Origin of the sequence: Azospirillum brasilense, assembly GCF_001315015.1 — a bacterium.
Taxonomy (GTDB): Bacteria; Pseudomonadota; Alphaproteobacteria; order Azospirillales; family Azospirillaceae; genus Azospirillum; species Azospirillum brasilense.
The window spans coordinates 1,575,838-1,686,903 of record NZ_CP012914.1 but is presented as its reverse complement, the minus strand read 5'-3'; the positions used below and the strand labels follow the sequence as shown (position 1 = coordinate 1,686,903).

Annotated in this window: 113 protein-coding genes, 4 tRNA genes and 1 pseudogene (1 of these 118 only partly in view); 52 read left to right on the top strand and 66 right to left on the bottom strand. The window is 67.1% G+C overall.

The window, feature by feature from the left end; all coding sequences use genetic code 11:
• From AMK58_RS07795 to AMK58_RS07775, 5 genes are all read right to left on the bottom strand, one after another.
• Window positions 1-988, bottom strand: the 5' portion of a protein-coding gene (locus AMK58_RS07795; protein WP_035673837.1) for a DNA polymerase III subunit delta'. It extends 131 nt beyond the left edge of the window; only the first 988 of its 1,119 coding nucleotides appear in the window; its start codon is at window positions 986-988; the stop codon falls past the left edge of the window.
• Window position 989: 1 nt separating this feature from the next.
• Entirely contained in the window at window positions 990-1,622 is a 633-nt protein-coding gene (tmk, locus tag AMK58_RS07790; RefSeq protein ID WP_035673836.1) for a dTMP kinase, read from the bottom strand.
• Window positions 1,623-1,692: 70 nt separating this feature from the next.
• Complete coding sequence (locus AMK58_RS07785) at window positions 1,693-2,859, bottom strand: D-alanyl-D-alanine carboxypeptidase family protein (RefSeq protein WP_059398787.1); 1,167 nt, start codon at window positions 2,857-2,859, stop codon at window positions 1,693-1,695.
• 89 nt (window positions 2,860-2,948) lie between these two features.
• Window positions 2,949-3,860: a septal ring lytic transglycosylase RlpA family protein gene (locus AMK58_RS07780; RefSeq protein WP_236778073.1), complete on the bottom strand. Its 912-nt coding sequence runs from the start codon at window positions 3,858-3,860 to the stop codon at window positions 2,949-2,951.
• A 105-nt stretch (window positions 3,861-3,965) separates the two neighbouring features.
• On the bottom strand, window positions 3,966-4,790 hold the full coding sequence (locus tag AMK58_RS07775) for a YdcF family protein (RefSeq protein WP_236778203.1): 825 nt from the start codon (window positions 4,788-4,790) through the stop codon (window positions 3,966-3,968).
• A 1,078-nt stretch (window positions 4,791-5,868) separates the two neighbouring features.
• Here AMK58_RS07775 and AMK58_RS32045 point away from each other — a divergent pair.
• Window positions 5,869-6,918, top strand: a pseudogene (locus AMK58_RS32045) (methyl-accepting chemotaxis protein); the annotation flags it as partial.
• Between the two features lie 92 nt (window positions 6,919-7,010).
• Here the strand turns inward: AMK58_RS32045 and AMK58_RS07765 are convergent.
• The 5 genes from AMK58_RS07765 to AMK58_RS07745 all read right to left on the bottom strand — a co-directional run bounded on the left by AMK58_RS07765 (window position 7,011) and on the right by AMK58_RS07745 (window position 13,023).
• Window positions 7,011-9,662, bottom strand: coding sequence for a valine--tRNA ligase (locus tag AMK58_RS07765; RefSeq protein WP_175424463.1), 2,652 nt, complete (start codon window positions 9,660-9,662; stop codon window positions 7,011-7,013).
• A gap of 56 nt (window positions 9,663-9,718) precedes the next feature.
• Window positions 9,719-10,393 carry a DUF2497 domain-containing protein gene (locus AMK58_RS07760; protein ID WP_059398785.1) on the bottom strand — a complete coding sequence of 225 codons (675 nt, stop codon included), beginning with the start codon at window positions 10,391-10,393 and terminating at the stop codon, window positions 9,719-9,721.
• A 141-nt stretch (window positions 10,394-10,534) separates the two neighbouring features.
• Window positions 10,535-11,893, bottom strand: a complete 1,359-nt coding sequence (locus tag AMK58_RS07755) for a TolC family outer membrane protein (RefSeq protein WP_236778072.1) — start codon at window positions 11,891-11,893, stop codon at window positions 10,535-10,537.
• Window positions 11,894-11,928: 35 nt separating this feature from the next.
• Window positions 11,929-12,255, bottom strand: a complete 327-nt coding sequence (locus tag AMK58_RS07750) for a rhodanese-like domain-containing protein (protein ID WP_079285609.1) — start codon at window positions 12,253-12,255, stop codon at window positions 11,929-11,931.
• Between the two features lie 111 nt (window positions 12,256-12,366).
• Window positions 12,367-13,023 carry a protein-L-isoaspartate O-methyltransferase family protein gene (locus AMK58_RS07745; protein ID WP_035673824.1) on the bottom strand — a complete coding sequence of 219 codons (657 nt, stop codon included), beginning with the start codon at window positions 13,021-13,023 and terminating at the stop codon, window positions 12,367-12,369.
• Window positions 13,024-13,241: 218 nt separating this feature from the next.
• Here AMK58_RS07745 and AMK58_RS07740 point away from each other — a divergent pair.
• The 3 genes from AMK58_RS07740 to AMK58_RS07730 all read left to right on the top strand — a co-directional run bounded on the left by AMK58_RS07740 (window position 13,242) and on the right by AMK58_RS07730 (window position 14,038).
• Window positions 13,242-13,315, top strand: a tRNA-Cys gene (locus AMK58_RS07740).
• Between the two features lie 221 nt (window positions 13,316-13,536).
• Window positions 13,537-13,612: transfer RNA gene (locus tag AMK58_RS07735), tRNA-Asn, on the top strand.
• A gap of 195 nt (window positions 13,613-13,807) precedes the next feature.
• Entirely contained in the window at window positions 13,808-14,038 is a 231-nt protein-coding gene (locus AMK58_RS07730; RefSeq protein WP_035673821.1) for a hypothetical protein, read from the top strand.
• 50 nt (window positions 14,039-14,088) lie between these two features.
• Here AMK58_RS07730 and AMK58_RS07725 read toward each other — a convergent pair whose 3' ends face one another.
• Together AMK58_RS07725 and AMK58_RS30825 are read right to left on the bottom strand one after the other, a co-directional pair.
• Entirely contained in the window at window positions 14,089-14,328 is a 240-nt protein-coding gene (locus tag AMK58_RS07725; RefSeq protein ID WP_035673819.1) for a hypothetical protein, read from the bottom strand.
• Between the two features lie 129 nt (window positions 14,329-14,457).
• Window positions 14,458-14,634, bottom strand: a complete 177-nt coding sequence (locus AMK58_RS30825; RefSeq protein ID WP_167555886.1) for a hypothetical protein — start codon at window positions 14,632-14,634, stop codon at window positions 14,458-14,460.
• Between the two features lie 189 nt (window positions 14,635-14,823).
• Here AMK58_RS30825 and AMK58_RS07720 point away from each other — a divergent pair, with 189 nt between their 5' ends.
• The 8 genes from AMK58_RS07720 to AMK58_RS07685 all read left to right on the top strand — a co-directional run bounded on the left by AMK58_RS07720 (window position 14,824) and on the right by AMK58_RS07685 (window position 21,351).
• Window positions 14,824-15,846 (top strand): S1C family serine protease, encoded by a 1,023-nt coding sequence (locus AMK58_RS07720; RefSeq protein ID WP_051140239.1) that lies wholly within the window; start codon window positions 14,824-14,826, stop codon window positions 15,844-15,846.
• Window positions 15,847-15,930: 84 nt separating this feature from the next.
• Window positions 15,931-16,539, top strand: a complete 609-nt coding sequence (locus tag AMK58_RS07715; RefSeq protein WP_035673817.1) for an NUDIX domain-containing protein — start codon at window positions 15,931-15,933, stop codon at window positions 16,537-16,539.
• A 111-nt stretch (window positions 16,540-16,650) separates the two neighbouring features.
• Complete coding sequence (locus AMK58_RS07710; RefSeq protein WP_035673815.1) at window positions 16,651-17,655, top strand: cysteine synthase A; 1,005 nt, start codon at window positions 16,651-16,653, stop codon at window positions 17,653-17,655.
• A 16-nt stretch (window positions 17,656-17,671) separates the two neighbouring features.
• Window positions 17,672-18,379, top strand: a complete 708-nt coding sequence (locus AMK58_RS07705; RefSeq protein WP_035673813.1) for an alanyl-tRNA editing protein — start codon at window positions 17,672-17,674, stop codon at window positions 18,377-18,379.
• A 15-nt stretch (window positions 18,380-18,394) separates the two neighbouring features.
• Window positions 18,395-19,297, top strand: a complete 903-nt coding sequence (locus AMK58_RS07700) for a sulfurtransferase (RefSeq protein WP_059398784.1) — start codon at window positions 18,395-18,397, stop codon at window positions 19,295-19,297.
• Window positions 19,294-19,728 (top strand): GNAT family acetyltransferase, encoded by a 435-nt coding sequence (locus AMK58_RS07695; RefSeq protein WP_051140238.1) that lies wholly within the window; start codon window positions 19,294-19,296, stop codon window positions 19,726-19,728. The genes AMK58_RS07700 and AMK58_RS07695 overlap by 4 nt, the downstream gene beginning before the upstream one ends.
• Window positions 19,704-20,345, top strand: coding sequence for a GNAT family N-acetyltransferase (locus AMK58_RS07690; protein WP_035673811.1), 642 nt, complete (start codon window positions 19,704-19,706; stop codon window positions 20,343-20,345). Before AMK58_RS07695 ends, AMK58_RS07690 begins: the two co-directional genes overlap by 25 nt.
• 52 nt (window positions 20,346-20,397) lie before the next feature.
• Entirely contained in the window at window positions 20,398-21,351 is a 954-nt protein-coding gene (locus tag AMK58_RS07685) for an EamA family transporter (RefSeq protein WP_035673808.1), read from the top strand.
• Here the strand turns inward: AMK58_RS07685 and AMK58_RS07680 are convergent.
• From AMK58_RS07680 to AMK58_RS07660, 5 genes are all read right to left on the bottom strand, one after another.
• A complete protein-coding gene (locus AMK58_RS07680; RefSeq protein ID WP_035673805.1) occupies window positions 21,287-22,372 on the bottom strand; it encodes a pyridoxal phosphate-dependent aminotransferase in 1,086 nt (361 codons plus the stop codon). The two genes, AMK58_RS07685 and AMK58_RS07680, sit on opposite strands and share 65 nt — an antisense overlap.
• Window positions 22,373-22,514: 142 nt before the next feature.
• Window positions 22,515-23,291, bottom strand: a complete 777-nt coding sequence (locus AMK58_RS07675) for an amino acid ABC transporter ATP-binding protein (protein ID WP_035673951.1) — start codon at window positions 23,289-23,291, stop codon at window positions 22,515-22,517.
• Window positions 23,292-23,313: 22 nt separating this feature from the next.
• Complete coding sequence (locus AMK58_RS07670) at window positions 23,314-24,432, bottom strand: amino acid ABC transporter permease (RefSeq protein WP_051140237.1); 1,119 nt, start codon at window positions 24,430-24,432, stop codon at window positions 23,314-23,316.
• 5 nt (window positions 24,433-24,437) lie between these two features.
• On the bottom strand, window positions 24,438-25,637 hold the full coding sequence (locus AMK58_RS07665; RefSeq protein WP_035673803.1) for an amino acid ABC transporter permease: 1,200 nt from the start codon (window positions 25,635-25,637) through the stop codon (window positions 24,438-24,440).
• Window positions 25,638-25,836: 199 nt separating this feature from the next.
• Complete coding sequence (locus AMK58_RS07660) at window positions 25,837-26,859, bottom strand: amino acid ABC transporter substrate-binding protein (protein WP_035673801.1); 1,023 nt, start codon at window positions 26,857-26,859, stop codon at window positions 25,837-25,839.
• 240 nt (window positions 26,860-27,099) lie between these two features.
• On the opposite strand from AMK58_RS07660, the gene metC reads away from it, so the two are divergent.
• The gene (gene metC, locus AMK58_RS07655; protein WP_035673799.1) at window positions 27,100-28,278 is read left to right on the top strand and encodes a cystathionine beta-lyase; all 1,179 of its coding nucleotides are present in this window, start codon (window positions 27,100-27,102) and stop codon (window positions 28,276-28,278) included.
• Between the two features lie 42 nt (window positions 28,279-28,320).
• Window positions 28,321-28,755 (top strand): phosphoribosyl-AMP cyclohydrolase, encoded by a 435-nt coding sequence (gene hisI, locus AMK58_RS07650; protein WP_035673796.1) that lies wholly within the window; start codon window positions 28,321-28,323, stop codon window positions 28,753-28,755.
• A gap of 332 nt (window positions 28,756-29,087) precedes the next feature.
• Here hisI and AMK58_RS07645 read toward each other — a convergent pair whose 3' ends face one another.
• The 4 genes from AMK58_RS07645 to AMK58_RS07630 form a co-directional block, all read right to left on the bottom strand.
• The gene (locus AMK58_RS07645) at window positions 29,088-29,330 is read right to left on the bottom strand and encodes a DUF6460 domain-containing protein (protein ID WP_236778071.1); all 243 of its coding nucleotides are present in this window, start codon (window positions 29,328-29,330) and stop codon (window positions 29,088-29,090) included.
• Window positions 29,331-29,775: 445 nt separating this feature from the next.
• A tRNA-Arg gene (locus AMK58_RS07640) sits at window positions 29,776-29,852 on the bottom strand.
• 10 nt (window positions 29,853-29,862) lie between these two features.
• Entirely contained in the window at window positions 29,863-30,159 is a 297-nt protein-coding gene (locus tag AMK58_RS07635) for an ETC complex I subunit (protein ID WP_014240426.1), read from the bottom strand.
• A gap of 49 nt (window positions 30,160-30,208) precedes the next feature.
• Window positions 30,209-30,286: transfer RNA gene (locus tag AMK58_RS07630), tRNA-Pro, on the bottom strand.
• Between the two features lie 117 nt (window positions 30,287-30,403).
• Between AMK58_RS07630 and AMK58_RS07625 the strand changes: the two genes are divergently transcribed.
• Entirely contained in the window at window positions 30,404-30,901 is a 498-nt protein-coding gene (locus AMK58_RS07625) for a hypothetical protein (RefSeq protein WP_137165095.1), read from the top strand.
• A gap of 13 nt (window positions 30,902-30,914) precedes the next feature.
• Here the strand turns inward: AMK58_RS07625 and AMK58_RS07620 are convergent, their stop codons facing one another.
• The 4 genes from AMK58_RS07620 to AMK58_RS07605 all read right to left on the bottom strand — a co-directional run bounded on the left by AMK58_RS07620 (window position 30,915) and on the right by AMK58_RS07605 (window position 33,919).
• Window positions 30,915-31,397: a DUF192 domain-containing protein gene (locus AMK58_RS07620; protein ID WP_059398783.1), complete on the bottom strand. Its 483-nt coding sequence runs from the start codon at window positions 31,395-31,397 to the stop codon at window positions 30,915-30,917.
• A gap of 99 nt (window positions 31,398-31,496) precedes the next feature.
• Complete coding sequence (locus tag AMK58_RS07615; RefSeq protein WP_035673790.1) at window positions 31,497-32,051, bottom strand: hypothetical protein; 555 nt, start codon at window positions 32,049-32,051, stop codon at window positions 31,497-31,499.
• Window positions 32,048-32,605 carry a hypothetical protein gene (locus AMK58_RS07610; protein WP_035673788.1) on the bottom strand — a complete coding sequence of 186 codons (558 nt, stop codon included), beginning with the start codon at window positions 32,603-32,605 and terminating at the stop codon, window positions 32,048-32,050. Before AMK58_RS07610 ends, AMK58_RS07615 begins: the two co-directional genes overlap by 4 nt.
• A gap of 150 nt (window positions 32,606-32,755) precedes the next feature.
• A complete protein-coding gene (locus AMK58_RS07605; protein WP_051140235.1) occupies window positions 32,756-33,919 on the bottom strand; it encodes an acetoin utilization protein AcuC in 1,164 nt (387 codons plus the stop codon).
• A gap of 125 nt (window positions 33,920-34,044) precedes the next feature.
• Between AMK58_RS07605 and AMK58_RS07600 the strand changes: the two genes are divergently transcribed.
• Window positions 34,045-34,803 carry a DUF1194 domain-containing protein gene (locus AMK58_RS07600; RefSeq protein ID WP_035673784.1) on the top strand — a complete coding sequence of 253 codons (759 nt, stop codon included), beginning with the start codon at window positions 34,045-34,047 and terminating at the stop codon, window positions 34,801-34,803.
• 79 nt (window positions 34,804-34,882) lie between these two features.
• Complete coding sequence (locus AMK58_RS07595) at window positions 34,883-35,707, top strand: universal stress protein (RefSeq protein ID WP_035673781.1); 825 nt, start codon at window positions 34,883-34,885, stop codon at window positions 35,705-35,707.
• Between the two features lie 57 nt (window positions 35,708-35,764).
• On the opposite strand, the gene AMK58_RS07590 is transcribed toward AMK58_RS07595, so the two are convergent.
• The 4 genes from AMK58_RS07590 to AMK58_RS07575 form a co-directional block, all read right to left on the bottom strand.
• On the bottom strand, window positions 35,765-37,237 hold the full coding sequence (locus tag AMK58_RS07590; RefSeq protein WP_079285611.1) for a sodium:proton antiporter: 1,473 nt from the start codon (window positions 37,235-37,237) through the stop codon (window positions 35,765-35,767).
• 114 nt (window positions 37,238-37,351) lie between these two features.
• Window positions 37,352-37,732, bottom strand: a complete 381-nt coding sequence (locus AMK58_RS07585; protein ID WP_035673778.1) for a DUF1850 domain-containing protein — start codon at window positions 37,730-37,732, stop codon at window positions 37,352-37,354.
• 10 nt (window positions 37,733-37,742) lie between these two features.
• Complete coding sequence (locus tag AMK58_RS07580; protein WP_059398782.1) at window positions 37,743-39,839, bottom strand: TRAP transporter permease; 2,097 nt, start codon at window positions 39,837-39,839, stop codon at window positions 37,743-37,745.
• Between the two features lie 31 nt (window positions 39,840-39,870).
• Complete coding sequence (locus tag AMK58_RS07575) at window positions 39,871-40,809, bottom strand: TAXI family TRAP transporter solute-binding subunit (protein WP_035673776.1); 939 nt, start codon at window positions 40,807-40,809, stop codon at window positions 39,871-39,873.
• Between the two features lie 318 nt (window positions 40,810-41,127).
• Here AMK58_RS07575 and AMK58_RS07570 point away from each other — a divergent pair, with 318 nt between their 5' ends.
• The 8 genes from AMK58_RS07570 (at window position 41,128) to AMK58_RS07535 (ending at window position 49,877) form a co-directional block, all read left to right on the top strand.
• The gene (locus tag AMK58_RS07570; protein ID WP_035673773.1) at window positions 41,128-41,625 is read left to right on the top strand and encodes a (2Fe-2S)-binding protein; all 498 of its coding nucleotides are present in this window, start codon (window positions 41,128-41,130) and stop codon (window positions 41,623-41,625) included.
• 35 nt (window positions 41,626-41,660) lie between these two features.
• Window positions 41,661-44,051 (top strand): xanthine dehydrogenase family protein molybdopterin-binding subunit, encoded by a 2,391-nt coding sequence (locus tag AMK58_RS07565; protein ID WP_035673771.1) that lies wholly within the window; start codon window positions 41,661-41,663, stop codon window positions 44,049-44,051.
• Window positions 44,052-44,066: 15 nt separating this feature from the next.
• Window positions 44,067-44,861: an FAD binding domain-containing protein gene (locus AMK58_RS07560; protein WP_035673770.1), complete on the top strand. Its 795-nt coding sequence runs from the start codon at window positions 44,067-44,069 to the stop codon at window positions 44,859-44,861.
• A gap of 236 nt (window positions 44,862-45,097) precedes the next feature.
• Window positions 45,098-46,021, top strand: a complete 924-nt coding sequence (locus tag AMK58_RS07555) for an AAA family ATPase (RefSeq protein WP_035673766.1) — start codon at window positions 45,098-45,100, stop codon at window positions 46,019-46,021.
• Between the two features lie 6 nt (window positions 46,022-46,027).
• Entirely contained in the window at window positions 46,028-47,227 is a 1,200-nt protein-coding gene (locus AMK58_RS07550) for a vWA domain-containing protein (RefSeq protein WP_059398781.1), read from the top strand.
• Entirely contained in the window at window positions 47,224-47,538 is a 315-nt protein-coding gene (locus AMK58_RS07545; protein WP_035673760.1) for an XdhC family protein, read from the top strand. Before AMK58_RS07550 ends, AMK58_RS07545 begins: the two co-directional genes overlap by 4 nt.
• On the top strand, window positions 47,535-48,251 hold the full coding sequence (locus AMK58_RS07540; protein WP_059398780.1) for an XdhC family protein: 717 nt from the start codon (window positions 47,535-47,537) through the stop codon (window positions 48,249-48,251). The genes AMK58_RS07545 and AMK58_RS07540 overlap by 4 nt, the downstream gene beginning before the upstream one ends.
• Window positions 48,252-48,266: 15 nt before the next feature.
• Complete coding sequence (locus tag AMK58_RS07535; RefSeq protein ID WP_035673753.1) at window positions 48,267-49,877, top strand: NTP transferase domain-containing protein; 1,611 nt, start codon at window positions 48,267-48,269, stop codon at window positions 49,875-49,877.
• 3 nt (window positions 49,878-49,880) lie between these two features.
• Here AMK58_RS07535 and AMK58_RS07530 read toward each other — a convergent pair whose 3' ends face one another.
• Window positions 49,881-50,594 (bottom strand): type 1 glutamine amidotransferase, encoded by a 714-nt coding sequence (locus AMK58_RS07530; protein WP_035673750.1) that lies wholly within the window; start codon window positions 50,592-50,594, stop codon window positions 49,881-49,883.
• Window positions 50,595-50,763: 169 nt separating this feature from the next.
• Between AMK58_RS07530 and AMK58_RS07525 the strand changes: the two genes are divergently transcribed.
• The gene (locus AMK58_RS07525) at window positions 50,764-52,299 is read left to right on the top strand and encodes a bifunctional metallophosphatase/5'-nucleotidase (protein ID WP_059398779.1); all 1,536 of its coding nucleotides are present in this window, start codon (window positions 50,764-50,766) and stop codon (window positions 52,297-52,299) included.
• A 79-nt stretch (window positions 52,300-52,378) separates the two neighbouring features.
• Here AMK58_RS07525 and AMK58_RS07520 read toward each other — a convergent pair whose 3' ends face one another.
• Window positions 52,379-52,945 (bottom strand): phasin family protein, encoded by a 567-nt coding sequence (locus AMK58_RS07520; protein ID WP_035673747.1) that lies wholly within the window; start codon window positions 52,943-52,945, stop codon window positions 52,379-52,381.
• Between the two features lie 365 nt (window positions 52,946-53,310).
• On the opposite strand from AMK58_RS07520, the gene ald reads away from it, so the two are divergent.
• A complete protein-coding gene (gene ald / locus AMK58_RS07515; protein ID WP_035673745.1) occupies window positions 53,311-54,429 on the top strand; it encodes an alanine dehydrogenase in 1,119 nt (372 codons plus the stop codon).
• A gap of 51 nt (window positions 54,430-54,480) precedes the next feature.
• Here ald and AMK58_RS07510 read toward each other — a convergent pair whose 3' ends face one another.
• The 8 genes from AMK58_RS07510 to AMK58_RS07475 form a co-directional block, all read right to left on the bottom strand.
• Window positions 54,481-55,158 carry an L-2-amino-thiazoline-4-carboxylic acid hydrolase gene (locus AMK58_RS07510; protein WP_035673743.1) on the bottom strand — a complete coding sequence of 226 codons (678 nt, stop codon included), beginning with the start codon at window positions 55,156-55,158 and terminating at the stop codon, window positions 54,481-54,483.
• A gap of 39 nt (window positions 55,159-55,197) precedes the next feature.
• On the bottom strand, window positions 55,198-56,118 hold the full coding sequence (locus AMK58_RS07505; RefSeq protein ID WP_051140243.1) for a branched-chain amino acid ABC transporter permease: 921 nt from the start codon (window positions 56,116-56,118) through the stop codon (window positions 55,198-55,200).
• 66 nt (window positions 56,119-56,184) lie between these two features.
• Window positions 56,185-57,072, bottom strand: a complete 888-nt coding sequence (locus AMK58_RS07500) for a branched-chain amino acid ABC transporter permease (RefSeq protein ID WP_059398778.1) — start codon at window positions 57,070-57,072, stop codon at window positions 56,185-56,187.
• A 104-nt stretch (window positions 57,073-57,176) separates the two neighbouring features.
• On the bottom strand, window positions 57,177-58,391 hold the full coding sequence (locus tag AMK58_RS07495; RefSeq protein ID WP_059398777.1) for an ABC transporter substrate-binding protein: 1,215 nt from the start codon (window positions 58,389-58,391) through the stop codon (window positions 57,177-57,179).
• 43 nt (window positions 58,392-58,434) lie between these two features.
• Window positions 58,435-59,157, bottom strand: a complete 723-nt coding sequence (locus AMK58_RS07490) for an ABC transporter ATP-binding protein (RefSeq protein ID WP_035673739.1) — start codon at window positions 59,155-59,157, stop codon at window positions 58,435-58,437.
• A complete protein-coding gene (locus AMK58_RS07485; protein WP_035673736.1) occupies window positions 59,150-59,905 on the bottom strand; it encodes an ABC transporter ATP-binding protein in 756 nt (251 codons plus the stop codon). The genes AMK58_RS07490 and AMK58_RS07485 overlap by 8 nt, the downstream gene beginning before the upstream one ends.
• Window positions 59,906-60,236: 331 nt before the next feature.
• Window positions 60,237-60,710 (bottom strand): MarR family winged helix-turn-helix transcriptional regulator, encoded by a 474-nt coding sequence (locus AMK58_RS07480; RefSeq protein ID WP_014240398.1) that lies wholly within the window; start codon window positions 60,708-60,710, stop codon window positions 60,237-60,239.
• Between the two features lie 409 nt (window positions 60,711-61,119).
• On the bottom strand, window positions 61,120-62,211 hold the full coding sequence (locus AMK58_RS07475; protein ID WP_035673936.1) for an enoyl-CoA hydratase/isomerase family protein: 1,092 nt from the start codon (window positions 62,209-62,211) through the stop codon (window positions 61,120-61,122).
• A 167-nt stretch (window positions 62,212-62,378) separates the two neighbouring features.
• Here AMK58_RS07475 and AMK58_RS07470 point away from each other — a divergent pair, with 167 nt between their 5' ends.
• From AMK58_RS07470 to AMK58_RS07450, 5 genes are all read left to right on the top strand, one after another.
• Window positions 62,379-63,347 carry a diacylglycerol/lipid kinase family protein gene (locus tag AMK58_RS07470; RefSeq protein ID WP_051140233.1) on the top strand — a complete coding sequence of 323 codons (969 nt, stop codon included), beginning with the start codon at window positions 62,379-62,381 and terminating at the stop codon, window positions 63,345-63,347.
• Between the two features lie 25 nt (window positions 63,348-63,372).
• Window positions 63,373-64,221: a metallophosphoesterase family protein gene (locus AMK58_RS07465; RefSeq protein ID WP_035673734.1), complete on the top strand. Its 849-nt coding sequence runs from the start codon at window positions 63,373-63,375 to the stop codon at window positions 64,219-64,221.
• Between the two features lie 62 nt (window positions 64,222-64,283).
• Window positions 64,284-65,297 (top strand): porphobilinogen synthase, encoded by a 1,014-nt coding sequence (gene hemB / locus AMK58_RS07460; RefSeq protein ID WP_035673731.1) that lies wholly within the window; start codon window positions 64,284-64,286, stop codon window positions 65,295-65,297.
• A gap of 61 nt (window positions 65,298-65,358) precedes the next feature.
• Complete coding sequence (locus tag AMK58_RS07455; RefSeq protein WP_417890648.1) at window positions 65,359-65,940, top strand: YbhB/YbcL family Raf kinase inhibitor-like protein; 582 nt, start codon at window positions 65,359-65,361, stop codon at window positions 65,938-65,940.
• 65 nt (window positions 65,941-66,005) lie between these two features.
• Complete coding sequence (locus AMK58_RS07450) at window positions 66,006-66,872, top strand: helix-turn-helix transcriptional regulator (protein WP_035673728.1); 867 nt, start codon at window positions 66,006-66,008, stop codon at window positions 66,870-66,872.
• On the opposite strand, the gene AMK58_RS07445 is transcribed toward AMK58_RS07450, so the two are convergent.
• The 3 genes from AMK58_RS07445 to dapA form a co-directional block, all read right to left on the bottom strand.
• Complete coding sequence (locus tag AMK58_RS07445; protein ID WP_059398776.1) at window positions 66,873-67,901, bottom strand: class I SAM-dependent methyltransferase; 1,029 nt, start codon at window positions 67,899-67,901, stop codon at window positions 66,873-66,875. It abuts the gene before it with no gap.
• A 28-nt stretch (window positions 67,902-67,929) separates the two neighbouring features.
• Window positions 67,930-68,376, bottom strand: a complete 447-nt coding sequence (gene smpB, locus AMK58_RS07440; RefSeq protein ID WP_035673712.1) for an SsrA-binding protein SmpB — start codon at window positions 68,374-68,376, stop codon at window positions 67,930-67,932.
• Between the two features lie 66 nt (window positions 68,377-68,442).
• Window positions 68,443-69,318 carry a 4-hydroxy-tetrahydrodipicolinate synthase gene (gene dapA, locus AMK58_RS07435; RefSeq protein WP_035673710.1) on the bottom strand — a complete coding sequence of 292 codons (876 nt, stop codon included), beginning with the start codon at window positions 69,316-69,318 and terminating at the stop codon, window positions 68,443-68,445.
• Between the two features lie 78 nt (window positions 69,319-69,396).
• Between dapA and AMK58_RS07430 the strand changes: the two genes are divergently transcribed.
• Both AMK58_RS07430 and AMK58_RS07425 read left to right on the top strand, forming a co-directional pair.
• Window positions 69,397-71,361, top strand: a complete 1,965-nt coding sequence (locus AMK58_RS07430) for a lytic transglycosylase domain-containing protein (protein ID WP_035673708.1) — start codon at window positions 69,397-69,399, stop codon at window positions 71,359-71,361.
• A 263-nt stretch (window positions 71,362-71,624) separates the two neighbouring features.
• A complete protein-coding gene (locus AMK58_RS07425) occupies window positions 71,625-71,852 on the top strand; it encodes a hypothetical protein (protein ID WP_035673707.1) in 228 nt (75 codons plus the stop codon).
• A gap of 49 nt (window positions 71,853-71,901) precedes the next feature.
• Here the strand turns inward: AMK58_RS07425 and mltG are convergent, their stop codons facing one another.
• The 5 genes from mltG to fabD form a co-directional block, all read right to left on the bottom strand.
• Window positions 71,902-72,903, bottom strand: coding sequence for an endolytic transglycosylase MltG (gene mltG, locus AMK58_RS07420; RefSeq protein WP_035673704.1), 1,002 nt, complete (start codon window positions 72,901-72,903; stop codon window positions 71,902-71,904).
• 26 nt (window positions 72,904-72,929) lie between these two features.
• Window positions 72,930-74,192: a beta-ketoacyl-ACP synthase II gene (fabF, locus tag AMK58_RS07415; protein ID WP_035673701.1), complete on the bottom strand. Its 1,263-nt coding sequence runs from the start codon at window positions 74,190-74,192 to the stop codon at window positions 72,930-72,932.
• An 87-nt stretch (window positions 74,193-74,279) separates the two neighbouring features.
• Window positions 74,280-74,519 carry an acyl carrier protein gene (locus AMK58_RS07410; RefSeq protein ID WP_014240383.1) on the bottom strand — a complete coding sequence of 80 codons (240 nt, stop codon included), beginning with the start codon at window positions 74,517-74,519 and terminating at the stop codon, window positions 74,280-74,282.
• A 169-nt stretch (window positions 74,520-74,688) separates the two neighbouring features.
• Window positions 74,689-75,426 (bottom strand): 3-oxoacyl-[acyl-carrier-protein] reductase, encoded by a 738-nt coding sequence (gene fabG / locus AMK58_RS07405; protein WP_014240382.1) that lies wholly within the window; start codon window positions 75,424-75,426, stop codon window positions 74,689-74,691.
• A gap of 8 nt (window positions 75,427-75,434) precedes the next feature.
• A complete protein-coding gene (gene fabD, locus AMK58_RS07400) occupies window positions 75,435-76,391 on the bottom strand; it encodes an ACP S-malonyltransferase (protein WP_035673614.1) in 957 nt (318 codons plus the stop codon).
• Between the two features lie 393 nt (window positions 76,392-76,784).
• Between fabD and rpsF the strand changes: the two genes are divergently transcribed.
• The 10 genes from rpsF to AMK58_RS07350 all read left to right on the top strand — a co-directional run bounded on the left by rpsF (window position 76,785) and on the right by AMK58_RS07350 (window position 85,284).
• The gene (gene rpsF, locus AMK58_RS07395; protein WP_035673612.1) at window positions 76,785-77,222 is read left to right on the top strand and encodes a 30S ribosomal protein S6; all 438 of its coding nucleotides are present in this window, start codon (window positions 76,785-76,787) and stop codon (window positions 77,220-77,222) included.
• On the top strand, window positions 77,223-77,495 hold the full coding sequence (rpsR, locus tag AMK58_RS07390; RefSeq protein ID WP_014240379.1) for a 30S ribosomal protein S18: 273 nt from the start codon (window positions 77,223-77,225) through the stop codon (window positions 77,493-77,495). It abuts the gene before it with no gap.
• Window positions 77,496-77,529: 34 nt separating this feature from the next.
• Window positions 77,530-78,486: a DUF2232 domain-containing protein gene (locus AMK58_RS07385; protein WP_035673610.1), complete on the top strand. Its 957-nt coding sequence runs from the start codon at window positions 77,530-77,532 to the stop codon at window positions 78,484-78,486.
• Window positions 78,486-79,052, top strand: a complete 567-nt coding sequence (rplI, locus tag AMK58_RS07380; RefSeq protein WP_035673606.1) for a 50S ribosomal protein L9 — start codon at window positions 78,486-78,488, stop codon at window positions 79,050-79,052. The genes AMK58_RS07385 and rplI overlap by 1 nt, the downstream gene beginning before the upstream one ends.
• Window positions 79,053-79,303: 251 nt before the next feature.
• The gene (locus tag AMK58_RS07375) at window positions 79,304-80,557 is read left to right on the top strand and encodes an SAM-dependent methyltransferase (RefSeq protein WP_051140227.1); all 1,254 of its coding nucleotides are present in this window, start codon (window positions 79,304-79,306) and stop codon (window positions 80,555-80,557) included.
• 182 nt (window positions 80,558-80,739) lie between these two features.
• The gene (locus tag AMK58_RS07370) at window positions 80,740-82,272 is read left to right on the top strand and encodes a replicative DNA helicase (protein WP_035673601.1); all 1,533 of its coding nucleotides are present in this window, start codon (window positions 80,740-80,742) and stop codon (window positions 82,270-82,272) included.
• On the top strand, window positions 82,250-83,386 hold the full coding sequence (gene alr, locus AMK58_RS07365; RefSeq protein ID WP_035673599.1) for an alanine racemase: 1,137 nt from the start codon (window positions 82,250-82,252) through the stop codon (window positions 83,384-83,386). Before AMK58_RS07370 ends, alr begins: the two co-directional genes overlap by 23 nt.
• A complete protein-coding gene (locus tag AMK58_RS07360) occupies window positions 83,386-84,162 on the top strand; it encodes an MlaE family ABC transporter permease (RefSeq protein WP_014240372.1) in 777 nt (258 codons plus the stop codon). The genes alr and AMK58_RS07360 overlap by 1 nt, the downstream gene beginning before the upstream one ends.
• 8 nt (window positions 84,163-84,170) lie before the next feature.
• Window positions 84,171-84,962 (top strand): ABC transporter ATP-binding protein, encoded by a 792-nt coding sequence (locus AMK58_RS07355; protein ID WP_035673597.1) that lies wholly within the window; start codon window positions 84,171-84,173, stop codon window positions 84,960-84,962.
• 103 nt (window positions 84,963-85,065) lie between these two features.
• A complete protein-coding gene (locus AMK58_RS07350; RefSeq protein ID WP_035673594.1) occupies window positions 85,066-85,284 on the top strand; it encodes a hypothetical protein in 219 nt (72 codons plus the stop codon).
• A gap of 3 nt (window positions 85,285-85,287) precedes the next feature.
• Here the strand turns inward: AMK58_RS07350 and AMK58_RS07345 are convergent, their stop codons facing one another.
• Both AMK58_RS07345 and map read right to left on the bottom strand, forming a co-directional pair.
• On the bottom strand, window positions 85,288-85,878 hold the full coding sequence (locus tag AMK58_RS07345; RefSeq protein WP_035673592.1) for an NUDIX hydrolase: 591 nt from the start codon (window positions 85,876-85,878) through the stop codon (window positions 85,288-85,290).
• On the bottom strand, window positions 85,875-86,702 hold the full coding sequence (gene map, locus AMK58_RS07340; RefSeq protein WP_035673589.1) for a type I methionyl aminopeptidase: 828 nt from the start codon (window positions 86,700-86,702) through the stop codon (window positions 85,875-85,877). Before map ends, AMK58_RS07345 begins: the two co-directional genes overlap by 4 nt.
• Before the next feature lie 168 nt (window positions 86,703-86,870).
• On the opposite strand from map, the gene radA reads away from it, so the two are divergent.
• From radA to AMK58_RS07315, 5 genes are all read left to right on the top strand, one after another.
• Window positions 86,871-88,271 (top strand): DNA repair protein RadA, encoded by a 1,401-nt coding sequence (gene radA, locus AMK58_RS07335; RefSeq protein WP_035673586.1) that lies wholly within the window; start codon window positions 86,871-86,873, stop codon window positions 88,269-88,271.
• A 56-nt stretch (window positions 88,272-88,327) separates the two neighbouring features.
• Complete coding sequence (locus AMK58_RS07330; RefSeq protein WP_035673585.1) at window positions 88,328-89,014, top strand: CvpA family protein; 687 nt, start codon at window positions 88,328-88,330, stop codon at window positions 89,012-89,014.
• A gap of 99 nt (window positions 89,015-89,113) precedes the next feature.
• Window positions 89,114-90,562 (top strand): amidophosphoribosyltransferase, encoded by a 1,449-nt coding sequence (gene purF / locus AMK58_RS07325; protein ID WP_035673654.1) that lies wholly within the window; start codon window positions 89,114-89,116, stop codon window positions 90,560-90,562.
• 90 nt (window positions 90,563-90,652) lie between these two features.
• Window positions 90,653-91,363: an SDR family NAD(P)-dependent oxidoreductase gene (locus AMK58_RS07320; protein WP_035673583.1), complete on the top strand. Its 711-nt coding sequence runs from the start codon at window positions 90,653-90,655 to the stop codon at window positions 91,361-91,363.
• Window positions 91,364-91,405: 42 nt separating this feature from the next.
• Entirely contained in the window at window positions 91,406-92,095 is a 690-nt protein-coding gene (locus AMK58_RS07315; protein ID WP_035673581.1) for an RluA family pseudouridine synthase, read from the top strand.
• A 19-nt stretch (window positions 92,096-92,114) separates the two neighbouring features.
• Here the strand turns inward: AMK58_RS07315 and AMK58_RS07310 are convergent, their stop codons facing one another.
• Window positions 92,115-92,555 (bottom strand): DUF4383 domain-containing protein, encoded by a 441-nt coding sequence (locus AMK58_RS07310; protein ID WP_035673579.1) that lies wholly within the window; start codon window positions 92,553-92,555, stop codon window positions 92,115-92,117.
• Between the two features lie 98 nt (window positions 92,556-92,653).
• The gene (locus tag AMK58_RS07305) at window positions 92,654-92,941 is read right to left on the bottom strand and encodes a 4Fe-4S dicluster domain-containing protein (RefSeq protein ID WP_051140226.1); all 288 of its coding nucleotides are present in this window, start codon (window positions 92,939-92,941) and stop codon (window positions 92,654-92,656) included.
• Between the two features lie 160 nt (window positions 92,942-93,101).
• On the opposite strand from AMK58_RS07305, the gene AMK58_RS07300 reads away from it, so the two are divergent.
• Window positions 93,102-94,565 (top strand): ATP-binding protein, encoded by a 1,464-nt coding sequence (locus tag AMK58_RS07300; RefSeq protein ID WP_035673577.1) that lies wholly within the window; start codon window positions 93,102-93,104, stop codon window positions 94,563-94,565.
• Here the strand turns inward: AMK58_RS07300 and AMK58_RS07295 are convergent.
• The 3 genes from AMK58_RS07295 to AMK58_RS07285 all read right to left on the bottom strand — a co-directional run bounded on the left by AMK58_RS07295 (window position 94,542) and on the right by AMK58_RS07285 (window position 97,143).
• Window positions 94,542-95,186, bottom strand: coding sequence for a response regulator transcription factor (locus tag AMK58_RS07295; RefSeq protein ID WP_035673575.1), 645 nt, complete (start codon window positions 95,184-95,186; stop codon window positions 94,542-94,544). The two genes, AMK58_RS07300 and AMK58_RS07295, sit on opposite strands and share 24 nt — an antisense overlap.
• A 278-nt stretch (window positions 95,187-95,464) precedes the next feature.
• Window positions 95,465-96,505 (bottom strand): OmpA family protein, encoded by a 1,041-nt coding sequence (locus AMK58_RS07290; protein ID WP_035673573.1) that lies wholly within the window; start codon window positions 96,503-96,505, stop codon window positions 95,465-95,467.
• Between the two features lie 422 nt (window positions 96,506-96,927).
• Window positions 96,928-97,143, bottom strand: coding sequence for a hypothetical protein (locus AMK58_RS07285; protein WP_035673571.1), 216 nt, complete (start codon window positions 97,141-97,143; stop codon window positions 96,928-96,930).
• Between the two features lie 196 nt (window positions 97,144-97,339).
• Here AMK58_RS07285 and AMK58_RS07280 point away from each other — a divergent pair, with 196 nt between their 5' ends.
• Complete coding sequence (locus tag AMK58_RS07280; protein WP_035673567.1) at window positions 97,340-97,591, top strand: hypothetical protein; 252 nt, start codon at window positions 97,340-97,342, stop codon at window positions 97,589-97,591.
• A gap of 114 nt (window positions 97,592-97,705) precedes the next feature.
• On the opposite strand, the gene AMK58_RS07275 is transcribed toward AMK58_RS07280, so the two are convergent.
• From AMK58_RS07275 to AMK58_RS07245, 7 genes are all read right to left on the bottom strand, one after another.
• Window positions 97,706-98,806, bottom strand: coding sequence for a branched-chain amino acid ABC transporter substrate-binding protein (locus AMK58_RS07275; protein WP_035673565.1), 1,101 nt, complete (start codon window positions 98,804-98,806; stop codon window positions 97,706-97,708).
• A gap of 173 nt (window positions 98,807-98,979) precedes the next feature.
• Window positions 98,980-99,339 (bottom strand): DUF6867 family protein, encoded by a 360-nt coding sequence (locus AMK58_RS07270; RefSeq protein ID WP_035673562.1) that lies wholly within the window; start codon window positions 99,337-99,339, stop codon window positions 98,980-98,982.
• On the bottom strand, window positions 99,339-100,049 hold the full coding sequence (locus AMK58_RS07265) for an ABC transporter ATP-binding protein (RefSeq protein WP_014240352.1): 711 nt from the start codon (window positions 100,047-100,049) through the stop codon (window positions 99,339-99,341). Before AMK58_RS07265 ends, AMK58_RS07270 begins: the two co-directional genes overlap by 1 nt.
• Window positions 100,050-100,052: 3 nt before the next feature.
• Window positions 100,053-100,937, bottom strand: coding sequence for an ABC transporter ATP-binding protein (locus AMK58_RS07260; protein WP_059398775.1), 885 nt, complete (start codon window positions 100,935-100,937; stop codon window positions 100,053-100,055).
• Window positions 100,937-102,454 (bottom strand): high-affinity branched-chain amino acid ABC transporter permease LivM, encoded by a 1,518-nt coding sequence (livM, locus tag AMK58_RS07255; protein WP_035673557.1) that lies wholly within the window; start codon window positions 102,452-102,454, stop codon window positions 100,937-100,939. The genes AMK58_RS07260 and livM overlap by 1 nt, the downstream gene beginning before the upstream one ends.
• Before the next feature lie 4 nt (window positions 102,455-102,458).
• The gene (locus AMK58_RS07250; protein ID WP_014240349.1) at window positions 102,459-103,364 is read right to left on the bottom strand and encodes a branched-chain amino acid ABC transporter permease; all 906 of its coding nucleotides are present in this window, start codon (window positions 103,362-103,364) and stop codon (window positions 102,459-102,461) included.
• A gap of 401 nt (window positions 103,365-103,765) precedes the next feature.
• Window positions 103,766-104,551 (bottom strand): hypothetical protein, encoded by a 786-nt coding sequence (locus AMK58_RS07245; RefSeq protein WP_035673554.1) that lies wholly within the window; start codon window positions 104,549-104,551, stop codon window positions 103,766-103,768.
• A 257-nt stretch (window positions 104,552-104,808) separates the two neighbouring features.
• Between AMK58_RS07245 and AMK58_RS07240 the strand changes: the two genes are divergently transcribed.
• On the top strand, window positions 104,809-105,777 hold the full coding sequence (locus AMK58_RS07240) for an ROK family protein (protein ID WP_059398774.1): 969 nt from the start codon (window positions 104,809-104,811) through the stop codon (window positions 105,775-105,777).
• Here the strand turns inward: AMK58_RS07240 and AMK58_RS07235 are convergent.
• From AMK58_RS07235 to AMK58_RS07215, 5 genes are all read right to left on the bottom strand, one after another.
• Window positions 105,749-106,144, bottom strand: a complete 396-nt coding sequence (locus AMK58_RS07235) for a hypothetical protein (protein WP_137165094.1) — start codon at window positions 106,142-106,144, stop codon at window positions 105,749-105,751. The genes AMK58_RS07240 and AMK58_RS07235 overlap by 29 nt on opposite strands.
• Window positions 106,145-106,287: 143 nt before the next feature.
• Window positions 106,288-107,961, bottom strand: coding sequence for an ArnT family glycosyltransferase (locus tag AMK58_RS07230; protein WP_035673552.1), 1,674 nt, complete (start codon window positions 107,959-107,961; stop codon window positions 106,288-106,290).
• Complete coding sequence (locus AMK58_RS07225) at window positions 107,958-108,281, bottom strand: lipid-A-disaccharide synthase N-terminal domain-containing protein (RefSeq protein ID WP_035673550.1); 324 nt, start codon at window positions 108,279-108,281, stop codon at window positions 107,958-107,960. Before AMK58_RS07225 ends, AMK58_RS07230 begins: the two co-directional genes overlap by 4 nt.
• Window positions 108,282-108,312: 31 nt before the next feature.
• Window positions 108,313-109,071 carry a glycosyltransferase family 2 protein gene (locus tag AMK58_RS07220; RefSeq protein ID WP_051140223.1) on the bottom strand — a complete coding sequence of 253 codons (759 nt, stop codon included), beginning with the start codon at window positions 109,069-109,071 and terminating at the stop codon, window positions 108,313-108,315.
• Between the two features lie 104 nt (window positions 109,072-109,175).
• Window positions 109,176-110,735, bottom strand: coding sequence for a Do family serine endopeptidase (locus AMK58_RS07215; protein WP_236778202.1), 1,560 nt, complete (start codon window positions 110,733-110,735; stop codon window positions 109,176-109,178).
• Between the last annotated feature and the right edge of the window lie 331 nt (window positions 110,736-111,066).

The window sequence follows — 111,066 nt, the reverse complement described above, 5'->3', positions numbered from 1 at the left end:
GGGCGTTGGCCAGACGGGTCATCAGGGCGGCCTCCCCGGCCACCACCTCCGCCGGCCAGGCGCCGCGGGCCAGCGACCGGACGAAGCGGGCCAGCCACCAGACGAGCAGGTCGGTGGCCGTCTCGTACAGCCCGTCGTCCTGCTTGCGGGTCAGCTTGTCGCCGAAGGCGTGGGCGGCGGTGATGTCCAGCCGAGGCAGGGTGCCGAGCAGGCCGATCAGCTCCCGGTAGAGGTCGAGCCCGCCGGCCTCGGCCAACCCGATGGCCCGGCCGATGCTGCCCTCCGCCAGCCGGGCGAGCGCCGCCCGGTCCTCACCGCCGAGGTCAGGACGATGCTGGGACAACAGGTTAAGGACGGTTTCCTCAGGAAGCGGTTGAAGCGTGAGCTTGCGGCAGCGGGAGCGAATGGTGGGCAGCATGCCGCCGGGGTTGTCGCTGACCAGAAGCAGCAAGGCGCCCGGCGGCGGCTCCTCCAGAATCTTTAGAATGGCGTTCAAGCCACTGAGATTCATACGATCCGCGCCGTCGATCACCGCCACGCGCCAGCCACCCTCGGCGGCGGTCTTGCGCAGGAAGGGACCGATCTTGCGCACGTCGTCCACGGCGATGTCGCGCTTCAGCCGGTCGCGCTTCTCATCGCGCTGGCGCTCCACGGTCAGCAGGTCGGCGTGCCCGCCTGAGGCCACACGGCGAAAGACCGGGGCGTCCGGAGACAGCGCCAGCGAGGCCGGAGGAGGAGGCGCACCGAACAGGCCGGCGTCCGGCGGCTCGTGCCCCTGGGACAGGACGAAGCGGGCGAAGCGGAAGGCCAGCGTCGCCTTGCCGATTCCCGGCGGGCCGCCGATCAGCCAGGCGTGCGGCAGGCGGCCGGAGTTCCAGGCGTCGAGCAGCAGGCGCTCGGCGTCCTCGTGACCGGTCAGGTCGGGATTGCGGCGCGGGGCGAGGGCGTCCTCCTCCGCGATTGGTTCGGGCGCGCGGGCGCGGCTCACCTCAGGAGGCTCCCAGGCGGCGGGTCACCGTGTCCAGAATGGACGCCTCCACCGTCTCCACGGGGTGTCCGGCATCGACGACCACGCAACGCTCCGGCTCCCGCGCGGCGATGTCGAGGAAGCCATCGCGCAGGCGGTGGTGGAAGGCGACGTCCATGCGCTCGTAGCGGTCCTCCCCGCCGCGCCGGGCGGCAGCGCGGGCCAGCCCGTCCTCCACCGGCAGGTCGAGGATCAGGGTCAGGTCGGGCCGGAAGTCGCCCAGGGCCGTGGCCTGAAGCGCGGCGACCAGATCGCGCCCCAGCCCCAGCCCGTAGCCCTGATAGGCCATGGTGCTGTCGAAGAAGCGGTCGCAGATGACCCAGTGTCCGGCTTCCAGTGCCGGCCAGACGGTGCGTTCCAGATGGTCGCGGCGGGCGGCGGTGTGCAGCAGCGCCTCGGTCACCGGACCCCAGCGCCCGGTCTCCCCCGACACCAGAAGGCCGCGGATCTCCTCGGCCCCTGGCGAACCGCCGGGCTCGCGGGTCAGCACGACCCGCTTCCCCCAACCGATCAGCGCGTCGGCGAGCAGGCGGATCTGGGTGGTCTTGCCCGCCCCCTCGCCGCCCTCCAGCGTGATGAACCGCCCGCGCGTCATGGTCTGCTCCCGATGGTGATGAGGCCCGCCGCCTTCCGAAGTCCGGTGGCGACGGGCCGGCTTACACCAATCAGCTCGCCCCGAAAATGAGGAACTTCGCCGCCGCCAGGGCGCGGCCCACGAAGCCCAGCTTCTCCACGTCCTGGGCGGCGACCACCGGGAACTCCTTGCCCGGGAAGCCCGGCGCCGACACCACCACCTTGCCCACCACGTCGCCCTTCTTCACCGGCGCGGCGACCGGGGCGTTGCTGACCAGCGACACCTTCATGCCGCTGCGGTCGGCACGGGCCATGGTAACCTTCATGTCCTCCGGCACAGTGACCGGAACGGTGTCCTGCGCGCCCAACCAGAGCGGCACCTGATCGACCGTCTCGCCCGCCTTGAACAGGGCGTAGGTGGCGAATTCGCGGAAGCCCCATTCGATCAACCGGGCCGATTCGTCGGCGCGGGCCTGCATGCTCGGCAGGCCGTTGACCACCAGGATGAGACGGCGCCCTTCCCGCTCCGCCGAGGCGGTCAAGCCGTAACCGCCGGCCTCGGTGTGGCCGGTCTTCATACCGTCCACGTCCATGCCGCGGTAGAGCAGCGGGTTGCGGTTGCCCTGGTTGATGCCGTGGTACTTGAACTCCCGAATCGAATAATAGTGGTAGTATTCCGGGAAGTCTTTGATCAGATGCTCGGCCAGGATCGAGAGATCGCGGGCGGTCATATAGTGGTTCGGGTCGGGCCAGCCCGTCGCGTTGGTCAGGTTGGTGTCCTTCAGCCCCAGCTCGCGGGCGCGCTTGTTCATGCGCTCGGCAAAAGCCGATTCGGAGCCGGCGAGACCTTCGGCGAAGACGATGCAGGCGTCGTTGCCCGACTGCACGATCACGCCTTTGATGAGGTCGTCGACCTTGATGTTGTTGTGCAGCTCCACGAACATCTTGGAGCCCTGCATCCGCCACGCGCGCTCCGACACCGGCAGCGTGCTCTCCAGCGTCAGCCGGCCCTCCTTGATCGCGTCGAAGACCATGTACATCGTCATGATCTTGCTCATCGAGGACGGCGCCATGCGCTGATCCGGGCTCTTCTCGAACAGCACGGTGTTCGAGGTGATATCGACCAGGATCGCCTGCTTGGCGATGGTTTCGATGCTGGCGGCGTGAGCCACCGGCCCCACCCCCGCCGCGAACAGCGCGACCGCAAGGCCCATGGTGAAACGGGTGCGGGCAACGCGGGTGCGGACGACAGCGACCATGACAACTCCCTTCGAAACGCGGACTGGACAAGACATGAAACGGAACGAGGCCCGGTGCCGGGCCAAGCTTGGACTGGGCTCGCGGGTGATCAATCAACCACGATTTTGGCGTCGGTAAGGCCGGCTTGGAGGATTTGGTTCAAAACGGCATCGGCGGAGTCCACGCTGGCCAGCGGCCCCACCCGCACCCGCTGCAGCCGCTGCCGACCGGCGACCGTCTGGGTGACCTGCGCCTGTTGGCCGAGCGAGGCCAGACGGGCGCGCACACGGGTGACGTTGTCCGGACTGCCGAAGGCGCCGACCTGGACGTAGATCTGCTCATAGGGCTTCACCGGAAGCTCGGCGACCACCGGGGCCGGAACGAAGCGACCGTCGACCATATCGCCGGCCACCGTGGTGGGCGGCGGCACCGGGGCGCGGGTGACCGCGGCGGGAGTGGCGCGGGCGGCGCCGTTGACCTCAACCGAGCTGCGTGGCGCGGCCTTCGGCGGCGGCCCGTCCAGCTCGGCCAGCATCGGCGCCGGCGTGCCCTGGCGGGCCGCGGCGGCGACCGCTCGGCTTTCCTCGGCCAGGATCTGCACGCGCACCTTGGCCGTGCCGTTGCCTTCGAACCCCAGCAATTGCGCGCCGCGCCGCGACATGTCGATGATTCGCCCGTTGGCGTAGGGGCCGCGGTCGTTGATGCGAACAACCAGCGACCGGCCGTTGTCGAGATTGGTGACGCGCACGAGGCTTGGCATGGGCAAGGTCTTGTGCGCGGCCGTCAGCTCATTTTGGTCGTAAACCTCGCCGTTGGCGGTGACCTTTTGGTGGAATCCCGGACCGTACCAAGAGGCGATCCCGGTCTCGCTGTAGGAGTAATCCTCGGCGGGATAATACCAGACGCCGTTGACCTGATAAGGCTTGCCGACCTTGTAGACGCCGCTGCGCGGCAGTCCGGACGAGGATGGCGCGGGCGGCGCGGACGCACAGGCGGCGAGCGTCAGCGCTCCTGCGAGCACGACTGCCCCCCTCAGCATATGCGCGCGTCGCATGGTCCCACCCCGCTAAATCTGGTGGCGCCACTCTAGCCGAGTTACCTCGCCGCGCCAACCGCGCAACACCCCTCAGGAGCCCGCCTGCGCTGCAGTGCGGTCATGGGCGGGCCCCGGAAACAGCGCATCGGTCCGCCCCATCAGGCGGTAGGCGACGAGGCCGATCCATTCGCGGATCGGGTCCTGAAGCGCGTCGATCTGCTTGTCGAATTCGAAACGGACGAAGGGCCGTCCGCCGAAGCGCGTGCGGTAATCGACCGGATAGGGAATCACCTCCCAACCGACCTGCCGGAAGATGCCGACCGACCGCGGCATGTGCATGGCCGAGGTCACGAGGACCCAGGTCTCCCCCGGCTTCGGCTTGACGAGCCGCTGGCTGTACAGGGCGTTTTCCCAGGTATTGCGGGACTCGTTCTCGTAAGTCACGCTGTCCGGGTCGATCCCGACCTGCCGAAGCGCGCCGCGGACGGCAAGGTCCTCGCGCAGTTCCAGCGCGTCCTGCCCGGCCAGCCGTCCCGAGCCGCCGGTGAACACCGCATGCGCCTGCGGATAGCGGCGGATCAGTTCGGCGAAACCCAGGATACGCTCCGCCGCGTCGTTGACGGACGGCTCGCCGCGGTCGCGGGTGATCGGCGGGTTCACCGCCCCGCCCAGCATGATGATGCCGTCCACCCGCTCCGGCAGCTCGGGGCGGGGAAAGCGCTCCTCCAGCGGCAGCGCGACCCAGGAGGCGATCGGCGTGACCATGACGACGACGAAGCCGACGGTGACCGCCACGACCAGCCGCCGCCCCCAATGGGCCAGACGGCGGGTGAACAGCAGCGCCGTCCCGGCGGTGAGGATCAGCACGAGCAGATTGCCCGGCGAGACCAGGAGCCACAGCAGCTTCGACAGCACGAAGGACAACAGCCGACCTCCCCTTTTGATTTCCAGCGGTTTCTAGATACGGGCGTTCACCATGAATGCCCAGGGGGCGACGGCACGGTAACGAATCCGCCATCAATCCGTAACAGCGGCGTCTTCGGCGGCGGGTAAGGTCCGCGGCGCAACCAAGGATTTACCGCATATGCTGTCGAACATTTCCATCGGCACGCGAATCGCGCTGCTGGTCGCCGCGTCCGTGGTCACCTTGGGCCTGCTGGGCGGGACGGTCACCGTCGGCGCCCAGCGCATGTTCGAGGCGACCGCCGAACTGGACCAGTTCCGCGACGCCTATGAGCACACCGCCGCCATCGAACGCCGGGCCAGCCGTCTGCGCTTCCAGGCGCTGCGTTTCGTGGCCGACCGCGACGAGACGGCGGCCGAGGCCTTCGCGAAGAACGCCGAGGAAGCCTCGCGCCTGCTGGACGATCTCAAGGAACGCGGCGTGGAGCGCCTGCCGCAGGAGGAGCTGGACCATCTGTCGCAGGGCATCGGCACGCTGAAGGAGCGCTTCTCATCGGTGGTCGCGCGGGCCAAGGAGCTGGGCCTGTCCGACGACAGCGGTCTGCGCGGTGTTCTGCGCGCCTCGGCCCGCGCCATCGAGGACGAGTTGAAGCAGTGGCCGAACGCCGACAAGCTGACCGGCCGCATGGAATCGATGCGGAAGATGGAGAAGGACTTCATCATCTACAGCGACGAATCGCTGCTGTCCGGCCACCGCAAGGCCTTCAACGAATTCACCTTCTTCCTCGCCGATTCGGGGCTGGACACGGCCACCCAGACCAAGCTGGAGAAGCAGGCCCGCACCTACCGCACCGACCTCGGCCGCTTCGTCGACGCCACCAAGGCGTTCCGGGCCGAGGTGCAGACCTTCAACGACGCCTTCCAGGCGATGGTCCCGCGCTTCGAGGCGCTGTTGGATTCGGCCAACGCCGGCATGGCCGGGGCGGTGGAGACTCAGAACCGAGTGCGCGGTGAGGTGATCGCCAACGTGCTCCAGGTCGGCTCCGTTCTGCTGGTCGGCTTCGCGATCATCAGCCTGCTCGTCGCCCGCAGCATCACCCGGCCGCTGCGCCTGATCGAGGGCGTGATGGAGCGGCTGGCCGGTGGCGACCGGACGGCCACCGTTCCGGAGACCGGGCGGCGCGATGAGATCGGCGCAATGGCCCGCGCCGTCAGTGTGTTCAAGGAGAATCTTCAGCGCACGCATGAGCTGGAGCAGGAGTCGCGCCGGGCCGAACGGCGGGCGGAGGAGGAGCGGGAATCCGCGCTGCGCGCCATCGCCCACGATTTCGATTCGGCCTTCGGGCGCGTGCTGCACACGGTCAGCCACGCCGCTGACCAGATCCGCAACGGCGCCCACATCCTGCGCGACACGGCGGAGAAGATGAAGGAGCAGGCGCTCGACACGTCGGAGAAGGCGGAGCAGACCTCCGAGGTGGTCGGCATCGTCAACAACGTGTCGCGCACCCTCTCCGCCTCCATCGGCGAGATCGGTGGGCGGGTGACCACCTCCAGCACGGCGATCCGTCGCGCCGTGGACCACGCCCGGCAGAGCGACACGGCGGTGGCGGCGCTGGCCGACAGCTCGCAGCGGATCGGGGAAATCGTCCGGCTCATCAATGACATCGCCGGGCAAACGAATTTGCTGGCGCTGAACGCCACCATCGAAGCCGCCCGCGCCGGAGAGGCCGGCAAGGGCTTCGCCGTCGTCGCGTCGGAGGTCAAGGTTCTGGCCAACCAGACCGCCAAGGCGACCGAGGACATCGCCGGTCAGGTCGGCGCCATCCAGGAGGCCACCGGCTCCGTCGTCGAGGCGATCCGGGCGATCCGGACCACCGTGGAGGAGGTCGCCCACCTGTCGGAGGACGTGTCCGCGGCGGTGCGCGACCAGCTCGAACAGACTGAGGAGATTGTCGGCGCGGTGGGCCGGGCCAATGACAACACCCACGAGGTGACCGAGAGCGTCAGCACCATGGCGATCACCGCCGCGGAGACCGGCAAGTCGGCCATCGAGATGATCTACTCCGCCGCCCAACTGGCGGACGAACTCCGGCAACTCGAAGCCGACGCTGACCGCTTCGTGTCCTCCATCAAGATTTGAGGCGCCACGCCGTCAGGCACTCTTCAGACAAAAGGAAAGGGCAGGCGCCGAAGCCCCTGCCCTTTCTTGTTTTTTCAATCCAGATGCCGGCCTCAGGCGGCCAGCATCTCCAGCGCTTTCTGCAGCTTGTCGCGGGCCTGTTCCGCGGTGTCGCGGCGGTCGCGCTGCTCCTCGATCACCTCTTCCGGCGCCTTCGCGACGAACTGCTCGTTCGACAGCTTGGCGTCGATCTTCTTGATCTCGCCGGACAGCTTCTCGATCTCCTTGGTCAGGCGCGCCCGCTCCTTGTCGAGGTCGACGATGCCTTCCAGCGGCAGGATCAGCGTGGCCTCGTCCAGCACCGCCTGGACGGCACTCTTCGGCACCGGGCCGGACAGTGGCTCGACGCTGGCCAGACGGCCCATGCGCAGGATCAGGTCGCGGTGCGTGTCCAGCCGCTTCAGGCTCTCCGGACCGGCGTCCTTCAGCTTCAGCTCGATCTGGGCGGCGGGCGGCACGTTCATCTCCGACCGCATGGAGCGGACCGAGGAAATCGCCCGCACCACCCAGTCCATCTCATCGCGAGCGGCGGGGTCGATCAGTTCGGCGCCATGCTCCGGCCAATGGGCGGAGATCAGGCGGTTCGCCCGGTCGTCCGAAAGCTGCTCCCACAGTTCCTCCGTGATGAACGGCATCAGCGGGTGGAGCATATGCAGGATTTCGTCCAGCACCCAGGCCGTGGTCGCCCGCGTCTCGGCGATGGCGGCCTCGTCCGAACCGTTCAGAATCGGCTTGGTGAATTCCAGGTACCAGTCGCAGAAGGTGCCCCAGGTGAAGGCGTAGGCGGTGTTGGCGGCCTCGTTGAACTTGTAGGCTTCGATGGACTCGCCGACCTTCTTCGCCGCCTCCGCCAGGGCGCCGACGATCCAGCGGTTGACCGTCTGGGTCAGCCCGACCGGCTTGAAGCCGGGGACCGGGGCCACCCCGTTCATCTGGGTGTAGCGCGCGGCGTTCCACAGCTTCGTCGCGAAGTTGCGGTAACCCTCGACGCGGCTGACCGCCAGCTTGATGTCGCGGCCCTGGGCGGCCATGGCCGTCAGGGTGAAGCGCAGGGCGTCGGTGCCGTACTGGTCGATCAACTCCAGCGGGTCGATGACGTTGCCCTTGGACTTCGACATCTTCTGGCCCTTCTCGTCGCGGACCAGGGCGTGGATGTAGACCGTCCGGAAGGGCACGTCCTTCATGAAATGCAGGCCCATCATCATCATCCGGGCGACCCAGAAGAAGATGATGTCGAAGCCCGTCACCAGCACGTCGGTCGGGTAATAGCGCGCCAGCTCCGGCGTCTCGTCCGGCCAGCCCAGCGTGGAGAAGGGCCACAGGGCCGACGAGAACCAGGTGTCCAGCACGTCCTGGTCGCGGGTCAGCGCCACGTCCTGGCCGTAATGGGCCTTGGCCGAGGCGATGGCCGCCTCCTCGGTCTCCTCGACGAAGACATGGCCGTCCGGGCCGTACCAGGCGGGAATCTGATGGCCCCACCAGATCTGGCGGCTGACGCACCAGGGCTGGATGTTGCGCATCCACTCGAAATAGGTGTTCTCCCACTGCCTGGGTACGAACACGGTCTTGCCGGTCTCCACCGCCTCGATGGCCGGCTTGGCGAGCGTGGCGGCGTCGACGTACCACTGGTCGGTCAGCCAGGGCTCGATGGCGACGCCGGAGCGGTCACCGTGCGGCACCATGTGGGTGTGCGGCTCGATCTTCTCCAGCAGGCCCAGCTCTTCCAGCTCGGCCACGACCTTCTTGCGCGCCTCGTAGCGGTCGAGCCCGCGGTAGGCCTCGGGGACCTCGTCGCCGGTGATGCGGGCGTCACGGTCCATGATGTTGATGGCCGCGAGGTTGTTGCGCCGCCCGACCTCGAAGTCGTTGAAGTCGTGGGCCGGGGTGATCTTCACAGCACCCGAGCCGGTTTCCGGATCGGCGTACTCGTCGCCGACGATCGGGATCAAACGGCCGACCAGTGGCAGGACGACGTTCTTGCCGATCAGGTCCTTGTAGCGCTCGTCCTCCGGATGCACGGCAACGCCGGTGTCGCCGAGCATGGTTTCCGGGCGTGTGGTGGCGACCACGATGAAGCGGTCGGCCTCCCCTTCAATCGGATAGCGGAAGTGCCAGAGGTTGCCCTTGATCTCCTTCTGCTCGACCTCAAGGTCGGAGATGGCGGTGTGCAGCTTGGGGTCCCAGTTGACCAGCCGCTTGTCCTTGTAGATCAGGCCCTGCTTGTGCAACTCCACGAACACCTTGCGGACGGCACGGCTCAGCCCCTCGTCCATGGTGAAGCGCTCGCGCGGCCAGTCGGGCGAGGCGCCCAGCCGGCGCAGCTGGCGGGTGATGGTGCCGCCCGATTCGGCCTTCCACTCCCACACCTTGTCGATGAAGGCGTCGCGGCCGAAATCGTGGCGCGTCTTGCCTTCCTTGGCGAGGTTCCGTTCCACGACCATCTGGGTCGCGATGCCGGCGTGGTCGGTACCCGGCTGCCACAGCGCGTCGCGCCCGCGCATCCGGTTGTAGCGGGTCAGAACGTCCTGGAGCGTGAAGGTCAGCGCGTGGCCCATGTGCAGGCTGCCGGTCACGTTCGGCGGCGGCATCATGATGGTGTAGGGCTTGCCGTTCGACTCGGTCTTCGCCGCGAACGCGCCCGTCTCTTCCCACAGCCGGTAGTGCTTTTCCTCGACCTCGGCGGGCCGGTACGTCTTTTCCAACATCACCAGGAACTTTCGCTTACGAATTCAAACGGAATGCGTGGCGGGCGTGACGCCGCTCAGAATTTCTGGGAACGCCGGATCATCCGGTCGATTTCCTGCTGCACCAGCCGTTCGACGATGGTCGGCAGGTTCTCGTCCAGCCACTCCTTCAGCAGCGGCTTCAACAGCTCGCGGACGACTTCCTCCACGGTGCGGACGCCGACGGGCATCGGACCGATGGACAGGTCATCGCCGAGCTGGCGCGCCAAATGCGTGAAATGGTGTGACGACTCCTCGGCCACGCGGCGGGAGATCAGACCGTTGTCGAGATCCGACGGACGAATGCGTGGTCGCGGCGGAGGCGGCTCGTCATCGTCGAAATCGTCGAAAGCCGGCGCCGGACGTTTCGCGGTCGGTCGCGGCGGCGGGGGCGGCGGTTCGGGGTCCGGCGCATGATACGCCGGCTCTGGATCGGCCATGCCGCCGAAGGACGGCTCGTCGCGCCACGGATCGGGCTCCGGCTCGTCGGGCTCGTCCCTCCCCTCGTCCTGGAGCATCTGGGTGAGTTCCAGAACGTCATCGTCGTCATCCTCCATGGGAGGCGGCGGCGGGGGCGGCGGAGGTGGTGGCGGCGGGGGCGGCGGAGGAGGCGCCGCTTCCGCCTTCGCGGGTTCGCCATCCTCCGAGATGATGCGGCGGATGGAGGCGAGGATCTCCTCCATCGACGGTTCTTGCTGGCCTTTATCGCTCATCGTGGCAAACCCGGAGACGTCATCCTGACGCGGACACTAGGGCAGGACTGGGTAAAAAGCCACCAGACAAAAACGGCCCGCCGAGGCGGGCCGTTTCGATCATCCGGGGACGATCACCCTTGAAAGGGCGCTCAAGTGCGTTCACTCCGGCACGCCGGTTCCGATCCACTTGTTCCGCACCTGCTTGTAGTGCGTGTCGGCATCGTAATACTGGACCGGCAGGTTGAGCTGCCGCGCCGTCAACTGGCCGATCGCGCCGAGGACCGTGAAAGCCTGGACCATCTCGGTCCGCTGGGCGCGGACGAGGTTGACGCGGGCGTTGAGCAGTTCCTGCTCTTGGTTCAGCACGTCAAGCACGGTGCGCGATCCGACCTGGGCTTCCTGGCGCACGCCTTCCAGCGCGATCTCGGCGGCCCGGATCTGCGAGTTGTAGGACTCGATGCTCGCCCGCGCGGCCTGCAGCCCCTGCCACGCGCTGATCGCCGCCTCGACCGCTTGGCGGCGGGTGTCGTCGATCTGCAGGCGGGCCTGATTCGCCGTGTGCTTCGCCTCGCGGGTCAGCGCTTCCGGCAGGCCGGCCTGATAGAGCGGGATGGTGATCTGGGCGGTGAGCTGAGCGCCGTCCTGCCGCTTGATGTCGATGCCCGACGAACGACCGGCGTCGATGGTGCGGTTCGCCTGCGCCGACAGGTTGGCCGACGGAAGCAGGCGGCCGAACTGCTGGTCAACCGCCTCGCGCTGCGCCGCCTCAGTGTAGGTGGCCGACAGCACCGACGGGTTGTTCGAGCGCGCCATCTCGACAACCTCGTCGAGCGTCCCCGGCAGTTTGAACTTCGGCTTCGGGGCTTTCAGCTTGCCGGGCATCGAGCCGACGACGCGCTCGTAGGTCGCGCGCGACGCCTGGAGCGTGCCTTCGGCGGAGATGCGGGCGGCGATGGAGGCGGCCAGACGCGATTCGGACTGGCTGACGTCGGTGCGGGTGTATTCGCCGACGCGGAAGCGGTCGCGGGCGGCGTCGAGCTGTCGGCGCAGGACCTGCTCGTTGTTCGCCTGAAGCTCCAAAACCGCCTGGTTCTGCACGACGTCCAGATAGGCGGCCGCGGCGTTCAGCAGGATCTGCTGCTCGTTGGCGAGCACGGTCGCGCGCTGCGCTTCGACGGTGCGCTCGGCGCGGCGGACGGCCGGGCCTACGGTCGCGTCGTAGAGCGGCTGGGTGGCGGTGACGCCGACGCTCTTGGCGTTGTTCTCGGAACCGGTTTCGCCGCCCTGAAAGGTGCTGTTGGTGGCGTTGCGGGTGATGCCCGCCGTCGCTCGCACGGTCGGACGGTAGCCGGACAGGGCCTGCGGAACGCTTTCGTCCACGGCGCGCTGGCGGGCCCGCTGGGCGGCGAGCGCCGGATTGTTGGAATAGGCCTGCGCTAGCGCGTCTTCGAGGGATTGGGCCGACGCGGTGTCGATGCCCCCGACGAAGGCAACCCCCAGCGTGAGGGCGGTCGCCATCAAATGGCGCGCGAAACGGCTTCGCACAGTCATGTTCAATAGACCTTCATGTTCGGGTCGATTCGGCGTGCCCAGGCATCCACCCCGCCATTCAGGTTGGTGGCGCGGGAAAATCCCTGGGAACGCAACCACATGGTCACCTGCGCGCTGCGTCCGCCGTGATGGCAGACGACCACGATGTCGCGGTCCCGCGGCAACTCCCCGACGCGGGCAGGCAGTGCCCCCATCGGAATGTGGAGGCTGTCGGGAAGAGCGCAGATGGCCACCTCCCCCGGTTCCCGTACGTCGAGCACCAGCGGATCGTCACCCGATGTGCGGATGCGGTTCAGGTCCTCGACTTCCATGTCAAACGGCGCCGGCATGCCTTGATTCTCCGCTGCAGGCCGCAGGACCGCGGCCGGTGAAAGGCAAGGTGACAGGCTGGGGGACGGGTCGAAAAGGGCCGAAGCCCCCGGGATCACTCACTCTGAATGTCAGAATACGAATTTCGGCTTGGCTTCGAAACCGGGCAACGGGTGCGTGTGCGCCTCGAACAGCGTGCGGGCCGAGGTGACTCCGCCGCTGCGCTGATACAGCTTCACTTCGCCGACCCCGCGGTCACCGAGAACGGCGGCGACCAGCCGCCCGCCTTCGCCCAGTTGGGCCAGGATGCCGTCCGGCACCTCCGACACCAGACCCTCAATGACGATCACGTCGTAAGGAGCCTGCTGCGGGTAGCCTTCGGTCAGCGGAGCGGTGATAACGACGGCGTTGTCAACGCCGACCGCGCTCAGCGATTCCGTCGCCTGTCGGGCCAACTCGGCGTCGGACTCGATGCCGACCACGGTGGCCGCGAGGCGGGCCAGAACGGCGGTCGAGTAGCCGGAACCGCTTCCGATATCGAGCGCCACGTCGGTCTCGTCGATGCCCACCTCCTGGAGCATGCGGGCGAAGACCATCGGCTCCATCAGGTAGCGGCCTTTGCCAATGGCGAGATCCTCGTCCACATAGGCGATGCCGCGCGCGGCCTTTGGAACGAACTGTTCACGGGGAATGTCGAGCATGGCATCGACCAGGCGCTGGTCGGTCACCTTGTTCGGTCGGATCTGCCCTTCGACCATGTTGAGACGGGCGGCGGCGTATTCGGACATGGCGGTCGCTTACAATCTGGTGGACGGAGCGCGGCGCCAAGCCGTAGTGCGCGGCCTCGCTGCCTTGTCGCGTATATATCTTCAAAGTCTCACGAACACAACGCCGCACCGGGTCATCGAGAAAACGCCACGAAGGCGCTTGACCACCCCTGTGAACCGCAGTATACGTCCGCTCCCACGCCGCGGCGCTCCCGCTAGGGGGTGCCGGACGCAAGGATGGCGCGGTGGCAGAGTGGTGATGCAGCGGACTGCAAATCCGTGTACGTGGGTTCGATTCCCGCCCGTGCCTCCATCCTTGATCCGGTTGTGACATCAGCGAAATCAAAGCCTTTGACAAAGCATCGTGCCTGAACGGCCCGGTGCTTTTCCGCGTTTTCGCGTCCTGTGGACTTAGCCCCCTGCCCTGCTCCATCGGTCTTTTTTTTGCGATCAAAAGACTTGGCAAGCGTCGGAGGGTCCGCTATATAGCCGCCCACGCCGGACGTTGCGCGTCGCAAAGGCCGGCCAGACTGATCCCGGTTAGCTCAGTCGGTAGAGCAGCGGACTGTTAATCCGCGTGTCGCTGGTTCGAGTCCAGCACCGGGAGCCACTTCGATGAAAAGGCCGAGTCCCTGTGGGCTCGGCCTTTTCTCATAACGGAACTTCTTTCCACCGCTTTCGGCATCATCCGAAGGAACGAGCGTTCCGACCGAAGGCCTGATGCCGCCGCATGCCTCCCGGCGTTACACTTTGATCGGATGCCCTTCGAGTCGGGATTGCGCCTGTTCAGCGGTGGAGGCGGCCCATGACCATTTTTCCACTCAACTTTCATCCCCTCGCGCCGAAGGACGGAACGTCACAGTCCGATGGCCGGCAGGGCGGCGGTGGCTGGGTCGGCGCGGTGGCGATCATCGCCCTATCTATGGCGGTGGCCGTCGCCTTGCTGGGAGTCGATTGGCACCGGATGCTGTTCCGTGGCGAGGCGGTGCTTCCGGAAAACCAGCGGTCAATGGTGGTTACGCCCATGCGCCGCTGAACCGAAGCGCAGCGGTGCAGCCGATGTCAACGCAACCCCGTCCTATTCATCTATCGGGGTTGTGGGTCGTCGTAGATCAGACGGTTGTCCGCGGCCTCACCGGCGGGGTCGCCAATGTCGCGTTTCCATTCGCCGCACCAGTCGGTGGAGAGGGTGAGCGGAAAGCGCCCTTCCGTGTCGCGCGGGGTCACCTGCGGCGGAAAGCGGCGGCACAGGCCCTTCGGTCCCCTCTGGCGGATGCCCTGCCCTTCCCAGAACAGGCAGGTGTAGCAATTGTCGATTCGCTTCATCGTGGGGACGCGCTCCTTCCTTCAACGGCTGCGTCCCGGTCCGACGACCCGGTCCGGGAGCGGCGGCAGTGTCGGTCAGCCGCCCCCTCCGCGTCGATGAAGAAATGCGCGCTCCGGGGAGAGGGAGCGTCACTCGTGGCGCGGCTTGCCCTTACGCATGTCGTCGGCGTGCTGGGCGTAGAAGGCCTTGATGTCTGCATCCAGTTCGAGCTTCCGGCGTTCGCCGGACGAACCGGCGGGTTCGTCGGCGAGACGCTGGAACTCCGCCACCGCCTGTTCGAGTTCGCGTTCGCTGTTGATCGGCATCGGTCCCGTCCTTCGTCGTGTCGTTGATGCGGGTAACGTTGCCGGCGGGCGGAGGTTTCATGACCCGGACACGTCCACCCCCGTCGAATCAGGGAACCCCTTGATGGACGCGCGCTGGCGCTCATGTTTAATCCGGGGTTCGAGCAATCCGGCGTTCCGCCCGACTCGACTCCGGCACGGGAGGGAAGCATGACGGGTCGCTGGCGCCGCATCCCCTGGACCATCGCCTTCCCTGTAAGCGTCCTTGCCGCCGTCTTCGCGGCGCTTCTTCCCGTCACCATGGCGCGGGCGGACCAGCTCGACGCGGCGAAGCTGGCGGGCGCCCTGGTCCGCATCTCCGCCACCATCCTTCCCGACAGCCAGAGCGCCCGCTCGCTCGGCACGGAGCGCGAGGGGACCGGCGTCGTCATCGATGGGTCAGGACTGATCCTGACCATCGGTTACACGATTCTGGAGGCGTCGCAGCTCCAGGTGACCACAGGCGAGGGGCGCGGCTATCCCGCGGAGTTCGTGGCCTACGATCAGGCCAGCGGATTCGGGCTGCTGCGCGCCGGCATGGGCTTCAGCGCCGCGCCCGTGCGTCTCGGCGACTCCGACGCGATCAAGGAGGGGGAGCGCGCCATGGTGCTTACCCGCCAGGGGTCCAACGGGGTGCAGCCGGTGCTGATCGCCGCGAAACGCGAGTTCGCCGGATATTGGGAGTATCTGCTGGACGAGGCGATCTTCACCACCCCACCGATCATGGGCTTCAACGGCGCCGCCCTGATCGACCGCAAGGGCGAACTGGTCGGGATCGGTTCACTGATCGTTCGCGACGCGGTGCCGGCCCATGGCGGCATACCCGGCAACATGTTCGTTCCGGTCTCCGCGCTGAAGCCGATCCTGGCCGACCTTCTGGCCTTCGGGCGGAGGCAGGAGCCGGCTCGCCCCTGGCTGGGCGTCACGCTGCGCGAGGAGCAGGGCCGCCTGATGGTCGAACGCGTCACTCCGCAGAGCCCCGCCGCGACCGTGGGAATCCAGCCCGGCGACATGATCGTCGGGGTTGCCGGACAGAGGCCGAAGGGGCTGGCGGATTTCTACCGCAAGGTTTGGGGACTCGGGCCGGCCGGCGTGACCGTGCCCCTGGAACTCCTGCGCGGCCCCAAGCTGGAGCCGGTCGCCGTTCCCTCCGCCGACCGCTACAGCACGCTGAAGCTGAATCCGAGCTTCTGAAAGACAATTCGGCCACCTCGCCCCGGACCGGCGGATGCGCTACATCCTTGGATCGTGCTCTCCCAAGCCAAGGAGTCCCCGCCCGTGGATCACCCGGACATCGAGATCCAAGAAAAGAAGAGAGCCTACAACGGCTACCTGAAGATCGACGTCTACCGCCTACGCCACAAGAAGTTCGACGGCTCCTGGACCGGTGTCCTGCCGCCGCGCGAAGTCTGCGTGCGCGGTCAGGCCGTGGGCGTCCTGCTCTACGATCCGGACCGCGACAGCGTCGTTCTGATCGAGCAGTTCCGGGTCGGCTCGGCCTCGGCGGGCGGGCGGGCGTGGCTGACGGAGATCGTCGCCGGCCTTCTGGACGAAGGCGAGACGCCCGAGGAGGTGGCGCGGCGCGAGTCCATGGAGGAGGCCGGCTGCACCCTCCAGGACATCGAGATGATCGGCGACTACTACCCCAGCCCGGGCGCCTATGACGAGCATGTCACCGTCTTCTGCGGACGGGTGGACAGCCGGGGCCTTGCCGCGACGGGCGGCTGCGCCGACGAGCACGAGGACATCCGCATCATGGTCGTCCCGGCGGACGAGGCGATCCGGCTGCTCGACGAGAACCGGCTCAACAACTCCATCGCCATCATCGCGCTCGGCTGGTTCGCGCGGAATCGTGACCGGCTGCGCGGCCAGTGGATTGGGAAATAGAAAGAACGATTTGATTTCGTTCAATGCTGCATTTCACAAGCCGACCTTGAATTCCCTGGTGCGCAATCCGATAGTGTTGCCCGGCTCATCATTCGATTCGGGAGACAGTCCGTGGACATCCGCACCGGCTTCATCGGCTCCATCGGCAACACGCCGCTGATTCGGCTGGAAGGGCCGTCGAAGGCCACGGGATGCGAGATCCTGGGCAAGGCGGAGTTCCTCAACCCCGGCGGCTCGGTGAAGGACCGCGCGGCCCTGGCCATTGTCCGCGATGCCGAGCGCCGGGGCCTGCTGCGCCCCGGCGGCACCATCGTGGAAGGCACGGCGGGCAACACCGGCATCGGGCTGGCGCTGGTCGGCAACGCGCTCGGCTACCGCACCGTCATCGTGATGCCGGAGACGCAGAGCCAGGAGAAGAAGGACATGCTGCGCCTGATCGGCGCCGACCTTCGCCTGGTGCCGGCGGTGCCCTATTCCAACCCCGACAATTACGTCCGCTATTCGGGTCGGCTGGCCGAGGAATTGGCGAAAACCGAGCCGAACGGCGCCGTCTGGGCCAACCAGTTCGACAATGTGGCGAATCGCGAGGGTCACCGCCTGACCACCGGGCCGGAAATCTGGACCCAGACCGAGGGGCGGATCGACGCCTTCACCTGCGCGGTGGGCAGCGGCGGCACGCTGGCCGGCGTCGGGCTGGCTTTGAAGGAGCGCAACCCGGACGTACGGATCGTGCTGGCCGACCCGATGGGCGCCTCCCTCTACCACCACTACGCCCATGGCACGCTGAAGGCCGAGGGCAGCTCGATCACCGAAGGGATTGGCCAGGGCCGAATCACCGCCAACCTGGAAGGCGCTCCGGTCGATCAGGCTTTGCAGATTACCGACGAGGAGGCCCTGCCGGTCATCTTCGACCTGATCAAGTCGCAGGGTCTGGTGCTGGGCGGCTCGTCGGGCATCAACGTGGCAGCGGCCATCCGCATCGCCAGGGAGATGGGGCCGGGCCACACCATCGTGACGATTCTCTGCGACGGAGGGCAGCGCTACCAATCGAAACTCTTCAATCCGGCCTTCCTGCGTGAGAAGAATCTGCCTGTGCCCGATTGGCTGGATTCGTAAACGCACCCGAGGTTCCATGGAACTGATCTTCCGCGAGGACGCCTACGCCACCTCCTGCACCGCCACCGTGACCTCCGCGGACGAGCGGGGCATCCGGTTGGACCGCACGGTCTTCTACCCCAACGGCGGTGGCCAGCCCGGCGACACCGGGCTGCTGCGCGTCGCCGGCGCCACGCTGCGCATCGTCGACACGGTGAAGGGCGACGGGCCGGACGACGTGATCCATGTGCCCGAGCCCGGCGCGGCCCTGCCCGCCCCCGGCACCTCGGTGGAAGCCGAGATCGACTGGGACCGCCGGCACCGCCACATGCGGATGCACACGGCGCTGCACCTCGTCTGCGCGGTCCTGCCCGGCGCGTCGATCACCGGCGCCCAGGTCGGGGCGGAGCGCAGCCGGGTCGATTTCAACGTGCCGACCGAGGGGCTCGACAAGGAGGCCATCGCGGCGGCGCTGAACCGGCTGGTCGAAGCGGACACGCCGGTCGGCTCGCTGTGGATCACCGACGCGGAGCTGGACGCCAACCCCGAGCTGATCCGCACCCTGACGGTCAAGCCGCCGCGCGGCCACGGCCGCGTCCGGCTGGTGGACATCGCCGGGGTTGACCGCCAGCCCTGCGGCGGTACCCATGTGAAGCGGTTGGGCGAGATCGGCGGGCTCGACGTCGTGAAGATCGAGAACAAGGGCAAGCAGAACCGGCGCGTGGTCGTCGCGCTGCGTGATTGACCGGGGAGACATCCTATGACCGATTCGCACACCACGCTCACCCTCCCCGGCCCGATCGTTCCGACGGGTTGGCTGGCCGAACGGCTGGGCCAGCCGGGCCTGCGCGTCCTCGACTCCTCCTGGTTCATGCCCGGCTCCGGTCGCGACCCGGGTGCCGAGTTCCTGGAGCGGCACATCCCCGGTGCCGTGCGCATCGACATCGACGATGTGGCGCAGCCGGACACCCATCCTCTGCCGCACATGGTGCCGGATGAGGCGACCTTCGCGGCCAAGGTCGGGGCGCTCGGCGTCGGCGGCGGCGACACGGTGATCGTCTATGACAGCGCCGGCATGGCCACCGCCGCCGCGCGCGTCTGGTGGATGTTCCGCCTGTTCGGGCATGGCCGCGTCGCCGTGCTGGACGGCGGCCTGCCGAAATGGATCGCCGAAGGCCGTTCCCTGGAATCCGGACCGGCCAACCCGGCCCCGGCGGCGTTCACGGCGGCGCTGCGACCCGGCCTGCTGCGTCGGGCCGACGAGGTTCTCGCCAACATCGACTCGCGGGTGGATCAGGTGGTGGACGCCCGCGCCGCCAACCGCTACGAGGGCGCCGTCACCGAACCCTGGCCGGGCCGCCGCAGCGGGCGCATCCCCGGCAGCCTCAACCTGCCCTTCAACGAGTTGATCGACGCGGACAGCAAGACCCTGCTGCCGCCCGAAGCCATCGCGGAGCGGGCGAAGGGCGCCGGTCTCGATCTGGAGCGTCCCATCGTCGCCTCCTGCGGCAGCGGCGTGACCGCCTGCGTTCTGGCGCTCGGGCTGGCCGCGGCCGGGAAGGAGGACGTGGCCGTCTATGACGGGTCCTGGGCGGAATGGGGGCTGCGCAGCGACCTTCCGCTGGAAACCGGCCCCCTGGAGAACAAGCCGGTGACACGGTGAGCGACGCGCTGAGCATCCGCCATTACGAGGCGGCGGACCGCGACGCCGTGGTGGCGCTGTGGACCGCCTGCAACCTCGTGGTGCCGTGGAACGACCCGGTGGCCGACATCGCGCTCGCCGTGTCGAAGCCGAACGCCACGATCCTGATCGGCCGGACGGGTGACCGGACCGTGGCGTCCGTCATGGTGGGGCATGACGGTCACCGCGGCTGGTTCTACTATCTGGCGGTCGATCCAGAGTGCCGCGGGCACGGGCACGGTCGGGCAATGGTCCGGGCGGCGGAGGGCTGGCTTGTGGAGGCAGGCATGCCCAAGGCGCAACTCATGGTGCGCGCGACGAACCACGCCGTGGTGGCGTTCTATGAGCGGCTGGGCTATGCCACCGGTCCCGTTACCGTGATGCAGAAATGGCTGAAGACCGATTCTCCCTGACGCCTCCTCCCCGGACGTCCCTGCCCTATTCCCAGATCGCAGCGCCGGTGCCGCCCGGCTGTCTGTCCGTCATCGTCACCTATCTGGAGATGACGGCGCCGCCGGCCCACGCGCCCCTGCCCCGCCCGGCGGGTGACGTGGCGCTGGTGCGGGCCAACCCGCCGACCGCCTCCTACTACCGCTATCTCTACGACACGGTGGGCGAGCCCTGGCTGTGGCACGAGCGGCGGCGCATGCCGATGCCGGAGTTGGGACGCGTCGTCACCGACCCGCGGGTCGAGATCTGGGTCCTCTACGTGAACGGCACGCCCGCCGGCTACGCCGAGATCGACCGGCGGGAGGAGGACACCGATCTGGCCTATTTCGGGCTGATCCCCGACTTCATCGGCCTGAAGCTCGGCCCCTGGCTGCTCGACACGGCGATCCGGCTGGCCTGGCAGGGCGGGACGAAGAGGCTTCTCGTCAACACCTGCACCTTCGACCATCCGAAGGCGCTGCCGCTTTACCAATCGATGGGGTTCATTCCCATCCGGCATGTGACCCGCGAGATCCGCGATCCGCGCCTCCTCGGCTGGCTGCCGCGGACCTCGGCCCCGCACATTCCGATCAACGAGTGACGGGCCGACCCGGCCCGCTCTCCGCCGCTCCGAACGCCAGGACACCGACGCCATGACGAAGGGCATTCTGTTCGCGTTCCTGGCCTTCGCCTTCTTCGCCTGGGGCGATGCGCTGGTGAAGGCGATCGGGCATGGGCTGGACCCCTTCGAGGTCACCTTCTTCGCCTACATCCTGCCGTTGCTGCTCTCCCCGGTCTTCATGACCAAAGGCGACCGGGTCCGCGACCTGCTGCGCTGGAACAGGCCCTGGCTGATGACGGTGCGGCTGGTCTTCGTGGCGGCCTCCACCCCGCTCAGCGTCATGTCGTTCCGCAGCCTTCCCTTCGCGGAAGCCTTCGCGATGATCTTCCTGATGCCCAGTTTGGTGACGCTGCTGTCGATCGTTGTGCTGAAGGAGCCGGTGCGCTGGCGCCGGCGGCTGGCCATCGGGGCGGCCTTCATCGGCGTGCTGATCGTCGCCCGCCCCGGCTTCCGAGAGCTGCTGCCCGGCCATTTCGCGGCGCTGGGCTGCGCCTTCAGCTCCGCCGTGGTGGTCATCACCGGGCGGATGATCGGGCATTCCGAGAAGCGCTTTACCCTGATCGGGACGGTGTTCCTGTCGACCGCCGTCGCGTCCGGCCTGCTGATGATCCCCGGATTCGAGTGGCCGACGCGCGAGCAATGGATTCTGACGGTGGGCTTCGCCACCACGACCTTCGCCGCCCAGGCCCTGTTCACCCTGGCCGCCGCCTTTGCCCCGGCCGACCGGGTGGGGGCGGCCCAATACAGCCAGATCCTGTGGGCGCTGGCCATCGGGGCGATCTTCTTCGACGAGTGGCCGGACCTGCTGTCGCTGGTCGGCATCGTGATCGTCGTCGGCTCCGGGTTGTTCATCTTCGCCCGCGAGCACGCCCGGCATCCGGACCCTATCCCCGAACCGGTTCCAGATGCGGAGCCGGCGGTCAGCTCAGTATCTCTCCCAGAGCCGCGACCAGAGCCCGGTTTTCGTCCTCCCGCCCGACCGTGATGCGCAGGCAGTCGGCCAGACCGTAATCCAGGGTGGGCTTCACCAGGATGCCGCGGCGCGCTAGATGGTCGAGCACCGCCTGGACGCCGAGCGACGGGTCGGTCGGGATGCGCGCCAGGATGAAGTTGCAGACGCTGGGATAGACGCGCACGCCGAGCTGCTCCAGCTCGTGGCTCAGCCAGGGCAGCCACGCACTGTTGTGGGCGAAAGTCGCCTCCTCATGCTCGGTGTCGCCGACGGCGGCCTCCGCCGCGGCCTGGGCGGCAATCCCGACGTTGAAGGGGCCGCGCGTCTGATTGACCGCCTCGATCACCCCCGCCGGGCCGTAGGCCCAGCCGACACGCAGCCCGGCCAGCCCGTGCAGCTTGGAGAAGGTGCGCACCATCAGCACGTTGTCGGAGTTCTCGACGATCGCCGTCCCGTCGCTGTAGTTGTCGCGGCGGCAATAGTCGGCGTAGGCCGAATCGAGCACCAGCAGCGTGTGCGATGGCAGGCCGGCGCGCAGCCGCAGGACCATCTCCGACGGGATGTAGGTGCCGGTGGGGTTGTTCGGGTTGGCGAGGAAGCAGAGCTTCGTCCTCTCGTTCGCCCGGTCGATCATCGCCTCGACATCGACGACCAGATCGCGTTCCGCGGCGATGACCGGAGTCGCGCCGGCGGCGCGGATCGCCTTCATGAAGCCGCGGTACCCGTGCTCGTGGCACAGCACCTCGTCTCCCGGCCCGGCGAAGGCCTGGGTCACGAGGTGGATCATCTCGTCGGAGCCGTTGGCGCAGGTGATGTGGCCGGCGTCCAGATCGTAACGCCGGGCGATGGCGTGGCGCAGGCGGTCCTGCGACCAGTCGGGATAGCGGTGGATCTGCGCCGCCATGTGGCGGTAGGCGGTGAGCGCCTTCTTGCCGGGTCCCAGCGGATTGACCGTCAGCGACAGATCGACCCATGCGGCGCCGTCCTCCGGTGGTCTTGCGGGACGGTAGGGCTTGATCTGGCCAATTCCGGGACGGGGACTCAGCAGCTCCATCAGGCAGGCTCCGTTGTGCACAGCGGCAAACAGCACGAACGGACTGCATTCAACCCGAAACCGGGGCAACCCGCCAGCGGTTCCTTGCGGGTTGCGCCGGTTTACCGCGCCGGAACAAGCCGTTCCGGCGCGGTTGTGAGCATCAGTGGTTCAGGATCTGGCTGAGGAACAGCTTCGTCCGGTCCGACTGCGGGTGGTTGAAGAACTCGTTGGGCGTGTTCTGCTCAACGATCTCACCGCGGTCCATGAAGATGACGCGGTCGGCGACCGACTTGGCGAAGCCCATCTCGTGCGTGACGCAGAGCATGGTCATGCCGTCCTCGGCCAGACCGATCATGACGTCCAGCACCTCCTTGACCATCTCGGGGTCCAGCGCGGAGGTCGGCTCGTCGAACAGCATGACCTTCGGGCTCATGCACAGCGAGCGGGCGATCGCCACGCGCTGCTGCTGGCCGCCGGAGAGCTGGCCGGGATACTTGTACGCCTGCTCGGCAATGCGCACCCGCTTCAGGTAGCGCATCGCCATCTCCTCCGCCTCGGCCTTCGGCTTCTTGCGGACCCAGATGGGGGCGAGCGTGCAGTTCTCCAGCACGGTCAGGTGCGGGAACAGGTTGAAGTGCTGGAACACCATGCCGACTTCGCGGCGGACCAGCTCGATGTTCTTCAGGTTGCCGGTCAGCTCGATGCCGTCAACGACGATGGAGCCCTTCTGGTGCTCCTCCAGCCGGTTCAGGCAACGAATCATGGTCGACTTGCCGGATCCCGACGGGCCGCAGATGACGATCCGCTCCCCCTTGGCGACCGACAGGTCGATGTTCTTCAGGACGTGGAACTCGCCGTACCACTTGTGCACGCCCTGGCACTGGATGATCGGCTCCCCCTGGGGGAAGCTGCGCGCGGCGCCGGCGGTTTGGGTCATGGTCATCTCTTTTCCCTCTCCCTCAGCGACGGTGACCGCGACGCAGGTCGCGTTCGAGCTTTTGGCTGTATTTGGACATCGAGAAGCAGAACACCCAGTAGATCACGCCGATGAACAGATAGGCCTCGCGGTAGAAGCCGCGCCAGGCCGGGTCGGACAACGCCGCCTTGGCCGTGCCCAGCAGGTCGTAGAGGCCGATGATGATGACCAGCGACGTGTCCTTGAAGAAGCTGATGAAGGTGTTCACCAGCGGTGGGATGGAGATGGCGAGCGCCTGCGGCAGGATGATCTTGCCCATCGCCTGCCAGTAGTTCAGGCCGAGCGCGTCCGCCGCCTCGTACTGGCCCTTCGGGATGGCCTGGAGACCGCCGCGGATCGCTTCCGCCATGTAGGCGGCGGCGAACATGATGAAGGCGATCTGGGCGCGCAGCAGCTTGTCGAAGTTCACGCCGGTCGGCAGGAACAGCGGGAACATCACCGACGCCATGAACAGCAGGCTGATCAGCGGCACGCCGCGGATCAGCTCGATGTAGGTCACCGAGATGACGCGGATGGCCGGAAGCTGCGACCGCCGCCCCAGCGCCAGCAGGACCGACGCCGGGAAGGCCACGGACAGGCCGACCACCGACAGCATCAGGGTCAGCGGCAGGCCGCCCCACAGCGTGTTCTCGACGTAGGTCAGGCCAAGCACGCCGCCCCACATCAGCACGCCCACCGCGATCAGGCCGGCGATCCAGACGAGGGCCAGCCAGGGCTTCCAGAAACGGCGGTCGCAGCTCGCCAGCACCAGCGCGATGATAATCACGATGGTGATCAGCGGCCGCCACTGCTCGTCATACGGAAAGGTGCCGAACATGACGAAGCGCAGCTTCTCGCTGACGAAGGTCCAGCAAGCGCCACCCTCCTGCCGGCACACCTGGGGCGGCGTGCCGAAGCTGTTGGCGCTGAAGATCAGCCAGTCGAGAAGCGGCGGGATCGCCTTGAACAGCAGCCAGGCGATCAGGATCGTCAGGAGCGCGTTGTACCAAGTGTTGAACAGGTTGTTGCGCAGCCACGCCACGGGGCCGACGGTGTTGGCCGGCGGACGCTCGTCGGGAATGCTACCGGTGGGGGCGTTGGCGGTATGGACGTTGTCTGTCATGGCCGTCAGCGCTCCACCAGCGCGATGCGCTTGTTGTACCAGTTCATGAAGATCGAGATGCCCAGGCTGATGACCAGATAGGTGCCCATGATCATCGCCACGCCCTCGATCGCCTGACCGGTCTGGTTCAGCGTCGTGTTGGCGATCGACACCAGATCCGGGTAGCCGATGGCGAGCGCCAGGGAGCTGTTCTTGGTCAGGTTCAGATACTGGCTGGTCAGCGGCGGCACGATCACCCGCAGCGCCTGCGGCAGCACGACGAGCCGGAGCGTCTTGCCGCTGTCGATGCCGAGCGCCCTTGCGGCTTCCGTCTGGCCCCAATTGACCGCCAGGATGCCGCTGCGCACCACCTCGGCGATGAAGGCCGCTGTGTAGACGACCAGACCGACCAGAATCGCGAAGAACTCCGGAGTAAGGACCACGCCGCCGACGAAGTTGAAGCCCTGCAGCTTCGGCACGTCCAGCGCCGTCGGCGCACCGCCGGCGATGTAGGCGATCAGCGGCAAGCCGATCAGCAGACCGAGGCTCGCCGTTCCGATCGGGAAGGGCTGGCCCGTCCGCTCCTGCCGGGCCTTGGCCCAGCGCCGCAGGAAGATCACGCCGATCACCGCGATGGCGAGCGCGAAGCCCATCGTGCCCCACACCGGGTCGGCGGAGGGCACCGGCACGAACAGGCCGCGCTGCGACAGGAACACGCCGGGTATCGGGTTCAGCGCCTGCCGCACCGGCGGCATGCTTTCCGAGACCAGCGCGTACCAGAAGAAGAGCTGGAGCAGCGGCGGAATGTTGCGGACGATCTCCACGTAGGTGGAGGCCAGCTTGGCGATCAGCCAATTGCTCGACAGGCGGGCGACGCCGATCAGCGTGCCCAGCACGGTCGCCAGGACGACGCCGATGATCGACACCTTCAGCGTGTTCAGCACGCCGACCAGGAAGGCCCGGCCGTAGCTGTCCCGCGGGTGGTAGTCGATCAGGCTCTCACCGATGCCGAAGGAGGCCTCGCGGTCCAGGAATCCGAATCCCGTCGCGATGGACCGCTTCGACAGGTTGTCGAGCGTGTTGTGGATAAGGAACCAGCCGACCGCGATGACGATGCCGACCACCAGAACCTGGTAGAACACGGCACGGACCGTCGGGTCGCTGAGGGAAAATGAAACACCGCCAGGCGCGCTTGGGCGCGCGGTGTCCCGGGTCTCGCTGGCCACGGTTCTCTCCCCTCACCAGCATGGCAGAAGCGCGCCGGCCGCCTCCCGAACGTCCGCCGCAACCTGCGCCACGTATATCGTCTCCCAAACGGGCCTGCGGCACGGGCATTGATTCTTGTCGCCCTGCAACCGCCCCGCCCGTCGTCAAAAAAGGAAGGACCGCGGGCCTCCCTGTGGTCCGCGGTCCCCCTTTGCGTCCTTAGCGGATCGGCATCGCGTACTGCAGACCGCCGTTGGTCCACAGCGCGTTCAGGCCGCGCTCCAGCTTCAGCGGGGTCTTCATGCCGACGTTGCGCTCGAAGATCTCACCATAGTTGCCCATGGTCTTGATGATGTTGTAGGCCCACTTCTCGTCCAGCCCCAGCGCCTTGCCCATGCCCGGCGAGGTGCCGAGGATGCGCTGGATCTCCGGGTTCTTGCTGTTCACGAACTCGTCGACGTTCTTGGACGTGATGCCCATCTCTTCGGCCTGGATGGTGGCGTAGACGGTCCACTTCACCACATCGAACCACTGGTCGTCACCGTGGCGGACGGCGGGGGCCAGCGGCTCTTTGGAGATGATCTCCGGGAGGATGATGTGGTCGTCCGGAACCGGGGCCACGCCGGCGCGGGTGCCGGCCAGGCCGGAGGCGTCCGTCGTCAGCACGTCGCAGCGGCCGGCGAAGTAGGCAGCGTTCACCTCGTCGTTCGACTCGATGACGACCGGGTTGTAGGACATGTTGTTGGTGCGGAAATAGTCCGCGAGGTTCAATTCGGTGGTGGTGCCGGCCTGGACGCAGACGGTGGCACCGTTCAGCTCCTTGGCGCTCTTCACGCCGAGCTTCTTGTTCACCATGAAGCCCTGGCCGTCATAATAGGTGACCGGGGCGAAGTTCAGGCCGACCGAGGTGTCGCGGGTCAGCGTGACGGTGGTGTTGCGCGACAGCAGATCGACCTCGCCCGACTGGATGGCGGGGAAGCGCTGCTGGGCCGACAGCGGGGTGAACTTGACCTTGTTCGGGTCGTTGAACAGCGCAACCGCGACCGCGCGGCAATAATCGACATCGAGACCGGTCCAGTTGCCCGAGCTGTCGGGGTTGCCGAAGCCTGGAAGGCCGGCGTTCACGCCGCACTGGACGAAGCCGCGGCCCTTGACGGCGTCCAGCGTCGGACCGGCCTGGGCGCCGGTGACGGCGCCGAACACCACGGCCGCGGCAGCAGCGGCGAGGATTCCCGATTTCATATTAAGCTCCACCCTGTTCTTGCGTTTTTACGCTTAGGTTCATGCATTGCGCGTCCCGCATGGCGGACACGCGCGTGTGACAAGAGTGCACCAACAGCATCCGGCTTGTCGAATCATCCTTAAGCCGTGCATTTGGCTTGGTTATCCCTTACAGAGGCTTAGGGAAAAGAATCTTTGGCGGCCGGGTCCATCCTGGAATGTCGGGATACGACCGCCATCACTGTTGTTGCGGGAAGACCCATGAAAGACGCACGAAAAGATACGATCCTCGGACACGCCGGGCGCAGCCCGCGCGAGAATCACGGAATCGTGAATCCGCCGGTCTACCATTGCTCGACGGTGCTCTTCCCGACGCTGGAGGAACTGGAGGCGAGCGACCGCACCCCCTTCGACAGCATCAACTACGGGCGCGTCGGGACTCCGACCACGATGGCCTTCGAGCAGGCGGTGGCGGAGCTTGAGGGCGCCTATCGTGCGGTCAACACCGGCTCGGGCCTGAACGCCATCGCAACGGCGTTCTTCGCCTTCACCAAGACGGGCGACCATGTCCTGATCACCGACAGCGCCTACGGTCCGACCCGCCGATTCGCCAACGACACGCTGGTCCCCTACGGCGTGGAGGTCGAGTATTTCGATCCCACCATCGGCACGGGCATCACAGCGTTGCTGAAGCCGAACACCAGCGTGGTGTTCCTCGAATCGCCGGGCTCCCTGACCTTCGAGGTACAGGACGTTCCGGCCATTGCCGCCGCGGCCAAGACAGTGGGCGCCACGGTGATGATCGACAACACCTGGGCCACCCCCCTCTTCTTCCAGCCGCTGCGGCATGGGGTGGACGTGTCGATCCACTCGGCCACCAAGTACATCGTCGGCCACGCCGACGCGATGCTGGGCGTGATCTCCTGCGCCAACGAGGCGCAATGGCTGGCCGTGAAAAAGGCCGCCACGCGGACGGGCACCTGCGCCGGCCCGGACGACATCTATCTGGGGCTGCGCGGCCTGCGCACCTTGTCCGTCCGTTTGAAGCAGCACGAGGCAAGCGCGCTCGCCCTGGCCGAGTGGCTGTCGAAGCAACCCGAGGTCACGCGCATCCTGCATCCGGCCTTCCCGGAGTGCCCGGGCCACGAGCTGTGGAAGCGCGACATTGGTCGCTCATCCGGCCTGTTCTCCGTCGTCATGAACGCGGTGCCGAAGCCGGCCCTGTCGGCCATGCTGAATTCCCTGGAGCTGTTTGGGCTGGGTTACAGCTGGGGCGGGTTCGAGAGCCTGATCCTGCCGGCGCGCCCCGCCGCCATTCGCACGGCGACCCGCTGGACCGATCCCGGCACCATGCTGCGCCTGCACGCCGGTCTGGAGGATGTGGACGATCTCATCCGCGACCTGGATGGAGCCTTCACCCGCCTGAGGGCCGCCCTGTAACGCCGGGTCCCGAAGAGCGCACACACACGAGGATGGAACATCATGACGGACGCCACCGCGCCCGGGGCCTCGATCGAGCCCTCGTTCGATGACGTGATCGCCGCCATCGCCTTCAACGCCGACGGGCTGGTCCCGGCCATCGCCCAGGCGGAAGGAAGCGGCGAGATCCTGATGATGGCCTGGATGAACCGCGAGGCCGTGCTGGAAACGCTGCGCACGGGGCGCGTCTGCTATTGGTCGCGGTCCCGCAAGGGGTTGTGGCGCAAGGGCGAAACCTCCGGCCAGATGCAGCGGCTGAAGGATTTCCGCGTCGATTGCGACGGCGACACCCTGCTGGTGATCGTGGAACAGGACGGCGTGGCCTGCCACACCGGACGGCGCAGCTGCTTCTACCGCGCGCTGCGTGATGGGAAGCTCGCCATCATTCAAGACGTTGAAACCGATCCTTCGGTTCTCTATGGACACACGCATAAGTAAGACGCTAAACCTTCGCTGCAATGCGAAAAGTGTTTGATCTATGTCAACGTAGCCCGGGGCGGGAAGAGGTAGAAAGCTCTTGTCTCTAACCCTCCCTGTATTCGCCTATGCCGGGGGTTCCAATGGAACCCTCGGCTATTTTTTTGTCCAAAGTCAAAGCTGGTCCGGTTGCAGCGGATCGATAAAATTATCGCAGATTGATACAGATCAACGAAGCAGGGCGTCTGAACAGTTAAACAGTCCTTGTCTCTAACCCTCCCTGTATTCACTTAACCGGAGATCCACTGGATCTCCGGTTTTTTCTTTTGCGGGTGGGGGAGATTGGAATTGCGTTACGGGCGGTGCCGCGTGCGGGTCCAGCGCATGACCGCTCCGATGACGGACAGCGGAACGACGATCACCGCTCCGATCAGGATATAGGGCAGCGCCCAATGGAACATGTCCGCGGCGAGCCGGGCGATGTCCTGGATGGTGGCCCAGCTGTTGGTCAGGATGCTGGCCGGATTGATGTCCAGAAAGGACAGAACCAATCCGACCACGAAGCACAGCAGAAGCGTTCTGACGACCCAACCCACCAAGACATCACCTCGTACTGACGCCGAACGGCGTGGGATTGATCAAGCGCCCCGTAAAACGCCACCGGCACGGAGACCGTTCCTTGCGGTAGATGGTTACGGCGGTGGCGCATGAGAACGCCTTAGCCCAGCCTCACGCAGACGCTTTCGGGTTATCCCCATTTTCTGTGGATAACTTTGTGGATGAGTCCTCAAGCCTGTTGGAGTGGCGACAGCTTGCCGTCATGCCCCCAAATTGGGCATGGTCATCGCAAGGCGAAACCATTGGATACACTGCAAATCGTCAGTGTCGTACCGCAACCAAAGGCTTCGCAATCCCTTTGCCTACGGCAAAAAGGATATGGGGATAACTGTGTTGACCGTTTGGGAATCGGAGGCCCATCCACTGGCGGGAAACCGCAGGCGGCGCGCTTCGATCAGGACGATATGGTGTTTCAAAGGAAGGTGGCGACCCCAGCAGGATTCGAACCTGCGACCTATCGCTTAGAAGGCGATTGCTCTATCCAACTGAGCTATGGGGCCCCGGTCCGGATCAGAATCGCGGACGGTCCATACGGAAGTTGTCGGCGTAGTTGCGCGGACGGACGCGGCGCACCGGCGCGTCCTGGACCGTGTAGTCCCAGCCCTTGCGCTGGGCGAAGGCAACCGCCTCCTCCGACGTCTCGAAACCGATGCGCACCTGGTTTAGCGTGTCGCCGGAGCTGATCCAGCCCATCAGCGGCTCCGGACGGCGCGGGGTTTCGATTTCGTACTCGAGCAACCAACGATGCGTCTTGGCACGCCCGGACTGAGTGGCCGCTTTGCTCGGCTGGTAGATCCGGACCTTCATGACGCGGCATCTCCTCTGATACGTGCGTGGTGCATCGTTCGAATTTCGTTGGTCGGGGCGCCCGGATTCGAACCGGGGGCCTCCAGTACCCAAAACTGGCGCGCTGACCAGACTGCGCTACGCCCCGACGTCGCGCAGTGGAATACACGAACCCTGCGCGGACGGCAAGACGCTGCCGCATCTATCCCGCAGGGTGGACCTTCCGTATGATGCCGCCCCTTTCGACCGCGTCGGCCTCCCGTCCGTGATCATCTCCTCCCCGCCCCGTCTCGCCGTCTTCGTGTCCGGGCTGGACGATACCCCAGCCGGAGGCGCCGCCGTGGCTCTGGCCGATGCCTTGCGGCGGCGAGGGTATGGGCTCGACGTCATAGCCCCCATGGGAGGTGGACCGTTGCGGGCGGCGCTGCACCCCGGCATCGGCCAGATCGACCTTGCCAAGCGCCACACCGGCACTTCCGTCCTCGCTCTTGCGCGGATCGTTGCGGAGCGGCGGCCAGCCGGGCTCATCGGGGTGGGAGGGGACGCCGGACTCGTCGCCCTTGGCGCCGTCCGGCTGGCGCGGCAGGGCACGCCCGCGGCGGTGCTGGAGGACCAGCCGCCGCCCGACGGCGGGGTGCGGCGTGCCTTGCGGGCATGGCTGCATCCGCGTGCCTGCATCGTGGTGAGCGGCGGCACCACGCCGCCCGAGGAGGCCGCCCGGCTCGTCCTGGGCGCCTTCGGGCTGCCCGACGAGGCCCGTTAGCGCCGCGGCGCCGTCACTTCGCGGTGCCGAAGGCCGAATGCACCACGCGGTCGCCCGGACGGATGCCCAGACGGGCACTCATGCCGCCGTTGATTTCCAAAATGCCCTTCACCGGACCGGCGGAGTTCACCGCGTCCAGCGACCGCGGCACGGCGTTGGCGTGGATGTTCACGATGCGGCCGTCGGCACCGATGAAGATCATGTCGAGCGGGATCAGCGTGTTCTTCATCCAGAAGCTGGCCGGCTGCGGGCGGTCGTAGGTAAACAGCATGCCGGCGTCGGCGGCCATCGTCTCACGGAACATCAGCCCCTGCGCCTGCTGCGCCGGGGTTTCCGCCAGTTCCACATCGAAGCGGTATTTGCCGCCGCTCGCCGTCTCGACGGTCAGGGAGGAGCGCGCGAAGCTCTCCAGCGCCGTCGCCGGCAGGGCCGACAGCAGAATCGCGGCCCCCATCAGAAGCGCACCCATGAGGCCACGCACAGCCCGTCCGATCATCGCGACCAACCCATCCCTTGACGTTCAAGAGCTTGGACGATGCCGCTGCGGCGGGCGCCTGTCCAGCGGCGTCTCTCCAGACCCATTCCCTCGGCGGCGTTACGCCGCCGTCCGGTCGGTGGCGGTGGTGTAGATGTCCTTGGTCAAGGGTTTGACCTGCTTGATCTGGTAGCCGGGGCGGGCGCTGAAGCGGCGGATGGCGCGCTCCCCGGCTTCCCGGTCGCTCTCGGCCCAGACCAGATAGTCGCGCCCGCGCGCCCATTCGACGGCCAGCGGGTGCAGGGCATCGATCTCGCCGATCTGGGTGTTGACGACCGTCACCAGCCATTCCTTGTCGTTCGGATTGCGCCGGTCGGTCAGAATCAGGAGTTGGGGCCGCTGTTTGGTCTGCGCCTCGGACAGACGCCGCTGGATGTCCGACTGCTTGCGGCGCGCCTCGACCGTGTCGGCCATGCATTCCTCGATCTCCTTGACGACGTGCTCCTCCTCGTGCTGAAGCCGCCGGATCGTTGCTTCCAGCTTACCGATGGTGTCCTTGGCGGCGCGCATCCGGCTGCGGCTCTGCGCGACCTGCGAATCGACCGCGAGCAGCACATTGCCCAGCCACGCCCCGATGGCGATGATCCCCAGAATGATGAGAAAGTTGATCATCATGATGCCGGCGCCTTGATTCGGGCGGGGATGAGTCGACCTTGCGTCTTCTGGAACGCCTTGGTGAAGCCCATCTTGAAGGGGAACGCCACCTCGACGAGCTGCTTGGCCTCCTCCGCGTTGGACGCCCAAACCTCCGCCACGTTGGCACAGCGCCAGATCGGGTTGACCTGGGACTTGTCGCCACCGGAAGAGGCCTTCTCCTGGGCGACATTCACCAGGAACTTCGACAGGCCGGCCTGGGGATCGCCCACCTCGTGCACGAACACGGGCGGTTGGAGGGCGATTTCCGCGATTGCCCGCTCCATCTTGCGGTTTTCGGTTTCGGCGCGGTGCTTCTCGGCGGACGTTTGGTTGCGCCGCTGCACCTTGCCGTTCAGCCGGTCCTGAAGCTCGTGAATCTCCGAATGCAGGACGTAGATGCGGTTCTCAAGCTGGTCGATGCCTGCGGAACGATGAAGAAAGTCGGGCAGGAAACGCTTCAGCATCATTGCGACCGGCACTGCGGCCAGCATCATCGCGGCGATGGTCAGCAGGAGCAAGGTGGTGTTGGACATCGGCGGCCTGCCCCTCTCCCTCTCCGGCTTCCGGCATGGCGTGAATCATCGGAATGGCCTGCGGAAAGCGCGGGTCGCGCGAAACAGGCTCTCCGATTCGTCCCAATACGTCAACTGCGTGACTTACGCGAATGAAAAACTTTCCAAAGATTATCCAGTGCGGACCATCTTCGTGATTGCCGCAGCGGCAACGCGACGCACCTCGTCGCGCAGCGGGCCGGGACGCGACGCGTCGGCAAGAGTGGTGAACCAATGCTCCGGCGGGTTGCGTCCGGCTGCGCGCGACCAGGACAGCGCACGCAGCACGCTCTCCGCCTGCGGCGTCGGCGGCACCGCCGGGTCAATGCCGTTCAGCACCGCCCAGATCCCGGCCCAGCAGCGCCCGACGGACCAGGGGTTGTAGCCGCCGCCTCCGACCACCATCAGGCGCGGCGCCAGCCCCATCAACGCCCCCACCGCCCGCCACAGCACGCCGTTCGACAGCTCCAACCGGCTCAGCGGGTCTTCGGCGAGCGCGTCGGCCCCGGTCTGGATGACCAGCGCCTGGGGACGGAACGCCCGGCCCACAGGCAGGATCACCGTCTCCAGAAGGTAGTCCATCTCCGTGTCGTTGAACTCCGGCGGGACCGGCAGGTTGACGGCCAGCGCGCCGGGCCGATCCCCCGCTTTGCCGGTGAAGGGCCAACGTCCATCCTCATGGACCGACAGCGTCAGCACACGGTCGTCGTCGGCAAAGGCGTCCTCTACCCCGTCACCATGGTGGGCGTCGAGGTCCACGTAGAGCACCCGTTCGATCCCGGAATCGAGCAGGGCCAGGATGCCCAGCACCGGGGCGTTGAGGTAGCAGAAACCGCTGGCCCGTCCCGCGCGGGCGTGGTGGGTGCCGCTCGCCGGGCTGTAGACGATGCCGGCGGGCACCTCCGCCAGCAGGCGCCCGGCCAGGATGGCGGCACCGGTGCTGATGGCGGGGCGGCGGTACATCTCCGGAAAGACGGGATTTTCCAGCCGGCCGAGGTTGAAGCGCTCTCCCGTCGCGGCATCCACGCGCTGGTCGGACTCGGCCCGGTGCAGGGCGGCGATGTAGTCCGGGGCGTGGAAGCGGGCAAGCTCCTCCGGTGTCGCCAGCGGGCTGTCGCGGTAGACCGCATCGGGCAGCCAACCCATGGCACGGCTGAGGTCGATGGCGGTGGACACCCGCGGGATGGCCAGCGGGTGCTTCGCGCCGTAGCTGGAGCCCCGGTAGATCTCGCTGCCGAGAAACAGCGGGCGGGCGGGAAACGCTGGCGGAAGTTCGTTCGGAAAATCGATCGGCATGGGGGGGAGAGGTGGAGCGGCGACGCCCGTCCGTCAACGTCTCACGCACAAGGCCCCTTGTCGTGGCCGCGCGGCGATCTCTTTTCTTGAGGGGTCGGCGAAAACATCCGCGGGGGAGGCACGGCATGGACGGTGCGTGGCGTCTGGCGGGGGTGGCCGTCGCGGTTCTCGTGGCCGGTGGAATGGAGGCGCGGGCCCTGGCCGATACGCCGGTCGATCTGGAACTGGTGCTGGCCGTGGACGTGTCCGGCAGCGTGGACGCGGAGGAAGGCCGCCTCCAGCGCGAAGGTTATGTCGCCGCCCTCACCGACCCGAAGATCCAGGCGGCGATCCGCGGCGGTCCCTACGGGCGCATCGCCGTCACCTACGTGGAATGGGCCGGCGACAGCTTTCAGCGCATCACCGTACCTTGGACCCTGCTGAGCGACCCGGGCAGCGTCGAGGCCTTCGCCTCGTCCGTGGCCGAATCGCCGGCCCTCAGCGCGCAGTGGACCTCAATCAGCGCGGCCATCGACTTCAGCGCCCGTCTGTTCAACGACAACGGCTTCGAGGGGACGCGGCGGGTGATCGATGTGTCGGGCGACGGGGTCAACAACCGCGGCCGCCCCGTGCAATGGGCGCGCGACGAGGCGGTGGCCGCCGGGATCACCATCAACGGCCTGCCGATCCTCAACGACCGTCCCAATCCCTGGGGCGGGGCGGCGCCGACGAACCTTGATGGCTATTACGAGGAGCATGTGATCGGCGGCCCCGGCGCCTTCCTGGTGCCCGCGGTCAGCTTCGAAGCCTTCGCAGACGCCATCCTGAGCAAGCTGCTTCTGGAAATCTCCGGCCTCACTCCCGATCACGGCACGGGCGGGCGCACCGGCCTCGCCAGCCGTTAGTCGGAGCGTTGCCAGATTGGCTCAACAAACATTACCTATGGAGGGCCGGTTATCCGGTTCGAAACCTGCGAGCGAGACCATGCCGATCAAGACGATCCTGCTGCACATGTCGAACGACGACCGCCACACCCAGCGGCTTGAGGTCGCGGTCGGTCTCGCAAAGCGCTTCTCCGCTTTTGTCGAGGTGCTGTTCGTGGCCACGCCGGTGTCGATGCCCCCAGCGGTGACCGGACGCGCCGCCTCCTACGCCTACATCGCCGAGGCCACGGCCATCGCCCACGAGAAGGCCGGACAGATCGAACAGGAAGTCCGGTCGGCGCTGAAGGACTGCTCCTATTCCTGGACGGTCGACGAAGGGGACCATGTGGAGCTGCTGGCCGCCCGTGCGGCCTATGCCGACCTCGCCATCGTGAGCCAGAGCCACGGCGACGACCTCGGTGATCGGGTGATGCTCCAGGTGCCGGACCGCCTTCCGTTGACCAGCTCCTGCCCGACCCTGGTGCTTCCCTTCAACTTCCCGCCCAGGACGGAGATCGGCCGCCATGTGGTGGTGGCCTGGAAGAACACGCGGGAAGCCGGGCGCGCCGTGCGCAACGCCCTGCCCTTCCTCACGGCTGCGGAACAGGTCACAGTGGTTACCATCGACCCGCCGGGCCATGCGTTGGACGGCGGCCGCGATCTGATGATCTGGCTGGAGCGCCACGGTGTTCGCAGCCGGCACCAAGCCAGCATTTTCCAGGGCGGCGATGTCGGGGAGATCATTCTGGACAGTCATCGCAGCCTGGGCGGCGATCTGCTGGTGATGGGGGCCTACGGCCATTCCCGTCTGCGCGAGATGGTGCTGGGCGGGGCGACGCGCACGGTGTTGTCGAGCCTCACCACCCCGGTCCTGATGTCCCATTGAGACCGGGCATGCCGGCGGGCGGTGCTTCGGCACGGCCCGCCAGCGTTGCAAGGAGACCTACAGGAAGAACACCCAGGTCACCAGGATGAACAGCGGCACCAGGATGCCGAAGGACCACAGCATGTAGCCGAAGAAGCTCGGCATGGCCACACCGCGCTCCTCGGCGATGGCCTTGACCATGAAGTTCGGTGCGTTGCCGATGTAGGTGTTGGCGCCCATGAACACCGCACCCGCCGAAATGGCCGCCAGGGTCACGGCGAGGTCGGTCATCAACACCTGCGCGTCGCCGCCGGCGGTGTTGAAGAAGATCAGATAGGTCGGCGCGTTGTCGAGGAAGCTGGACAGCAGGCCCGCCGCCCAGAAATAGGCCGCCGGCACCGGCTGGCCGTCCTGGTTCACCGCTGCAATGATGGCGCCCAGCGCCCCGTCCGTGCCCGCCCGCAGGATGGCGATGGCCGGGATGATGGTCAGGAAGATCGCAGCGAACAGCTTCGCCACCTCCAGGATCGGGCCCCAGGTGAAGGCATTCAGACGGCGGCTGCGCGCACTGGTCAGCTTCAGCGACAGGCCGGTGATGCCGAGAAGCAGCAGGTTGCTGACGATCGTCTCCAGCGGCACCTGGATGTGGTAGATCTCCACCCCCACCCCCGGATGCCAGACACCGCTCAGCAGCACCGCGCCGACGATGGCGACGAGGAGGAGCAGGTTGACGGCCCCTTCGACCCGCACCGGCTCCCGCTCATGCACGCCCTCGATCAGCGGGTGCTTGCCGGGGTCCTTGGTGTGCAGATAGAGGTCGACCACGAAGTAGATCGCCAGCAGGCAGCCGGACACCAGCATCATCGGCCAGAACAGGTGCAGGGTCGGCCAGAAGAAGCTGACCCCCTTCAGGAAGCCCAGGAACAGCGGCGGATCGCCCAGCGGCGTCAGGGAGCCGCCGACGTTCGACACCAGGAAGATGAAGAAGACGACGGTGTGCACCTTGTGCCGCCGATGCTCGTTGGCGCGGATCAGCGGGCGGATCAGCAGCATCGAGGCGCCGGTCGTCCCCATCAGGCTCGCCAGCAGCGTGCCCAGCCCCAGCCCCAATGTGTTCGCCAGTGGCGTTCCCACCAGAGTACCGCAGATCCGCACGCCGCCCGCCACCGTGAACAGGGCGGTCAGCAGAACGATGAAGGGGATGTATTCGAGAAGCAGCGTGTGCAGCAGCTCGTAGGTGGCGAGGCCGGCCCCGAAGGTCAGCGCGAAGGGCAGCAGAAAGGCGATGGCCCAGCCGGCGGCGACCTTGCCGAAATGATGATGCCAGAAGGACGGCGCCAGCAGCGGCATCAGGGCGATGGACAGCAAAATCCCGACGAAGGGAATCACCCAGAAGACGTTCAGGTCGCGCCCGTCGAGATGCGGAGCCCCCGCCGCTTCCGCCGCCAGGGCCAGCCCTGGCAGTCCAGCGGCGGCGAGGCCCGCCAGAGCGGCCAGGGGAGCGGCAAGTGAACGGGAGAGGCGATGTCGGGTGGGTTGGGCGTCGGTCATAACACGCATTCATCTGTAATATCAGTTACTGAAGTATGCGTCTCCGAAAGGGCTAAGCCAAGCCGGAACGCCGCTTCGGAAATCCCTTATCGGCCGTGCGTGAATAACGTTTCTCTAACGGCAGGGCTTGAGTTCGAGGGGACTCGGGACCGGCCCACCGATCCAGCCGTGAAGGGGGTGGCACACTCCGCCCACGCACAGCGTGTGGTCAGGCGTAAAGGACGAGGCGGCCAGAATCACCCTTTCCAGCGGCGGCACCGCCGGTGTCCAGACCCACCAGCCATCGGCCAAGCGGGCACCCGCCGGCGATTCCATCCCGGCGCCGCTGCCCTTCACGCGGGCTTCGGTGAGGGCGAGGCGCCCGTTCTCGATGCGCCACTCCTCCCGCCATTCGGTTTTCTCGACCGAATGGGTCCAGGACAGGGAGAAGGCGGAACCCGGCAGGGCGGCCAGAACCGCCCCGCCGAGCGCCGACAGGCACAACGCCACACTCATGCCGCCGCCATCATGCTGGTGCGCCGCTCCGCCCGAGACGGCGCAGCCGGTGGCGCTGCCACAGCAGGAAGGCGGCCGTCATAACGAACCCGGCCTCGTCGGTCACCGGAAGCGCCAGGACGAACAGGAAGGCCGCCGCCGCCGCGAACACCCGCTCCACCACCTTCAGCGGCGTCCAGAAAAATCCTATCGTCGCCGCTCCCCACAGGCCGATGGCGATCAGCGCCTTGAACAGGACGTACACCACCGCCAGCGGCTCCGTGGTCTGAAGCATCAGAGCGGGCGAATAGACCGCCATGAAGGGCACGACATAGCCGGCCATGGCGATTCGCGTGGCGATCCAGCCGACCTCCATGTGCCCGGCCCGGCAGATCGACGAGGCGGCCAGCGCCGCCAGCGCCACCGGCGGAGTCAGGTCGGCCATGATGCCGAAATAGAAGACGAACATGTGCGAGACGATCAGCGGAACGCCCATCTGCAGCAAGGCCGGCGCCGCGATGGCCGCGGTGACGATGTAATTGGCCGTCGTCGGCAGTCCGGTGCCCAGCAGGATGCAGGCCAGCATCGTGAGGATCAGCGCGACCAGCAGGTTGCCGCCGGCAAGCTGGACGATCGTTCCGGCGAAGCTGGAGGCCAGTCCGGTCAGCGTCAGGATCCCGATCAGCACGCCGACCAGCGCACAGGCCACGCCCACCCCGACCGCGTTCTTGGCGCCGTCGGCGAGGCTGTTCACCAGCATGGCCAGCGTCTCACGCCCGCCTTTGATGATCAGGCAGGGAATGATCAGCAGTCCGACGATGGCGAAGGCCAGATGCTCCGTCCGCCAGCCCATCCGCCACAGCGCCGCCGCGACGAGGCCCAGCACGACCCAGAAGGCGACGCGCAGGGCCATCGGCCCGATGGAGCCGACGATCTTCGTGCCGAGGATCAGCGCGATGGTCGACGCGATGCCGATCACCCCGGCGAACAGCGGCGTGAAGCCGGAGAACAGCAGGTAGACCAGCGCCGCCAGCGGCAGGATCAGGTACCAGCCCTCGATCAGCGCGCGCGACACGCTGGGGCACTGGTCCTTCGGCAACCCGACGAGGTTGCGCTTGCCCGCCTCCAGATGGACCATCCAGAAGGCGCTGCCGAAATAGAGGATCGCCGGGATCGCCGCGGCGATGGCGATGTCGCTGAAGGGGACGCCGATGGTCTCGGCCATGATGAAGGCCGCCGCCCCCATGACCGGCGGCATGAGCTGGCCGCCCATGCTGGCCGTGGCCTCGACCGCCCCGGCGAAGGCCGGCCGGTAGCCGAAACGCATCATCAGGGGAATGGTGAACTGGCCGGTGGTCAGCACGTTCGCCACGCCCGAGCCGTTGATCGTCCCCATGAAGCCGGAGGAGATGACCGCCACCTTCGCAGGCCCGCCCTTGGCATGGCCGACGAGGCCCAGCGACACGTCGTTGAACAGCTTGATCATGCCGGCGCGCTCCAGGAAGGCGCCGAACAGGATGAACAGGAAGATGAAGGTCGCCGACACGAAGGTCGGCGTGCCGTAGATGCCCTCGGTCGACAGGTACAGATTGTCGATGACCTGATCGATGTCGTAGCCGCGGTGGGCCAGCCCGAAGGGCAGATGCCGCCCGAACAGCGCGTAGGGGATGAAGACGCCGCAGATGATCGGCAGCGCCCATCCCATGATCCGCCGGGCGCCCTCGAACACCAGCGCGATGGTGATCGCGCCGACGATCAAATCGGTGGTGTTCGGATCGCCCGCCCGCTGGATGAGATCGACCTCGAACACGTAATGGTAGAGGCCGAGCGCGAAGGCGCCCAGGCCCAGCAGCCAATCGTACCAGGGCACGCTGCGCCGTTCCCCGTGCGAGCGGAAGCCGAACAGGGTGAAGGTCATCAGCAGCAGGAAGCCGACATGGACCGACCGGACGACCATGCTGGACAGCGGGTTGAAGGCCGCCGTCCAGATCTGGAACAGCGAGAAGGCGACGGCGATGGCGAAGACCGCCTTTCCGGCGACGCCTTCGAAGGCCACGACCGTCGAGGGATTCTCGCGGTCGATGGCCTGGCGGATCCTGTTGTCCGCGTCTTGGGAGGATGCGCTCATCGCACGGGGGTTCCGGGACGACGGGGCGCGCTTACATCAGGCCCTTTTCCTTGTAGAACTTCTCCGCCCCCGGATGCAGCGGCACCGGGGATTGGGTCGCGCCGGCGTCCAGCTTGATCTGCTTGGCGGCGGCGTGGGCGGCGGCCATGGCGTCGAGATTCTCGAACATCGCCTTGGTCATGGCGTAAACCGCGTCGTCCGACACGCCGGAGTGGGTGACCAGCAGGTTGCGCACCGCCGCGGTCGGCACCGGCTCGCTCTGTCCGCTGTAGCTGTTGGCCGGAATGGTTTCCGCGATGTAGGCGGAGTCGCCCACCTTCTGGACCACGTCCGCCGGGATCGACACGATGGTGATCTCTTGCGAGGTGGCCAGATCCTTGATCGCCGCCACGCCGAGGCCGGCGGAGATCAGGGTCGCATCGAGCTGCCGGTTCTTGATCAGGTCCACCGATTCGGCGAAGGGCAGATACTCGGTCTTGGCGAAGTCCTTGTAGCCCAATCCGGCGGCGGCGAAGATCGCGCGGGCGTTCAGCTCCGTCCCCGACTTCGGCGCACCCACCGACACGCGCTTGCCCTTCAGGTCGGCCAGCGTCTTCACGCCGGAATCCTTGCTGGCGACGATCTGGATGTAGTTGGGGTAGATGGCGGCGACGGTGCGCAGCTTGGTCAGCTTGGTCTTGAAGCCGGCCTCCTCGTCGCCCTTCCAGGCGCCGCTCAGCGAGTCGCCGAGCGAGAAGGCAATCTCGCCGCGCTCCGACTGGAGGAGATTCAGGTTCTCAACCGACGCCTTGGTTGCCTGGACGGTGACCTTCGCCCCCGGAATGGCCTTGCCGTAGATGCCGGACAGCGCCACGCCCAACGGGTAATAGACGCCGCTGGTGCCGCCGGTCAGGACGGTGACGAACTGCTCGGCCTGGGCCGGCAGCGCGGTGAGCATGCAAACGCCGACCGCGGCCAGGAAACGCTTCATTCTTCTATCCTCCCGAAAGACTGTCCGTAGCGGATCGTTCGTAAGACGCGTTGGTTTGCGTCGGATTGTTGGGTATCCTAACTTGCGGGCGGTGGGTCCGCCAGTCCGTAGGATCCGAAAGAAACGCGGCGGTTCGGCACAAGCACTCTCCCTTCGGAGGAGGCCGAACGGCGTCTTGACCGGATAGGACGGCGCCCCCCTATCCTTGTTCCGGTTGGTCCTGCGCCACACTTTATCCCGCAGATCTGGAAGAACCGTCGAAAGAAGCGTCGCGAAGGTCGGGGCAACAGAACGTCACCAACAATGGGAGGACAGCGGATGCCGTGTACCGTTTCCATGACCGTCAACGGAAAGGCGGTCTCGCGCGAGGTGGAGGAGCGGACCCTGCTGGTCACCTTCCTCCGTGACCAGCTCGGCCTGACCGGCACCCATGTCGGCTGCGACACCAGCCAGTGCGGCGCCTGCGTCGTCCACATCGACGGGCGGTCGGTGAAATCCTGCACCATGCTGGCGGCCCAGGCCGACGGCGCCGCGGTTACCACCATCGAGGGGCTGGCGGCGGCGGACGGCACGCTGCACCCGATGCAGGCGGCCTTCCGCGAGCATCACGGCCTGCAATGCGGCTTCTGCACGCCGGGCATGGTGATGAGCGCCGTCGATCTGGTGACGGCCAACCCCTCCCCCAGCGAGCACGAGGTCCGCGAAGGGCTGGAGGGCAACATCTGTCGCTGCACCGGCTACCACAACATCGTCAAGGCGGTGATGGCCGGGGCCGAGGCGATGCAGGGCGGCACGATGAAGGCCGCCGCCGAATAACAACGGGCAAAGGCTCTCATGGGAGGAACACGAAGATGGCGAACCCCACCGGCATCGGCGCTTCCGTGCGCCGGCGCGAGGACGCGCGCTTCCTGACCGGGCGCGGCACCTACACCGACGACATCAACCGGCCCGGCCAGACCCACGCGGTCTTCGTCCGGTCCCCCTACGCCCACGCCCGCATCACCGGGATCGACGCGGCCGAGGCCATGCAGGCCCCCGGCGTGATCGCCGTGCTGACCGGCGCCGATATGGAGGCCGACAAGGTCGGCAGCCTGCCCTGCGGCTGGCAGATCCATTCCAAGGACGGCTCCCCGATGAAGGAGCCGCCGCACTTCCCGATCGCCCGCGACCGGGCGCGCTATGTCGGCGACGCCGTCGCCGTGGTGATCGCCGAGACGCGCGAGCAGGCGAAGGACGCCGCCGAGCTGGTCATGGTCGATTACGAGGAGCTGCCGGCGGCGGTGACTTCGCTGAAGGCGCTGGAGGGTGGCGCGCCGCTGGTCCATGACGACGTCGGCGGCAACCTCTGCTTCGACTGGCATCTCGGCGACGCGGCGGCGGTGGACGCCGCCTTCACGCAGGCGGCCCACATCGCCAAGCTCGATCTGGTCAACCAGCGGCTCGTCCCCAACGCCATGGAGCCGCGGGCGGCGCTCGGCGAATACGACCGGGCGACCGGCGAGCACACGCTGACCACCACCAGCCAGAATCCGCACGTCATCCGCCTGCTGATGGGCGCCTTCGTGCTGGGCATCCCGGAGCACAAGCTGCGCGTCGTCGCCCCCGACGTCGGCGGTGGCTTCGGCTCCAAGATCTTCCACTACGGGGAGGAGGCCGTCGTCACCTGGGCGGCGAAGAAGGTCGGGCGCCCCGTCAAGTGGACCGCCGAGCGCTCCGAGAGCTTCCTGACCGACGCCCACGGCCGCGACCATGTCAGCCACGCCGAGCTGGCGATGGACAAGGACGGTAATTTCCTGGCGCTGCGCGTCGCGACCATCGCCAACATGGGCGCCTATCTGTCGACCTTCGCGCCCTCGATCCCGACCTACCTCTACGCCACGTTGCTTGCCGGCCAGTACAAGACCCCGGCGATCTACGCCGAGGTCAAGGCGGTCTTCACCAACACCGTGCCGGTGGACGCCTACCGCGGCGCCGGACGTCCGGAGGCCTGCTACCTGATCGAGCGGCTGGTCGAGGTCGCCGCCGCCGAGACGGGAATCGACAAGGCGGAGTTGCGCCGCCGCAACTTCGTGCCGGCCAGCGCCATGCCCTACCAGACCCCGGTGGCGCTCCAGTACGACACCGGCGACTTCGCCAAGAATCTCGACATCGCCCTGCCGCTGGTCGATTACGACGGCTTCGCGGCGCGCAAGGCCGAATCCGCCCGGCGCGGCAAGCTGCGCGGCATCGGCTTCGCCACCTACATCGAGGCCTGCGGCATCGCCCCCAGCAACGTCGCGGGCGCGCTGGGCGCGCGGGCCGGTCTGTACGAATCGGCGGAGGTGCGCTTCCACCCCACCGGCTCCGTGACGGTCTTCACCGGCTCCCACAGCCATGGGCAGGGGCACGAGACGACCTTCGCGCAGCTCGTCTCCGAGCGCTTCGGCGTGCCCATCGAGAATGTGGAGATCGTCCACGGCGACACCAGCAAGATCCCCTTCGGCATGGGCACCTACGGCTCCCGCTCCCTGGCGGTCGGCGGGTCGGCCATCGTCAAGGCGATGGACAAGGTGGAGCGCAAGGCCAAGAAGATCGCCGCCCACATGCTGGAGGCCGCGGAGGCCGACATCGAGGTGAAGGACGGGCGCTTCGTCGTGGCGGGCACCGACAAGGCGCTGACCATCGGCGACATCGCCCTGCAGGCCTACGTCCCGCACAACTTCCCGCTCGACGAGCTGGAGCCGGGGCTGGACGAGCAAGCCTTCTACGACCCGAAGAACTTCACCTACCCCAACGGCTGCCACGTCTGCGAGGTCGAGATCGATCCCGACACCGGCGTGGTCCAGGTGGTCAGCTTCGCCGCCGTGGACGATTTCGGTCGCGTCATCAACCCGCTGATCGTCGAGGGGCAGGTCCATGGCGGGCTGGTCCAGGGCATTGGGCAGGCGCTCTACGAGAACTGCGTCTACGACGAGGAGTCCGGGCAGCTCATCACCGGCTCCTACATGGACTACTGTATGCCGCGGGCGGACGACGTGCCGTCCTTCACGGTGCGCTACCATGAGGACCAGCCCTGCACCCACAACCCGCTGGGCGTAAAGGGCTGCGGCGAGGCCGGCACCATCGGCGCGTCGGCCGCCGTGATGAACGCGGTGGTGCACGCCCTGTCCGAGTACGGCGTCACCCATCTCGACATGCCGGCGACCCCGGAGCGGGTCTGGCAGGCGATCCGGCGCCACACCCCCGCCCAGGCGGCCGAGTAAGAGGGAGGAGACATCATGTACGCCTTCACCTATCACCGCCCCAAGAGCGTCGCCGACGCCGTGACCCTGCTCGGCCAGTTCGAGGACCCGAAGCTGCTGGGCGGCGGGCAGACGCTCCTGCCGACGCTCAAGCAGCGCCTCGCCCGACCGAGCGACCTGATCGACCTCGGCCAGATTCCGGAGCTTCAGGGCATCCGGGAGGAGGCCGGCGGGCTGACCGTTGGCGCCTTCACACGCCACGCCCAGGTCGCCCATTCCGACGTCGTGCAGCGCGTCATCCCGGCACTGGCCAGCCTCACCGAGGGCATTGGCGACCGGCAGGTGCGCAACATGGGCACGCTCGGCGGGTCGATCTGCAACGCCGATCCCTCCGCCGACTACCCCGCCGCGGTCGTCGCGCTGAAGGCCACGGTGCGGACCGACCGGCGGGAGATCGCGGGCGACGACTTCTTCACCGGCATGTTCGAGACGGCGCTGGAGCCCGGTGAGATCGTCACCGCCGTGCATTTCCAGAAGCCCGACAAGGCCGCCTACGCCAAGTTCCGCAACCCGGCCAGCCGCTACGCCATCGTCGGCGTCTTCGTGGCCGTGTTCGGCAGCGAGGTGCGGGTGGCGGTGACCGGCGCCGGTCCGTCCGTCTTCCGGGCCGACGACATGGAGGCTGCGCTGGCCCAGGACTTCCGCGCCGACGCCCTGAACGGCGCGTCGGTGTCGGCGGACGGGCTGAACGCCGACATCCACGCCAGCGCCGACTACCGCGCCCATCTGGTGCGGGTGATGGCGCGGCGCGCGGTCGAGGCGTGTGGGTGAGAGTCCCTTCACTGTGAAAGTCCCCTCTCCCCTCTGGGGAGAGGGTTAGGGTGAGGGGGTTGTGCTTTTGCCGAACGTACCGCCATGTTCACCCCCCTCACCGGCTCTCAGCGGATGCCTATGGCATCCGCCTGCCGCCGTCAGCGCTGGCCTTCGGCCAGCGCGAGAGGCCCTCCGGGCCACCCTCTCCCCAGACGGGAGAGGGCTACCGCACCCTGCAAGGCATCCCTTCCACCATGCCCAACACCCTCCCCGCCTCCGTCGATGACACGCTGGACCTGCTGCGGCGGGGGAACTACGTCGCCGACCGCTCGCTGGCGACGGCGCTGTACCTTGCGTTGAAGCTGCGGCGCCCGCTGTTCCTGGAGGGCGAGGCCGGGGTCGGCAAGACCGAGATCGCCAAGGTGCTGTCCGCCACGCTGGGCCGGCGCCTGCTGCGGTTGCAATGCTACGAAGGGCTGGACGTCGCCGCGGCGGTCTACGAGTGGAACTACGCCCGGCAGATGATGGAGATCCGGCTGGCCGAGGCGTCGGGCGACCGCGACCGGGATGCGCTCGCAGCCGACCTTTTTTCCGAACGCTTCCTCATCAAGCGCCCGCTGCTCCAGGCGCTTGAGCCCGACTTGGCCGGTCCTCCCGTCCTGCTGATCGACGAGCTGGACCGCACCGACGAGCCGTTCGAAGCCTACCTGCTCGAAATCCTCTCCGATTTCCAGGTTTCGATTCCGGAGTTCGGCACGGTCACGGCGCCGGAGCCGCCCATCGTCATCCTGACCTCCAACCGCACCCGCGAGATTCACGACGCGCTGAAGCGGCGCTGCTTCTACCACTGGGTCGATTACCCCAACGCCGAGCGCGAGCGCGCGATCCTGGCGGTGAAGGCGCCGAACGCCGACGCGCGGCTGGCCGCCCAGGTCGTCGGCGTGGTGCAGAGCCTGCGCGGAATGGACCTCTACAAGGCGCCGGGCGTTGCGGAGACTCTGGACTGGGCGCAGGCGCTGGTGGAACTGAACCAGCTGGAGCTGGAACCCTCGGTCATCAATGACACGCTGGGCACGCTGCTGAAGTACCAGGACGACATCGCCCGCATCCAGGGCAGCGAGGCCGCGCGCATCCTGGCCCAGGTCAAGACGGAACTCGCCGCCAGCACGGCGCGGTAAAAGACGATGCAAGGCGGTCTCGCCATCAACCTGATGCATTTCGCCCGCGCGCTGCGGGCGGCGGGGCTGCCGGTCGGGCCGGGCAAGCTGCTCCAGGCCGTTGAGGCGGTGGAGGCGGTGGGGATCGGCAACCGGGCGGATTTCTACTGGGCGCTGCACGCCGTCTTCGTGAACCGGCGCGACCAGCGCGAGGTCTTCGATCAGGCCTTCCACGTCTTCTGGCGCAACCCCGACATCCTGAAGCGGATGATGGGGATGATGCTGCCGACCATCCGCACGGAGTCGCCGGACACCCAGGACCCGCTGTCCCGCCGCGTCGCCGACGCGCTGCGCGGCACCGCGCCGGAGGCCGAGGGGCCGGAAAAGTCGGAGATCGAGGTGGACGCTTCCTTCACCGTTTCGGCCCAGGAACGGTTGCAGGAGAAGGACTTCGAGAAAATGTCGGCGGCGGAGATGGCGGAGGCCAAGCGCATGCTCGCCCGCATCGCCCTGCCGGTGGCCGAGGTGACGACCCGCCGCCACCGCCCCGACCCGCGGGGGCCGCGCGTGGACCCGCGGGCGACGCTGCGGCGGATGCTGCGCTCCGGCGGCGATCTCGCCGATCTGGCGCGGCGCAGCCGCCGCACGCGGCCGCCGCCGCTGGTCGTGCTGTGCGACATCTCCGGCTCCATGACGCGCTATTCGCGGATGCTGCTGCATTTCATGCACGCGCTCAGCAACGACCGCGACCGGGTGCACAGCTTCGTCTTCGGAACCCGCCTGACCAACATCACCCGCCATCTGCGGCACAAGGACGTGGACGTGGCGCTGGACGCCGTGTCGGCGGCGGTGGCCGACTGGTCGGGCGGGACGCGCATTGGCACGGCGCTGCACGCCTTCAACCGGACCTGGGCGCGGCGGGTCCTCGGCCAGGGCGCGGTGGTCCTGCTCATCACCGACGGGCTGGACCGGGATGCCGGCGAAGGGCTTGCGGCGGAGGCCGAACGGCTGCACAAGAGCTGCCGCCGACTGGTCTGGCTGAACCCGCTCTTGCGGTGGGAGGGGTTCGCACCAAAATCCAGCGGTATCCGGGCCTTGTTGCCGCATGTGGACGACTTCCGCCCGGTCCACAACTTGAACAGTCTGGCCGGGCTCGCCGATGCGTTGAACCGCGACGGGCCGCGACGGGCCGAAAGCCTGCGCAAGTGGCTGAAGGAGGCCGCATGAAGGACGATATTCTGGAGCAGGCCGCGGGCTGGCGCGCGGAAGGCCGCAAGGTCGCGCTGGCGACGGTGGTCGCCACCTGGGGGTCCTCCCCCCGCCCGGTGGGCAGCCAGATGGCGGTGGACGACGCCGGCTCGATGATCGGCTCCGTCTCCGGCGGCTGCATCGAGGGGGCCGTGGTGCACGAGGCGCGCAAGACCATGGAGGACGGCGAGCCCCGGATGATCTCCTTCGGGGTCAGCAACGAGATGGCCTGGGAGGTCGGTCTGGCCTGCGGCGGCCGGGTGCAGGTCTATGTCGAGGCCGTGGAATGAAGCGCGACATCACCGAACGGCTGCTGGCCGCCCGCAAGGCCGGGCGTCCCGTGGCCCTCGTCACCGACCTCGGCACCGGCCTGCAGACGCTGGTCTACGAGGACGCCGTCCACGGCGGTTTCGGGCTGGAGGACGACCTTCTGGAAGAGGTGCGGGAAAGGCTGCGCCAGGATCGTTCCGGCCTCGTCAGCGATCCGGAGGAGGAGGAGGACGGCGTCCAGCTGTTCGTCCAGACCCACAACCCGCCGCTGCGCCTGCTGGTGGTCGGCGCCGTGCACATCGCCCAGGCATTGGCTCCCCTCGCCGCGCTGACCGGCTACGCCGTCACGGTGATCGACCCGCGCGGCTCCTTCGCCACGGAATCGCGTTTCCCCGGCGTTTCCCTGCACGATTCCTGGCCGGACGAGGCGCTGTCTGCCCTGACGATCGATAACCGCACCGCCGTGGTGACCCTGACCCACGACCCCAAGCTGGACGACCCGGCGCTGCTGGTGGCGCTGCGCTCCCCGGCCTTCTACGTCGGCTCGCTCGGCAGCAAGCGCACCCATGCCAAGCGGCTGGAGCGGTTGAAGGAGCAGGGCGTGACCGACGCGGAGCTGGCGCGCATCCACGCCCCGGTCGGGCTGGACATCGGCGCCGTGACCCCGGCGGAGATCGCCCTGTCGGTCATGGCCCAGATCACCGCCGTACGGCGCAAGGCCGGCGCGGCCTGACAGGAGTTCATCACCATGTTTTTCGGCCCGCTGCCCCTGCGGGAGCTGGAGGGCGCCATCCTGGCGCATTCGGTCCGCCGCGGCTCCGTCAGCTTCAAGAAGGGCCGCGTCCTCAGCGCCGAGGACGTGACCGCGCTGCGCGACGCCGGCCTCACCACGGTGACCGTCGCCAAGCCCGGCCCTGACGACGTGGGCGAGGACGCGGCGGCGGCCCGCATCGCCGCCGCCTTGAAGGGGCAGGAGATCACCATCGGGGCCGCCTTCACCGGGCGCGTCAACCTGTTCGCCGAATCGCGCGGCCTGTTCGTTCCGGATGTCGAACGGATATGCGCGCTGAACCTCATCGACGAAAGCGTAACGGTCGCCACCCTGCCCGCCTTCGCGGCGGTCGAGCCCGGCCAGATGGTCGCCACGGTCAAGATCATCCCCTTCGCCGCCCCCCGCGGCGCCGTGGAGGGGGCGGAGGTCGAGGCGTCGGCCGGGATGCCGGCGCTGCGCGTCGCCCCCTTCCGCCCCCTGACCGCCGCATTGATCCAGACCCGCCTGCCCGGCGTGAAGGACAGCGTCCTCGACAAAACCGTTTCGGTCACGCGGGAGCGCCTGGAGGTGATGGGCGGGCGGCTGGTTCGCGATTCGCGCTGCTACCACGGCGAGGCGGCTCTGGCCGACGCCATCGCGGCGGCGGGGCGCGTCGACCTGCTGCTGATCGCCGGGGCCTCGGCCATCACCGACCGCCGCGACGTTCTGCCGTCGGGCATCGAGCGGGCGGGCGGTGTGATCGAGCATTTCGGCATGCCGGTCGATCCCGGCAACCTGCTGCTGCTGGCCCGCATCGGCGAGACTCCGGTGCTCGGCCTGCCCGGCTGCGCGCGGTCGCCCAAGCTGAACGGCTTCGACTGGGTGCTCCAGCGCATCGCCGCGGGGATTCCGGTGACGCGGACCGACGTCATGCGTATGGGGGTGGGCGGCCTGCTGGCCGAGATCCCCAGCCGGCCCCTGCCCCGTTCCGGCGCCGTCGCGGTCGAGCCGCCGAGGGCGCCGCGCATCGCCGCGCTGGTTCTGGCCGCCGGGCGGTCGAGCCGGATGGGCGGCAGCAACAAGCTGCTCGCCGATGTCGGTGGGGAGCCGCTGGTCGTCCGCACGGTCGAATCGGTGCTGGCCTCGCAGGCCAAGCCGGTGGTGGTGGTGACCGGCCACATGGCCGAGGCGGTGTCCGCGCCGCTGGCCGGGCGCCCGCTGACCATCGTCCACAACCCGTCCTTCACCGACGGGCTCAGCGCCTCGCTGCGCGCCGGGCTGGCCGCCCTGCCGGCGGATGTGGATGGGGTGGTTGTCTGCCTCGGCGACATGCCGCGGGTCACGCCGCAGGCCATCGACCGGCTGATCGCCGCCTACAACCCGCTGGAGGGCCGGACCGTCTGCGTCCCGACCGTCCATGGCAAGCGCGGCAACCCGGTCCTGTGGGACCGCGGCTTCTTCACGGAGATGGCAAAACTCTCCGGCGACGCCGGGGCCAAGACCCTGCTGGCCACCCACGCCGATCAGGTGATCGAAGTGCCGGTGGAGGACGGCGGCATCCTCTACGACGTGGACACGCCGGAACTGCTGGCGGAGCTTCGCGGGTAAGGTTCAGGCGGCCCGTTCGATCACCAGATCCAGCCAGCGGCGGGAGATCGTCCGGGCGACCGCTTCGGCGGCGGGCAGGTGCCGCTCCAGCGCGGCGTCCAGCCCGTCGAGGATGGCCCGATTGCGCTCCCGTGAGTCGACGCCGAACTTCTCCGCCCAGCCGCGGACGATGGCGGCGTCGGCCTCCGGGTGGAACTGGAAGGCGTAGAGGTTGCGGCCGAGCCGGAAGGCCTGACGCATGCAGGCTTCGCTCCAGGCCAGCGGCACGGCGCCTTCGGGAAACTCGAAGGTGTCGTAGTGCCACTGCACCATGTGCAGCTCCGGCGCCAGCCCGCCGAGCAGCGGATCGTCCGAGGCGGCGTTGAACAGCCGGACCGCGCCCACGCCGATCTCCGCCACCGAATGACGATAGACGCGGGCGCCGAAGGCGCGGGCGGCCAACTGCGCCCCCAGGCAGATGCCCATCACCGGGCGCTCCTCCGCCGCGAAGGCGCGGATCAGCTCCATGACCTGCGGAAAGTGCGGCCCCTGTCCGTCGTTCCAGGCGTCCTGCGGTCCGCCCAGCACCAGCAGCCCGTGATAGCCCTCCGGCGTGGTGGGCAGCGCCTCCCCCTCGTCCGCGGCGACGGTGACCAGCGTCGCCCCGAACTCGGCCAGCGCGTCCCCGACGAGTCCGGCGGGGGCGTTTCGGTTGTTCTGAACGACCAGGATGCGCATGGAGGGGCCACGTCGGTTGGAGCTTAGTCCGCAGGGCGGATGCCCCGTTCATGAACGGCGGAGGCGGCGAAATCAAGCGGTGCAAGGCGGCTATGCGCCACGCCGCGGGACGGCGTAGAGTGCGATGACGCGAAGGAAGCCATTCAACTTCCCCAGGGAGACGAGATCGATGCTGACCCGGATTCGCACGCTGGCGGGGGCCGTCGCCCTTGCCGGCACCCTGCTGTTCCCCGCGACCCTGCTGTTTCCGACCTCCGCCGCCGCGCAGAACGGCACGGTGACCTTCCTGCACTTCAACGACATCTACGAGATTTCGCCGGTGAAGGGCCGCGGCGGCTTTGCCCCCCTGATGACGGTGCTGAAGACGGAGCGGGAACGCAGCGCCGGCGCGCTGACGACGGTGGGTGGCGATTTCCTGTCCCCTTCCCTGCTCTCCGGGACGACGCGGGGCGCGCAGATGCCCGACCTGTTCAACGCCATGGGCGTGAACGTCGTCGGCTTCGGGAATCACGAGTTCGACTTCGGCACGGAGGTGCTTAAGGCCCGCATCGCCGAATCGAAGTTCCCCTGGGTCGGCACCAACATCGCCGGACCGGACGGCCAACCGTTTCCCGGTTCGGTCGCCACCTGGACGAAGACGGTCGGCGACGTCAAGGTCGGCTTCCTCGGTGTCCTGACCCCGGAAACCGCGCACCTGTCCAGCGGCGGGGCGGAGGCCACCTTCACCAACGTGCAGGCCGCCGCGACCCTGGCGGTGAAGGCGCTGCGCGACGCGGGGGCGAACGTCGTCGTGGCGCTGACCCACCAGACCATCGCGGAGGACCGTGATCTGGCCGTCAAGGTGAAGGGCATCGACCTCCTGCTGGGCGGCCACGACCACGACCCGATCAGCGTCTACGAGGGCTCGACCCTGATCCTGAAGGCCGGGGCGGACGGCCATTATCTCGGCGTCATCGATCTGGCGGTCAGCACCAAAGCGACCGAAAAAGGGCCTGTGACCACCGTCGCTCCCGCCGGCTGGCGCTTCGTCACCACCACCGGGGTGGCCCCGGATGCCGAGGTCGGGGCGTTGGTCAAGCGCTACACCGACCAGCTCGACGCCACGCTGGCCGGGGTGATCGGGCGGACGGAAACCGACCTGGACAGCCGCAAGGACGTCGTCCGCTCGCAGGAGACGACGATGGGCAATCTGATCGCCGACGCGCTGCGCGACGGACTGAAGGCCGACGTCGCCATCACCAACGGCGGCGGCATCCGCGCCGACACGCTGCACCCGGCGGGCAGTTCGCTGACCCGCAAGGACATCTTCGCGGAAATGCCCTTCGGCAACGTCGCCGTGCTGACGCTGTTGTCCGGCGCCGACCTGCTGGCCGCATTGGAGCATGGCGTGTCGAAGGTGGAGGACAAGGCCGGACGGTTTCCGCAGGTGTCGGGACTGACCTTCACCTACGACCCGAAGCTGCCGTCCGGCACCCGCGTGACCGGCGTGACCGTGGCCAGCCAGCCGCTCGACCCCGCCCGGACCTACCGCGTGGCGACCAACGATTACATGCTGAAGGGCGGGGACGGCTACGCCGCGCTGGCCCGCGGCCGGACGGTGGTGGATGCCTCCGGCGCTGTGCTGATGGCGACGATGGTCATGGATTATGTGGAGGCGAAGAAAACGGTCGCCCCGAAGGTCGAGGGCCGCATCGTCGCGAAGTGACCGGAACACGCGCAAAAAAGAACGCCCCTGGACCGGCCGGTCCGGGGGCGCAAGGCCAGGATGGATCTTTGGTGAAGCGTCAGGCGCTGCGGCGTATGTGGCGCGCGGCCCCTTCGGCCCGCGCGTTCAGCCGCCGCACCGCGTCGTTCGCGGTTTTCGCCGACAGCTCCGACACCTTGACGCTGCGGTTCAGCAGAAGTTCCATCTCGTCTTTGACCATGCTGCTCTGCGCGGCGTAGAGGTCCTGGACCGACCGGCTGCGCATCATCGCGTTGATGCCTTCCGCGTTGCGGGCCATGGCCTCCTGGGCGAAGCCCATCCATTCGCGCATGATGGACTGCATCCCGTCCATCAGCACGGACCCGCACTGCGTCATGACGTCCATGTTTTCGCGGGCCTGTTGAGCGACCTCGCCTTGGGCTTGTGCGGACAGGCCCATCATGCGGTTGAGTTGATCGGAGGTCTGGCCGGCGACTTGGCCAGCCACCTGGGTCGCCTTTCCCATCATGTCGCTGGCCGTATCGGCACCGCGCTGGGTCGTCTCCGCGGCGGTTTCCGCCATGCGGCGGGTGGTGTCCTCGGCAACATTCCGGCCTTTGGCGGCGGTGTCGCGCGCGATGGTCTGCGCGTCCTTCTCTGAAGCCATCTGCCTTGCTCCTGGTTTCGTTCCGTCCGAATCGGACGCTCCCCCCATTTTTCTTGAGTGCCGCGATTTTTGTGCAGTGCGACACAAGCATCCATATACCATGGTGGCGAAGAATAGTTCCACAACTCTAAAAACTAACCTTACCTACTTTTTTGCGGATACAGAGGAATATCCACCAAGATTTATTGCAGAGAGTTTTGCATCAAATTTCATGGAGTGTTTTAATTGATCCAAAGAAAATCATCGAGCGGCACCGCAAGTGTGATGCGGATGGCCGGAGCACACCCCAAATTCTGAGGCAAGAAACCTTGAGCCGGCGCGCTGCCCGTCCTGGTCCGGCACCGGCCCACCCGCGGAGGATGCCCATGCTCATCGGCGTGCCGACGGAAATCAAAAACCATGAATACCGCGTCGGGCTGACCCCGGCCTCGGTCCGTGAACTGACGCATCACGGGCACAGCGTGCTGGTGCAGGCGGGAGCCGGCGCCGCCATCGGGCTGGACGACGGGGATTATGAAGCCGCCGCGGCGGAAATCGTACCGGACGCCGCAACCGTCTTCGCTCGTGCGGACATGGTGGTGAAGGTGAAGGAGCCCCAGCCGCGGGAATGCGCGATGCTGCGCCGGGGGCAGATCCTGTTCACCTATCTGCACCTCGCCCCCGACCCGAAGCAGACCAGGCAGTTGCTGGACTCCGGCGCCGTCGCCATCGCATACGAGACGGTGACGGACTCCCGTGGCGGCCTGCCGCTCCTGGCGCCGATGAGCGAGGTGGCCGGCCGCATGTCGGTCCAGGCCGGTGCCCATTGCCTGGAGAAGGCGCAGGGCGGGCGTGGCGTCCTGCTCGGTGGCGTGCCCGGCGTTCCGGCGGCCAAGGTGGTGGTGCTGGGCGGCGGCGTGGTCGGGACCAACGCCGCCCGCATGGCCATGGGGCTGGAGGCGAAGGTGGTCGTCATCGACAAGTCCCTGCCCCGCCTGAAGGAACTGGACCTGCAATTCGGCGCCAAGCTCCAGACGCTCTATTCGACGGTCGACACGATCGAGGAGCATGTGCTCGACGCCGATCTCGTCATCGGCGCGGTCCTCGTGCCGGGGGCCGAGGCGCCGAAGCTGGTGACCAAGGCGATGGTCGAGCGGATGCGGCGGGGCGCCGTGGTGGTGGACGTCGCCATCGACCAGGGCGGCTGCTTCGAGACCTCGCACCCCACCACCCACGCCGAGCCGACCTATCTGGTCGACGGGGTGGTCCATTACTGCGTCGCCAACATGCCGGGGGCGGTCGCGCGCACCTCGACCTTCGCGTTGAACAACGCCACCCTGCCCTTCACGCTGGCGCTCGCCGACCGCGGGTACCGCGCGGCGCTGGCGCGCGACCCGCATCTGCGGGCGGGGCTGAACATCCACGCCGGGGCAGTCACCTGCAAGGCGGTCGCCGACGCCCAGGGGCTGGGTTACCAGCCGGCGGAGGAAGCGCTGCGACTTTGAGTTCCGTTCCCGGAGGGTGGCGACGCCATCGCCCCCTCCGGGAACCGGCACTCAGGCCGATCGGAGCCGCGAGAAGCGGAAATCGCAGTGGCTGGCGCCGCCGGCCAAGGTTTGCGTTCGTTCCAGATGGATGCCGCGTGTCGCGTAGGCGTCGAAATCGAGACCGCAGATGTTCGGCAGAATGTCCTTGTCGCCATGGCGGGCCGCGAATTTGCAGAAACCGCAGGCTTTGTAGTTGATGCCGAACTCGAAATCATCGCCCGGACCCGGCTCGACGAAGTCGTAGACGAAATCCTCGGGAAACTGCTCCTGACGGCTTTTCTCCGCCTGCTCACGCAAAAACGCCTGATTCTCTGGCGACAGGAAGTGTTGCCCCGAGGCGAGACGCTCCGCTTCAGGCACGGTGAGCAATTGGGCTTTGTAGGTGTCCCGCTCGATCTCGCCGATCACGGACAGCGGCACGCCGTGCCGCTGGAGCACCCGGCTGATCGCCATGAAGCCGAGGAGACGCATGAAGAAGTCGCTCATGCGACTCTCCGCACCGCCGACATAGGGCATTTGCGTGAGCACGATGGCGAACTCGTCCATCACCTCCCGCTTGATCCCATCAACGCTGGATGGGTGAATGTGCTCGCCCAACATCGCTTCGGCAAGATCAAGGCGTTGGCGCATGGCGGCCTCCATCGCGCCGCGATGATCCTCGTAAAATGGATGGACCGTCTCAACCATTCGGTGCTCCCAAATGAACAACTGCAATTCTCAGCCGGCTCACGGGCGTTTTCCGCCGAAGCGGGAGGCGATCTCCCCGACGATGCCGCGGCGGAACAGCAGCACGCAGGCGACGAAGATGACGCCGATCACCACCGGCACCGGCAGGTTGCTCGCCGCCAGATAATTCTCCAGCGTCACCACCAGCGCCGCCCCGACCACCGGGCCGAACAGCGTTCCGATGCCGCCCAGCAGGGTCATCAGCACCACCGCGCCGGACATCTGCCACTGCACGTCGGTCAGCGTGGCGAGCTGGAATACGATCGCCTTGGTGCCCCCCGCCAGACCGGCCAGCGCGGCGGACAGGACGAAGGCCATCAGCTTGTAATGGTCGGTGCGGTAGCCGAGCGAGATGGCGCGCGGCTCATTCTCGCGGATCGCCTTCAGGACCTGCCCGAAGGGCGAATGGACGGTGCGCCAGATCACCGCGAAGCCGAACAGGAAGACCGCCAGCACCGTGTAGTACATCGCCATCGACTGGCTGAGGTCGATCACCCCGAACAGATGGCCGCGCGGCACCGCCTGGATGCCGTCCTCGCCGCCGGTGAACTTGAGCTGGAGCGCCATGAAGAAGACCATCTGCGACAGCGCCAGCGTGATCATGGCGAAGTAGATGCCCTGCCGCCGGATTGCCAGCGCCCCGAAGGCCAAGCCGAGTGTCGCGGAAAAGGCGGTACCCAGCAGGATGCCGAGTTCCGGCGGAAGCCCCCAGACCTTCACCGTGTGGGCGGTGATGTAGGCCGCCCCTCCGAAGAAAGCGGCGTGGCCGAAGCTGAGCAGACCGGCGAAGCCGATCAGCAGGTTGAAGGCGCAGGCGAACAGCGCGAAGCACAGCACCTTCATCACGAAGACGGGGTACAGCACGTAGGGCGCGGCGATCAGCACGAGCAGCAGCACGGCGAGCGCCAGCAGGCCCGGCATGGCCGGTCTTCCGGTCACTGGGGCCGCGGTTTCGCGGCGGGCGGCGTGGATCTCGGTCGCCATGGGTCACCTCTCCCGCCCGAACAGGCCGGCGGGCTTGATCAGCAGCACCACGGCCATGATGACGAAGACGACGATGTTGGACGCCTCCGGATAGAACACCTTCGTCAGACCTTCCAACAGGCCCAGGCCGTAACCGGTCAGCACTGCCCCCAGAATCGACCCCATGCCGCCGATCACCACGACGGCGAAGACGACAATGATCAGGTTGGATCCCATCAGCGGCGACACCTGATAGATCGGCGCGGCGAGAACGCCGGCCAGCCCGGCCAGAGCGACGCCGAACCCGTAGGTGGCCGTGATCATCAGCGGCACATTGATGCCGAAGGCCTGGACCAGAACTGGATTCTCGGTGGCGGCGCGCAGGTAGGCACCGAGCTTCGTCCGCTCGATGGCGTACCAAGTGGCGAGGCAGACGACCAGCGAGGCGACGACGACCCAGCCGCGGTAGTTGGGCAGGAACATGAAGCCCAGATTCTGCCCGCCGCGCAGCAGATCGGGAATGGGATAGGGCTGGCCCGACACGCCGTAGAAATGGCGGAACGCCCCCTCCACGATCAGCGCGAGGCCGAAGGTCAGCAGCAGCCCGTAGAGATGGTCGAGCTTGTACAGGCGGCTGAGCAGCGTCTTTTCCAGCAGCACGCCGAAGGCGCCGACGACCAGCGGCGCCAGCAGCAGCGCCCACCAGTAGCCGATCCCCGCCGTGGTCAGCAGCAGCCACGCCACGAAGGCCCCCAGCATGTAGAGCGCGCCGTGGGCGAAATTGATGACGTTGAGCATGCCGAAGATGACCGCCAGCCCGAGGCTGAGCAGCGCGTAGAAGGATCCGTTGATCAGCCCCAGCAGAAGCTGACCGAACAGCGCCTGGGGCGGGATGCCGAAGATGGTGGACATGGTGGTTCGCCTCCGGCCGTTTTCCGACCGTTTTGGGCGGCGGGTGACCGCCCCGGCTCCCGCCCCCGCACGCGGCGGCGGACGGGAGCCGGGGCGGGCGGGGATCAGCCCGGCAGCTTGCAGCCGCTTTCCGCCATGGTGGCGAAGGCCTCGTCACCAGGGATGGTGCGGATGATCTCGTAATAATCCCACGGCCCCTTGGACTCGCTGGGCTTCTTCACGCGGGCCAGATACATGTCGTGGACCATGCGTCCGTTCGGCAGGATCTTGCCGTTCTTGGCAAACATGTCGTTGACCGGCATCTCCCTCATCTTGGCGGCGACGGTCGGCCCGTCATCGGTCCCCGCCGCCTCGATGGCCTTCAGGTAGTGCTTCACCGAGGAGTAGCTGCCGGCCTGCACCATGGTCGGCATCTTGCCGGTCTTCGCCTTGTACTTCTCCGACCAAGCGCGCTTCTCGTCGTCCATGTCCCAGTAGAAGCCGGTGGTCAGGACGAGGTCCTGGGCGACCTGGAGCCCCAGCGCGTGCACGTCCGACAGGAAGATCAGCAGCCCGGCCAGCTTCTGCTGCCCGCTCTGCGTCAGGCCGAACTCCGACGCCTGCTTGATCGAGGTGATGGTGTCGCCGCCGGCGTTGGCGAGGCCGATGACCTGCGCGCCCGACGACTGCGCCTGCAGCAGGAAGGAGGAGAAGTCCGCCGTGTTCAGCGGCGCGCGCACCGCCCCCACGACTGTGCCGCCGGCCTTCTTCACCTGCGCCGCCGTGTCGGTTTCGAGCTGGTGGCCGAAGGCGTAGTCGGCGGTCAGGAAGAACCAGCTCTTGCCGCCCTCCTTCACGATGGCCTGCCCGGTTCCAACGGCCAGCGCGCGGGTGTCGTAGGCCCAGTGGAAGCCGGTGGGCGAACAGGCGTCGCCGGTCAGGCGCGAGGTCGCCGGTCCCTGCATCAGGAAGATCGTCTTCTTCTCGCGCGTCACCTCCTGCACCGCCAGGGCGACGCCGGAGTTCGGCACGTCGACGATGACGTCCACCCCGTCGCGGTCGATCCATTCGCGGGAGAGGTTGGAGCCGATGTCCGGCTTGTTCTGGTGGTCGGCCGAGACGACCTCGATCGGCTTGCCGAGAATCTTGCCGCCCACCTCCTCCACCGCCATGCGGACGGCGACCGCCGAGCCCTCGCCGCCGAGGTCGGCGTAGAGGCCGGAGCGGTCGTTGAGGACGCCGATCTTCACGACGTCGCCGGAGATCTTGCCCTGCTGGGCCTGCGCGGAACCGACAGCCAGCGCGGCAAGCGCCGCTCCGGCAAGCAGACGTGCAATCATTCCATTCCTCCCGGTTCGAATTCGAACGTTTCTGCTTGTTGATTCAGACACCCAGATACGTGTGCAGTTTCTCCATGTTGGCGGCGAGCTGGTTGTTCGGGATCATGTCCACCACATGACCTTCCTCCATCATGTAATGGCGGTCGGCGATGGTGGCGGCGAAGCGGAAATTCTGCTCCACCAGCAGGACGGTGAAGCCGCGCTGCTTCAGCTTGCGGACGGCCACGCCGATCTGCTCGATGATCACCGGGGCCAGACCCTCCGTCGGTTCGTCGAGCAGAATCATGGTGGCGCCGGTGCGCAGGATGCGCGCGATGGCCAGCATCTGCTGTTCCCCGCCCGACAGGCGGGTGCCCTGGGTCGAGCCCCGGCCCTGGAGGTTGGGAAACAGCTCGTAGATCTGCTGGACCGTCATGCCGCCGTCCTTCACGACGGGCGGCAGCGTCAGGTTTTCCTCGACGTTGAGCGAGGCGAAGATGCCGCGCTCCTCAGGCACATAACCGATGCCGAGGCGCGGAATCCTGTGCGGCGCCATGCCGATCAGCTCCCGCCCCTGGAATCGGATGGCGCCGGTGCGCTTGCCGACGATGCCCATGATGGAGCGCATGGTGGTCGTCTTGCCGGCGCCGTTGCGGCCCAGCAGGGTCACCACCTCCCCCTGGCGGACCTCCAGGTTCACCCCGTGCAGCACGTGGCTTTCGCCGTAGAAAGCCTGGAGATCGGCGACTTCCAGCATCGCCGTCCTCACCGTTGCGCCGTCAGGCATGACCGCTCCCCATATAGGCTTCCCGGACCTTCGGGTGGCGCGACACCTCGGCGTAAGGCCCCTCGGCCAGGACCTCGCCGCGGGCCAGCACGGTGATCCAGTCCGACAGGTTGGAAACCACGGACAGGTTGTGCTCCACCATCAGGATCGTGCGGTTGGCCGAGACCCGCTTGATGAGCGCCGCGATGCGGTCGATGTCCTCGTGCCCCATGCCGGCCATCGGCTCGTCCAGCAGCAGCATTTCCGGCTCCAGGGCCAGCGTCGTGGCAATCTCCAGCGCCCGCTTGCGGCCATAGGGAAGCTCCGCCGCGGGCCGGTGGGCGTAGCCGGCGAGCCCGACATCCTCCAGCAGCTCCATCGCCCTCCCGTTCAGACGGTCGAGCACCGATTCCGATTTCCAGAAGTGGAAGGAATTGCCGAGCGGCCGTTGCAGCCCGACGCGCACATTCTCCAGAACCGACAGATGCGGGAACACCGCCGAGATCTGGAAGGAGCGGATGATGCCCAGGCGCGCCACGTCCGCCGGCTTCACCGCGGTGATGTCGCGCCCGTTGAACAGGATGTTCCCATTGCTGGGTTGAAGAAACTTGGTGAGCAGATTGAAAACGGTCGTTTTTCCGGCCCCGTTGGGACCGATCAGCGCATGGATGGACCCCCGTTTCACCCGCAGGCTGACGTCGCGGACGGCGACGAAGCCCCGGAATTCCTTGGTCAGTCCGCGCGTCTCCAGAATGACGTCACTTGCCATATCCTCCCCATTCCCTGTTTTCAGCAGCCTTCCACGAGACCGCCTGTTGTTTGGTTCAGGTTAGCAGCAATCTGTCACACGTACAGCTTACGGAAAGAACGCAATCCCGTCCATCCGGAAGCATCGAAGACGTGACAAAGTACGGCCGGGCGGCAGAACCGCCGGCAAAAAAGGTCTGTGGAGGGCCGGAACGCGGGCATGAAAAAAGCGGCCACGCAGGGCCGCACACCGACTCGCGGCACGCCCCAGGACTCGAGGCCGGAGGCGTGCCTTTTTCTTTCGACGCAGGAGCCGGAAACCGCGGTACCGATACGACTCAGGCGGTCGTGGATCAGGCCGCCGAGGTCAGCGGAAAGCCGCTGTAGTCGAGTGACGCGGACCAGAAGCGTTCGAGCTTGCGCAGCGTCTCGTTCGCCTTGACCAGCTCCTCGTCGCTGAAGCCGGCCTTCTCCAGCGCCGTCAGATGGCGCTCGAACATGCGGCTGATCTTCTCGCGGAGATCCAGGCCCTTTTCCGAAAGGCGGACGCGCACCGACCGGCGGTCGTGCGGCGAACGCTCCTGCCCGAGATAGCCGTTCTCGACCATCTTCTTCACATTGTAGGACACGTTGGAGCCGAGATAGTAGCCGCGCGCCGTCAACTCGCCGACGGTCATCTCGTCTTCGCCGATGTTGTAGAGGATCAGGCTCTGAACGTTGTTGATGTCCTGGATACCGAGCCGGTCAAGCTCGGTCTTCAGCACCTCGAGAAAGTGGCGGTGAAGCCGTTCGATCAAGAGGATGCTTTCATAATAGGGTTTGCGCACCGCGGTCTCCTTTGGCTCGTACCGGACATGGGCCGACCTGTGGCCTTTCCGGGGTCCTTAAGGGGAGATTAACCGATCATTGTCCGGCAATCACCTCAATAATGCCCCAAAAGCACAGCCCGGGTTGTAGAACAGCCTGGCCCTGCGGAATATCCCCGTCCTGCCGTGCCAAGCCCCATCGCGGGCCAGGACATGCCTGGAATCCAGGCATCCCGGCGGCATTCCCGCCCGGTAAACCGGGCGGCAAGCCGACCCGTCCCATCCGACCCCCGACAACAACGGTCAGGCCACAACAACGGTCAGGTTTGAGACAAGTCCCGCAAGGATTTCCCCGATACTAACGCAGAAACGCACGGAATGTGCCCGCATCCTTGCACGTCCTGAGTGCAATAAAGGGGAGCGCGCCTCTTCATTCGGTAAAGCGCAAATCCCCGCCAACGGGTTCGGCGAAGTAACCATCGACCTCTTCAGCCGTCACTTCGGCAAGGGAGGCCGGCGACCAACGCGGATTCCGATCCTTGTCCACCAGCGCCGCGCGGATGCCTTCATAGACATCATGGCGGGCAAGGAAAGCGAGGCTGAGGCGAAGCTCCTGGATCATGCAGCTGTCGAAGTCCAGCTTGGCGCCGCGGCGCAGCGCCTCCAGCGTCACCTTCAGGCTGGTCGGCGACACCCGCTTCAGCGTGGCGAGCTGGCCGGTGGCCCACTCCGTGCCCTCTGCTTCAAGAGCGGCGACGATGGCCTCCACCGCGTTGTGGGCGTAGCAACGGTCAATGGCCGCGCGGTTGGCGGCGACCGGCGGTTCGCCGGCTTCCTCGCGATGGCGCGCGACCACCTCGTCGGCCGGCACGCCGTCGGCCAGCTCGGCGATCAGGGACTCCAGCTTGGCGCTGGGGATGAAGGCGTCGGCAGCGCCGACCTCGATCATGTCGGCCGCCTTTAGACGGTCGCCGGTCAGGCCCAGCCAGATGCCGACCTGCCCGGGCAGGCGCGGCAGGAAGTAGGTGCCGCCGACGTCCGGATAGAGCCCGATGCCCGTCTCCGGCATGGCGAACATCGTCCGTTCCGTCACGATTCGATGCGACCCGTGCACCGACAGCCCGACGCCGCCGCCCATGCTGATGCCGTCGATCAGCGCCACATAGGGCTTCGGGCAAGTGTGGATCAGGCGGTTGAGGACATACTCCTCGCTGAAGAAGGCGCGGATGGACGCGCCGTCGCCCTGCCCCGCCTTGGCGGCCTTGCCCGTCTCGTACAGGTTCACCACGTCGCCGCCGGCGCAGAAGGCCTTCTCGCCTGCGCCCTGCACGACGATGGCCTTGACCGCGGGATCGGCGATCCAGGCGCGCAGTTGCGGATCGAACAGGCGGATCATGCCCAGCGTCAGGGCGTTCAGCGCCTTCGGGCGGTTCAGCGTCACCAGCCCAATGGCGCCGCGGCGTTCGAACAGGATCTCGGCGTTCTGGGTCTGGGCGTTCTGGGTCTGGGCGGGGTCGCTCATGGTTCCGGTCGTTTCCATTTGTTCGTTTGTGGGGCGAATTGATCGGTTTCGGGCGATGATACGGGCGGCGGGCGGCGTGTCAAACCGCGGTTTCGCAGCGCAGCGTCGCGGAACACCGCCCCGGCCTCAGCCGTTGCCGCACCCACAGTCATGAGCGGGACAGTTCCATGATGGCAGCTTCAGCAGCGCAAGCGTCACGTCAGGAGGGAGAGGGCCGCAAGACGGCCATCATCCTCAACCGGTCCGCGGGAACGCTGGCCGGCCAGCCGATCGACGACACGGTGGCGGCGATCCGCAGCGCCTTCGAGCGGCACGGGGCGGAGGTGTCGCTGACCGCGGTGGAGCCGGCCGACTGCGCGTCGGAAATCCGCAAGGCCATCGACTCCGACGCGGAACTGGTGATCGTGGGCGGCGGCGACGGGACCATCCACACCGCGGTCAACATGATCCTGCCCACCGGCAAGATCCTGGGCATCCTGCCACTCGGCACCATGAACCTGCTGGCGCGCGACCTGAAGACCCCGCTCGACCTCGACGAGGCGTACGAGGCCCTGGCCGCCGGGGAGGTGAGCAGCATCGACGTGGCGGAGGTGAACGGCGAGGTCTACCTGAACAGCTCCGTCCTCGGCTTCTACCCGCAGGTGGTTCAGGAGCGCGAGGAGAAGCGCAAGCGGCACCGGCTGCTGAAATGGCCGGCAATGGCGCTCGCCATGGTCCGCACTTTCCGCCGCCTGCCCCTGCTCGACGTCCGGATCGACTGGGGCGAGGGGCCGCGCCGCGTGCGCACTCCGATTCTGGTGGTTTCCAACAACCCCTTCGACGGCGAGGCGGGCAGCATGCTCCTGCGCCGCAACACGCTCGCGTCCGGCAAGCTCGGCGTCTATGTGGCGCGGCAACGCGACCCCTGGGGGCTGCTGCGGCTGATGGGGCGCACCGTGCTCGGAACTTGGCAGCAGGATGAGGAGTTGGAAACGCTGACGGCCACGCAACTGACGGTGCACAGCCGGCGGCGGCGGCTGAAGATGGTCAACGATGGTGAAATCCTGCAGATGGAGCCGCCGCTGAACTACCGCATCCGTCACAAGGCGCTGAAGATCCTGCTGCCCAAGGCGGCCCCCGAAGGGGACGACGCGTGACGGGAATGACTGCCGGGGAGGTGTCGTGAAGAAGCTCGCCCATATCTCGGATCTGCATTTCGGGCGGATCGACCCGCTGGTGGTCGACGGCCTGCTGGCCGACCTGACGGCGGCGCGGCCCGACCTGATCGTCATCTCCGGCGATCTGGTCCAGCGCGCCAAGGCCCGCCATTTCCTGGAGGCGCGGGCCTTTCTGGAAAAGCTGCCCTTCCCCTATCTGGTCGTGCCGGGCAACCATGACATCCCGGTCTACAACGTGGTGCGCCGCTTCCTCGACCCGTTCGGAAACTACAAGCGCTACATCACCAAAGACCTCAGCCCCTTCCACATCGATTCGGAAATCGCCGTTCTGGGGATCAACACGGCGCGCTCGGTCATCACGGATTTCTCCGAAGGGCGCATGAACAAGGCGCAGATCAAGCGCGTGCGGGAGGTGTTCTGCGAGGTGCCCGACACCGTCTTCAAGGTGCTGTTTACCCACCACCCCTTCCTGCCGCCGCCCGATGCGCCGAAGACGAAGCTGGTCGGGCGGCACAAGCTGGCCCTGCCGGCGCTGGAAAGCTGCGGGGTGGACCTGCTGCTGGCCGGGCACCTGCACCGCGCCTATTCCGGCGACATCATGACCCACCACACCCAGGTGGCCCGCTCCATCCTGGTCGCCCAGGCCTCCACCGCAACCTCCACGCGGCTGCGCAACGAGGCCAACGCCTACAACCTCATCGCCATCGAACCGCCGCGCGTCACCTTCGAGGTGCGGTCCTGGGAAGGGGCGGCCTTCACCGGCGGCCTCGTCTCGCAATGGCGCAAGGACGGCCATCGCTGGGTCATGGAGATGCAGGACTCGGGATTCAGACCTGTGAGCGGTGCGGCTTGAGTCACGGCGGCCTTGCGGCGTAGGATCGCGCCGCAAGTTTTAAGAGCACATCAGGTCCCCGCATGTCCGCTTCGCATTTCCGGTCCCCGGCGTCCTTCCCGCGCACCCGGCTGCGCCGCAACCGCGCCGACGCCTGGACCCGCCGCCTCGTCGCCGAAAACCGCCTGACCGTGGACGACCTGATCTGGCCGGTCTTCGTCATCGAGGGGCAGAACCAGCGGGTGCCCGTGGCCTCCATGCCCGGCGTGGAACGTCTGACCATCGACCTGCTGACCGAGGCGGTGGCCGCGGCCGGCGACCTCGGCATCCCCTGCGTCGCCCTGTTCCCGGTCGTGGGCGCCGAGGGCAAGTCGGAGGACGCGGCGGAGGCCTACCGCCCCGACAACCTGATGAACCGCGCCATCCGTGCGCTGAAGGCCGCGGTGCCGCATGTCGGCATCCTGGGGGATGTGGCGCTGGACCCCTACACCACCCACGGCCACGACGGGCTGATGCGCGACGGCTACATCCAGAACGACGAGACGGTCGAGGTTCTGGCCCGGCAGGCGCTGTCGCAGGCCGACGCCGGCGTGGACATCGTCGCCCCTTCGGACATGATGGACGGCCGCATCGGCCTGATCCGCGACCGGCTGGACAGCCATGGGCATGAGTTGGTGCGGCTGTGCTCCTACGCCGCCAAATACGCATCGGCCTTCTACGGCCCGTTCCGCGACGCGGTGAATTCCGGCGGTTTCCTGAAGGGCGACAAGAAGACCTACCAGATGAACCCCGCCAACACCGACGAGGCCCTGCACGAGGTCGCCCTCGACCTGCAGGAAGGGGCGGACATGGTGATGGTGAAGCCGGGTCTGCCCTATCTCGACGTCATCCGCCGGGTCAAAGACACCTTCGCGGTTCCGACCTTCGCCTACCACGTCTCCGGCGAATACGCGATGCTGCGCGCCGCTGCGCAGAACGGCTGGCTTGATTACGACAAGGCCCTGCTGGAGACCCTGACCGGCTTCAAGCGCGCCGGCTGCGACGCCATTCTGACCTACGGCGCCGTGGACGCGGCGCGGCGGTTGAGGGAAGGCTGAGCCGTTCGGGCTCGTCTTTGAGCTGTTCGGGCGCACGGGTGTGCGGACGCTTTTATAGCATGTGGCCATCGCCGACCGATGGAGTTTCCTCATGCACAATCGTTCCGCTCTCCTGCTCGCCGCCATCCTTGCCATGGGCGCCGCCCCGGCCGCCGCTTTCGAGCTGACCAGCCCTGACATCAAGGACGGGGCGCCTCTGGGCGAGCGGCATGTCTTCGCCGGCTTCGGCTGCACAGGGGAAAATCTCTCGCCAGCGTTGGCCTGGAAGGACGCACCGGCCGGCACGCGCAGCTTCGCTGTCACCGCCTACGACCCCGATGCGCCGACAGGCAGCGGCTGGTGGCATTGGATCGTTTTTAACCTTCCCGCCACCACCCTGCGGCTCTCGGCCGGGGCTGGAAATCCGGACACCGGATTGCTTCCGGCCGGAGCGTTGCAAAGCCGCACCGACTTCGGTACGCCGGGCTACGGCGGTGCCTGTCCGCCGGTCGGCGACCCACCGCACCGCTACGTCTTCACCGTCCATGCATTGAAGACGGACAGCCTTCCGCTCGACGCGAACTCGTCGGGCGCCATGGTCGGCTTTCTACTGAACGCCAACCGCCTGGAAAAGGCCACGCTGACCGCGCGTTACGGTCGATGAGCGTGCAGATGGGGCGCTGCGGACCTTGCCCGCGCGTCCCGGCGCCTCCTAGACTGGACGCCGCCATGAGACCGGACCTCCTTCCTGCATTGTCCCGCTACGCCGCCCGCGATCTCCGACCGGGCTCCGGCGATCGCCCGCACCGTCCCGAACTGTGGGCGTTCGTGGCCCGCGACCACGAACGCATCACGGATGTCCGCATAGAACGCACGGCCTTGATCGTGGTGATCGACGGTGCCAAGGAGGTCACCGACACCCGCGGCACCCACCAGTTTCCGAAGGGTTCGGCGATGCTTCTGCCGCCCGGTTGGATCGGCACGGTGGTGAACGCCCCGAGCGTGGCGACCGGGCATTACCGCGCCTTGATCCTGGAATTCCCGGGGGACATGGTCCGGCGGCTTCTCGACGCCCATCCCACCGCACGGGTCGGCACCCGGCAGCATCCGCGCGACTTCCGTGTGCCCCTCACGCCCGCTCTGGCCAGCGCGGTGGAGCACGCCGCCGCCGGCTTGGCCGCGGGTGCCGCACTCAGCCCACGCCTCGTCGAGCACCGCTGCATGGAAGTCCTGCTGGCCCTTCTGGACGCCTGTGTGTGGTGGCTCGGACACGGAATGCCCGGTGGCACGGCCGACGCGGTCCGCCAATTGGTCCGCGCCTATCCCGACCAGCCTTGGACAGCCAGGAGCGTCGCTGTCGAGATGGGCCTCAGCACGGGGACCTTGCGCCGACGCCTTGCCGATGAAGACGCCTCCGTACGGCGCATCCTGACGGAGGAGCGTGTCGCTCACGCCCGTCGGTTGCTGGAAAGGAACCGGCTGTCCGTGCAGGAAGCGGCGGAGGCCGTTGGCTACACCTCCCGCTCCCACTTCGCCCGACGGGTTCGGGCCGTTACGGGCGCGAACCCGTCGGACCTGCGTGGCGATCGTCGCTGATTACTTCGGCGTGCCCTTCCACACCTGGAACTGCGGCGTTTCCAGCAGCAGATCGGCATGGCCGAAGGCCGTCTTGAACAGCTTGCCCACCCCCGCCGTCCGCTGGGTCACCGCGACCAGCGAGCCGCGCAGCTTCAGATACTGCTTGGTGCCGGTGACCAGCGCCTCCAGCATCCCGAAATCCTCGTCCTTGCCGCGGTGGAGCGGCGGGTTAGAGACGATCAGTCCAAAGCGTTCGCGCGTGCCGAGCCCGGTCAGGCCGTCGCTCAGCACGCATTCCGCGTCCGGCACGTTCTGGCGGGCGGCGTGCAGCGCCACCGCGTCGATGTCCAGCAGGGTCAACCGGGCGTCCGGCGTGCGCTCGCGCACCGCTCGCGCAATCACCCCGGCGCCGCAGCCGAAGTCCAGGACGGCCGTGCCGGCCGCGATCTCCGGCAGGACCTGGAGCAGGCATTCCGTGCCGGTGTCGAGACGGCCATGGGCGAACAGGCCGGGGTAGGACACGAGATCCAGCGCCCCGTCGCGCCCTGGCAGCGGCAGGGCGACGGTCTCCCGCCAATCCTCCAGATTGCCCTTGGCCGCATCGCTGGTTCGGCGGGTTTCCAGCAGGCGGGCGCGGCGCTTGATGGTCAGCGTCTCCACGCCTTCCGCCAGTCCGTCGAAGCGCTTCGGCGCGGAGGTGATGCCCTCGTCGTTGCTGCCGGCGATCCACAGCGGCGCCCCCGCCGGCAGGCGGGCGGCCAGGGCGTGCAGAGCCATTTCGAAGGCGGCCCAGCCGCGCGGCAGGCGCAGGACCGCGCCGTCGAAGGCGCCGTCCGCCGGCCAGGGCGTGGCCGGCTTGCCGTCCACCCCCAGACGGTGCCAGGAGACGACCTCCGCCCTGCCCTCGGTCAGGGCCTCTTCCATGGCGCCGTCGGTGTCGCCGGCCACCAGGATGCGGCCCTGCGGGCGGCGGTCGGCCAGGGCCTCCGCGGCGACGCCGGCCACGGCGGAATCGCGGTCGGTCGCGCGGTTGGACAGTCGGCTCACAGGCTCTTTCCCTTTATCCTCTGGTTCCTCAACCCTTGTCGCGCATCAAGCGCGCCTTGTCGCGCTGCCACGACCGTTCCTTCTCGGACTCGCGCTTGTCATGCTTCTTCTTGCCAGTGGCGAGGCCGACCTCGACCTTGGCGATGCCGCGGTCGTTGAAGTAGACGGTCATCGGGATCAGCGTGATCCCCTTTTGCTTGATGGCGCCCATGAGCTTGCTCAGCTCGCGGCGGTGCACCAACATCTTGCGCGGGCGCTTGGTCTCGTGCTGAAGCCAGCGTCCCGCCTGCCCGTATTCCGGGATGTAGGCGTTGAACAGGTACAGTTCCCCGTTCTTGAGGCCGGCGTACGCCTCGTTGATGCTGGCACGGCCACCGCGCAACGACTTCACCTCGGTGCCGGTCAGGATCAGACCGGCCTCCAGGGTGTCTTCGATGAAATAGTCGAAGCGTGCGCGGCGGTTCTGTGCCGCCATGCGCCTTGGTTCGGGCTCGCGGGCGGCCACGTATCCTCCTTCCCTGGGGCGGGGTGCTGCCGTCCCTTAGGACAGCAGCCCGGCCTTCTTCATCGCGTCGCGGACCGTGGTCCGCGTGCTCTCCGACGCGGCGACCATCGGCAGGCGGACCTCGTCCGAGGACTTGCCGAGCAGGCTGGCGGCGTATTTCACCGGGGCCGGACTCGTCTCCACGAACATGGAATCGTGCAGCGGGGTCAGCAGGTCGCGGTACTTGTAGGCGGTGGCGAGATCGCCCTTCCGCCAAGCGTCCTGCATCGCGGCGCACTGGGCCGGCGCGATGTTCCCCGTCACCGAGATGCAGCCGACACCGCCCTGCGCGTTGAAGGCCAGCGCCGTCGCGTCCTCGCCCGAGAGCTGGATGAAGTCGGGACCGACCTCCTGCAGCAGGCGGACCGGGCGGGCCAGATCGGCCGTGGCGTCCTTCACGCCGATGATGTTCGGCAGCTTGGCGAGGCGGGCCATCGTTGCCACCGACATATCCACGACACTGCGGCCGGGAATGTTGTAGATAACGATCGGCAAATCCGCCGCGTCATGGATCGCTTTGAAATGCTGGTACAGACCTTCTTGCGTCGGCTTGTTGTAATAGGGCGTGACGACCAGCGCCGCGGTGGCGCCGGCCTTCTTGGCGTGCTGGGTCAGCGAGATCGCCTCCTCGGTGGAGTTCGACCCGGTGCCGGCGACGACCGGAACCTTCCCGCCCGCGGCCTCGATGCACAGCTCGACGACCCGGTTGTGCTCCTCGTGGGAGAGGGTGGGCGACTCGCCCGTGGTGCCGCAAGGCACGAGACCGTGGGTGCCCTGCGCAACCTGCCACTCGACGAAGGACTGGAAGGCGGCCTCGTCCACTTTCCCGTTTTTAAACGGGGTCAAAAGAGCGACGATGGAACCGTACAACATGCCTGCCACCTCCGACGGACTACAAGAAAAGTGTCGCGCACCTTAGCCGCACCCGTTCCCCCGAGCAAGAGCGCCCGGATGATCATCCGACATGCCACCCGTTCCGCCATTGCCGCCGCCCTGCTGGGGCTGATCGTGCTGGCCCAGCCCGCCGGGGCGGCCAGCCTGACGGCGCAGGACCTCGCCGTCTACCGGCAGGCCTTCAAGGCCGCCGACAACGACCGGCACGACGAGGCGCTGCGCATCGCCGCCCAGGCCTCAAACAAGCTGCCGGCCAAGGTGATCCGCTGGATGGCCCTGGCGACTCCCGGCGGCGGCAGCTTCGACGAGATTGCCGCCTTCATCCGCGAGAACGGCGACTGGCCCAACCAAGCGCAGCTTCGCCGTCAGGCGGAAAAGGCGATGCCCATCGACCTGGACGAGGACCGGGTGCTGGCTTGGTTCAAGCAGTACCCGCCCCTGTCCAACGAAGGCTTCATGCGCCACGCCGACACGCTGCTGGCGACCGGCAACGCCGAGCGGGCGGTCCGGATGGTGCGCGACCGCTGGGTGGAGGCGAACTTCACCTCCGCGGACGAGGAGCAGTTCCTCGCCCGCTACCGCTCCCATCTGCGTCCGCAGGAGCATAAGGCGCGCATCGACCGCCTGCTGTGGGAGCGTCAGGAAGCCGCGGTGCGGCGCATGCTGCCCTTCTTCGACGAAGCCTACGATCTGCTGATCGAGGCGCGGATTGCGCTGGACAGTGACGCCAGGAACGCCGACGCCGCCTTGGCGCGCGTTCCCGCCTCCCTGCGCAACGATCCGGGCCTGCTGTTCGACCGCGCCCGCTACCGCCGCCGCAAGGGCGACGACGCGGGGGCGCTGGAGATCATCGTCCAGGCGCCCAAGGACATGGGCCGCCCGCAGGCCTGGTGGACCGAGCGCCACATCCTGGCCCGCCGCGCCATGGTGAACGGCGACCACAACCTCGCCTACCGTCTGGTGACGGCGCACGGGCAGACCGAGGGCAACGGTGCCGCGGAGGCGGAATTCCTCGCCGGCTTCCTGGCGCTGCGCTTCCTTGATGATCCGTCGAGCGCTTTCAACCACTTCCACAAGCTCTACCGCTCCGTCGGCGCGCCGATCAGCAAGGCGCGCGGCGCCTACTGGTGCGGACGCGCGGCCGAGGCGCTGGGCCAGACGGCGCAGGCCAAGGACTGGTACGCCAAGGCCGCCCAGTTTGGCACGACCTTCTACGGCCAGCTTGCCGCCCGCCACGCCGGGAACGGGCGCATTGCCCTGCCCGCAGAACCGCGCGTCTCCAACGCCGACGCCACCGCCTTCGAGCGGCGGGAGGTGGTGCGAGTGACCAAGCTGCTGGCCGAGATCGAGGGCAACACCGACGAGCGGGTGACCGCCTTCCTGCGCCGCATCAGCCTTGACGCCAAGGAGCCGGCGGATTACGTGCTGGCCGCCAAGCTGGCCCGTGAGGTCGGGCGCCGCGACCTCGCCGTCGCCGCCGCGAAGGACGCCGCCCAGAACGACGTGTTCCTGGTGGAAGCCGGCTACCCGATGATCGAGAGCCGCCCGTCCGCTCCGGAGATCGCCCTGGTGCACGCCATTATCCGGCAGGAAAGCACCTTCAACACCCGCGTGGTGTCGTCGGCCGGAGCGCGTGGCCTGATGCAGCTCATGCCCGGAACGGCGCAGCTGGTCGCCGGCAAGCTGGGCGTCAAGCATGACAACGCCAAGCTGATCAGCGACCCGGACTACAACGTGCGGCTCGGCTCGACCTATCTGGCGGACATGATCGACCGCTTCAACGGCTCCTACATCATGGCCATCGCCGCCTACAACGCCGGTCCGACCCGCGTGCGTCAATGGATCGACACCTACGGCGACCCGCGCGGCGAAGCCGTCGACGCCGTGGACTGGCTGGAGCTGATCCCGATCTACGAGACCCGCAACTACGTCCAGCGGGTCATGGAGGCTATGCTGGTCTACCGCGCCCGCATCCAGGGCGCCAAGGCGGAGCTGAACCTGGATAAGGAAATCCGTCGATGAATTCCCGGCGGCCCCTCGCCCATCTCGGACGACGGGCCGCCGGATCGATCAAAACCGAATATTCGAAAGTCACAAAAGCCAGCTTATCTCTGTCACATACCAAAATCGAAATCGTCCAAATTTCGTCATTTTCGTCTGAAGTGGTAACTCTTCTTCCTATCCGGAAGATGAATTGCATTTAATGCTCTATTAACCACAAGCCGACAGAATTCTCTCGCACGGACGGACCGTGTTTCTCTTTATTCCGTGATTGGGAGCCTACCATGCCAGCACCGATGGTCGCCGATGAAGTCCGCCAGGCGTGCCGCATCCACGCGCGCCTTTTAGACGCCTTCATCGCCTTGACGGAACAGGAGTTGGCGCAACTCGCCCCTGGTTTCGCCGAGGAAAGCCTCATGGAATCGCTGGAGAAGATGCGGGCCGCCCGCAAGAGCTACGGCGCCCTGGGCGGTGTCGTCGCCCTCGAAATGGTGGCGTCGAACGCCGCCTGACCGAGTGCGTTGCGTTCGGGTCGGCCTTCCGTTCGGGAACAGGGGACCGCTAATCCTGCGGCGTGTCCCCGTTGCCCGCACCACCCGACTGCCGGCGCTGCACTTCGCGCCATTTGGCGACGTTCCGGTTGTGATCCGGCAAAGTCTTCGCAAAGACATGCCCGCCGGTGCCATCGGCGACGAAATACAGGAAGTCGTGCTTTTCCGGGTGCAAAGCCGCCTGGATGGACGCCCGCCCCGGATTGGCGATCGGGCCCGGCGGAAGCCCAGCCGCGACGTAGGTGTTGTAGGGCGACTCGAATTTCCAGTCATTCCGGGTCAAGGCCCGCCCCAACTCCCCGCTACCATCGGTCAGCGCGTAGATCACGGTCGGGTCCGACTGGAGCTTCATGCCGGTCTCCAGGCGGTTGACGAAGACCCCAGCGACCTTGGCGCGCTCAGCGGCGACGCCGGTCTCCTTCTCCACGATGGACGCCATGGTCAGCGCCTGCTCCGGAGTCTCGTAAGGCAGGTCCGGACCACGATTCTTCCAGGCGTCGTTCAGCGCCTGGGTCATGGCATGCTGCATCCGCTCGACCAGGGCCGAGCGCGAATCGCCGTAAGAATAATGATAGGTTTCAGGGAGTACGGTTCCGTTCTTCGGAACCGTTTTCAACTCGCCGGATAGCGCCGGTTCGGCGTCGAGCAAGGCCACCACCTGGGCGGAGGTCAGCCCCTCCGGCACCGTGAAGCGGCGAACCACGGTCTTGCCCTGGCGCAGCATCTCCAGCACACCGTCGACGCTGATCCCCGCCGGGAAGGCGTATTCGCCCGCTTTCAATGGTCCCCGGAGCTTTGCGGCGAACAGGAAGAGGATCGGAGAGTCGACGACCCCCGCATCCTCCAAGGTCAGCGCGATCGCTTCGAGCCCGCTGCCGCGCGGGACGACCACCGTCTCGGCATGCTCAAGGGGTCCGGGGGCCATCACGCGGAGGGCACCCCAGAACGCCAAGCCGCTGCCCGCGGTGAGGACGGTCAACGCCCCCGCCGCGATTCGGAGGCCCCAACCCATCGGCGGTCTCCGCGATGCTTCGCCGTTCAGGCGAAATCCTTGAAGATCAGCGAGGCGTTGGTGCCGCCGAAGCCGAAGGAGTTCGACAGCGCGGCCCGCACACGGCGCTCCTGCGCAACCTTCGGAACGAGGTTGACGCCGAGGCAGCTGTCCGAAGGATTTTCGAGGTTCAGCGTCGGCGGAACCAAGCTGTGGTTGATCGCCTTGATCGAATAGATCGCTTCGACCGCACCGGCAGCCCCCAGCAGGTGGCCGATGGCCGACTTGGTGGAGGACATGGCGACGTTGTCCATCGCCGCGCCGAACAGCCGCTTCACCGCGCCCAGCTCGATCTCGTCGCCCAGCGGCGTCGACGTGCCGTGCGCGTTGACATAGTCGATGTCCGACGGCTCCATTCCGGCCCGCTTCAGCGCGTTGCGCATGGCGCGGAAACCGCCGTTGCCGTCCTCCGCCGGGGCGGAGATGTGGTAGGCATCGCCGGACATGCCATAGCCGACCACCTCGGCATAGATGTGGGCGCCGCGCTTCTTGGCGTGCTCCAGCTCTTCGAGGACGACGACACCGGCACCCTCGCCGATCACGAAGCCGTCGCGGTCCTTGTCGTAGGGACGCGACGCCTTCTCCGGCGTGTCGTTGAAATTCGTGGACAGGGCGCGCATGGCGGCGAAACCGCCGACGCCCAGGCGGCTGACCGCCGCTTCCGTGCCGCCGGCGACCATCACATCCGCGTCACCCAGCATGATCAGGCGCGAAGCGTCGCCGATGGCGTGCGCGCCGGTCGAGCAGGCCGTGACCACCGCGTGGTTCGGGCCCTTGAAGCCGTGCTGGATGGAGATGTGGCCGGACGCCAGATTGATGAGGCAGGCCGGAATGAAGAAGGGGGAGATGCGGCGCGGCCCCTTTTCGGCCAGGGTGACCGCACCATCGGCGATGCCCGGCAGGCCGCCGATGCCCGAGCCCACCATGACACCGGTGAGTTCGCGCTCCTCCTCGGTCTGGGGAACCCAGCCGGAATCCTTGATCGCTTCGTGGGCGGCGGCGATGGCGAAGATGATGAAATCGTCCATCTTCCGCTGGTCCTTCGGCGGAACGAAGGCATCGGGGTTGAACAACCCGTCGCCATCCCCGCGCGGAACCTGCCCGGCAACTTTCGAGGCCAGATCGGAGGCGTCAAAACCCGTGATGGCGCGAATGCCCGATTGGCTGGCGGTCAGACGCTCCCAGTTGAGCTTGTGGCCGACACCGAGCGGCGTGACCAGACCAAGGCCGGTAACGACGACACGTCTCATGGGGTATTCCTTGACCTTTCCTCGGAAAACTCAGCGACGGCCAGGCCACTTTGGAAAAGCTGCCTGGCCTTCTTGCGCCACGCCTGATCAGGCGGCGGCGTTCGCCTTGATGAAGTCGATGGCGTCCTTCACCGTCAGAATCTTCTCGGCGGCGTCGTCCGGAATCTCGCAGCCGAACTCCTCCTCGAAAGCCATAACCAGCTCGACCGTGTCGAGGCTGTCGGCGCCGAGATCGTCGATGAAGGAGGCGTTCTCCGTCACCTTCGACTCCTCGACCCCGAGGTGGTCCACAACGATCTTCTTAACGCGCTCGGCGACATCGCTCATTTTTTAAGACCTTCCAATCCTTGAGACCGCTCGGGCGAATTCGGCCGGCTCAACACGCGGCTGCGTGCCTTCCTGCCACAAAAAGCCCCGTCCGATAACACATTTTTAGAGCCTTGACCAGCGCCCGCGGGAACCGGTCCGAACCTGTGGTTCAGGCAGCGAATCCGCCTCAGATCATGGCCATGCCGCCGTTGATGTGCAGCGTCTGGCCGGTGACATAGGCGGCCTCATCGCTCGCCAGGTACACGACTCCGGCGGCGATTTCCCCCGGCTCGCCCATGCGGCCGGAAGGAATGGCGGTGAGCAGCTTGTCCTTCTGCTCGGAATTCAGGGCGTCGGTCATCGCCGTGGTGATGAAACCCGGCGCGACGCAATTCACGGTGATGCCGCGCGACGCGACTTCCGCGGCCAGCGACTTCGACATGCCGATCATGCCGGCCTTGGAGGCGGCGTAGTTGGCCTGGCCGGGATTGCCGGTGACGCCGACGATCGAGGTGATGCCGATGATGCGGCCCCAGCGGCGCTTCATCATACCGCGCAGCACGGCGCGCGACAGGCGGAAGGCGGCGGTCAGGTTGACGTCCAGCACCGACTGCCAATCGTCGTCCTTCATGCGCATGGCCAGCTGGTCGCGGGTCAGGCCGGCGTTGTTCACCAGGATGTCGATCTGGCCGAGGGCGGCCTCCGCGTCCTTGGCGAGCTGCTCGGTTCCGGCGGCGTCGGCAAGGTTGCCGGGCACCACCAGGGCGCGCTCGCCCAGCTCGGCGGCGAGCGCCTCCAACGGGGCGACGCGGGTGCCGGACAGGGCGACGGTGGCGCCCTGAGCGTGCAGCGCGCGGGCGATCTGCGCCCCGATGCCACCCGAGGCGCCGGTGACCAGCGCCTTCTTTCCGGTCAGGTCGAACATGGAATGCCTCACAGGGTCTTCAGGAACGATTCGACGTCGGCCGGGCCCTGAACGGAGGTGCCGGCCAATTCCTTGTCGATGCGCTTGGCGAGACCCGACAGCACCTTGCCGGAGCCGAGTTCCACCAGGGTGTCGACGCCCTGCTCCTTCATATAGAGCACACTCTCGCGCCAGCGAACCATGCCGGTCACCTGCTCGACCAGAAGGCGGCGGATCTCGTTGGGGTCCGACACGGCGGACGCGGTCACGTTGGCAACCACCGGAACCGCCGGCGCGCCGATCGTCACGTTGGCCAAGGCTTCGGCCATGGCGTCGGCGGCGGGCTGCATCAGCGGGCAATGGAAGGGCGCGCTGACCGGCAGGCGCACGGTGCGCTTCAGCCCGCGCTCCGCCGCGATCACGATGGCGCGCTCAATGGCTTCGGCATGACCGGAAATCACCACCTGACCCGACGAGTTGTCGTTCGCGACGGTGCAGACCTCGTCCTGCCCCGCGGGGGTCTTGGCGGCGTCGGCGGCGATGGCCTGGGCCTGCTCCAGTTCGGCGCCCAGCAGGGCGGCCATGGCGCCCTGCCCGACCGGCACCGCCTTCTGCATGGCTTGGCCGCGCAGTTTCAGCAAGCGCGCGGTGTCGGCCAGCGTGAAGGCGCCGGCGGCGCACAGCGCCGAATATTCGCCGAGGGAATGGCCGGCGACGAAAGCCGCGTGCCTGGTCAGGTCGAGCCCGCCCTGGTCCTTCAGCACCCGCAGAACGGCGACGCTGACGGCCATCAGGGCCGGCTGGGCGTTCTCGGTCAGCGTCAGGTCCGCCTCGGGGCCTTCGAACATCAGGCGGGACAGGCGCTGGTTCAGCGCGTCATCCACCTCTTCAAAGGTGAGCCGCGCGACCTCGAACGCCTCGGCCAGCTCACGGCCCATGCCGACGGCTTGGCTGCCCTGGCCCGGAAAGACGAACGCCCTGGTCATGCTGTCTGGGAACCCTAGTAAAAAGGCGCGCCACCCGCGGCGCTGCCGTTGAATTCGGCGACAGTCATACCCGGCCTTTCGGGCAAGTCAAGCGATGCTCAACGTTGAAGGGCTGGAATTGGTGCCTTTCTGTTGCATTTCCCGCATTTTTTCATTGCTGCGATGCAAGGGCGAATGGAGAACAGGGCCTTTCCAAGCCCCGTCGACGACGGCGACGGCGGAATCGCCCGGCGGCTCGTGTTTCCGCTTGCCGGGATAGGGCTTTTGTGCATACTGCGCCGCTTCATAACTCCTTGCCGGTGGCCCGCGTGCCGCCGGCTAGGCCCGGGCGGCTGATTCCATCCATAGGGGACGGGGTGCAGCGCCGGACCATGAACAGCCATGGGGAGTACGATGGCTCTTTACGAGTGCGTGCTGATCGCGCGCCAGGACATCTCGGCCGCCCAGGCCGAGCAGCTCGGCGAGCAGTTCGCCCAGATCATTCGCGACAACGGCGGCCAGGTCGCCAAGACCGAATACTGGGGTCTGAAGACGCTCACCTACAAGATCAAGAAGAACCGCAAGGGTCACTACACCCTGTTCAACCTTGACGCCCCCGCCGCCGCCGTCCTCGAGATGGAGCGCAACATGGGCATCAACGAGGACGTGCTGCGCTTCATGACCGTCCGCGTCGATGCGCTGGACGCCAACCCGTCGGTGATGATGCAGAGCCGCGGCGAGCGTGGTGACCGCGGCGATCGCGGCGACCGTGGCCCGCGCCGCTTCGACGATCGTGGCCCGCGCCCGCCGCGCCGCCAGGAGCCCACCGTTGCCGAAGGGGAGAACGCCTAAATGTCCGACAAGCAGACCTCGGGCGCTCCGGCCCGCACCGGTGGCGGTCCCCGCCGTCCGTTCTTCCGCCGCCGCAAGACCTGCCCGTTCTCGGGCGCGAACGCCCCGGCGATCGACTACAAGGACGTCAAGCTCCTGTCCCGCTTCATCTCCGAGCGTGGCAAGATCGTGCCGAGCCGCATCACCGCGGTTTCCGCGAAGAAGCAGCGCGAGCTCGCCCGCGCCATCAAGCGCGCCCGTTTCCTGGCCCTGCTTCCCTACGTGGTGAAGTAAGGACCCGAAGCGGACAACAGGCAAAGGCAATCCCATGGCCTCGCCCCTGGCCGCCCCTCTGGCGGCTGCCATCGGTGTCGGCGTGGTCAGCGCTTTCTTCTACCTCGCCGTTTTGTTCGGCGGGTTCGGGGCGCTGATCCTGGGCTATCTGGCGCCGCTGCCGCTGTTCCTCGCGGGACTGTGGCTCGGCTCCACCGCCTCCCTTCTCGCCGGTGCGGCGGGAACGGTCGCGGTCCTGGCGGTGTCGTCCAGCGTCCTGGTGTCTCTCGCCTATCTGGTGACCGCGGCTGTCCCGGTCATCCTGGTGGTGCGGCAGGCGCTGCTGGCGCGGACGGCTCCCGACGGGAGTGTTGAATGGTATCCTCCGGGCCGGCTCCTGATGGCGCTGACCGGAATGGGACTGGCGGGCCTTCTGGGCGCCGCGGTTCTGACGCTCGATCAGCCCGGCGGGCTGGAGGGCGCGGTGCGGGAAACGCTGAGCCGCATGGCGGACCAGATGTTCTCCGCGCAGGGTCAACAGGCCCCGGATCCGCAGGACATCTGGATGGCCGAGGTGTTGCCGGGCTTCGCGGTGATCTCATGGCTCGTCATGACGATCGTCAACGGAGCCCTGGCGCAAGGCGTCCTGATGCGGTTCGGCCGCAACCGGCGCCCCGCCATGCGGCTGGACGATGTGGAACTGCCACGGTGGCTCGCCACCGCGTTCCTGCTGGCCATGGTGGCGGCCTCGCTGGCGTCGGATCCGGTCGGGTTCCTCGCGGTCAACGCCGCACTGGTCCTGGCCTTGCCATTCGCCTTTGCCGGGCTTTCGGTGGTGCATGTGTTCGCCCGAAGCCGATCGGCCAAGCTGCCGATCCTCATCGGGTTCTACATGTTCCTGTTTCTTTTCGGTTGGCCGATCGTGCTGATGGTCGGTCTGGGCATGATCGAGCAATGGATTGGGCTGCGTCGCCGTCTCCGGCCCGCCGGCCCCGATCAGGAGGACGAGTGATGGAAGTTATTCTGCTGGAGCGGGTCGAGAAGCTCGGCCAGATGGGCCAGGTCGTGAAGGTGCGTCCCGGCTTCGCCCGCAACTATCTGCTGCCGCAGAAGAAGGCCATGCGCGCCACCAAGGCGAACATGGCGTTCTTCGAGAAGCAGAAGGCCCATCTGGAGGCCGTCAACCTGGAGCGCCGCAAGGACGCCGAGCAGGTGGCGACCAAGATGAACGACGTGTCGGTCGTCGTGATCCGTCAGGCCGGCGAGACCGGGGTGCTGTACGGTTCGGTGACCCCGCGCGACGTCGCGGACGCTCTCGACGCCGCCGGCTACAAGGTCGACCGCAAGCAGGTGTTGATCGAGACTCCGATCAAGACGCTGGGCCTGTTCAAGCTGCGCGTCGTCCTGCACCCTGAGGTGAGCATCTCCGTCACGGTGAACGTCGCCCGCTCGCAGGAAGAGGCTGAATTGCAGCGTTCCCGCGGCGGCATGGTCACTGCGGCCGACCTGCGCGACGACGAGGACGAGATCGAGGAGGCCCCCGAGGCCGCCGAGGCCGAGGTTTCCGAGGAGGGCTGACCGCCCGCTCAACGAGACCAGTCCGCTCGTCCGGAAGCCGCCCGCCCCCCAAAAGGGGCGAGGCGGCTTTTCCGTTTTCCGCACTCCGCCACATCCAGCCCCTCCCCCTTCCGGATGCGCCGGACGCCCCGCCCCCTGCCCCGTCCGGTGGGTTGCCTCTCCCCGTTCCGAACTCCGACTCTCGTTCCCGGTGATTCGCTCGCGGCGAAGGAACCAGACCGAGTCGTGTTCGACGGATGAGGAGATGCGCGATGCTGCTTGCCCGCCTGCTCAGCCCGGCCCTGACCGCCGGCGCTCTGGACATCGTCGGGGCCGATGGGCGGAGGCACCGCGTGGGGGTCGGCACGCCCACCCTCACGCTGCGTCTGCACGACAAGGCGCTGCACCGCGACCTCGTGGTGAATCCGCGTCTGCGCTTCGGCGAAGCCTACATGGACGGCCGCCTGTCCATCGAAGGTGGCTCGGTCTATGATTTCCTGGCACTGCTGAGCGCCGGGACGGACAATGTCCAGGGCGTCCTGGGCAATCTGCGAGAAGCCCTCTCACCCGCGCTGCGTCTCATCCAGCAGAGCAATCCCCTGCGTCGGTCGCAGCGCAACGTGGCCCATCATTACGACCTGTCACGGTCCTTCTTCGAGCTGTTCCTCGACCGCGACCTGCAATATTCCTGCGCATACTTCCCCACTCCGGACACTGGGCTGGACGAGGCGCAGGAGGCCAAGAAACGGCACATCGCGGCTAAGCTGCTGCTTCAGCCGGGCATGCGTGTCCTGGACATCGGCAGCGGCTGGGGTGGCATGGCGCTCTATCTGGCCCGCATGACCGGCGCCCAAGTCACCGGAATCACGTTATCCCGCGAACAGCTCGCCGTGGCGCGGGAGCGGGCGGCCCATGCCGGACTGGCCGGTCAGGTCCGCTTCGAGTTGCGCGACTACCGGCAGATGGACGGCCGGTTCGACCGCATCGTCTCGGTCGGCATGTTCGAGCATGTCGGGGTGCCTCATTATCCGGCCTTCTTCGTCAAGCTGCGCGACCTGCTGGCCGAGGACGGGGTCGCGTTGCTTCATGCCATCGGCCGATCGGATGGACCGGGCTCAACCAACCCGTGGTTCCGCAAATACATCTTTCCCGGTGGCTACTCGCCCGCCCTGTCGGAGGTGATCCCGGCGGTGGAAAAGGCCGGGCTGTGGAACACCGACGTCGAGATTCTGCGCCTTCACTACGCCGAGACGCTGCGCCACTGGCGGGAGCGGTTCGCGGCACGGCGGGAAGATGCCCGCGCGATGTACGATGAGCGCTTCTGCCGGATGTGGGAGTTCTATCTGGCGGGGGCCGAGATCAGCTTCCGCTACCAGGGGCACATGGTTTTCCAGATGCAGATCGCCCGCTCGCTGGGAGCCGTTCCGCTCGTCCGCGATTACATGCAGCGCGCCGAAACGGCCTTGGCCGACGCCGTGCCCCGCCCCCTGCGCACCGGCCGGAACGTCGGTGCCAGCAACGCTTGACCAGAGGTGTCCGCGCCACATCGGCCCACAGGTTTTGCTCCGGCCCAAGCTCTTGATAGAACTTTTGAATTCCGCCTTACCCCCAGCTTTCACCGGCTGTGGGCAAAAGTTACTCACAGGAATGTGGGTATCCTTAACCCGATCGCACAGCTTTGCGTCCCGCCCTTTGCTAAAGTGCCGCCATGGATGACAAGACCACCCAGCTTTTCGAGCCGCGCCCCCTCGACGGCGGGCTGTCCCGTGCCGCTGCCGTGAAGCCGACGGCGGAATACCGCACGCCGCCGCACAACGAGGAGGCCGAACAGGCGCTGCTCGGCGCCATCCTGGTGAACAACAAGGCGTATGAGAAGGTCGGCGAGTTCCTGCGCGCCGAGCATTTCTACGACCCGGCGCACCAGCGCATCTTCTCGGCCATTGCCAAGATGGTGGAGCGCGGCCAGATCGCCAATCCGGTGACGCTGAAGGCCTATTTCGATAACGACGTCGAATTGGCACCGGATGGTGGCGCCGGCTATCTGGCGCAGCTCGCCGCCAACGTCGTGACGGTGGTCAACGCGGGCGATTACGGCAAGACGATCCACGACCTCTTCCTGCGGCGGCAGTTGATCGAGGTCGGCACCGACATGGTGAACGAGGCGTATCAGCACGACCTCGACATCGACGCCATGGACCAGATCGAGACGGCGGAAAAGCAGCTCTTCGACCTCGCCTCAACCGGGGACGTGCGCGGCGGCTTCGTCGCCTTCTCCGAGTCGCTGAAGGCGGCCATCGCCACGGCGGAGACGGCCTTCCGGCGGTCCAGCCACGTCACCGGCGTGACCACCGGCCTGCGCGACATGGACCGCAAGTTGGGTGGCCTGCACCCGTCGGACCTCATCATCCTCGCCGGGCGCCCCTCCATGGGCAAGACGGCGCTGGCCACCAACATCGCCTTCAACGCCGCCAAGGCGCACATGCGCACCAACGGCGGCGAGGGCGCGCCGGTCGGCTTTTTCTCGTTGGAAATGTCGGCCGAGCAGCTCGCCACCCGTATCCTTGCCGGCGAGGCCGAGGTGTCGGGCGACAAGATCCGCCGCGGCGAGATCAAGGACAGCGACTTCCCCAAATTCGTGGCGGCCAGCCAGGAACTCAGCCGTGTCCCCTTCTTCGTGGACGACACGCCGGCCCTGACCATCGCGGCGGTGCGCACCCGCTGCCGCCGGCTGAAGCGCACGCACGGTCTGGGCATGGTGGTGGTGGACTATCTCCAGCTCCTGCGCGGCGGCTCGACCAAGGGCAACGAGAACCGCGTGCAGGAGATCTCGGAGATCACCCGCGGCCTGAAGGCCATCGCCAAGGAATTGGAGGTGCCGGTGCTGGCGCTGTCCCAGCTCAGCCGCGCGGTGGAAATGCGCGAGGACAAACGGCCGCAGCTCGCCGACCTGCGCGAATCGGGCTCCATCGAGCAGGACGCCGACGTGGTGATGTTCGTTTACCGCGAACAGTACTATCTTGAGCGCGCCGAGCCGGCCCGCCGGCCGGAGGAGACGGAGGACAAGTACAACGACCGCTACGCCAACTGGCAGAAGCGCTACGCCGAGGTGCACAACACCGCGGAGGCGATCATCGCCAAGCAGCGCCACGGCCCGATCGGCAGCGTCCGCATGTTCTTCGACGGCCAGTTCACCAGATTCGGCGACCTCGACACGACCCATGACTTCGGCCCCACTGAGTGATCCGCTGGCACGCGCCGGCGCCGTTCTGACCATCGACCTCGGTGCGGTGGTCGCCAACTGGACGCAGCTCCGCGACCGGGTGGCGCCCGCCGAGTGCGCCGCCGTGGTCAAGGCGAACGCCTATGGCCTGGGAGTGCAGCGCGTCGTTCCGGCGCTCGCCGCTGCCGGCTGCCGGACCTTCGTGGTCGCCCAGTTCGATGAGGCCCTGGCGGTGCGCGCCGTGGCGCCGACGGAGGCCCGCGTGCTGTCGCTGGGCGGCCTGCCCGCTGGCACCGCACCCGACTTCACGGCCCACCGCATCCTTCCGGTTCTGAACCATCTGGGCGACATCGCCGCGTGGCAGGCCCACGCCAAGGCGCAGGGAACGGCCCTTCCCGCCGTCGTCCACATCGACACCGGCATGAACCGACTCGGGCTCGGCCCGGACGAGCTGGACACGCTGGTCGGGGACCTCTCCCGGCTGGAGGGGGTGGACGTCCAGGTGTGGATGACCCACCTTGCCTGCGCCGACGAAGACTCGGTGATGAACAGCCAGCAGCTCGGACGCTTCCGTTCGGCGATCGGGCGGCTTCCCACGGCCAAGGCGAGCTTCGCCAATTCCTCCGGGATCTTTCACGGAACGGCCTTCCATTTCGACCTCGTGCGGCCCGGCTGCGCACTCTACGGCGTCAACCCGACGCCCGCCGCGTCGAACCCGATGCGGGACACCATCCGGCTCGACGCCCGGCTGCTTCAGGTGCGCAACGTTGACAGCCCTATGACCGTTGGCTACGGTGCCACGCACCGCGTTGCGGCGAGAGGAAAAATCGCAACCATCGCAGTGGGTTATGCCGACGGATATCTGCGCTCGCTCAGCGGGCGCGGCCATGTCTTCGTCAACGGCGTGGCCGCTCCGGTGGTTGGGCGTGTTTCGATGGATCTGGTGACGGTGGATGTCAGCCACCTTCCCGACGAGGCGGTGACGCCCGGCGGGCTGGTGGAGCTGATCGGCCCGAACCGCCCGGTGGACACCGTGGCGAGCGAGGGCGGCACCATCGGCTACGAGATCCTGACCTCGCTGGGCGCGCGTTACCACAGGGTCTACCGCGACCCACCGCCGCCTGAGGTCGCTTGATGGGTTTCCTTGCCGCCACCGGACGGGCCTTCCTGATCTTTCTGGAAGCCACCGGAAAGCTCGCCATGTTCACCGGCGCCGCCTTGTCGCACTGCGTGCGTCCGCCGTTCTACCCACGGCAGATCCTGCGCCAGATGATCGACATCGGCTATTACTCGCTGCCGGTGGTCGGGCTGACCGCGCTGTTCACCGGCATGGTGCTGGCGCTGCAGAGCTATTCCGGCTTCTCCCGCTTCCAGGCGGAGGGCGCCATCGCCACGGTGGTTGCCCTGTCGGTGACGCGCGAACTGGGGCCGGTGCTGGGCGGCCTGATGGTCGCCGGGCGCATCGGCGCCGCGATGGCCGCCGAGATCGGCACCATGCGCGTGACCGAGCAGATCGACGCGCTGTCGACGTTGTCGACCAACCCCTTCAAGTATCTGGTGGCGCCCCGCCTGATCGCCGGGCTGGCCATGCTGCCGCTGTTGGTGCTGGTGGCGGACATCATCGGTGTGTTTGGCGGCTTCCTGGTCGGCGTCTACCGGCTGGACTTCAACCCAGCCTCCTACATCGGCCGGACCTGGGAGTTCCTGGAACCGGTCGACGTGATTTCCGGCCTCGTCAAGGCGGCGGTGTTCGGCTTCATGGTGTCGCTGATGGGCTGCTATCACGGCTACCATTCCCGTGGCGGCGCCCAGGGCGTGGGTGCGGCGACGACCAACGCGGTGGTGTCGGCCTCCATCCTGATCCTGGTGTGGAACTACCTCATCACCGGCATCTTCTTCTCGACGAAGTGAGCGACTCCATGTCCCAGGTTCCCCCCGCTCATCCGCCGAAGATTTCGCTGAAGAACGTGCACAAGGCGTTCGGACCGAAGGTCGTGCTCAACGGCATCGACCTGGAGGTCGGGCGCGGCGAATCGTTGGTCGTCATCGGCGGGTCGGGCACCGGCAAGTCGGTGATGCTGAAATGCATCCTCGGGCTGCTGTCGCCGGACAGCGGCTCCATCCGCGTCGATGGCGAGGAGACGACGAAGCTGCGCCCGCGCGAGCGCGAGAAACTGCTGCACAAGTTCGGCATGCTGTTCCAGGGCGCCGCCCTGTTCGACAGCCTGAAGGTCTGGGAGAACGTCGCCTTCGGCCTGATCCAGGGCGAGCACATGCCGCGCGCCAAGGCCAAGGACATCGCCATCGCCAAGATGGGCGCGGTCGGACTCGGCCCGGAGGTGGGCGAGCTGTTCCCGTCGGAGCTGTCGGGCGGCATGCAGAAGCGCGTCGGCCTCGCCCGCGCCATCGCCGACGAGCCGGAGATCATCTTCTTCGACGAGCCGACGACCGGCCTCGACCCGATCATGGCCGACGTGATCAACGAGCTGATCGTGAAATGCGTGAAGGATCTCGGCGCCACCGCCGTCACGATCACGCACGACATGGCCTCGGCCCGCAAGATCGCCGACCGCGTGGCGATGATCTACCAGGGCCGGATCATCTGGACCGGCCACGCCAACGACATCGACCATTCCGGCAACCCCTATGTGGACCAGTTCGTCCATGGCCGGGGCGAAGGACCGATCAAGATGCAGGTGCGGGCGCTGTAAAGCGCCGCGGCGCCGGTTCGTGCAATATTAACCTGCCGCCCGGTAGGGTCGGCCAGAACGAACGCCGGCCACGACAGGCCGGCGTCCCATCGGAGAGACGAGCATGGCGGACATCACCACGAACGGACTGGCCTTCGCGAGCTTCATGCTGAGCGCCAAGATTCTGGAGACGCTCCAAGCCAAGGGGCTGCTGACCAACGAAGAGACGGTGCAGACGATCAAGAACGCCCACGAGCAGCTCCTCAAGAACGACAACCAGCTGTCGCTCGAAGCCGCCGACGCGCTCGCCCATTTCTTCGCCGGCCCGACCGACGGAAAGTGACCGTCAGGGCACCGGACGCACCGCCGACCGCGCGAGATTGTCACGCAGGTCCGGCAGCAGAACGGCGCCCAGCATGGCGATGACCGGCAGCAGGGCGTAATCGCCCGCTGCCGCCGCGGCGAACAGCTCCGCACGGGTCAGCAGCTCCAACCGCATTTCCTCCAGGTCCCCGGAGTCCGCCTCGGCCACCTTCCGGGCGTTACGGGCGTGGAACATATGGCAGACGCAACCGCGCTGGTTGCCCTGCACCACGTAGGAGCCGAGCGCGGTCCAGTCCTCCGCGGCGTAGCCGGTTTCCTCCAGAAGCTCCCGCTTCGCCGCGGCCAGCGGATCCTCACCGGGGTTCAGGGCCCCGGCGGGAAAAGTCTGGCTGACGCGCCGCGGGCCATGCTTGTAGGTGCGCAGCATCAGGACGCGCCCATCCTCATCCTCAACGAACATCTGGACGAAGTCCATCTGCTCGACCTGATAGAAGTTCTCCACCCGCCGGCCCTCCGGCGTCTCGATGGTCTCGGCGTGCACCTTCAGGAAAGGTCCGGCATCGAGGAGGGTTCGGCGCTCCAGGACCGTCCAGGGCTTCAACTCCCCGCTCATGCCGCGTCGGCCCCGGCAACCGTCCCATAGGGCGGCTGGGTGAAGCCCGCCGGCGACAGGGTGAAGATCTCGCAGCCCGTCTCCGTGATGCCGACCTGATGCTCGAACTGGGCGGACAGGGAGCGGTCGCGGGTGACGGTGGTCCAGCCGTCCGACAGGATCTTCACGTCCGGCTTGCCGGCGTTGAGCATCGGCTCGATGGTGAAGACCATGCCGGGAACCAGCAGAACCCCGGTGCCGCGCTTGCCGAAATGGTCGACATGCGGCGCGTCGTGGAACACCCGCCCGATGCCGTGCCCGCCGAAGTCGCGCACCACGCCGTAGCGGTGGGACTCGGCCAGGGTCTGGATGGCGTGGCCGATGTCGCCCAAATGGTTGCCCGGCTTGGCCTGCGCGATGCCGGCCATCATCGCCTTATAGGTGATGTCGACCAACTTGCGCGCCTTCACCCCGATCTTGTCGCCGACGAAGAACATTCGGCTGGTGTCGCCGTACCAGCCGTCCAGGATCACCGTCACGTCGACGTTCACGATGTCGCCGTCGACCAGCGTCTTGTCGTCGGACGGAATGCCGTGATTCACCACATGGTTCGGCGAGATGCAGCTCGCCGCCGGATAGCCTTGATAGCCGAGGGTTGCAGGGATGGCGCCGTTGTCCCGCATGAAGGTTTCGATCAGCCGGTTCAGATGGCCCGTGCTGACCCCCGGCACCACCTGGGGCGTGATGTGGTCGAGCGTCGCCGCGGCCAGCCGCCCGGCCTTGCGAATCGCCTCGAACTCCTCCGGGCCGTGCAGCGGGATCTTCCGCGCGTCCTTGTCCGCCACCGTGTCACCTCACATCCGTTGTTCATCGTGGTTCCGGGACAGAACCTACCACCGGAACAGCCGAGAAAAGCCCCAGCTTTTTATCACCTCTGCCATAGGATTTAGAACGTCAGCTTGCTATATGTGGGGCGCCTACCCCCTTCCATCGCCCAACCCATCGCTGGACCTTTGGCAAAGCCAACCACCCGCTACGTCTGTCAGGCCTGCGGCGCGTCCTTCCCGAAATGGGCGGGCCGCTGCGACGCCTGTGGCGAATGGAACACCCTCGTCGAGGAAGCCGCTCCGGAAGCCGCCCCCAAGGGATTGGGCGTGGCGCGCGGACGCCGGCTGGACTTTGTGGGACTGGCCGGGTCCAGCGAGGCGCCGCCGCGCCGCATGACCCGGATCGAGGAATTCGACCGCGTCTGCGGCGGCGGCCTCGTCCCCGGATCGGCGATCCTGATCGGCGGCGACCCCGGCATCGGCAAGTCGACCCTTCTCCTCCAGGCCATGGCCCGGCTGTCGCAGGAACACCGCTGCGCCTACGTCTCCGGCGAAGAGGCAGTGGACCAGGTGCGGCTGCGCGCCGTCCGGCTGGGCTGCGCCGCCGCACCGGTCCAATTGGCCTCGGCGACCAGCGTGCGCGACATCGTCGCTTCGCTCGACGGAACCGACGGGCCGGAGGTGGTCGTCATCGACTCGATCCAGACCATGTATGTGGACAATCTGGACAGCGCCCCCGGCACCGTCGCCCAGGTCCGGGCCTCCGCGCAGGAACTGATCCGCGTCGCCAAGCGGCGCGGCTGCGTCCTGCTGCTGGTCGGCCACGTCACCAAGGAAGGCACCATCGCCGGCCCCCGCGTGCTAGAGCACATGGTGGACACGGTGCTCTATTTCGAAGGCGAGCGCGGCCACCAGTTCCGCATCCTGCGCGCGGTGAAGAACCGCTTCGGCGCGACGGACGAGATCGGCGTGTTCGAGATGACCGACGGCGGGCTGGGCGAGGTCGCCAACCCCTCCGCCCTGTTTCTGGCGGAACGGCGCGGCGACGTGTCGGGCGCCGCGGTCTTCGCCGGCATGGAGGGCACCCGCCCGGTGCTGGTCGAGGTTCAGGCGCTGGTCGCCCCCTCCCCGCTCGGCACGCCGCGGCGCGCGGTGGTCGGCTGGGACTCGGCGCGGCTCGCCATGGTGCTGGCGGTTCTGGAAGCGCGCTGCGGCGTGCAGATCGGCGCCAACGACGTCTATCTCAACGTGGCCGGCGGGCTGCGCATCACCGAGCCGGCGGCCGACCTCGCGGTCGCCGCGGCGCTGGTCTCCTCGCTGACCGGGGAGCCGGTGCCCGCCGACGCCGTGGTCTTCGGCGAGATCGGCCTGTCGGGCGAGGTGCGCGCCGTGGGCCAGAGCGACGCCCGGCTGAAGGAAGCCGCGAAGCTGGGGTTTTCAACGGCGATCTTTCCGGCTAGACGGAACGGCAAGAAGCCGGGGCGCGGCGACACCGGCCTGAAATCGGTCGAACTGCAGCAGCTCAGCGAATTGCTGCCGCTGTTCCAGGCCGGTTCGGGATCCCGTCCGCCGCGCGGCCGGGATTGAAGCGTCTGATTTGATACGAGCATCTGAAGCGAAAGCGCACGAGGCGTAGCGGCGTTATGGACACCTTCCCGATCAACCCGGCGGATCTGGCCGTCATCGTGGTGCTTCTGCTGGCGGCCCTGCTGGCCTTCACCCGCGGCATGGTGGCCGAGGTGCTGTCGGTCGCGGCCTGGGTGGGCGCGGCGCTGATCACGCTGAACGCCCTGCCCCACGTGCTGCCCATCGCGCAGACCTACATCCACGTCGAGATGGCCGCCTACGCCGCGTCGGCGGTGGCGCTGTTCGTCGTCAGCCTTGTGGTTTTGACAATACTGGGCCGCGTCGTGTCGCGCGGGGTGCAGAATTCCGGCCTTTCGGCGCTCGACCGCTCGCTGGGCTTCGTGTTCGGCCTGCTGAAGGGTGCAATCCTCGCCTCCGTCGCCTATCTCTTCTTCGCCTGGCTGGTGCCGAACCCGGCGGAACATCCGGCGTGGCTGCAGAACGCCAAGACCCGGCCGATGCTGGTGTCCGGCGCCGCCATGATCTACGAGGTGATGCCGGACTCGCTGCGCAAGGACGGGCTGGGCCAGATGGACATGGCGCGGGAGCGCGCGCGGCAGGCGGTGGAGGCCAAGGAGGCCCTGGACCGCCTGTCCACGCCGGTTCCCGGCGCGCCGAAGACCGGTGGTGCGTCGCAATCCGATACCGGCTATAAGGACCGGGACCGCGGCGACCTTGAGCGACTGATCCAGAACGCACGCTGAACGCCGCATGGTGCAGAGTGCCTGTGAGTAACGCCCCGCTGGCAAGGAGCCGCCGGGGCAATGCCCTTTGGTGATGCTGTGTATGACGAGGATCTTTCGATGCTGACGACGCATCCGTTCGACGACGACAAGCTGCGCGAGGAGTGCGGCGTGTTCGGCATCCACAGCCATCCGCAGGCGGGGGCCATCACCGCGCTCGGCCTGCATGCGCTGCAGCATCGCGGCCAGGAAGCCTGCGGCATCGTCAGCCACGATGGCGACCGCTTCCATCTGGAGCATACGCTCGGCCTCGTCGGCGATCACTTCTCGTCGGAAGCGATCATCGGCAAGCTGAAGGGCCCGCAGGCCATCGGCCACGTCCGCTACGCCACCACGGGCGATACGACGATCCGCAACGTCCAGCCGCTCTATGCTGATTTCGAGTTCGGCGGCTTCGCGCTGGCCCACAACGGCAACCTGACCAACGCGCACACGCTGCGCCGTCAGCTTGTCCGCCGCGGCTGCCTGTTCCAGTCCACCACCGACACCGAGACCATCGTCCACCTGATGGCCATCGCCCGCGGCGGCTCGCCGGTCGACCGGCTGATCGAGGCGGTGCGGCAGGTCGAAGGCGCCTTCTCCCTGGTGGCGCTGACCCCGAACGAGGTGATCGGCGTGCGTGACCCGCTGGGCGTCCGCCCGCTGGTCCTGGGCAAGCTGGGCGACACCTACATCGTGACCAGCGAGACCTGCGCCCTGGACATCGTCGGCGCCGAGTATGTGCGCGACGTCGAGCCGGGCGAGATGGTCGTGCTGAACGACCAGGGCGTGCAGAGCCTGCGCCCCTTCCAGCCGCAGGGCCGCCGCTTCTGCATCTTCGAATACATCTACTTCGCCCGGCCCGACAGCGTGATGGAGGGGTCCTCCGTTTACAACGCCCGCCAGCGGATCGGCGCCGAGCTGGCCCGCGAATCGGGGATCGAGGCCGACGTGGTGGTGCCGGTTCCCGACAGCGGCGTGCCTGCGGCCCTCGGCTACGCCACGCAGAGCGGCGTGCCGTTCGAGCTGGGCATCATCCGCAACCATTATGTCGGCCGCACCTTCATCGAACCGACCGACCAGATCCGTCATCTGGGCGTGAAGCTGAAGCACAACGCCAACCGCGCCATGATCGAGGGCAAGCGGGTGGTGCTGGTGGATGACAGCATCGTGCGCGGCACGACCTCCAAGAAGATCGTCGAGATGGTGCGCGCCGCCGGGGCGAAGGAGGTGCACATGCGCATCTCCAGCCCGCCGACCTCGCACCCCTGCTTCTACGGCATCGACACGCCGGAGCAGAGCAAGCTGCTCGCCCACCGCATGTCGGTGGAGGAGATGCGCGACTTCATCCAGGCCGACAGCCTCGCCTTCATCTCGCTGGACGGTCTCTACCGAGCCATGGGTGCGGAGCGCCGCGACCCGCAGAAGCTGACCTTCTGCGACGCCTGTTTCACCGGCGACTATCCCATCGCGTTGACCGATGCGCTGGACCACCCGCCGGTCGAGGCGAACGTCCGCATCCGCGCCTGACCGCCTGACCACCGCCGCGACGGGCCGGCCGCAACCCAGCGGACCGGCCCGTTTGCCAATCCCGCTACCGAACATCGTCGAGTCGCCGCCATGTCCCGTCTTTCCGGCCGCACCGCCCTCATCACCGGCGCCTCGCGCGGCATCGGCGCCGCCGTCGCCAAGCGCTTCGCCGCCGAAGGCGCCCACGTCATCCTCGCCGCCCGCACTGTCGGCGGCCTTGAGGAGACCGATGACGCGATCTTCCAGGCCACGGGCCGGAACGCCACGCTGGTCCCGCTGGACCTGCGGCAGTTCGACAAGATCGACCAGCTCGGCTATTCGATCTTCGAGCGGTTCGGGAAGCTCGACATCCTGGTCAGCAACGCTGGCGTGCTGGAAGCGCTGGGGCCGGTCGCCCATTACGATCCAAAGCTGTGGCAGCGCGTGATGGACGTGAACGTCACGGCCAACTTCCGCCTGATCCGCTCCTTCGACCGCCTGTTGCGCGCGTCCGACGCGGGGCGCGCCATCTTCGTGACGTCGGGCGCCGCGAACGCGCCCTACCCCTACTGGAGCCCGTACGGGGCCAGCAAGGCGGCGCTGGAGATGATGGTGAAGACCTACGCGATGGAAATCGCCTCGTCGAACCTGCGCGTCAATCTGATCGATCCCGGCATCGTGGCAACCAAGCTGCGCATGCAGGCATTCCCCGGCGAGGACCAGACCAAGCTGGCCCAGCCGGACGACGTGACCGAGGCCTTCGTGGCGCTGGCGGAAGCATCCTGCACTCGCCATGGCGAGGTGGTGTCGGCGCAGGGATGACTTGCGGATCTCTCTCTTCACGCGCCTGAGGCTGACCCCGGCATGACACCCGAACAAATCCAGGCCCGCGTTCTCTACCGCGATGGGCTCATGCTCATCATCGACAAGCCCGCCGGCCTGCCCGTCCATGCCGGGCCAGGCGGCGGTCCGAACCTGGAACGCCACTTCGACGCCCTGCGCTTCGGCTTTCCAAAGCCGCCGGGCTTGGCCCACCGACTGGACCGCGACACCTCGGGCTGCCTGATCCTGGGGAGGCATCCGAAGGCCCTGCGCAAGCTGGGCAAGCTGTTCCAGGACGGTAAGGTCGACAAGACCTATTGGGCGGTCGTCGCCGGCAGTCCGCCCGAAGAACAGGGGCGGATCGAACTGCCGTTGAAAAAGGTGACCAACAAGAGCGGCGGCTGGCGCATCGTCGTGGCCGACGACGGGCAGAGCGCCGTCACCGACTACCGAGTCCTCGGCCGCGGCGACGGCACGACGTGGCTGGAGCTGAAGCCGCACACCGGGCGCACGCACCAGATTCGCGTGCATTGCGCCACGGCGCTGGGCTGCCCGCTGCTGGGCGATCCGCAGTATGGCGGTCCGGAGGGGCATCCGCTGCATTTGCAATCGCGGGCCATTTCACTGCCTCTTTACCCCTCCCGCGAAGCGGTCGGCGCGGTGGCGCCGGTTCCGCCTCACATGGGCGCGGCGCTCGCCGCCTGCGGTTTTGAAGGAGACGACCCGGCCTGACGGCCGGGACGCCGGGCCGTTACGCCCGCCACTCGGCGCGCTTCTCCGTGCCAACTTCCGTTTCGTGCACCATGAATCCGACATAGCCGGCCACGATGGCGAGGACGGCGTGCAGCCAGATGTCGTTGCCGTGCAGCGGCACCAGCCCGAACAGGGTGTTCAGACCCGGAATGAAACCGAGGACGGTCAGGACGGCGTAGGCCACCGCCACGCTGCGCAGGTAGCTGCGCGAGGCCAGACGGCTGGAGAAGTAGGCGAAGAAGCCCCACAGGCCGAACAGGAGATGTACGATGTTGTGCAGCAGGTTCACCGGGAACAGCCCGAGCAGATAGCCGTGAAAGGACTCGACGGCGAGGGTCATGCCTTCCGGGGGCGGGGACAGGAAGGTCGGAATGAAGCCCAGTATACCGATGGCCGTAAAGGCCGCGGCGTAGACCAGCGTTACGTTGCGCCACCACATGTGTCTCTCCGTTGGCAGACAGGGGATGAAACCGCCTTACCAACAGAGGGTTTAGAAGCAGCGTTCCCAGATTTGGCCCGCAATCCCGGCCAGCGAGTTCAGGCGGCCACCACCTCCATGGTCACGGCCTTGACCGGGCACACGACCGCGCAGTCGCCGCAACCCGTGCAACCACCTTCCTCAATAATCGGCAGCCATCGCCCACGCCCCAACGGACGGAAGCGGATTGCAGCGTGGTCGCAATGGTCGCCGCACATCCGGCAGTCGGTCCCGGTGTAGGACAGGCACGCCGCGCCGATGCGCGCCACCATGGCCTGGGGTGCCTCGGACGGAACGGGCTCGGACCGCAGACGTCCCCGGAACAGATCCGCGCGACTGATCGCCATGATGGCCGCCCCCCTTCCTTATCCGTTTCCCAGAGTTTGCTGCATTCGTTTGCCGCATTCGCGAATGCCGAGCATCGGCGATGGCGGTACATTGATGCTTCGTGCACCACCCGACCTTGATCGTCGTCAAGGTCCGCACAGCACCGGGAGGACGGACGGCATGGTCCCCATCGGCAACACCACGGCGCGCTGGATGACGCTTCGCTACGGGCTGGCGCTCGGGGTGATTGCGCTGTGCACGCTGGCCGGCTTCATCATGACCGAGCGGGTCATCGATCAGCATGCCGACATGCTGGAAGTCGTCAACATCTCGGGTCGTCAGCGCATGCTGTCCCAGCGCACCGCCCTGCTGGCGGAGCAGCTCCGCAACGCCCCGACCGACGCTGAGCGGCGCGCCTTGACCACCCGCCTGGCCGAAGCGACCGATATGTTCGAGAATGCCCACCGTCGCCTGACCGGCGCCGACGAGGGGCCGGCGATGGGCAAGGACGTGCGGCGACTCTACTTCGACGGGCCGGAGCCGCTGAACGATCTGGTGCTTCGCCACATCGCCGCGCTCCGTGCGGTGATCGCCGCCGGTCCCGCTGGCCTGCCACCCGACATGCCAGAGGCCGACCTCGTGACCCATCAGGCGCTCGGCCCGTTGCTGGCGGGACTGGAGGACATGGTGGCGCGCTACCAGGAGGCGGGCGAGCGCGGCTTTACCACCCTGCACAATCTCGGCTTCGCCGCCCTGATCCTCACGCTGCTGACCTTGTGCGCCGAGGTTCTGGTGATCTTCCGACCGATGGTCCGGCAGGTGCAGCGCCAGTTCGCGGACATCACCCGCATGACCCAGGCGCTGGAGCAGACCAACGTCACGCTGGAAGCCCAGGTGCGCGCCCGAACCGCCGAACTGCACACGGCGAAGGTGGCGGCGGAACAGGCCCATCTGGCGAAGTCGCGCTTCCTTGCCCACGCTGGCCACGACCTGAAGCAGCCCCTTCAGGCCATCAACATGTTCACCGGCATGCTGGAACGGCAGCTCGACAAGCCCCGCGCGCTGGCGCTGGTGAAGGATTTGCGGCTGGCCCAGCGGTCGATGCACGACCTGCTGAACGCCATTCTGGACATCTCGAAGCTGGAATCCGGCGTGGTCGAGCCGAAGCCCGCCGACATCATGCTATCCGCGCTGTTCGACCAGTTGGAAGCGGAGTTCACCGGGATCGCCGAGGACAAGGGACTCCGGCTGCGCGTCGTTCCGACAGACCTCTCCGTGCGCACGGACCCGTTTCTGCTGGAGCGCATCCTCCGCAACCTTCTGACCAACGCGGTGCGCTACACCGAACAGGGCGGCGTGCTGATGGGCTGCCGTCGCCGCGGCGACACCGTGTGGATCGAGGTCTACGACACCGGACGCGGCATCGCCGAGACCGACCGCCGACGCATTTTCGAGGAATTCGTCCAGCTCGACCGGCCAGACCGCGACCGCAGCGAGGGAATCGGGCTGGGATTGGCCATCGTCGATCGGTTGGCCCGGCTGCTCGGGCACCCGCTGGAGCTTCGCTCCGTCGAAGGGCGCGGAACGGTGTTCGCCGTGGGAGTTCCCTTGGTCCGCAGCCTACACGAGACGGTCGCGGCCTGATTCCTTGACCAGCAGCACCGCCTGGGTGCGACTGCCCACCCCGAGTGCCTTCAGCACGCCCGTAACGTGGGTCTTGACGGTGGACAGGTTCAGGCCAAGCCGCTCCCCGATCTCCTGGTTCGACAAGCCCTGGGCCAACAGGTCCAGGACCTCCAGTTGGCGGCGGGTCATCCCATCGAAGACGCTTGGCTCATGCGCCTTCGCCGCGGCCGGTGCCTGGGCGATTCCCGGCATGCCGAGCACCGGCGGCACATAGGAACCGCCGGCCATGACCAGACGCAGGATGTTCACGACCAGCACGTCGTCGGTGGATTTCGGAATGAAGGCCCGGACCCCGCGCGACAGCACGGCGCGCATCTCGTCCGGCGAGTCGATCATGGAGAAGACGACAACCGGCACCGGTGCCACCCGCTTCACCACCGCCTCGACCTCGTCCAGCCCACCGAGGCCCGGCATGCGCAGGTCCATGATGACGAGGTCGTAAGGTCCCTGGTCCAGCAGCTGCGTCAGCTGGCCGAAGCTGGTCGCCGCCGTCACGCCGGCCTGTTCATCCAACTCCCCGACCAGATGGGTCAGGCCACTGCGAACGATGGAGTGATCGTCGGCGATCAAAACCTGCATGACAACCCTGCTTCGGCGGAGGCGACTGGTGGAGACGACCCAATGGGACAGGGTCCGCTGGGACCGGACCGGACTCGGTCGTCTCAAACCAAAGTGCGGCTTCCGGTATGAACCTCATACGCCGACAGGAGGTTTCATGCCACAATTGATGCATGATTCCGCAATGCCGCGCGTGCTTCTGCCGCATATGCGAAAAAGGCGCCGCGGAGGCGACGCCCTTCTCTCGGTCCTGAGTCCGCCGACCGGCCCCGAACGGGGCGGATCGGCGGTCTGCGGGATTACTGCACGCGGATCAGGATCTGCGCGCGACGGTTCGACGGCTCGCGGACATTCGCACCGGTGTTCACCAGGAGCTGAGTCTCGCCCTTGCCCTCGACCGTGATCTGGTTGGCAGCGACGCCCTTGCCGACCAGCGCGTTCTTCACCGCGTCGGCCCGGCGCAGCGAGAGCCGCTGGTTGTAGGCCGGCGAGCCCGAGGTGTCGGTGTGGCCGACCACATGGATGCTGACCGCTCGCACCTGACCGGCGGAAGCGGCGGCATCGCCGATGATCTTGTCGGACGCTGCCGTGATGTTGGCCTTATCCCAGTCGAAGAACACCAGGTACTCCGACTGCGGCTGCGCCTGGACCGGCGCCGCCGGAGCGACGGGGGCCGCCGCGGGAGCCGCCGCCGGAGCGCCGAAGGTGTAGCGCAGACCGGCCATGATGGTGTGGTTCTGGTACTCGCCCTTGACCGTGGAGGTGGCGAGGCCGGCGGGGCCGCCCAGATCGAACTTCGGATCGAGCGTCGCGAAGTAGCGGTAGTCCAGAGTCAAAGCCAGGTTCTGGGACAGGGCGTAGGACACGCCGGCAATGCCCTGGTAGGCGAACACCCAGTCGCGGTCATCGAAGCCGCCGAGATCCAGACGGACCTGGGCGATACCGGCACCGACGCCGATGTAGGGCGTGAAGGCGGTGCCCGTGTTGATGTCGTACAGGACGTTGCCCATGAAAGCGAGCGAGCTGGCCTTGCCGCCCAGACCGTTCACCGCAGCGTTGGAGCTGTCGGTGCTGTCGATCGCGTTGCGCCAGCGCCAAGCGAACTCCAGCTCGGCGCGCGGGCCGGCGGCGGTCGCGTAGCCGGCGGAGATGTCGCCGATGCCACCCAGCTTGAAGCTGGTGCTGGCATCCGTCGGGGTGTTCTCGAAGCGCAGATCGGCGTCGCGCGTCCAGTTCACGCCGGCGCCCGCGCCGACGTAGAAGCCCTCGGTCGCGGCCATGGCGGCGGTCGGCAGCATCGCCGCGAGCGCCGTTCCGAGCAGAATCCCACGCAGAGTCATTTTCTTCTTTCCTTTGTGCACGGCGTTGCCGGGGCTGTCGAAGCGAACCGTTCGAAAGGCGGGTGTCTGATGACTCCGGCCTTCATCGGGCAAGCCCGCCGCATTCCGTCGGCGGTTGAAACGTCATGACTTCGAGATATCAGCAACCACCCACCGTCACAAGTCCTCTGCGACAAGATGCACAGAGATGTTGCATTTCTGCATTACCCGAACGTTCGTCGCACTCTTCATATTCCTTCGAGAACAAAGCAATCACTCGCCGAATTCTTCCTAATCCCATTGGATGGGGTGCATAACCTTTGGGGTATGTTTGCGGCTATCACAAACAATCCAGACGCACGAAAGCACCCCGCCTTCGGCAGGGACAGCACACCCACGCGATCACTGATAAGAAGCCGACGGACCCGGCGCCGGCGTCCCGTTCAATCCTGCGGTTCGGCGACCGTTTCGAACTGGGTGGGGTCAAGAAGGGCGGAAACCGCCAGCGTTTTCAGGGTCTTGTGGTCGTCGGACCGCTGAAGTTGGGCGTGCTGGGTGCCCAGCCCATCCTTGCGGATGGCGATCACCTGCCAGATGCCACCGCCGGGGCCCAGTTTGCGGAACATCTGGCCTTCGACGACTTCGCGCTTTCTGCGCATATCCGATCTCCAAAACCCAAAAACGTCAAACCCGCCAACCTTGCGGATACGGCGGACCATTCAAACACCAAACCGCCCCCGGTTGGCGAGTGTCCGTTGTGCGCGCCACGCATACCGAAGACGTGATGTAGCGGTGCTGCAACAACCCCCTTCGCACCTGCGGAACAAACTGCCGATCCGGCGTGTTGATACCGTCATGAAAATCGATCACGACGTGCTCCTGTTCGCGACCCGCCTCGTGGAAGAACTGGGCGAGTCCGCCATCCGCATCAGCCGCGTCCGCCTCGTCGAACTCACGGCTGCGAACAATCTGCGCGCCGCCGCCTTCTGGCGCGACGTGATGAACACCTCGGAGAGGCTTCTGGCGGAGCGCTCTCCGGCTTTGGCCCCTCCTCCGACGTCCCCTCCAATGGCTCCTTCGATGACGGCGCAGCCGGCCACCCTCTGAACTACACCGCAGGCACCACGCCACGCAAAAGGCCCGGCGGTTTCCCGCCGGGCCTTTGCACGACTTCATTTCCCTGCGGAAACCAGATCGTACGTCCGGGACGTTGGCCCCGGCTTACTTGACCTGGGCGTACTGGCCGTTGTTCCAGCGGTACCAGACATAGGCCGGCGAGGTCACGTCGCCCTTGGCGTCGAAGCCGATCTTGCCGATCACCGTGTTGTAGCTGTTCTTGCGCAGAACGTCGGCGATCTTGGCCGAGTCGGTCGAGTTGGCCTGCTTGGCCGCCTCGGCCCAGATCTGCAGCGCGGCGTAAGTGTAGAGGGTGTAACCCTCCGGCTCATAGCCGGCCTTGCGGAACTTCTCCACGGCGTCCTTGGCTTCCGGCATCTCGCGCGGATCCGGGCCGAAGGTCATCATGGTGTTCTCGCCGGCCGGACCGGTGATGGCCCAGTACTCGTTGGTCACCAGCGCGTCGCCCGACACGATCGGGGCGTTCAGGCCCTGATCCTTCATCTGGCGGGCCAGCAGGCCGGCCTCGGTGTGGTAACCGCCGACGTAGACGACGTCGACGGCTTCCTGCTTCAGCTTGGACACCAGCGCCGAATAGTCCTTCTCACCCGCCGTATAGGCTTCGTAGATCTTCTCCTTCTGGCCGCCGGCGTTCAGCGCCTTCTGCGTCTCGTCGGCGAGACCCTTACCGTAGGCCGACTTGTCGTGCAGGATCGCGACGTTCTTGCCCTTGTAGTTGTCCAGCAGATACTTGCCGGCGATCTGGCCCTGCTGGTCGTCACGGCCGCAGACGCGCAGCACGTTCTTCAGGCCCTGCTCGGTCAGCTTCGGGTTGGTCGAGGCCGGGGAGATCTGCAGGACGCCTTCCTCGGCATAGACCTGCGAGGCCGGGATCGAGGAGCCCGAGCAGAAGTGGCCGGCCACGAACTTGACGCCCGCCTTGGCGAGCTGGTTCGCCACGGCGACGGCCTGCTTCGGGTCGCAGGCGTCGTCGCCCACTTCCAGCTTCAGCTTCTGGCCCAGGACACCGCCGGCGGCGTTGATGTCGGCGACCGCCTGCTCCATGCCCTTCTTCATCTGCTCGCCGAAGGTGGCGTACTGGCCGGTGATCGGGCCGGCGGTCGCCACCGCGATGTCGGCCTTCGCCACCGAGGCGGTCATAGCGGTCGCCGCAACCGCAACGAGGAGGGAAAGCTTGTAGTTCATAGTTTCGTTGGCTCCCTGTTATGAGTCGTACGCCGGCCCCGCGGGGGCCTTTTCACCGGTCCCCCAAGGGCTGGGGGAGCCGGTGCCGACAAGGTTCCACTATAGTCCGATCATCGCCAAGTGCGACAGTTTCACCCGCGTCCTGGTCCCGATCGGACTCATGGAATTCGCAATCACTGGGCGAGCGTTCCGCCGACGCGCTCGCGCCAGCCGAAGGGTCCCGAACGCTCGTACAGCCAAGGATACTGGGACACCATCCGGCGCGCCATCGAAATGCGGTACGTGGTCAGGGTGATCGCGCCGATCACCAGGGTGTGCACCACGAATCCATACACCGACAGGAGCTGGCCGCCGAACAGGCCCCAGACCAGGAACCGGTCGCCCAGCCCCAGCAGGATCGAGTAGGCGATGGCGCTCGACAACGGCTTCCAGCCTTCGGCCAGGGTCTGGCCGGTCAAAACGCCGCAACCCCCGAACACCAGGACCGTCAGGCCCAGGAACACCGGCAGAGAGGACCCGAGAACGCCGTCCATCAGTGACCTCCCTCCAGATAGGCCGAACGCACTTCCTCGTTCGCCAGCAGTTCCGCGCCGGTCCCCGACATGGTGACCTTGCCGTTGACCATCACATAGCCGCGGTGGGCGAGCTTCAGCGCGTGGAAGGCGTTCTGCTCGACCATGAACACGGTCATCTTCTGTTCGCGGTTGATGTCCTTCACCGCTTGGAAGATCTGCTTCACCACAAGCGGGGCGAGGCCCAGCGACGGCTCGTCGAGAAGCAGCAGCCGCGGCTGGCTCATCAGCGCGCGGCCGATGGCCAGCATCTGCTGCTCGCCGCCCGACATGGTGCCGGCGCGCTGGCTGATGCGCTCCTTCAAACGTGGGAACAGGGTCAGGACCCGCTCCAGCTCGTTGGCAAAGCTGCCCGGCTTGGCGGTGATGGAGCCCATCTGCAGGTTCTCCAGCACGCTCATGCGCGGGAAGATCCGGCGGCCTTCCGGCGACTGGGCGATGCCCAGGCGGACCAACTCGTAGGTGGGCATCTGCGTGATGTCCTGCCCTTCGAAGGTGATCCGGCCCATGCGGGCGCGCGGACTGCCGCAGATGGTCATGAGAAGCGTGGACTTGCCGGCGCCGTTGGCGCCGATCAGCGAGACGATCTCGCCGGCCCCGATCTCGATATCGACCCCCTTCAGCGCCTCGATGGCGCCGTAGAAGGTGTGGACGCCCGATACCTTCAGCATGGCTCAGGCCCCCTCCTCGGCTCGCTTGGCGACCTCCGGCAGGTCGGCCTTGATCTCCGGCGGCAGTTCCTCGTCCTCTTCCTCGCCCAGATAGGCGCGGATCACCGCCGGGTCGTTCTTCACGAAGGCCGGATCGCCGTCGGAAATCTTCCGCCCGTAATCCAGCACCACGACATGGTCGGAAATGGTCATCACCACGCTCATGTCATGCTCGATCAGCAGCACGCCGATCTTGTGCTCGTCGCGGATGTAGGTAAGCAGGTCGGCCAGCTCGCCCGACTCGCGCGGGTTGAGGCCCGCCGCCGGTTCGTCCAGGCAGAGCATAACCGGCTCCGTGCACATGGCGCGGGCGATCTCCAGCCGGCGCTGGGCGCCGTAGGGGAGATTGCCCGCCTCCCAGTCCGCGAACTCCAGCAGGCGGACGCGGTCCAGCCAGTATTTGGCCAGATCGACCGCCTCCCGCTCCGTCCTGGTGTAGGACGGCAGGCCGAGCAGGCCGGCGATGGAAAAGCCCGAGGCGCGGATCAGCTTGTTGTGCTGGGCGACGATCAGGTTTTCCAGGACGCTCATGCCACCGAACAGGCGGATGTTCTGGAAGGTGCGGGCAACGCTGGCCTTCTGCGAGATGCGGTAGCCCGGCATCCGCTCCAGCAGGAACTCCTTCCCGTCGGCGTGGCGCAGGGTCAGCCGGCCCACCGTGGGGGTGTAGAAGCCGGTGATGCAGTTGAACAGCGTGGTCTTGCCGGCGCCGTTCGGGCCGATGATCGCGGTGATCTCGCCGTTGTTGGCCGCAAAGGAGACGTCGTTGACCGCCACCAGGCCGCCGAAGCGCATGGTGAGGTGTTCGACCGTCAGCAGGGGCGTGGTGGTCATGGATTGAGTCGTCATCACTTCGCGCTCCCCCCGGCGATGCCCTGGCCACCGGCGGCGGCGGTGCCCGCGGCGGGGCCGCCGGCTCCGCCTTTGGGGCGGCCGTGCAGGAGGATGGTCGGGTCGCGGTGGGCCAGCAGGCCGCGCGGACGCCACAGCATGATCAACACCATGCCCATGCCGAACGCCAGCATGCGGTAGTCGGCCAGTTCACGGAAGGCCTCCGGCAGGCCGATGACCAGCAGGGACGCCACGACGACGCCGATCTGGCTGCCCATGCCGCCCAGCACCACGATGGCGAGGATGATCGCCGATTCGATGAAGGTGAAGCTCTCCGGGCTGATGAAGCCCTGGCGGGTGGCGAAGAAGGACCCGGCGAAGCCGCCGAACATCGCCGCGATGGCGAAGGCCGCCAGCTTCATGTTCGTGCGGTTGATGCCCAGCGAGGCGCAGGCGATGTCGTCCTCGCGCAGCGCTTCCCAGGCGCGGCCCAGCGGCAGCTTGCGGACGCGCATGGTGAACAGGTTCACCACCAGGGCCAGCACCAGGATCAGGTAATAGAGGAAGATGATCCGGTGCAGCGGGCTGAACTCCAGGCCGAACATCTCGTGGAAGGCCGCCGTGCCCTCCGCCGGGGTCCGCGTGAAGTCGGCGATGCCGAAGAAGCTCGGGCGCGGAATGCCCGAGATGCCGTTGGGGCCGCCGGTGAACTGGTACCAGTTGATCAGGATGATGCGGATGATCTCGCCGAAGCCCAGCGTCACGATGGCGAAATAATCGCCGCGCAGACGCAGGACCGGGAAGCCCAGCAGAACGCCCGACATCGCCGCCAGGAAGCCGGCCAGCGGCAGGCAGACCCAGAAGCTGAAGCCGAAATAATGGGCCAGCAGCGCGTAGGAGTAGGCGCCCACCGCGTAGAAGGCCACATAGCCGAGGTCGAGCAGGCCGGCGAGGCCGACCACGATGTTCAGCCCCCAGCCCAGCATGATGTAGGTCAGCAGAAGGATGCCGATGTCCAGCAGCTGGCGGTCGGCCAGCGGCGTGAACGGGAAGGCCAGCGCCACGACGACGGCGATCGGACCGAGCCAGCGCGAGGCGTGCTGCACCTGCGCCGCGATGTGGTCCATCCGCTTGTCGCGCTCCGCCTGCGACAGCTTGGAGCGGCCGGTGCGGATCGCCAGGATGGCGCGGATCGCGATGACCGCGCCACCGGCGATCAGGATGATCCGCAGGGCCTCCGTCGGCATGGCGATGAAGAAGCCGGCCGCGGTGGCGGCGGCGGCAAGCACCAGTACGGTGACGGCGTGGCCCTCGCGGATCAGGCAGAGGCCGAGACGGCCGAGGAAGACCAGACCGACGGCGGCGGCCACCTCGTTCCAGCGGGTCTCCAGCCCGAGGCCGGTGGGACGGTCCACCGTGCGGAGCCCGACCAGCGGGATCGTCAGGAGAAGGGCGACGAAGGCGGTCATCGCCGCCTCCTTCAGGATCGCGGGCCAGGCGATGGCCCGCGGCGAAGACATGGAAATCGCGGTCATGGCCTCACACCTTCTCGATTTCCGGACGGCCCAGCAGGCCGGTCGGACGGAAGATCAGGACGAGCACAAGAATCGTGAAGGTCGCCACGTCTTTCCATTCGCTGCCCATGTAGCCCGACCAGAAGGCTTCGATCAGGCCGATGACCACGCCGCCCAGCATGGCGCCCGGCAGGGAGCCGATGCCGCCGAGCACCGCCGCGGTGAAGGCCTTAACGCCGGCCAGGAAGCCGATGTAGAAGTCGATCACGCCGTAGATCAGCAGAACCATCATGCCCGCCACGGCGGCCAGGGCGGCGCCCATGACGAAGGTCAGCGAGATGACGCGGTCGACATTGACGCCCAACAGGCCCGCCATCTTCTTGTCCTGCTCGCAGGCGCGCTGGGCGCGGCCGAGCGAGGTACGGGTGATGAGCTGGGTGAAGCCGTACATCAGTGCGATCGTGATGACGATCGTCGCCAGACGCACGTAGCTGACCGACACGGCCCCATCCATCAGGGTCAGGTTGCCCGGCAGGATCGGCTGCAGCGGCTTGCTGCGGGCGCCCTGCAAGATCTGGACGTAGTTCTGCAGGAAGATCGACATGCCGATCGCCGAGATCAGCGGCGCCAGACGCGGCGAGCTGCGCAACGGACGATAGGCGATGCGCTCCACCGTCCATCCGTAGACGGCGGTGAACAGCATCGATGCGACCAGCATGACGAGAAGGGCCAGTGGCACCCAGGTGATGCCCAGGCTGCCGATGGCCAGGAAGGTGATAAGGGCCACGAAGGCGCCGATCATGTAGATCTCGCCATGGGCGAAATTGATCATGCCGATGATGCCGTACACCATCGTGTATCCGATCGCGATGAGGCCGTAGATGGCGCCCAGCGACAGGCCATTGATCAACTGCTGAAGAAAGTATTCCATTGTCTTACCTCGCCTCGGCGCGATGCGCAGGCTTCGGCGAGCGAGACAAGCGCGCTCGTACACCAGTCACGTGAAGTGCCACTCCCCGAATTGGCTTACCCGGGCTCTTGAGCGCGGGGCCAAGATTGTTGTGTGAGCGGAACGTTAGCCCAGCGGCTCTCAACAGAGCAAGAGGGCAAACCCGCACTCTATCTGCGGTAATACCAATTTTCCGAGAATTTGCAATATCGATTCATGTCAGTTCCGTGAACTTTGCGCTTGCCTTCTACCATAGCGAATGCATCGCATGAAAAAAGCCCTCTTCACTGTGGTGAAGAGGGCTTCGCAACAACTGTGCCACTGCTGCGATGCATGATGCCGGTCCGCCTATGACCTCCGGCATCACCATCGATACTGACCGATCAGCGCTTGGCGGAGACGACCTGAGCCTTCGCCGGGTCCTTGGGCTTTCCGGGGGCCTTGGCCGTCGCCTTGCCGGTGGACTTGGAGGCGGTGGCCGCACCGCCGCTGCGCGAGGCGGGGGCCTGAGCCACGTCGTAATTCACGTCCGGATTGCTGACGACCTGGACATCGCACAGCGGCTTTGACGACAAATGCATCAGGCCGGCGCTTTTTTCATCGCCGGTCAGGACGCGGATGTCGTCCGCCGTCAGGTCCATCGCCGCCTTGGAGCGGTCAACGAAGTTGGCGCAATAGAGGCCGGTGCCGATCACCGCGGCGCGGCGGCTGACCTCATTCGCCAGCTCGGTGCGGAACATGTCGAACTGCCGCGTCGCGTTGCCGCCGCCCTTCTTGCGGAAGTGGTCGATCATCGACGCTTCCGAGTTGGAGATCAGCGAGCGGTTCTTGACCGTGAAGTCCTGGTACAGGTTGAAGGGCTTCTTGTCCGGATTCACCTGCTGGCAGGTCAGCCCGACCACCATCATCTCGGTGTGCATGCGGATGGTCTGCTCCGCGGCGTGCTCCGCGCGGCTGTAGCAGGCTCCCGGCTTGGACGCGGTGCTTTTGGCGGCGGTGCTTTTGGCCGGCTTCGCGGTGGCCTTCGCAGCCGCCTTTTCAGCCGGCTTCGCCGCCTCCTTGGCGACAGCCGGCAGCGCGGTGCCGGCGAACAGCACGGCGAGGCCGACGGCGGCAACGCTGCGCAAGGTGAAGGAAGGAATGCGATGGGCGGCGCGCTGGCGATTCATCGTTGGTCCGGCTCCGGTGGCCCTGATTGATGGGCGGAATCCGACGGATCACGCCCTCTCCTTCGCTGGTTCTACAAGATCCCGACAGACGGTCAACCCATATCGCCCGAGCAAAGACCATTTGTCCCAGCCTGTGGCGCGAGAGTCGCCGGAGAGGTCGGACGGTTGCTTGGCTTGCGGGTTGCCGGTCTTTCCCAGTATTGCAACAGCCACGGCGTCCGTCTGTGATGCGGACCACACATCAGGGCAATTTTTCCATGAAGCGCACCGAGGTTCCCCCTTCGCTCATCCGCATCGGCATCGACCTCGGCGGCACGAAGACGGAGGGGATCGCGCTCGGTGCGGCCGGCGAGGAGCGTGCCCGCTTCCGCGTCACCACGCCTCGTGGCGACTACGACGCGACGGTGCGGACCATCGCCGATCTGGTAGCGCGGCTGGAGAGCGCAACGGGGGCCGCGGGCTCCACCGTCGGGATCGGCATTCCCGGCGCCATCTCCCCGGCGACCGGGCTGGTAAAGAACGCCAACTCGACGTGGCTGATCGGAAAGCCATTCGACCGCGATCTGGCCGCGGCGCTAAAGCGGCGGGTGCGGATCGAGAACGACGCCAACTGTCTGGCCGTGTCGGAGGCGGCGGATGGCGCTGGAGCCGGCTGCGGCGTTGTCTTCGCGGCGATCCTCGGCACCGGCTGCGGAGCGGGAATCGTTGTGGACGGCCGTCCGCTGGGTGGCCGCAACGCCATCGGCGGCGAATGGGGGCACAACCCCCTGCCCTGGCCCACCGACGCGGAGTGGCCCGGACCGCCCTGCTACTGCGGCAAATCCGGCTGCCTGGAAACCTTCGTGTCCGGCCCCGCCGTCGCCGCCGATCACCGCCGGGCCACCGGAACGGACCTGACCGCGGAGTCCATCGCAGCCCTGGCGGAGCGCGGCGACGCCAAGGCCCGCGCCACCCTCGACCGGCTGGTGGGCCGGTTGGGGCGCGGGCTGGCGAGCATCATCAATGTCCTGGACCCGGACGTGATCGTGCTGGGCGGCGGGTTGTCCAACCTGGACGTCCTCTACGCCGCCCTTCCCCCGGTCATTGCCCGCTGGACCTTCACGGACAGCCTGGACACGCCGGTCCGCCGCGCCGTCCACGGCGATTCGAGCGGAGTCCGCGGGGCGGCTTGGCTGTGGCGGCCGGAGGAGGCCGCGGTCATCGCTCGAAATTGTACTCCGGATTGAGGGTCACCTCGCGCGGGGTGCCCGGCACGTTGTCGCCGCCACCGCCACGCCGAACCGCTGTCGCCGCACCGCGCCCGTCGCGGACCGGCGGCGTCAGCGAATTGGTTCGGGAGTAGGAGGGGGTGGCGCGGGCCGGATCGGTGCCGTAGCCACGGGAGCCGGCGCGGAACTGCTCGCCATTGCCCATGGCACCCCAATGGGACGGCCGCGGGCCGGGAATTGGCTGGGCTTCCTCCATGCGGCGCATGTGGGGGCCGGTCGGGACCATCTCCTCATAGACCCAGGAGGGGTATTCCTGCCTTTGCGCTTCGGCGGGTGCGGCAAAGGCCAGCACCGCGAGGGTCGCTACAGTCATCGTTCGAAGCATGACACGGCGGCCTTCCATCCTTTTGCGTGTGGAAGTCCGATTCCGCCGGATGCGGCCGCTCATGTCCAGGGAGGAGGCGGGTTACTCAGCCCGCAGCCTCCATCCGGCACCCTCTATCTGGAGGACACCCCATTCCGGTTCGTTCAGGGTCGTGCCGCGCCGTAAAGCGTCAAGGTCAGCCTCTTGCCGGTGTTGTAGTTGAAGCCTGTGAAACGGCCGAGTGGCACCGGCTCCGTCCCTTTCAGAGCGGCGCGGAACTCCGCCTCCTCCCGGTCGGTCACCAGGGCCAGCCCACAGGACGGGTTTTCAACCAGATGGGCAGCGGCACCCGTCCCGTGGGTCAGGCGCGTGCCGGTCCCCAGCAGGAAGACGAGGCTCGGCTCCGAATAGCCGGCGGAGGCGACCACGCTGTCGGTGCACGGCCGCGCCGCCGCGACCGTCCGTGCGGCCTGCCGGCTGATCCACACGCCGTCGATGCCCGGCAGGACCGCACCGTAGGTGCCCGCGTACAGCACGGCCGCCGCCGCCAGACCCGCCGCGAATCCCGGCGTCTCCCGGCGCTGGGCGAACAGGCGTACGGCCAGTGCGTACAGCACCAGAACCACCGGCAGCATAGAAACGGCCACCGGGTCGACGCGACCGTCCACCAGATAGGGGATCACCGCGACCGCGACCGTCAGGGCGCCGAAGCCGACGGCCCCGAAAACGGTGGCGACCGAGAACAGACCCCACCGCGGCGTCTCGGCGCGGCGCAGGAAATGCTCGCGCGCCGCGGCGGCGGTCAGGATGGCGATGGCCGGGAAGACCGGCAGCGTGTAATGCAGCAGCTTGGTCGGCACCGCCTCGAAGACCAGCCAGCTCGGGATGATCCAGGCGATGCAGAAGCGCACGGCGTCCCCCACCGGCCCGGTGCCCTTGCGGTGGCGCCACGCCCAGGGAACGGCCAGAAGTGCCAGGAAGGACCAGGGCGCGAAGGTTACCCAGAAGGTGCCCAGGTAGTAGCCGGGCGGCAGGCCCTTCGCCTCCTGGCCGCTGACCACCTTGCCCATCATGTCATGTCCGACCGACTCGGCGAAGAAGGCTCCCTTGGTCTTGATGGTTATGGCGATCAGCCAGGGTGCGGCGATGGCGACTACGATGGCGAGGCCGACCAGCGGGCGCAGCCGCTTCAGCCAGCCGGCCCGGCGGTCCAACACCGCCAGCACCAGGGCCGTGGTGCCGGACACCAGGAGGACGATCGGTCCCTTGATGAGGATGCCGATCCCCGCGGCGATCCAGAAGACGAGCGGAGCCGCCCAGCCGGATCGCTCCGCGTGGCGGTTCAGGTAAAGGCTGGCCAGAGCCGCCTGCCCGATCACGATGGTAGAGAGCAGCACCGCGTCGGTCTTCGCCATGCGGGCCTCGACGCCCAGCACGACGCAGGACGCCATCATCACCCCGGCGAGAAAGCCGACCGTCCCGCCGAACATGCGCGCCCCGGTCCAGGCCGTCGCCAGCACCGCCAGCACCGCCCCGATCAGGGAGGGGATGCGGAAGGTCCAGATGTCCTTTGGCCCGTCGACCAGCCGTGTCGCCGCGGTCTGCAACCAATAGATGCCCACCGGCTTCTTGTGGCGCGCCTCGTCCTGGAAACGGATGTCCACATAGTCACCGCTTTCCAGCATCTGGTGGGACGCCTGGGCGAATCGCGCCTCGTCGCGGTCGAAGGGCGGCAGGTCGAAGAAACCCGGCAGGAACAGCAGGACGCTGAGCACCGCCAGCGCCAGATAGGCCAGGACCGGCAGGCGGCTGGCCGGCGCGTTCGGCACCGCGCTCACGGCGTGCCCGCCGCGCCGCCGTTCCGGCGGTTGTTCAAGACGAAATAGAGGTTCCGGAAATAGATGATGAGGCCCAGCCCTTGCCCAAACATAAACACCGGATCACCCCGCTGGATCGAATAGGCCAAGAGAAGAATCCCGCCGCCGATGGAGAAATACCAGAAGAGATCCGGCACGATGCTGCGCCGGGCACGCTCGCTGGCGATCCATTGCACGACAAAGCGCATCATGAAGAGTGCCTGCGCAAAAAAGCCGACGCCGACCCAGATCAGGTCGGCGGTGCTTTGACTCTGGTACCAGGCGATGGCGCGTTCGAGCATCGGGCGGCGACCGGTCGGGATGGGAAAGGGTTCAGCGGTCTTCGACCGCGGGAGACAGCGCGGTGCGCCGCTTCAGCCAATAGACGCCCAGCAGATCGACCACGCCGATCAGCCCGCGACGCCAGTTGGTGTATTTGGACACGCCGCGTTCCCGCGGGCGGTGGTTGACCGGCACATAGGCCACCGGATGACCGTGCGACCGGAACAGGGCGGGCAGGAAGCGGTGCATCGCCCCGAAGAAGGGCAGATCGAGGAAGGCGTCGCGGCGGAACAGCTTCAACCCACAACCGCTGTCGGTGCAGCCGTCCTGGAGGAAGGACTGCCGCACCGCGTTCGCGAAGCGCGAGGCCAGCCGCTTGGACAGCGTATCCTGCCGCTTCTTGCGCAGGCCGCCGACCAGCACCGGCGCGTCCGGACCGCCCTTGGCGGCCAGGGCGAACAGGGCGGGAATGTCGGCGGGGTCGTTCTGGCCGTCGCCGTCGAGGGTGGCGATCCACTCCCCGCGCGCCGCCTTGACACCGGTGCGCACGGCTGCGCTCTGCCCGGACCGCCGGACATGGCGGACCAGCCGCAGGCGGCCCGCGGCGACCACGGGGGCGAGGCGCGTCAGCGTGTCGTCACTGGAACCGTCGTCCACATAGATCACTTCGAAGGCGCGGCCCAGCGCATCGGCGGGCGACAGCGCGCGCTCGATTTCCTCAAGAAGGGGAAGGACGTTTTCGGCCTCGTTGAAGACCGGAACCACGACCGACAGCCGCACGGGCGGACGGCCCTCGGAATCTACGCTCACTGGATTAATCCCATTCGCCAAGTGGCGGGCAAATTACTCCCGCCGCCCGGCAAACGGTAGAGGAAAAGGTTGGGACAGCCCCAAGGGACAGTCTCTGGCCGTCCTCAGCCCTTGCGGTCTTCGATGGGCATCGGCACGTAGCGCAGGTCGCCGTCGCGGCTGAGCAGCATCAGCACGGTCTTGCGCCCCTGGCTGCGCGCGTCGTCGACCAGACGGTTCAGATCTTCCGGTGTCTTCACCGGCTCCTGCCCGGCTTCCACGATGACGTCGCCAGCCTCGATCCCGCGCTCGCTGGCCGCGCTGGCATCGCCGACTTCGGTCACCACCACGCCCTCGACGTCGGGATTGATGGAAAAGCTGTCGCGCAGCCCAGGGGTCAATTGCGACAGGGTGAGGCCCAGGACCTGCTTGGTGTCGATGGTCGTTTCCGGACGGGGCGCTCCGCTCGACCCGGACAGCGCGACCTGCTCCTGCGGCTCCAGTTCCCCCACCGTCACGGTCAGGGTTTCGGCCTTGCCCTCGCGCAGCAGTTCCAGCGGCACGGCGGCCCCGATCTTGGTCGCGGCGACGACGCGCGGCAACTCGCGCATCTGCTCGATGGACTCGCCGTTGAAGCGGGTGATGACATCGCCCTGCCGGACGCCGCCCTTCCCCGCCGGGCCCTCCGGAGACACGCTGGTCACCAAGGCGCCCGCCGGCTCCTGCATGCCCAGGCTTTCGGCGATGTCCGGGGTCACGCCCTGCACCTGGACGCCCAGCCAGCCGCGGCGCACCTGCCCGTGGTCGCGCAACTGCTCGATGACCGGGCGCGCGATGGAGGACGGGATGGCGAAGCCGATGCCGACCGACCCGCCGGTCGGCGAATAGATGGCGGTGTTGATGCCGATCACCTCGCCGTTGAGGTTGTAGAGCGGTCCACCGGAGTTGCCGCGGTTGATCGAGGCGTCGGTCTGCAGATAGTCGTCGTAGGGTCCCTGTTGGATGTCGCGCTGCCGCGCGGACAGGATTCCCGCGGTCACCGATCCGCCGAGACCGAAGGGATTGCCGATGGCGACCACCCAATCGCCGACCCGCAGCGCCTCGCTGTCGCCCCACGGGGCGGAAACCAACGGCTTTCTGCTGTCAACTTTCAACACGGCGAGGTCGGTCGGCCCGTCCACACCGACAAGCTTCGCCGGCAGTTTCGTGCCGTCGTGCATGGTGACGGAAATCTCCGTCGCCTCGGACACCACATGGCTGTTGGTAACGACGAAGCCCGCCGGGTCGATGATGAAGCCGGAACCCAACGCCGCCGTCGGACGCGGCGCCTGTTGCTGCTGTTGCGGCTGGCCGCGCTGGCGGTCACGAAACTCGCGGAAGAACTCTTCAAAAGGCGAACCCGGCGGAAAGCCGGGAAGTTCCGGGCCGCGCGGTCCCGCCTGCGGACCACCCTGGGGAGGCGCCTGCGTGGTGGATATGAAGACCACAGCGTCCAATTGCTTCTCCGCGAGATCGGCGAAGGTGGGCGGAGCGTTGGGCGGCAGGGCGGACGCCAGCGGCGGTGCAGCCGGAGCCGGAGGGGTTCCCCCCGCGTCCTGCGCAAACGCCGGAGCCGCCAGAACGAGAAGGACAGCGACAAGACCCGCGGGCGCGGACGCCGCCAATCGTGATGCGGATCCAAACATCAATCCGGACGTCAATCCGGCTTGGCGCGGGACAGAGCCGGACAAGGGCCGGAATCGATCGATGGAATGCGGCATGAAAGAAACTCCGCCAGTCGGACAGCGCGCGCCTTGCGATGGGCGCTTCATGTCAACAGAACGCTCCGCAACGCATTCCGGACCGCCGTGGTTTTTAAACCCCTTTGCAACCGGTTCCTGCACGACCGATTCGTGAAATACAGTTTTTAAAATTCTCGCCAGCGGATGTTCCTATGCATTTCGCGCAAACAGCCGCCACAAGGCAATCCAGCCTTCGGACTAAGGCTCCGGCGACCAGCCTAAGCGCAATTTTTCC

Coding starts and splice junctions, on each gene's coding strand:
- tmk (WP_035673836.1), bottom strand. CDS start 1,622: ATGACGCGCGGGCGGTTCATCACGCTGGAGGGCGGCGAGGGGGCGGGC.
- AMK58_RS07785 (WP_059398787.1), bottom strand. CDS start 2,859: ATGGTCGCTGTCGTCCGCACCCGCGTTGCCCGCACCCGTTTCACCATG.
- AMK58_RS07765 (WP_175424463.1), bottom strand. CDS start 9,662: ATGTTGGAAAAGACGTACCGGCCCGCCGAGGTCGAGGAAAAGCACTAC.
- AMK58_RS07760 (WP_059398785.1), bottom strand. CDS start 10,393: ATGAGCGATAAAGGCCAGCAAGAACCGTCGATGGAGGAGATCCTCGCC.
- AMK58_RS07755 (WP_236778072.1), bottom strand. CDS start 11,893: ATGGCGACCGCCCTCACGCTGGGGGTTGCCTTCGTCGGGGGCATCGAC.
- AMK58_RS07750 (WP_079285609.1), bottom strand. CDS start 12,255: ATGCCGGCGCCGTTTGACATGGAAGTCGAGGACCTGAACCGCATCCGC.
- AMK58_RS07745 (WP_035673824.1), bottom strand. CDS start 13,023: ATGTCCGAATACGCCGCCGCCCGTCTCAACATGGTCGAAGGGCAGATC.
- AMK58_RS07730 (WP_035673821.1), top strand. CDS start 13,808: ATGACCATTTTTCCACTCAACTTTCATCCCCTCGCGCCGAAGGACGGA.
- AMK58_RS07725 (WP_035673819.1), bottom strand. CDS start 14,328: ATGAAGCGAATCGACAATTGCTACACCTGCCTGTTCTGGGAAGGGCAG.
- AMK58_RS30825 (WP_167555886.1), bottom strand. CDS start 14,634: ATGCCGATCAACAGCGAACGCGAACTCGAACAGGCGGTGGCGGAGTTC.
- AMK58_RS07720 (WP_051140239.1), top strand. CDS start 14,824: ATGACGGGTCGCTGGCGCCGCATCCCCTGGACCATCGCCTTCCCTGTA.
- AMK58_RS07705 (WP_035673813.1), top strand. CDS start 17,672: ATGGAACTGATCTTCCGCGAGGACGCCTACGCCACCTCCTGCACCGCC.
- AMK58_RS07700 (WP_059398784.1), top strand. CDS start 18,395: ATGACCGATTCGCACACCACGCTCACCCTCCCCGGCCCGATCGTTCCG.
- AMK58_RS07690 (WP_035673811.1), top strand. CDS start 19,704: ATGGCTGAAGACCGATTCTCCCTGACGCCTCCTCCCCGGACGTCCCTG.
- AMK58_RS07685 (WP_035673808.1), top strand. CDS start 20,398: ATGACGAAGGGCATTCTGTTCGCGTTCCTGGCCTTCGCCTTCTTCGCC.
- AMK58_RS07680 (WP_035673805.1), bottom strand. CDS start 22,372: ATGGAGCTGCTGAGTCCCCGTCCCGGAATTGGCCAGATCAAGCCCTAC.
- AMK58_RS07675 (WP_035673951.1), bottom strand. CDS start 23,291: ATGACCCAAACCGCCGGCGCCGCGCGCAGCTTCCCCCAGGGGGAGCCG.
- AMK58_RS07670 (WP_051140237.1), bottom strand. CDS start 24,432: ATGACAGACAACGTCCATACCGCCAACGCCCCCACCGGTAGCATTCCC.
- AMK58_RS07660 (WP_035673801.1), bottom strand. CDS start 26,859: ATGAAATCGGGAATCCTCGCCGCTGCTGCCGCGGCCGTGGTGTTCGGC.
- metC (WP_035673799.1), top strand. CDS start 27,100: ATGAAAGACGCACGAAAAGATACGATCCTCGGACACGCCGGGCGCAGC.
- hisI (WP_035673796.1), top strand. CDS start 28,321: ATGACGGACGCCACCGCGCCCGGGGCCTCGATCGAGCCCTCGTTCGAT.
- AMK58_RS07635 (WP_014240426.1), bottom strand. CDS start 30,159: ATGAAGGTCCGGATCTACCAGCCGAGCAAAGCGGCCACTCAGTCCGGG.
- AMK58_RS07620 (WP_059398783.1), bottom strand. CDS start 31,397: ATGATCGGACGGGCTGTGCGTGGCCTCATGGGTGCGCTTCTGATGGGG.
- AMK58_RS07615 (WP_035673790.1), bottom strand. CDS start 32,051: ATGATGATCAACTTTCTCATCATTCTGGGGATCATCGCCATCGGGGCG.
- AMK58_RS07610 (WP_035673788.1), bottom strand. CDS start 32,605: ATGTCCAACACCACCTTGCTCCTGCTGACCATCGCCGCGATGATGCTG.
- AMK58_RS07605 (WP_051140235.1), bottom strand. CDS start 33,919: ATGCCGATCGATTTTCCGAACGAACTTCCGCCAGCGTTTCCCGCCCGC.
- AMK58_RS07600 (WP_035673784.1), top strand. CDS start 34,045: ATGGACGGTGCGTGGCGTCTGGCGGGGGTGGCCGTCGCGGTTCTCGTG.
- AMK58_RS07595 (WP_035673781.1), top strand. CDS start 34,883: ATGCCGATCAAGACGATCCTGCTGCACATGTCGAACGACGACCGCCAC.
- AMK58_RS07590 (WP_079285611.1), bottom strand. CDS start 37,237: ATGACCGACGCCCAACCCACCCGACATCGCCTCTCCCGTTCACTTGCC.
- AMK58_RS07585 (WP_035673778.1), bottom strand. CDS start 37,732: ATGAGTGTGGCGTTGTGCCTGTCGGCGCTCGGCGGGGCGGTTCTGGCC.
- AMK58_RS07580 (WP_059398782.1), bottom strand. CDS start 39,839: ATGAGCGCATCCTCCCAAGACGCGGACAACAGGATCCGCCAGGCCATC.
- AMK58_RS07575 (WP_035673776.1), bottom strand. CDS start 40,809: ATGAAGCGTTTCCTGGCCGCGGTCGGCGTTTGCATGCTCACCGCGCTG.
- AMK58_RS07570 (WP_035673773.1), top strand. CDS start 41,128: ATGCCGTGTACCGTTTCCATGACCGTCAACGGAAAGGCGGTCTCGCGC.
- AMK58_RS07565 (WP_035673771.1), top strand. CDS start 41,661: ATGGCGAACCCCACCGGCATCGGCGCTTCCGTGCGCCGGCGCGAGGAC.
- AMK58_RS07560 (WP_035673770.1), top strand. CDS start 44,067: ATGTACGCCTTCACCTATCACCGCCCCAAGAGCGTCGCCGACGCCGTG.
- AMK58_RS07555 (WP_035673766.1), top strand. CDS start 45,098: ATGCCCAACACCCTCCCCGCCTCCGTCGATGACACGCTGGACCTGCTG.
- AMK58_RS07550 (WP_059398781.1), top strand. CDS start 46,028: ATGCAAGGCGGTCTCGCCATCAACCTGATGCATTTCGCCCGCGCGCTG.
- AMK58_RS07545 (WP_035673760.1), top strand. CDS start 47,224: ATGAAGGACGATATTCTGGAGCAGGCCGCGGGCTGGCGCGCGGAAGGC.
- AMK58_RS07540 (WP_059398780.1), top strand. CDS start 47,535: ATGAAGCGCGACATCACCGAACGGCTGCTGGCCGCCCGCAAGGCCGGG.
- AMK58_RS07535 (WP_035673753.1), top strand. CDS start 48,267: ATGTTTTTCGGCCCGCTGCCCCTGCGGGAGCTGGAGGGCGCCATCCTG.
- AMK58_RS07530 (WP_035673750.1), bottom strand. CDS start 50,594: ATGCGCATCCTGGTCGTTCAGAACAACCGAAACGCCCCCGCCGGACTC.
- AMK58_RS07525 (WP_059398779.1), top strand. CDS start 50,764: ATGCTGACCCGGATTCGCACGCTGGCGGGGGCCGTCGCCCTTGCCGGC.
- AMK58_RS07520 (WP_035673747.1), bottom strand. CDS start 52,945: ATGGCTTCAGAGAAGGACGCGCAGACCATCGCGCGCGACACCGCCGCC.
- ald (WP_035673745.1), top strand. CDS start 53,311: ATGCTCATCGGCGTGCCGACGGAAATCAAAAACCATGAATACCGCGTC.
- AMK58_RS07510 (WP_035673743.1), bottom strand. CDS start 55,158: ATGGTTGAGACGGTCCATCCATTTTACGAGGATCATCGCGGCGCGATG.
- AMK58_RS07505 (WP_051140243.1), bottom strand. CDS start 56,118: ATGCCGGGCCTGCTGGCGCTCGCCGTGCTGCTGCTCGTGCTGATCGCC.
- AMK58_RS07500 (WP_059398778.1), bottom strand. CDS start 57,072: ATGTCCACCATCTTCGGCATCCCGCCCCAGGCGCTGTTCGGTCAGCTT.
- AMK58_RS07495 (WP_059398777.1), bottom strand. CDS start 58,391: ATGATTGCACGTCTGCTTGCCGGAGCGGCGCTTGCCGCGCTGGCTGTC.
- AMK58_RS07490 (WP_035673739.1), bottom strand. CDS start 59,157: ATGCCTGACGGCGCAACGGTGAGGACGGCGATGCTGGAAGTCGCCGAT.
- AMK58_RS07485 (WP_035673736.1), bottom strand. CDS start 59,905: ATGGCAAGTGACGTCATTCTGGAGACGCGCGGACTGACCAAGGAATTC.
- AMK58_RS07475 (WP_035673936.1), bottom strand. CDS start 62,211: ATGAGCGACCCCGCCCAGACCCAGAACGCCCAGACCCAGAACGCCGAG.
- AMK58_RS07470 (WP_051140233.1), top strand. CDS start 62,379: ATGATGGCAGCTTCAGCAGCGCAAGCGTCACGTCAGGAGGGAGAGGGC.
- hemB (WP_035673731.1), top strand. CDS start 64,284: ATGTCCGCTTCGCATTTCCGGTCCCCGGCGTCCTTCCCGCGCACCCGG.
- AMK58_RS07450 (WP_035673728.1), top strand. CDS start 66,006: ATGAGACCGGACCTCCTTCCTGCATTGTCCCGCTACGCCGCCCGCGAT.
- smpB (WP_035673712.1), bottom strand. CDS start 68,376: ATGGCGGCACAGAACCGCCGCGCACGCTTCGACTATTTCATCGAAGAC.
- dapA (WP_035673710.1), bottom strand. CDS start 69,318: ATGTTGTACGGTTCCATCGTCGCTCTTTTGACCCCGTTTAAAAACGGG.
- AMK58_RS07430 (WP_035673708.1), top strand. CDS start 69,397: ATGATCATCCGACATGCCACCCGTTCCGCCATTGCCGCCGCCCTGCTG.
- AMK58_RS07425 (WP_035673707.1), top strand. CDS start 71,625: ATGCCAGCACCGATGGTCGCCGATGAAGTCCGCCAGGCGTGCCGCATC.
- mltG (WP_035673704.1), bottom strand. CDS start 72,903: ATGGGTTGGGGCCTCCGAATCGCGGCGGGGGCGTTGACCGTCCTCACC.
- fabF (WP_035673701.1), bottom strand. CDS start 74,192: ATGAGACGTGTCGTCGTTACCGGCCTTGGTCTGGTCACGCCGCTCGGT.
- AMK58_RS07410 (WP_014240383.1), bottom strand. CDS start 74,519: ATGAGCGATGTCGCCGAGCGCGTTAAGAAGATCGTTGTGGACCACCTC.
- fabG (WP_014240382.1), bottom strand. CDS start 75,426: ATGTTCGACCTGACCGGAAAGAAGGCGCTGGTCACCGGCGCCTCGGGT.
- fabD (WP_035673614.1), bottom strand. CDS start 76,391: ATGACCAGGGCGTTCGTCTTTCCGGGCCAGGGCAGCCAAGCCGTCGGC.
- rpsF (WP_035673612.1), top strand. CDS start 76,785: ATGGCTCTTTACGAGTGCGTGCTGATCGCGCGCCAGGACATCTCGGCC.
- rpsR (WP_014240379.1), top strand. CDS start 77,223: ATGTCCGACAAGCAGACCTCGGGCGCTCCGGCCCGCACCGGTGGCGGT.
- AMK58_RS07385 (WP_035673610.1), top strand. CDS start 77,530: ATGGCCTCGCCCCTGGCCGCCCCTCTGGCGGCTGCCATCGGTGTCGGC.
- rplI (WP_035673606.1), top strand. CDS start 78,486: ATGGAAGTTATTCTGCTGGAGCGGGTCGAGAAGCTCGGCCAGATGGGC.
- AMK58_RS07375 (WP_051140227.1), top strand. CDS start 79,304: ATGCTGCTTGCCCGCCTGCTCAGCCCGGCCCTGACCGCCGGCGCTCTG.
- AMK58_RS07370 (WP_035673601.1), top strand. CDS start 80,740: ATGGATGACAAGACCACCCAGCTTTTCGAGCCGCGCCCCCTCGACGGC.
- alr (WP_035673599.1), top strand. CDS start 82,250: ATGACTTCGGCCCCACTGAGTGATCCGCTGGCACGCGCCGGCGCCGTT.
- AMK58_RS07360 (WP_014240372.1), top strand. CDS start 83,386: ATGGGTTTCCTTGCCGCCACCGGACGGGCCTTCCTGATCTTTCTGGAA.
- AMK58_RS07355 (WP_035673597.1), top strand. CDS start 84,171: ATGTCCCAGGTTCCCCCCGCTCATCCGCCGAAGATTTCGCTGAAGAAC.
- AMK58_RS07350 (WP_035673594.1), top strand. CDS start 85,066: ATGGCGGACATCACCACGAACGGACTGGCCTTCGCGAGCTTCATGCTG.
- AMK58_RS07345 (WP_035673592.1), bottom strand. CDS start 85,878: ATGAGCGGGGAGTTGAAGCCCTGGACGGTCCTGGAGCGCCGAACCCTC.
- AMK58_RS07330 (WP_035673585.1), top strand. CDS start 88,328: ATGGACACCTTCCCGATCAACCCGGCGGATCTGGCCGTCATCGTGGTG.
- purF (WP_035673654.1), top strand. CDS start 89,114: ATGCTGACGACGCATCCGTTCGACGACGACAAGCTGCGCGAGGAGTGC.
- AMK58_RS07320 (WP_035673583.1), top strand. CDS start 90,653: ATGTCCCGTCTTTCCGGCCGCACCGCCCTCATCACCGGCGCCTCGCGC.
- AMK58_RS07315 (WP_035673581.1), top strand. CDS start 91,406: ATGACACCCGAACAAATCCAGGCCCGCGTTCTCTACCGCGATGGGCTC.
- AMK58_RS07310 (WP_035673579.1), bottom strand. CDS start 92,555: ATGTGGTGGCGCAACGTAACGCTGGTCTACGCCGCGGCCTTTACGGCC.
- AMK58_RS07305 (WP_051140226.1), bottom strand. CDS start 92,941: ATGGCGATCAGTCGCGCGGATCTGTTCCGGGGACGTCTGCGGTCCGAG.
- AMK58_RS07300 (WP_035673577.1), top strand. CDS start 93,102: ATGGTCCCCATCGGCAACACCACGGCGCGCTGGATGACGCTTCGCTAC.
- AMK58_RS07295 (WP_035673575.1), bottom strand. CDS start 95,186: ATGCAGGTTTTGATCGCCGACGATCACTCCATCGTTCGCAGTGGCCTG.
- AMK58_RS07290 (WP_035673573.1), bottom strand. CDS start 96,505: ATGACTCTGCGTGGGATTCTGCTCGGAACGGCGCTCGCGGCGATGCTG.
- AMK58_RS07285 (WP_035673571.1), bottom strand. CDS start 97,143: ATGCGCAGAAAGCGCGAAGTCGTCGAAGGCCAGATGTTCCGCAAACTG.
- AMK58_RS07280 (WP_035673567.1), top strand. CDS start 97,340: ATGAAAATCGATCACGACGTGCTCCTGTTCGCGACCCGCCTCGTGGAA.
- AMK58_RS07275 (WP_035673565.1), bottom strand. CDS start 98,806: ATGAACTACAAGCTTTCCCTCCTCGTTGCGGTTGCGGCGACCGCTATG.
- AMK58_RS07270 (WP_035673562.1), bottom strand. CDS start 99,339: ATGGACGGCGTTCTCGGGTCCTCTCTGCCGGTGTTCCTGGGCCTGACG.
- AMK58_RS07265 (WP_014240352.1), bottom strand. CDS start 100,049: ATGCTGAAGGTATCGGGCGTCCACACCTTCTACGGCGCCATCGAGGCG.
- AMK58_RS07260 (WP_059398775.1), bottom strand. CDS start 100,937: ATGACGACTCAATCCATGACCACCACGCCCCTGCTGACGGTCGAACAC.
- livM (WP_035673557.1), bottom strand. CDS start 102,454: ATGACCGCGATTTCCATGTCTTCGCCGCGGGCCATCGCCTGGCCCGCG.
- AMK58_RS07250 (WP_014240349.1), bottom strand. CDS start 103,364: ATGGAATACTTTCTTCAGCAGTTGATCAATGGCCTGTCGCTGGGCGCC.
- AMK58_RS07245 (WP_035673554.1), bottom strand. CDS start 104,551: ATGAATCGCCAGCGCGCCGCCCATCGCATTCCTTCCTTCACCTTGCGC.
- AMK58_RS07240 (WP_059398774.1), top strand. CDS start 104,809: ATGAAGCGCACCGAGGTTCCCCCTTCGCTCATCCGCATCGGCATCGAC.
- AMK58_RS07235 (WP_137165094.1), bottom strand. CDS start 106,144: ATGCTTCGAACGATGACTGTAGCGACCCTCGCGGTGCTGGCCTTTGCC.
- AMK58_RS07225 (WP_035673550.1), bottom strand. CDS start 108,281: ATGCTCGAACGCGCCATCGCCTGGTACCAGAGTCAAAGCACCGCCGAC.
- AMK58_RS07215 (WP_236778202.1), bottom strand. CDS start 110,735: ATGTTTGGATCCGCATCACGATTGGCGGCGTCCGCGCCCGCGGGTCTT.